Raw genomic sequence first — 100,345 nt, forward strand, 5'->3', positions numbered from 1 at the left:
GGGTGTTGTGGATCGACGGTGCCCGCACCGCCTGCTCCACGACCTGGGTCCACTGCGCCTGGTCCGGCATGTCGGTCTCCTGTCGCTTCGGGTACATCTCCCCCAGCCTCCCCGGGAACGGGGCGCAGGGCAGGTGCCGAAGGTCCTCGGGTCAGGCGTCCCGGGTGAGCGCCAGCAGGGCGATGTCGTCGGCGCGGTGCGGACCGGCCAGTTCCGCCAGCAGCCGGTCGCAGAGCTCGTCGGCGCCCGCCGCCGCCCAGCGTTCGGCCGCCGCCCGCAGCCGGGCCAGGCCGGCGTCCAGGTCACTGGTGCGGCTCTCCACCAGCCCGTCGGTGAACAGCAGCAGCGTCGCGCCCGCCGGCACCACCCCGCTCCACTCGACGGCCGGCGCCGGGGGCGCCCCGAGCATCCGGCTGGGCGTCACCGGCAGGTACTCCGCGCGACCGTCGACGATGAGCAGCGGCGGCGGGTGGCCGGCCGAGGCGACGTGCAGCAGCCCGGTGGGCAGGTCGAGGGTGGCGAAGAGTGCGGTGGCCATCCGCTGCAGCCCGAGCAGCGGCCAGCTGGCCTGCAGCCGCTCGATGACGGCGGACGGCGCCGGCGCCTCGACCAGCAGTGCCCGGTACACGCTGCGCAGCTGGCCCATCGTCGCCGCCGCGGTGATGTCGTGGCCGACCACGTCGCCGACGGCGATCGCCACGTGCTCGCCGGGCAGCGTCGCGACGTCGTAGAAGTCGCCGCCGATCTCCACGCCGGAGGTCGCGGCCAGGTAGCGCACGGCGACCGTCATCCCCGGCACCGCGGGCGGGTGCGGAGGCAGCAGGGTCGCCTGCAGCGTGTGCGAGGTCCGCGACTCCAGCTCGTACCGCTGCGCCTTGCTGAGCACCAGCGACACCTGGTGCGCCAGCTGCTCGACCACCTCGACGTCGGCGGCGGTGAAGGAGCCGCGGTGCCGGTCAGTGCTCAGGGTCAGCGCCCCCAGTGAACGCCCGTCCGCGATCAGCGGGACGCTGACGATGCTGGCCAGCTCCAACGCACGCACCGCCGCCAGTTCCCGGGGGTCGCGGACCACCGAGGCCAGCCAGGCGTCGTCGGGTGCGCTGAACCACTGGGTGCGGCCCTCGGCCAGCGCCCGGCGGGCGGGATGGGGCAGCTCCCGCGCTGGCGGCGCCCACTCGAGCAGGGTGTCGACCAGGTGCTGGCGGGCCGGGTCGCCGTGCCGGGCGACCACCCGGCGGGCCCCGTGTTCGGTGACCAGGTCCAGCATGCACACGTCGGCCAGCCGCGGGACGGCCAGCTCGGCCAGCCGGTCCACCGTCTCGCCGACCCCGGCCGCGCCCGCCATCAGCCGGGCGGCGTCGAGGAGGAAGGCGGAGCGAGCTGCCTGCCGAGTGGTCTCCTCGTGCAGCCGAGCCCGTTCCAGCGCCTGCCCGGCCTGCCGGCCCAGCGTCCAGAGCAGGTCGACATCGCCGTCGGACAGTGCGCCGGACCGGGGCTCGTCCAGGTCGATCAGGTCGTCGTCCGAGCTGCCCAGGCCGAGCAGCAGCACGCCCAGGCGCCGGACGTCGGCGGACACCGGGACGACGGCGAGCGCGTGGAGGCCGGCCTCCTCCAGCGCGGTGGCCAGCTCCGGCCGCCGGCCGTGCAGCCGCTCGTCGGGGACGACGACCCGCAGCCCCTCGGCCAGCTCCAGGGCGATCCGCCCGTCGGCCGCCGTGGCCAACTGGTCCAGCAACGCGGCCGGCAGCCCGTCGCACCGGGCCACGACGAGCTCCGACCGGCTCATCGCACCGACGGCACTGCCCTCCGGGACGACGGGGGCGCCGGTGACCAGCAGCAACGCGGCCCCGCGGCTGCGCAGCGCCGTCCGCGCCTGCTGGACGACGACCGAGGCCACGTCGGCGACCGACGTCGCGCCGGCCAGCTCGACGACGACCTGCTGCAGCGTCCGGGACCGGGTCTCGGAGAGCTCCGCAGCCCGGTGTGCGGCCAGGATCTCCCGCTCGTAGCGTCGCCGGGCGGTGGCCTCGAACAGCGTCGCGCGGACCATCAACGGCCGGCCCTCGGGGTCGCGCAGCTCCACGGCGTTCACCAGGCACGGCAGCACCGAGCCGTCCTCCCGGACGACGTCCAGCGCGACCTCACGGACGGCACCCTGCATCCGCAGCAGCGGCGCCAGGTGGGTGTCGTGGAACACCTGGCCGCCGACGCTGAGCAGGTCGCGCAGCCGGGTGCGCAGCACCCCGTCGGCGGGCCGGCCGAGCCAGGTGCAGAGGGTGCGGTTGACCTTGACGATCGTGCCGTCCGGGAGCGTGGAGAGGTAGCCGCAGGGCGCGTTCTCGTACAGGTCGGCCGGGTCGTCCTCGAGCAGCTGGTCCAGCCGGGCCCGGTCGCCGTCCCCACGGCGCCGCTCGGAGTCGGCCGTGCGGGAGGCCCTCACGACCACGCCCGGATGGCGGCCGTGGTCTCCTCGGGTTCGCTCAGGTGCGGGCAGTGCCCGGTGGCGGTCAGCTGGGTGAAGGTCGAGCCGGTGATGTGCTCGTGCACGTACCGACCGGCCGTCTCCGGCGCGATCACGTCCTCCGAGCACTGCAGCACCAGGGTGGGCACGTCGACGCCGGGCAGGTCGGCCCGGTTGTCGGAGAGGAAGGACACCCGGGCGAACTGCCGCGCCACGTCGGGGTCGGTGCGGCAGAAGCTGTTGGTCAGCTCGGCAGCCAGCTCGGGCCGCTCGGGGTTGCCCATGATCACCGGCGCGATCGCGGTCGACCAGCCCAGGTGGTTGGCGTCCAGGTTGTCCAGCAGGTCCTTGATCTGGGCGCGGGAGAAGCCCCCGACGTAGTCCCCGTCGTCGACGTACCGGGCACTGGGGCCGACCATGACCATCGCCCCGAACAGCTCGGGTGCCCGGGCGTGGGCCAGCACCCCGATCATGGCGCTCACCGAGTGCCCCACGAACACCGCATCGGTCAGCTCCAGGTCGCGCATGACGTCGACGACGTCCGCGGCGTAGCCACGCAGGGAGTTGTACTTCACCTGGTCGTACGCCGAGAGGTCGGAGCGGCCGAAGCCCACGTGGTCGAAGGTGACCACCTGGTGGTCCACCTCGAAGTCGGGGGTGATGAACCGCCACATGTTCTGGTCGCAGCCGTAGCCGTGCGCGAACACCATCGGCCGCCCACCGGGTCGGCCACTCACACGGACGTCGTGCCGCGTGCGGACGCTCATGCCCGCGAACCTACGCGACCGGGGCGTTCCGATACCAGCGTGCACACCCCTGTCAGCCGGGCCGGACGGCGGTGAGCACCACCCCGCTGGCCGGTCGCGCCGGGATGCGGCGCAACGAGATCTCCAGGTCCTGCGGCGGCAGGGTGTACTCCAGCCGGGCCAGCCGGACGGCGAGCGCCGACAGCAGCGCGACGGTGATGTCCTCCCCCGGGCAGCGGTGCCCGGTGCGCGGGTCACCCGCCCCCTGCGGGACCAGCTCCCACGGGCCGATCCGACGGACGGCGGCTCCGGCGCCGTCCAGGAACCGCTCGGGCCGGAAGGCGTAGGGCTCCGGGAAGACCTCGGGATCGTGGTTCTGCCCGAACAGGTCCAGCAGCACCATCGCCCCGGCGGGCACCGTCTCCCCCTCCCACTCGACCTCGCGCGGCGACCGGCCGCCGATGAACGGGGCGAACGGGTAGTACCGCCGGACCTCGTGGGCCACCGCGGTGGCGAACGCCGGCTCTCCCGTGCGCAGCCGCTCCCGCATGCCCGGCCAGTGGTGCAGCGCGTGCGCCGTGAAGCCGACGAACCAGCAGACCGCGACGGTCGGGCGGATGACGTTGAGCACCTCCACCGCGGCCACCCGCGGCTCCAGCAGCTCCCCGTCGGAGTCGCGGTGGCCGGCGACGACGTCGACCACCGAGCCCGCGGGCACGCTCCGCCGACCGCCGCGCACCTCCTCGACGATGCCGGCCAGCCAGGCCTCGCGCCGCTGCCGCACCCGGCGGGCCCGCCAGTGCCGAGGAGCTCCGGTGGCGAAGCTGTCGACCATGGTGGTGAGGTCCCGGGCCAGGGCCGGCAGCTCCTCGTCGGTCACCGGCACCGCCGCCCAGTCGCAGACGCCGCGGGTGAGCACCTCGGCGGCGGCGTCCATCAGCACGACCTGCGGCTGCTCCGCCCAGCGCGGCACGGCCTCGTCCCACGCCGAGGTGACCCGGTCGACGAGGTCGCCGATCCCCTCGCCCATGAGCAGGTGCACGAACATCGCCTTGCGCACCCGGTGCGCCTGGCCGTCGAGGGTGTGCACGGCCCCGTGGCCGAACAGGGTGCTGACGACCGGTTCCGGCAGCGCGCCGCTGCGGCGCACGTTGCGCTCGTCGTAGACGAACTGGGCGCCACCGGCCCCCTCGACACCGAGGGTCGGGCGCATCATCAACCGGGTGCGCACGCTGTCCCGGCCGACGGCGCGGCGCAGATCGGGCAGCCAGGCGTAGCCCCTGGCCAACATCGGGATCGACTGGTCCCACCGGGGCATGCGCATCACGGCGTCTGCGATGCCCATCCGGTGGACGGGGAAACCGACGGCCGGGTCACGCCCGGGTTCGCGGACCCTCCGGGCCGGCGCCCCGTTGCGCGCGGCCGCGGGTGGTGCTGATCAGTGCCGGGTCGTGCCGCAGTCCGTGCAGCGCTTGCGGGCGCTGGCGTTCTTGCACCGGCAGTTCTCGCACGTCCAGACCGTGCGTTCGATCGTGCGCATGTCCCGTTCCTCTCGACCGGCCGGTGTCCCCGGCCTCCCCCTGTGGTGGATCAGGGGTCTCCCGCCACCACAGATTCGACGCTAGGTCGCCCTGGTGACGGGCAGATGTCCGGCGCGAGACGACTGGACGGCGCGCGACCGTGCCCCGGGACGGAGGTGCTCAGCCCCCGGAACCGCAGCCGCCGGCACCGCACGCGCAGCCACCGCAGCCGGCTGCCGGAGCCGGCGCGGGCCGGCGGGCGATCCGGGCCATGCCGACCGCGCCGGCGAGGTTGGCCAGGCCCAGGACCACGGCCGCGGCCGCGGCGACGACGCGCGCCGTGCCCAGCAGGGTGTCGACGCCGCCGAGCACGGCGACCGCCACCGCGGCGGCTGCGACCAGCCCCGCACCAGCCACGGCCAGCGGACGGCGGTCGGTGGCGGCCACGGCCAGGGCCGGCAGCGCGACGACCCCGGCGGCGACGAACAGCCAGCCGGTCGCCGTCGCCGACAGCAGGGCGAGGCCGATGGCCAGGGCCCCGAACCAGACGCCTCCCGCGCCGACCAGGGCAGCCGTGCGCTGGACGGTGCCGGTGCGGGCCCCGCGCAGCAGCGCCACCCCCCGGACGACGCCGAACAGGCCGATCGCGCCGAGCAGCACCCGCGGACCGGTCCCCGGCCAGGTCAGCGCCAGGACCCCGAGGGCGAGCAGGGCGACACCCAGCACCGCCATCCGCGGCCAGGTGGACCGGGCCTGCTCCGGGGTGGGCGGGGTGATCGGGGAGCTCCCGGCCTGCCGGCCGGCGGTCACGGCGTTCGTCACCCCGCCAGTCTCCCTCACCGACCGGGATCCGTCCCGCACGGACCGGCACCGGCACCTGGCCCGCGCGCGCTCCCCCGGCGGTGGACCTCCTGCTGTGCCACGCTGGTCGCCGCTTGCGACAGGCGTTCGCCGAGCACACGGCGACACAGGAGGAACGGTCATGGGCACCTCGGGAACCGCGGCGAGAGCCGACCAGGCAGGCAACAGCGACGCCCTGGAGCACCTGGCGCGGGTCGGGCTGATCGCCTACGGCGTCGTCCACCTGCTGCTGGCCTGGCTGTCGCTGCAGCTGGCCTGGGGTGGCGGCGGCGGCTCGGCCGACCAGTCGGGCGCGATGGCCACCCTGGCCGCGCAGCCGTTCGGGAAGCCCCTGCTGTGGGTGCTGGCGCTGGGCCTGCTCGCGCTGGCCGTCTGGCAGTTGGCCGAGGTGCTGCGCCACCGGGGCGGCCTGCAGGCCTCGGGCGATGCGCGGAAGGACGCGCTCGCCACCATCGCCAAGGCGATCGCCAAGACCGTCATCTACCTCGTCCTGGCCTACACCGCGATCCGGTTCGCCACCGGGGGTGGGCAGTCCAGCTCGGGGCAGGAGGAGCAGACGGTCGCCGGCGTCCTCGGCTGGCCCGGTGGCCGCTACCTGGTCGGGGCCGCGGCGCTCGCGCTGCTCGGGGTGGGCGCCTACCTGGTGCACAAGGGCGTCACCAAGAAGTTCCTCAAGGAGATCGACACCGCGGACGCCTCGGCGACCCAGCGCCGGCTGATCCAGCGGCTGGGCCAGGTGGGCTACCCGGCGAAGGGGGTCGCCCTGGCGGTCGTCGGTGGCCTCCTGGGCTGGGCGGCGATCACCTTCGACTCCGACAAGGCCGGCGGCCTCGACGATGCGATGCAGACCATCCTGTCGGCGCCGTTCGGTCAGGCCCTGCTGACCCTGGTCGCCCTCGGCATCGCCGCGTTCGGCGTCTTCTGCCTCTTCCGCGCCCGGTTCCCCGAGCGCACCTGACCGGTCGGGCCCGGACCCTGACCGGCGGGGCCCCGGCCGGTCGGGCACCATCCCCGAGGTGAACGCCGTTCCGCAGCGGGTGCACGACGCCGTCGCCCGCGCCCGGGAGGTCACCGACCACCCCGTCCTCGAGCACCTGGCGCGGGTCGGGCTGGTCGCCTACGGCGTGCTGCACCTGCTCATCGGCTGGCTGGCCTTCCGGATCGCCTGGTTCGTGGAGCCCGGCACCGAGGACGCCGACCAGACCGGGGCGCTGCAGGCGGTCTCCGAGTCCCCCGGCGGCCGGGTGCTGCTGTGGGGCATCGGGTTGGGCCTGTTCGCCCTGGCGCTCTGGCAGGCCGGCGAGGTGCTGCGGTGGTGGTCCGGGCTGCTTCGTCCGGACCACCGGTTGCGCACCGGCATCGTCTGCACCAAGTGCGCGGCGAAGACCGTCGTCTACGCGGCGCTCGGGGTCACGGCCCTCTTCTTCGCCGTCGGCGCCGGCTACCAGGCCGACGAGCGGTTCCAGGAGATGACCGACGGCGCGATGGAGATCCCCGGCGGGTCGGCCCTGGTGGTGGCCGTGGGGCTCGGCGTGGCCGCCGTGGGGCTCTACCAACTGGTGCGCGGGGTGACCGGGAAGTTCATGCGGGACATCGACGGCGACGACATCCCGGCGCACTGGGAGCGCCGGCTCGAGCGGCTCGGCTCGGTCGGTTACGTGGCCAAGGGGATCGCCTTCACCGTCTCCGGTGGCCTGCTGGTGTACGCGGCAGTGACCCGGGACGTGTCGACGGCGACCGGTCTGGACGGCGCGATGAACGCGATCGGCGGCGTCCCGACCGGGCGGTGGCTGCTCACCGCGGTCGCCGTCGGCTTCATGGCGTTCGGGGTGTACGCGCTCGTCCGGGCCCGCTACCCCGACCGCGACCCGGCCACCTGACCACCTGACCACCTGACCACCTGACCACCACAATGGCCATTCTGGTGGTCAGCGGAGCTGGACCAGGCCGGCGCCGGTCGGGGTGAAGCCGCACTCGTCCAGGTAGAAGCCGCGCAGGTCATCGTCGAAGTCGACGTGCAGCCACTCGCAGCCCGCCGCCTGCGCCCCGGCCACCGCCGTCTCGACCAGCGCCCGGCCGATCCCGGTCCGGCGCCGGTCGGCCCGCACCAACGTGTCGAGCAGGAAGGCGTGCACCCCGCCGTCCCAGGCGACGTTGACGAAGCCGACCAGCGCACCGTCCTGCACGGCGGTGACCCAGCCGAGGCTGTGCCGCTCCAGCTGGGCGCCCCAGGCGTCGGCGAGCACCGGGTGCCCGAAGCCCTCGGCGTGCAGCGCGTTGACGTCGGCGTCGGCGAACGGACCGCGCCACGTGTACTCGGTCATCGGCGCGGTGTCCGGCGTCGGTCAGTCGACGACGGTGAAGACGTCCCACAGGCCGGTGATCTGCAACGGCCGGACGACGGCGCGCGTCGTGCCGCACCGCACCCGCAGCTCGCGGCCGGCGGCCACTGCTGCCCGGTGGGCGGTCGCCAGGGCGGAGAGCCCGGCGGAGTCGAGGAAGGTGACCCCGCGCAGGTCGACCTCCACGGTCGTGGTGTCCGGGCGCTGGACGACCTCGAGCAGGCAACCGCGCAGCCCCGGGGCGGTGGCGGAGTCGACCTCGCCGCTCACGGAGACGGTGCAACCGGCCGACGAGGTGGCGGCGTGCACGTCGATGCGGGTGGGGTCGATGTCGACGTTGAGTGCGGTCATGCGGACCTCCGGCGTAGCTCGCGTGACCGGTGGCGTCGCCGACCGGCCTCGTGCGCCGAGCAGCGTGCACTCGGTCGCGGCTGGTGGTTGAACCGCAACGCTGACGCTAGGGAAGAGGTCGGTTGGGCACAAGGGGCCCTCGGCGTGGCGGCGCCCGCCACGCCGAGGGAGCGATCCCACGGGGTCGGCGTGTCAGCCCCAGACCTCCTGCGCGGTCTCCACCACCAGGGCCAGTTTGGCGATCTGCTCGTCGCGGGTCAGGGCGTTGCCCTCCACGGTCGAGGAGAAGCCGCACTGCGGCGAGAGCGCCAGCTGCTCCAGCGGCACGTGCTGGGCAGCCTCCTCGATCCGGCGCTTGAGGTGGTCCTTCTCCTCCAGTTCCGGCCGCTTGCTGGTGACCAGCCCGAGGACGACGCGCTTGCCCGGCGGCACGAATCGCAGCGGCTCGAAGCCACCGGAGCGTGCGTCGTCGTACTCCAGGAAGAAGCCGTCGACCTCCAGCCCCCCGAACAGCGCCTCGGCGACGAAGTCGTACCCGCCCTCGGCGACCCAGGAGGACCGGAAGTTGCCCCGGCACATGTGCGTGGTGACCGTGAGCCCCTCGGGCCGGCCGGCGAGGGCGGCGTTGATCTGCCGGATGTACCGCTCGTGCTGGTGCTCGGCGTCGCGCCCCTGCCCGGCGAGCTCCGCGCGCTGCGCCGGGTCGTTGAGGTAGGCGAGGCTGGTGTCGTCGAGCTGGAGGTAGGTGCACCCCTGGGCGGCGACCGCCTGCACCTGCTGGCGATACGCGGCCGACAGGGCGTCCCAGAAGGTGTCCTCGTCCGGGTAGACGGCCGGGTCGATCGCCGCGGCACCGCCCCGGTAGTGGACCATCGAGGGCGAGGGGATGGTCAGCTTCGCCGTCTGCCCGGGCTGCACCTGTGACTGCAGGAAGGCCAGGTCGGGGCCGAAGACCGGTTCGTCGATGGACAGTGGCCCCTCGACCCGCAGGCCCGCCGGGGTGAAGTCGATCGTCCCGTCGGCGTTCTTGAAGTGGACCTCGATGTTCTCGGCCACCTTGGTGATGCCGTTGATCGCGTAGATGAAGTCCATGTGCCAGGACGCGCGCCGGAACTCCCCGTCCGTGGCCGTCGACAGGCCCACGTCGGCCTGCATCCGGACGACGTCGGCGATCGCCTCGTCCTCGACCCCGCGCAGCTCGGCGGCGTCGATGTCCCCGGCGGCGAACCGCGCCCGGGCGTCGAGCAGCGCCGGGGGGCGCAGCAGGCTGCCGACGTGGTCGGCGCGGAACGGTGGACCGGAACGGTCGGACATCTGCCCAGCATGCTCGACCGGCCGCGGGTCGGCCTGTCCGGACGGCGCGGATCCGCACGGGGTGGCCGAGGCCACGCCGGTGCGCAGCCGGGTGCCCAGCCGGCAGGCGGATACTGGACGGCATGTCGAAGCGGACCGTCGTCGCCGGGGTCGCCTGGGTCGTCCTCACCGTGCTGGCCTTCGGCACGGACGTGATCCTGGGCTCGGTCGTGCTGATCTTCGGCGCTGCCGCGGTCGTGGTCGTCCAGCTGTCCAGCACCTGGTCCGAGCACCCGGACTTCGAGGCCCGCGAGGTGGTCCGCGCCCGGCGGCGCAAGGCCAAGTGGGAGAAGAACGCCCCCCGCCGGGAGAAGGACGCCGCCCGTTACGCCGCCCACCAGGCGCGGCAGGCCGCCAAGGCGCGCGCCGCCCAGGACCGGGCGACCGGGGCCTCGACGGCGGACGACCGCGGGACGTCCTGAGCCGAAAAGGGGTGGACGGCCCCGGACGCCGTCCCTACCGTCCTCGTCATGGGCGACACCTTCGTGCGGCTGCGGCTGCACACCTCCTGAGCTGATCCGCGGGCGCTGCTGCGCAGCCCCGCCGTCCGCCGGTCCGACGACCGGCCGAGACCGCTCCTCCCTCGTTCCCGGCGTGCCCGCGCCGATGTCGCGGGCTGCCCGCTGCCCCTCCTGGAGGCCCCCATGTCACGACCCACCCCTGCCCTCGACGGCCCGGCCGGCACGGCCCGCGGCCGGCTCCCCGACGACGCCCACGACGGCTTCGACCGGCTGACGCACGCGGTCCTCACCGGCCCCGGCAGCGGCCGACAGGCCGCGCTCGGCGCGGTGCTGCGCGGGCTGCTGCCCGGCACCGCCGGGGTGCGCTGGTTGCACGCCGAGGGCCTGTCCCCGACCTCGCGTGCCGCGGACCTCACGGCTGCGCACTGGCTCTCCCTGCACGCGGCGTGGCTGGCCCACGATCGGGCGCCGCGCACCGGGAGCCGGGCGACCGGGCACGGCCCGCGCCCGGACAGTCGGCACGGGCACGCACCCGGCGCGCAGGCCATCCCGCGCTACTACTGAGGAAGGGCCCTCCTGCCCGCTCCGCTCGCACGCTCGCGACGGGGCCGGCAGGGAGGGCCGCTCACGGGGCGGGTGGGGGTCCGACGGCGTCCTCGGCGGCGAACTCGGCCGAGCGGTGCGGGTGGGCGAACGCCTCGGCCAGCGCCTGTCGCAACTCCCAGGCGCCGGACCGCCAGGCCAGCGCCCGGCCGAAGGCGGCCGGCGTCCCGTCCACGGCGTCGACGTCGCCACCGGGCCACCAGGCGACCTCGACCCCGCCGGTCACGGTCAGCGTCGGGTGGACGGCGACCGACCCGGCGAGCTCGGCCAGCCCCAGCCGGGCGGCGGCCAGCCCGGCACCGGGCACCTCGGCCCAGCCCACGTTCCGGGCCGGGCGACTGGTGACCCGGGCGCCGACCTGCTCGCTGGCCAGCGGCACGTCCAGCAGGTCGGCGACCGCGACCGGCCGGCCGCCGGCGGGGACCACCGCCGATGACACCAGTGGCTGTAACCACGGCGCGTCCAGCACGACCGCCTCCGCGCTGACCTGGTCTGGAGCCGTCCGGACCCGCCGCGGCGGCTCGACGTCGACGCCGTCCAGCGCCCCGGCGAGCCGGGCGTACACCGTGCGGAGGACAGCTGGGGAGACCGTGCGGGTCGGGTCCCCGAGCCGGTGCAGCAGGTCGATCGCGTCGTCGACGTCGGCCAGCACGTCGGCCACGGTCGCCGGGACGGCCAGCAGGTCGAGCACCGCGGCGGGGAGGTCGTCGACCGGTTCGTACAGTCCCTGTAACTCGACGGCGCCGGGTGCCCGCAGCCGGGCCGGCAGCGCCCCGCTCAGGACCGGCGAGGTCCGCAGCCACCAGCGCAGGTACCCCGGGACGACGGTGCCGCCGCCGAGGTCGACGTCGGCCCGGGCAGCCGGGGGCAGGGCCGCCAGGAGCGGCAGCGCCCGGTCCCAGTCCCGCACCAGCTCGAGGTCACGTACGCCGGTCAGCAGCGGCCACTCCGGTGGCGGTGCGTCGGCCGGCAGCCGGTCCAGGACGGCGTCCACCCACTCCTCCACCCGGTCCACGTCCAGCTCGTCGGGGTCCTCGGCGGTCACCAGCGAGAAGGTGTCCAGCACGCCCACCGCGCGCAGCGCGTCGACGTCCTGACCCCGGGCGAACTCCGGGTCGAGCGCACCGAGCGCCCCCGGTGCGAGCACGTCCGCCAGCGGTGACCCGGGGCGCACCAGCTCACCGGCGGGCACCCAACCGCCGTCGTCGTCGGGCAGGGCCAGCTCCGCCAGCCACGGGAGCTCACCGGGGGCGGGTGCGGCCGCGGCGACGAGCGCGAGGACGGCGGCGGCCAGCGGTTCGACGTCCTCGCCGTCGTCGGCCCGGTCCAGCGAGCTCGCCACCGCCGCGCGGACGTCCTGGTCGGCGAGCACCGCCGCCGCGGTCGCCGGACGCGCACCCAGCCGCTCCAGCACCCGCCGGGCCGGACCGGCCACCGCGGCCGGATCGGCGATCCGCAGCCCCAGCGGGGCCAGCCGCCCGGCAGGCAGCGACTCGTCGGCGAGCAGCACGCCGGCCGGGGTCTGCGCCGTCCGGCCGTCGGCCAGCGGCACCGGCAGGGCGGCGAGCTCGTCCCGGTCGGCGCCGTCCAGCGCGCCGTAGAGCCGGGCCCACCACTCCCCCGGCCGCCGCACCCCGCGCACGGCCTCGACCACGTCGGCCCACCCGGCGCTGCGCACACCCAGGGCGGCCAGCGCCCGGGCATCCGTGCGTCGGGACCAGCCCGCCGGCAGCAGACCGGGGAGCACACCGACCAGGGCGGCGACGCGCTCGTCGGTCGGGTCGTCCAGGACCACGGCGCGGTCCGGGCGCAGCGGCGGCTCCTCCGGGTCGGCGGCCGGCAGCCAGGCGGCCGAGGTGAGCCGGCCGAGCACCGCCCGGCACAGCGCGGCGTCCAGTTCGGCGGCCGCCAGCCCGACGGCCGGCACCAGCTGCAGCAGCACCGGGTCGGCGGGCAGCCCGGCGAGCAGGTCGGCGTAGCCCGCGGCGGCCACCTCGACCAGCGCGTCGGCGACCGGGCCGGGGGCGACGTGCCGGCGGTCGGGACCCAGCGGGAAGGGGGCGATGAGCCGGGCGGGCAGCGACAGCGGCTCGTCGCTGGGGGTCGGTGCGTGCAGCACCTGACGGCCGGCCAACGGGGCCGGGACCCCGTCGTCGTCGACCGGCACGGCCCAGGTGACGACGTACCCGCGGCGTTCGCGTTCCTCGACCGGGCGGTCGGTGAAGAGCGCCGACGGGAGTTCACCGGTGCACTGCAGCAGCTGCCAGGTCGTCGTCCTGTCGTCGTCGCCCAGCCGGACCTGCGGACCGCGAGCGGAGCGGGTGAGGCTGCGCACCCGGCCGTCGAGCACCACGTCTATCCGGCTCAGCGCCGGCAGCGCCAGCAGCAGCTCTGCCTCCAGTGACTGCACCGACACCCGCACCGCCTCGGCGGCGTCCGGCCGCAGGGGCAGCACGACCTCGGTGGCGAACCCGGCCGCGGGCCGGCCGTCGACCTCGAACGGAAGCCGCAGCACCGGGACTGCGCCGTCCCGACGGGCCAGCTCGGCCCCGAGTGCGGGCACGGCGGCCACCGCGGCCCGGGTGTCGGCGGCGCTGAACCGCACGGAGCGGCCGGCGGAGAGGACGGCCGGCTCGTCGGTCACCGCGAGCACGGCCGCGAAGCCGACCCCGAAGCGGCCGACGCTGTCGCCGGTGTCCCGCTTGGCCGACGCGCGCAGGGTCGCCAGCCCCTGGACGCCGTCGTCGTCCAGGGGCGCCCCGGTGTTGGCGGCCCGCAGGACGCCGTCGGTCAGGTCGAGCCGGAGGTGCCCCGGCACCCCGGCCCGGCTCGCCGCGTCGGCGGCGTTCTGGGCGAGCTCGACGAGGAGGCGGTCGCGGTACCCGCCCCGGACCAGGTCCTCCTCGGCGTTGGCGTCCTCCCGGAACCGGGCCGGGGAGTCGGTCCAGGCGGCCAGCACCCGGCGGCGGAGTTCGGCGGCGGTGGACACCGGGGCAGCATGCCGGAGGGTGCCCGCGGGAGGCGCCCGGACAGACGCCGAGGGCCCGGCCTGTGCAGGCCGGGCCCTCGACGTGTCAGGGAGTACTGCTCCCGTCAGCGGGAGATGTGCTTGCGCCCCGTGACCGCGACGTAGATCCCGAGCACGACGATCGCGCCGATGATCGAGCCGATGATGCCGGCGGTGCCGAGCTCGAAGCCGTTGCCGGTGAACAGGCTGCCGAGCAGGTTGCCGACCAGCGAGCCGACGATGCCGAGCACGATCGTCAGGCCGATGCCGAGGTCCTGCTTGCCGGGGACGACGGCGCGGGCGATGAACCCGGCGATCAGACCGACCACGATGAGCACGATGATGTTCCAGAGCACGAGTGCCTCCTTCTTCCGACGGCGGGCCGTCATGCGTCCTGGCGTCTCCAGAAGCAGATGATCATGTCCCCAGCTGGGATCGTCCCCAAACGCAGAGATGATCAACGTTCATCACATTGAGTGACGATGAGGCCCATGGTGGACCACTCGTTGGCACACGATCATGGCTTGACCAGCGGTTTTCTTGCACCGCCGGCGACCCACCTCACGCATCGTGACGTGCCCCACCACGCTTGACCCGCTGCCGCACATCGGCCCGCCGACTCAGTAACCTGCGTCACATGTCGCTCAGCGAGCAGGTCCCCGAGGTGTCGGACGCGTCCGCCGGCGACCTGGACACGTTCGAGTCGACGGACCCGGCCACCGGCACCGTCGTCGCGGTGTTCCCGGTCCACGACGCTGACGCCGTCCGGGAGACCGTGGCCCGGGCGCACGCCGCCGCGGTGTCCTGGGCCGCCCTCGGCTTCGCCGAACGCCGGCTCCGGCTGGCGGCCTACCGCGGCCACCTCGCCCGGCGGGTGCACGAGCTCGCCGACCTCGTGCACCGGGAGAACGGCAAGCCGCACGCCGACGCGGTCCTGGAGATCAGCCTCGCCGTCGACCACCTGGCCTGGGCCGCCGGCCACGCGGAGAAGACCCTCGGCTCCCGCCGGGTCAGGGTCGGGGCGCTGGCGGCCAACCACGCGGCGTACCTGGAGTACCAGCCGCTGGGCGTCGTCGGCGTGATCGGGCCGTGGAACTACCCGGTCTTCACCCCGATGGGCTCGATCGCCTACGCGCTGGCCGCCGGCAACGCCGTCGTCTTCAAGCCCAGCGAGTTCACCCCAGCGATCGGCGCCTGGCTGGTCGCGGCCTGGCGGGCGGCGGTCCCCGACGTCGCCGACGTCCTGCAGCTGGTGACCGGCTCCGGCGAGACCGGTGCCGCGCTCTGCCGGGCCGGGGTCGGCAAGCTGGCCTTCACCGGCTCGGCCGGCACCGGCCGGAAGGTGATGGCGGCCTGCGCCGAGACCCTCACGCCCGTGCTCATGGAGTGCGGCGGCAAGGACGCGATGATCGTCGACGACGACGCCGACGTGGGCGCCGCCGCCGACGCCGCGGTGTGGGGCGCGATGAGCAACGCCGGGCAGACCTGCATCGGCATCGAGCGGGTGTACGCCACCAGCGCCGTCCACGACCGGTTCGTCGCCGAGGTCACCCGGCGGACGGCCACGCTGCGCCCCGGCTCGGACGACGGCGCCAGCTACGGCCCGATGACCATGGCGAGTCAGACGGACGTCGTCCGCCGGCACCTGGACGACGCGACGGCCGCCGGTGGGCGCGCGATCACCGGGGGCACCGTCGAGGGCGGGTTCATCGCCCCCACCGTGCTGCTCGACGTGCCGGAGAGCTCCGCCGCCGTCCGCGAGGAGACGTTCGGCCCCACCCTGACCATCACCGAGGTGCCCGACGCCGAGGAGGGCCTGCGGCGGGCCAACGACTCCACGATGGGGCTCGGCGGTTCGGTGTTCAGCGGGTCGGCGGACACGGCGATGAGCCTGGCCCGCCGCATGCGCAGCGGGATGACGTCGATCAACTCGGTCCTCACCTTCGCCGCGGTGCCGGCGCTGCCCTTCGGCGGGGTGGGCGAGAGCGGCTTCGGCCGGATCCACGGCGAGGACGGGCTGCGCGAGTTCACCCGGGCCAAGGCGATCACCCGGCAACGGGTCGGCCTGCCGGTGGAGATGATGAGCTTCGGCCGTCCGGCCGGCGCGGCCGGCGCGCTCGCCCGGGTGATGCGGCTGGTGCACGGCCGCCACCGCTGAGCAGCGGGCAGCGGCCACCCCGATGTGACCAGTCCCTCCCCCGGCTGCGCCCGGTGACCGGCCACGTCTGGCAGAGTGAGCGGCACCGGCGCCGCCCCCCGCTCATCCGAGAGCAGGTGGACTCGACGTCGGCGCGAGGCTGCGCCACCGAGGCGCGCCGGCGACCCGACGTCCGCCCCGGATGACGTTCAGCGGCCCAGCGATGGTGCCCTGCGCCCGGTGGACGAACGGTGGCCACCGGACTCTTGAGGACCCACCGATGACCAACGCCTTCCCCCCTGCCCAGAACGACAGCGCTGACCGCCCGCGCCGTCGCGCCACCCGCCCGTCCGCGACCCCCTCGGCGCCCGGCGGCCACACCCCCGCCGGCCACACCTCCGCCGGTCACGCCCCCGCCGCACCGTCGGCCGAGGGCACCTCGGAGGGCAACCGCCGCCGTCGTGGTGGCCGCGGCCGCGGCGCCGGCCCCCGCCCGGAGGGCCAGCCGGCCGACACCCGCACCTCGCAGGACCGGGAGACCCGGGCAGCCGAGGCCGTGCCCGTCGCCCCGGTCGTGCCCGCCGGCGACGTCGCCACCGTGCTGCCCACCGACACCACCTTCGCCGAGCTGGGCGTGCCCGCGCCCCTGGTCGAGGTGCTCACCGCCAGCGGCATCACCGCGCCGTTCCCGATCCAGGTCGCCACGCTGCCGGACACCCTCGCCGGCCGGGACGTGCTCGGCCGCGGGCGCACCGGCTCGGGCAAGACGCTGGCCTTCAGCATCCCGTTGGTCGCCCGGCTGGCCGGCTCCACCACCAAGCGCCAGCCCAAGCGCCCGCGCTCGCTGATCCTGGTGCCGACCCGCGAGCTGGCCAACCAGGTCGCCGCCGTCGTCGACCCGCTGGCCCGCGCGCTGGGCATGAAGACCACCGTCGTCTTCGGTGGTGTCGGGCAGAACCCGCAGGTGCAGGCGCTCGCCGCCGGCGTCGACGTGCTGATCGCCTGCCCGGGTCGGCTGGAGGACCTGATCAACCAGCGCCACGCCGACCTCGGCGCGGTGGAGATCACCATCCTGGACGAGGCCGACCACATGGCCGACCTGGGCTTCCTGCCCGGCGTCAAGCGCCTGCTGGACCGCACCCCCAAGGTCGGTCAGCGGCTGCTCTTCTCCGCCACCCTGGACAACGGCGTCGACGTGCTGATCAAGCGCTACCTGTCCAGCCCCACCACGCACTCGGTCGACCCGGCCGTGGCGCCGGTCTCGACGATGACCCACCACGTGTTCCGGGTCGACGCCGCCGACAAGGGCCAGATCGTCCAGGAGCTCGCCTCCGGGCTCGGCCGGACGGTGATGTTCACCCGCACCAAGCACCAGGCCAAGAAGCTCGCCAAGCAGCTGACCGCCGCCGGCGTCCCCGCCGTGGACCTGCACGGCAACCTCAGCCAGAACGCCCGCGAGCGCAACCTCGAGGCCTTCAGCAACGGTGAGACCCGGGTGCTGTGCGCGACCGACATCGCCGCCCGCGGCATCCACGTCGACGACGTGGCGATCGTCGTGCACGTCGACCCGCCGGCCGAGCACAAGGCCTACCTGCACCGCTCGGGCCGGACCGCCCGGGCCGGTGCCGGCGGCATCGTGGTCACCATCGCCACGCCCGACCAGGCCGGCGAGGTCCGCACCCTGGCCCGGCAGGCCGGGATCACCCCCGACGTGTCCGCGATCAAGCCCGGCGCCCGGGAGATCACCGCGCTGACCGGCCCGGCCGCGCCGTACGTCGAGCCGGCCCCGGTGGCGGCTCCGCAGCCGCAGGGCACCGGCGGGGGCGGCAACGGCGGTCGCCGTCGTCGCTCCGGTGGCGGTGGCGGTGGCGGCGCGGCCCCTGCGTCGTCCTCCGGCGGTGGCCGCGGCGGGCAGACCCGCTCGGCCGGCCCGGCGCGCACCCGCGCCGAGCTCGCCGCCCGGGCCGGTCAGGCCCCCACCGGTGCCGGCCGCGGCCGCGGACGCACCGGGCGCTGACCTCCAGCTGATCACCCCGGGCTGGGGGCGGTCTCAGCACCGCTGAGGCCGCCCCCAGCCCGTTCTCGTGCCCGGCCCCGGTCGCGGGCGCGGCTCACGACCCGGATCATGATGTTGAGCACTGCAGCATCCCGGAACGAGCAGAGAACGAGTAGAGGTCGCCATGCGCCTGCCCATCACCCCCAGCGAGATCGCCCCGCGCATCGTCACCGGTGCGTTCATCCTGAACTCCGGCCTCGGCAAGCGCGGCGCCGACGAGGGCACCGCGGCCGGCCTGCACGGCTTCGCCTCCGGCGCCTACCCCGTGCTGAAGAAGGTCCCGGCGACCACCTTCGCGCGGGGGCTGTCCACGGCCGAGATCACCATCGGCACCCTGCTGCTGACCCCGTTCGTGCCCGCCGCGGTCGCCGGCGCCGCGCTCACCGGCTTCTCCGGCGGGCTGCTGGGGCTCTACCTGCGCACCCCGGGGATGACCAAGCCGGGCCGCAGCGTGGCCCCCACCCAGGACGGGCTGGCGATCGCCAAGGACGTCTGGATGTTCGGCATCGGGCTCGGCCTGCTCACCGAGGCCCTCACCGGCCGTCGCACCACCCGCTCCCGCCGCCGCAGGTAGGCGCGGGGGTCGCTGCGGGCGATCAGCCGGCCTGCTCTTCGGTCACCTCGGCGATCAGGCCGGTGAGCAGGCCGGCGACGTCGTCCGGGCGGGTCTGCGGGGTCATGTGGGCAGCCCCGGGCAGCTCGACCAGCCGACCACGGGGGGCCGCGGCAGCCAGGTGCGCCGCCCAGTCCGTCGGACACAGGGCGTCGTGCTGACCGCGGACGACGAGCACCGGCACCACCACCCGGCGCAACCGCTCGTCGATGCGGTCGTGCACGGTCCGCCGCCAGAGGGCGACCATGTCCCGGGGCCCGGTCCGCAGCCACTGGGCGACGACCACCGGCACCTGCCACCACTGCTCGCGGATCGCGGTGCGCACCCACCGGCCGGCCAGCACCCGCATCCGCCGGGTCGCCGGGTCCGTGGCCGGGCCGAGCAGCACCACACCGACCACCCGGGCGTCCCGCTCCGCGGCTGCGACCGCCACCTGGCAGCTCTGCGAGTGCGCCACGAGCACGCACCGGCCCGGTCCGAGCGCCGCCAGCAGCTGGTCGGTCAGGTCCTCCAGGGGGCCGACGGGGCCCTGGGTGCCCATGCCCGGGAGCCGCACCACGACGACCCGGGCCCGCCGCCGGACCCGCGCCCAGGACCGTTCGTCGAGACCGAGACCGGGAACGCACACCGCGACGGGAACACCGTTCGCCTCCAGGCTGCTCACCTGGATGCCGACTGTGTCCGGGACGACGGTGCCCCGCGGCGGAGGGCGCCCGAACGTTCCAGAGCAGTAGTGGGAGGATGAGTCATCATGACGACATCAGGAGCCAGTGTGACCACCGCGACCGAGTCCACCGGACGGCGCCCCCGGGTCGTCATCGTCGGGTCCGGGTTCGGCGGTCTCTTCGCCGCCCAGGGCCTGAAGAAGGCCCCGGTCGACATCACGCTCGTGGCGAAGACGAGCCATCACCTCTTCCAGCCGCTGCTCTACCAGGTGGCGACCGGCATCCTCTCCGAGGGCGAGATCGCCCCGGCCACCCGGGAGATCCTGCGCGACCAGGACAACGCCCGGGTGGTGCTCGGTGAGGTCACCCACATCGACCTGACCGCCCGCACCGTCACCTCCACCGTCCTCGGCCGCACCACGGTGCACTCCTACGACGAGCTGATCGTGGCCGCCGGCGCCGGGCAGTCCTACTTCGGCAACGACCAGTTCGCCGAGTTCGCCCCGGGCATGAAGAGCATCGACGACGCCCTGGAGCTGCGTGGCCGCATCTTCGGCGCCTTCGAGCTCGCCGAGCTGGCCACCGACCCGGGCGAGATCGACCGGCTGCTGACCTTCGTCGTCGTCGGCGCCGGCCCGACCGGGGTGGAGATGGCCGGGCAGATCGCCGAGCTGGCCCGCCGCACGCTGCGCAAGGACTTCCGGCGGATCGACCCGACCAGCGCCCGGGTGATCCTGCTCGACGCCGCGCCGAAGGTGCTGCCGCCGTTCGTCGACAAGCTCGGCCAGAAGGCGCACCGGCAGCTCAACGAGATCGGCGTCGAGGTCCAGCTGGGCGCGATGGTCACCGACGTCGACGCCGACGGCATCGTGGTCAAGGACGGCGACGGGCACGAGCGCCGCATCCACGCCGCCACCAAGATCTGGGCGGCGGGCGTGCAGGCCAGCCCGCTGGGCAAGATGCTGGGCGAGCAGTCCGGTGCCGCGGTCGACCGCGCCGGCCGGATCTCGGTGCAGGACGACCTGACGCTGCCGGGTCACCCCGAGGTGCACGTGGTCGGCGACATGATCTCGCTGAAGCGGCTCCCCGGCGTCGCCCAGGTCGCGATCCAGGGCGGCAAGTTCGCCGCCGACGCCGTCAAGGCCCGGGTCGCGGGCCGGCCCACCGCCCCGGAGTTCACGTACTTCGACAAGGGCAGCATGGCCACCATCTCGCGGTTCCACGCGGTCGCCGACACCTGGAAGTTCCAGTTCGGCGGGTTCTTCGCGTGGGTGCTGTGGCTGGGCGTGCACATCATGTACCAGGTGGGCTTCAAGAACCGCTTCACCACGGCGATCCACTGGGCGGTCAGCTTCCTCGGCCGCGGCCGCTCGCAGCGCACGGCCACCCAGCAGCAGGTGTACGGCCGGCTGGCCCTGGAGGAGCTCGGTGCCGACTTCGAGGTCTCGAAGACCGGTGGCCAGCGGCACCTCGGGGAGCCGGTCGACGTGACCGGGCGCGACTCCGCCTGATCCGCTCCGGCACCACGAGGAAGGCCCCGGCCCCGCTGTAGCGGGACCGGGGCCTTCCTCGTGCGGAGCGGGTCAGAACGGGTAGGCCGGCAGGTCGCCGCGCACGGTGACCCACTGGGTCTCGGTGAACGCCTCGATGTTGGCCTGCGGGCCACCGTGCCGGGAGCCGGTGCCCGAGGCGCCCACCCCGCCGAACGGTGCGACCGCCTCGTCGTTCACCGTCTGGTCGTTGATGTGCACCAGCCCGGACGGGATCCGCTCGGCCAGCTGCAGGCCGGCGTAGACGTCGCGGGTCAGGATGCCCAGGCTCAGTCCGTACTCGGTGCCGGCCGCCATCGCCGCCACCTCGTCCAGCGAGGAGAACGGCGTCACCGGTGCGACCGGGCCGAAGATCTCCTCCTGGTAGGCCGGGGAGTCGACCGGCACGTCGCCGAGCACGGTCGGCCGGTAGAACAGGCCCTCGTAGGTGCCGCCGGTGCGGACCGTTGCCCCGCTGTCGATGCTGGCGGTGACCAGGCCGTGCACCCGGTCGCGCTGACCCGCGTCGATGATCGGGCCGAGCGCCACCTGGTCGCGCCAGGTGTCCCCGACCGGCAGGTTCTCGACCTTGCTGGTCAGGATGGCGGTGTACTCCTCGGCGATCGACTCGTGCACGAGGTGCCGGCTGGTCGCCATGCAGATCTGCCCCTGGTGGGCGAAGGTGCCCCACGCGCCGACCGAGGCGGCGGCGGTCACGTCGACGTCGCCCATCACGATGAGCGCGGAGTTGCCGCCCAGCTCCAGGTGCGCCCGCTTGAGGTGCTGACCGGCGAGCGCGCCGACCGAGCGGCCGGCCTTGGTGGAGCCGGTGAAGGCGATGACCCGGACGGCGGGGTCGGTGACCAGCGCCTGCCCGACGTCGGCGCCGCCCGGCAGCACCTGGAACACCCCGGCCGGCACGCCGGCCTCCTCGAACACCCGGGCGAACACCGCGCCACCGCAGACGGCGGTGCGCGGGTCGGGCTTGAGGACGACCGCGTTGCCCAGCGCCAGCGCCGGGGCGATCGCCCGGATCGCCAGGATGGTCGGCACGTTGAACGGCGCGATCACCCCCACCACGCCGGCCGGCACCCGCCGGGCGAAGGACAGCCGGGGCGAGCCGCTGCGCAACAGCTCACCGTAGGGGTGGCTGGGCAGCGCGGAGGCCTCGTAGCACTCCTGGGCGCTGATGTGCACCTGGAAGTCGCCGAAGGGCTGGATGGCGCCGGACTCCCGGGCCAGCCACTCCTTGATCTCCGCGGCGTGCTCGGTCAGCAGGTCCCCCGCCCGGCGGAGCACCGCGGCGCGCTGCTCGAACGGCAGCGCCGCCCACTCCCGCTGGGCTTGGGCGGCGCGGGCACCGGCCTTCTCCACGTCGGCGGGGGTGGCCTTGCCGACCTCACCGAGCTCGGCACCGGTGGCCGGCTCGACCGCGGTGTACGTGCCCCCGCTGCCGTCGGTCCAGGAACCGGTCCAGATCTTGCCGCGCCACGCGCCGTCCTCGAGCAGTGCCATGTGGTCCTCGTCTCGTCGATGAGTCGTCATGCCGGTTGTGCCATCTGCACGCTCCGGCGTCACCCCTGCTTCCGTCCGGCGGAAGTCAGGAGCTGGGGAGCATCCCGGTCAGCGTCGCACGCCCCGGCGGTCGTTCCCCCGCCTCGGCTCAGCGGTGCTGCCGGCGACTGCCCCCGTGCCAGTCCTCCTGCTGGCCGGCGGCGTCGGCGGGCACACCGAAGGAGGGCAGCTGGGGCCGCTCCCGCAGGCTCCGCTTGAGCTCGGCGAAGCCGGGGAAGCTCGCCAGGCCGACCACGTGGTCCCACAGCGCGACGGCCTCCTCCTCCGAGGGCAGCCGGCTGATCACCGGGCCGAAGAAGGCCACCCCCTCCGGCGGCTGGAAGTGCAGGATCGGGGTGCCGACGTCCTTGCCGGTCAGCGCGAGCGCCTCGTCGGTCTCGGCGCGCAGCTCCACGTCCCAGGACTCGTCGTCCAGTGCGGTGGCCAGCTCGGCCGGCAGGCCGAGCTCGGCGAGCACCGGGGCGAGGAACTCCCGGGTGCCCCGCCGCCCCGGGTCCTCGCCCTCGGCGGGAGCGGTCTCGAAGACCTGCCGGCCCAGGACCTCGTACAGGTCGCCCACCACGTCCGGGCCGTGCTCGGCCCGGACCCTGGCCGCCACGCGCAGCAGCCGCAGCCCGGCCGTGTGCCCGGCCTCGTACTCCGGCGGGAACTGGGCTGCGTAGTCGACGTGGGCGTTGAGCAACCGCAGCGAGATGAACCGCCACTCGACCCGGTGGTCGCGCTGGGCGCTGACCATCCGGACCCACTTGCTGGTCATCCAGGCGAAGGGACACACCGGGTCGAAGTAGAAGCGCAGATCGGCCATCACCCGACCGTAGCCCCGGTGCTGCGCCGCCACCCGGGGACGGCGCCCGGCCCCGGGTCACCCGGACGGGTCGGCCCCGCTGCCCGGTGGTGCAGGCTGCGCCGCGAGCCGCCGATGCACGCGGTGACATGGAGAACGGCAGGTGGACGAGGTGAGGGCGGACCGAGCGGTCCCGGCCCGGGTGGGCCTGCTGGCGCTGCTGTACGGCGCGGGCGGGCTGTTCTGCCTGGCCGGCGCGCTGTGGCCGATGCACGCCGAGACCCCGGTGGCCCTCAACGGGGTGCTGGCCGCGGTCGGGATCGGTGGTGCCGTCGCCGTCCTCGTGCGCGGCAACCGGCTGTCGGTGACCGGTGGGCACGCTGCCCTGGTCGTCGTGTCCCTGCTGGTCGCCGTCCTCGCGGCCCGGTCGGTCACCGCGGTCGGCGTCATCGGGCTGGGCCCGGTCCTGATCGCCATCGGGCTCTACGCGGCGCACTTCTGCTCCCTGCGCACGGCCCGGGCCCACGCCGCGCTGGCGGTCGGGACGGCGAGCGTCGGCGCTGCCCTCAGCCTGCCGCCGGCCGCGGCGCTCCCGTGGGTGATCACCGCGGTCAGCGCCCTGCTCCTCACCGAGGCCCACGCGCGGCTCAACAGCGCCCTGCGCACCGATGCGGCCACCGATCCGCTCACCGGCCTGGCCAACCGCCGGTCCTGGGAGGCCGAGGCCGGCCGGAGCCTGGCGCGGGCGCTCCGCAGCGACGAACCGCTGACCGTCGCCGTCCTGGACCTCGACGACTTCAAGGCGGTCAACGACCGAGACGGGCACGGCGCCGGCGACCGGTTGCTGCAGCAGGTGGCCGACCACTGGCAGGCGCGGCTGCGCACCGCGGACCTGCTCGGCCGGTACGGCGGCGACGAGTTCGTGCTGTGCCTGCCCGCCACCGACGCCGCCGGCGCCCAGGAGCTCCTCCAGCGCCTGGACGGCGGCCCGATCGGCTGGTCGGTGGGGACGGCGACCGCCCGCGCCGGCGACTCCCTGGCCACCCTGCTGCACCGGGCCGACGCCGAGCTGTACGCCGGCAAACGGCTCCGCCGGACGACGGCCCGCCCCGACGGCGGCGGCTGACCCCGAGCCGACCAACGCCGAGGGGTGCCGCCCCAGCGGCCGGACCGTCGCGGCGAAGGACCGTCGACAGGTGCTCCTCAGCGATCGGCGAGTGCCACGCGCACGCCGAGTGCCACCAGGACCGTGCCGGTGACCCGCTCGAACGCGATGCGCACCCGGCCCCGGGACAGCACGCGGCCGAGCGGCGCGACGGCCAGGGAGAACAGTCGCCACCAGAGCACGGCCAGGCCCAGGACCACGGCCGCCAGCACGGCGGTGGTGGCCGGCACCGGCTCCCCGGGAGAGACGAACTGCGGGATCAGGGTGAGGAAGAGCAGGGCGACCTTCGGGTTGAGCAGGTTGGTCACCAGGCCCTGCCGGAAGGCCGTGCCCCGCGTTGCCGCCGCCGTCGCCGGCGTCGGCTGCGGCGTGCCGGGCTCCCTCCGCCGGGTGTGCCACAGCGCGGCCAGGCCCAGGTAGACCAGGTAGACCGCCCCGGCCAGCTTGACCACGGTGAATGCGGTGGCCGACGCGGCGAGGACCGCCGACAGGCCGATCACCGCGGCGGTGGCGTGTACCGCGATCCCCGTGCAGCACCCGAGGCCGGTCCACCAGGCCGCCGGGACGCCGCCGCGCACGCCATTGCGCAGGACGAGGGCCATGTCCGGACCTGGCGTGAGGGTCAGCAGCGTGACCACGAGCAGGAAGGGCACGAGCTGGACCGGCACCCGGCCACCCTAGGCAGCGACCGCCCCCCGCGCTCAGGGTCTCCCGTCCGCCAGCCCCCGGGCCCGCTCGGCAGCACGGTCGCTGATCGCGGCAGCGGTGCGCGACCGGCGGACGGCGGCATCCCGCCGCCGTTCGGCCTGCTGGACCGCACCGGCGGCATCCGCCGCCTTCCGCTCGACCCGGCGGAGCTCCTCGGCCAGCCGGGCGGCCTGCACCTGCAGGTCGTCACACCGGCTGACCGCCCCGGACAGCTGCTGTTCGGCCGAGTCGGCTGTCGCAGCGGCGTCCCGAGCCACCTGGGCGGCGTCCTCGGCGTCCTGCCGGGCCTGGGCCAGCTCCCGGCGGCGTTGCTCCTCTGCCTCCCGGCGTTCCTCGGCCTCCCGGCGTTCCTCGGCCTCCCGGCGGCGCTGCTCCTCCCGGCGCTGATCCGCCGCGTCGGCGCCCGCATCCGCCTCGGCTCCCGCTGGGTCCCTCTCGGCCGCGGCCGGACCGGAGGTGAGCGGGAGCACCACCGCGCCGCTCAGGTCGACCGGCCCGAGGCCGCTGTAGGACAGCGCCGTGGTCAGCCGGCCGGCCTGCAGCGCCGCCCCGGCCTCGCGGTCGGCGATCGCGGCCCGCAGCGTGCTCTCCACCTGCTCGGCGACGGCGCTGCTGACGTCGCGCCCCTCCCGGTGCGCCACCCCGCGCGCCTCGCGGGCCAGCGCGGCGACCACCTGGTTGCGCTGCCGGCCCAGCGCGCGCAGCTGGTCGGCGGAGAGGTCGGCCTGCGCCTGCCGGAGCAGGTCGCCGAGCTCGAGCAGCTGGTCGACCTCCCCGGGCCGGCGGCGGGCCAGCAGGTTGCACACCCAGGCCGCCGTCGTCGGCTTGGGCAGCGCGGCGACCGCCTTCGCCAGCGCCTTGTCCCCGGCGGCCCGAGCCCGGTCCCGGGCCGCGGTGCGGGCGACGACGAACTCCTCGGGCGCGACGGCGTAGAGCTCCTCGGCGATGGGGTGCAGGCCGTCGACGTCCAGCTCGGCACCTCCCTCGTGCGGTCAGGGGCGGCGCCAGTCGTCCGACGTCAGGTCGGAGCCGGCCTGCGGGCCCATCTGCATCATGCCGCCGTCCACGGCCCAGGAGGCGCCGGTGACGTAGCCGGCGGCGTCGGAGGCGAGGAACGCCACCACGGCGGCGACCTCGCGGGCATCGCCGGGGCGGGGCACCGGGATGCCCGGCCGGCGCTTGCCCGGCGCGGTCGGGTCCTCGTCCTCCTGCCCGGTCATCGCCGTGGCGATCTCCCCGGGGGCGACCGCGTTGACGGTGATGCCGTGCTCGCCCAGCTCGAGCGCGGCGACCTTGGTCAGCAGTCCGAGCCCGCCCTTGGCCGCGCTGTAGGCGGCGTTGCCCACCCGGGGCAGGTGCTCGTGCACGCTGATGATGCTGATGATCCGGCCGCCCCTGCCGGCGTCGACCATCCGGCGGGCGGCGCGCTGCAGGCAGAGGAAGGCGCCGTCGAGGTCGGTGGCGAGCACGGTGCGCCAGGTCTCCCAGTCGGTGTCCAGGACGGTCGACATGTGCCCGGTGCCGGCGTCGTTGACCAGCACGTCGAGGCCGCCGAGCGCGTCCGCCAGGTCGTCGATGACGGCGGCGGCACCGGGCAGCCGGGTGAGGTCCAGGTGCCGCAGCTCGGCACGCCGGCCAACCCCGCGGACCAGCTCGACGGTCTCCTCCCCCATGGCGCGGTCGCGGTACCAGGTGACGCCGACGTCGCAGCCGGACTCGGCCAGGGCCACGGCGATCGCCCGGCCCATGCCCGACTCCGACCCGGTGACGACGGCGACGCGCGACTGCTGGCCCATGGGCGGGCGCTACCCGCTCCCGGCGCTCCGGACGCACCGGACGCACCGGAAACTTGTTCTAGTCCGCATAGAACAGTTAGATTGCTGTCGTGCTCGTGCGCATCGACCCCGACTCCCCTGCACCGCTGCACGCGCAGATCTCCGCGGCCGTGCGGCGGGGCATCGCCGTGGGCGAGATCGCCCCGGGTGAGCGCCTCCCCGGCGCCCGTGACCTGGCGGCCGCGCTCGGGGTCAACCTGCACACCGTGCTGCGGGGCTACCAGGAGCTGCGGGCCGAGGGCCTGGTCGAGCTGCGCCGCGGCCGCGGGGCCCAGGTGCGCCCGGACGCCGCGCCGGCGGTCGCCGCGCTGCGCCAGGCGGTGCACGCCCTGGTCGACGAGGCGCGGCGCCTCGGGCTCAGCGCCACCGAGGTCACCGAGATGGTCAGAGAGGCAATGACATGAGCGACGACGTGAACGAGGACAGGAACACCCCCACGGGACGGAGCCCGTTCCGCCGAGCCCGTGAGGTCGCGGCCGTGGCGCTGCCGCTGGCCGTCTGGGCCGCCGGGGCGGCCCTGGTGGCCGCCTGGCGGCCGGAGCTCCCCACGCCGGTCGCCGTCCACTGGGGCCCCGGTGGCGACGCCGACGGCTTCGCCGACCCGCTGCGCACGGTGCTCCTCACCGGCGTGGTCCCCGTGCTCGGCTCGCTGGTCACCGGCCTGGTGCTGCGCGCCCGGCGCTTCGCCGCCCAGGAGCGCCGGCTGGTCGCCGGCTCGGCGACCGGGATCTCCGTCTTCTGCGTCGGGCTCGCCGTGGGCAGCATCGCCGGGCAGCGCGGCCTGGCCGACCCCGCGGCGGCCCCCTCCCCCACGCTGGCCGCGCTCGTCGCCGGCCTGCTCGCCGTCCTCGGCGGGGTGGCCGCCGCCCGGCTGCTGCCCGCCCCGCCGCGCGGCGCCGCCCGCGCGTCCAGCGCCCCGCCGGAGACCGCGCCCCGGCTGCCCGTCGCCGAGGGTGAGCGGGCCGTCTGGTCCCGCCGGGCGACCATGGGATCGCCCGCCCTCGCCGCGCTCGGCGTCGGCGGGCTGGTGCTCGGCGGGCTGGTGCTCGTCGGCACCGCCCCCGCCCCGCTGCTGCTGGCCCCGGCGGTGATGCTCGGCGTCGGCCTGCTGTTCGGTTCCGTCCGGGTGTGGGTGGACGAACGGGGGCTGACGGTCCGCTCCCCGCTGGGGCGGCCCTCCTGGCAGGTGCCGCTCACCGACGTCGCCGAGGCCACCGTCGTCGACGTCCGGCCGATGCGGGAGTTCGGCGGCTGGGGCTACCGGGTGGGCCGGGACGGGCGCCGTGGCGTGGTGCTGCGCGGGGGTCCGGCGCTCGAGGTGGTCCAGGGCGACGGGCGGCGCTTCGTCGTCACCGTGCCCGGCGCCGGTCAGGGCGCAGCGCTGCTCAACACGCTCGCCACCCGGCAACACAGCTGACCCGACCGGCCGGGCACCGTGCCCAGCTGGTGGGAGCTGCTGCGGACCCGGCTGGCGCCGTCCGGTGACCCGGGTCAGCCGGCGACGGCGCGGGCGAAGCGCTGCGACCACTCCGCGAGCCGCACCCGCAGCTCGTCCGGTGCGACCACGGTGAACTCCGCACGGACGGCCCCCAGCACCAGGGCCGGCCAGTCCAGGTCGTCGGTCTCCAGGTGCAGCCGGCAGCGGTCCGGACCCTCGTCGGTGACCCGCACCCACCGGCCGACCCGGTCGCGGACCACCGCCGCCGGGGCCTCGACCACCGCCTCCACGAGGGTCGGCGTACGGAACCGGTCCATGCCGGCGCGGACGAACGTGGCGGCGTCCTCGGCCGGCAGCGGCCGCGCGGCGAACCGGGCCCCGGTGCCCCGCAGCCCGGCCATCCGGTCCAGCCGGAAGGTGCGCCAGTCACCCCGGGACGGGTCGTAGGCGACGAGGTACCAGCGGCGGCCCAGAGGCACGAGCCGGTGCGGCTCCACCAGCCGCTCCGCCGGTCGCCCCCCAGCGGCCGTGTAGGTGAACTCCAGCCGCTCGGTGTCCCGGCAGGCCTGCGCGGCCGCCACCAGCAGGCTCGGGTCGACCGCTGGGCCGCCGTCGGACCAGGGCGGGGCGGGCACGGTCATCGCCTGCAGCGCCTCCACCCGGCGGCGCAGCCGGGCGGGCAGCACCGGTACGACCTTGGTCAGCGCCCGCACCGAGGGCTCGGCCATCCCGGCGTCCGCCCCGGCCGCCGCGGCCTGCAGCCCCACGGTGAGCGCCACCGCCTCGTCGTCGTCGAGCACCAGCGGCGGCAGAGCCGCACCAGCCGCCAGCCGGTAGCCGCCGTCGACCCCGGGACGGGCCTGCACCGGGTAGCCGAGCTCGCGCAGCCGGTCCACGTCCCGGCGCAGCGTGCGCAGCGAGACGCCCAACCGGCCGGCCAGGTCGGCGCCGGCCCAGTCGCGGCGGCCCTGCATGAGCGAGAGCAGGCGCAGTGCTCGGGAGGTGGGGTCGACCATGCGCTGAGACTGCCATCCATCGCGGACAGGATCTGTCGCCGATTGCCGACAGCATCGTCGGTGAGAGATCCCGTCGACGAAGGGCACACCCCATGACCACCAGCCAGACCACCGACCCGACCACCCACGCCGTCACCGGCGAGCGGGCCGACCTCCTCGAGTCGCTCGCCAAGCACCGCTGGTTCCTGGCCCACACGGTGCGCGGCCTGACCGACGAGCAGGCCCGGCTGAGGCCCACCGCCAGCGAGCTCACCCTGGGCGGCCTGCTCAAGCACGTCACCGCCACCGAGCGGACTTGGGCGGACTTCATCGTGACCGGCCCGACCGCCTTCCCGGCGTTCGACGAGTCGTCGGCGGAGGAGTGGGCCGAGGAGTTCGTGATGCGCCCGGACGAGACGCTGGCCGGCCTGCTCGCCGACCAGACCACGGTGGCGCAGCGCACCGACGAGCTCGTCCGGACCCTGCCGAGCCTGGACGTCGCGCACGACCTGCCGCCGGCGCCGTGGTTCACCCCGGGCGCCCGGTGGTCCGCCCGCCGGGTGGTGCTGCACGTGATCGCCGAGACCGCGCAGCACGCCGGCCACGCCGACGTCCTGCGCGAGACCATCGACGGCCAGAGGTCGATGGGCTGACACCGGGCCGGCCCAGCCGGTCGATCCGCGGGGCGGGCCGGCGGACGGGGAGCTGCACACCGACGTGCCGAACGGCCGCGCGGTGCGTTCGGGCCCGGTCCAGCCGGTCACGGAACGGCGCCGATGGAGGCCCGCGGCGGCTGACCGGGCTCGCGGACGGGTAGAGCTGCCCGGTGACCCGCATCCGCGGCGCGCTCGTCGCCGTCGTCCTGACCGTGCTGCCCGGCACCACCGGCTGCACCGTCGCCTCCTCCTCGTCCGCGTCCGGCCCCCTGGTCGCCTCCGCCCCGGCACCGCAGTCGGCGCCGGCCGGGGGCCCGGAGGCGTCGGCCGAGGAGCAGATCGCCCGGGCGGTGTTCGACCGGGTGAACGCCGAGCGGGAGGCCCGCGGGCTGGAACCGGTGGCCTGGAACGACGCACTGGCCGCGGTCGGCCGCGACTGGAGCGCGGAGATGGCCGACACCGGCGAGTTCCAGCACCAGGACATCCAGGCGGTGTTGCAGGGCGACGAGCTCTCCGGGTTCCGCGCGGTCGGCGAGAACATCTTCACCGCTACGGGCCCGGTGCCGGCCGGGACGATCCACGCCGGCTGGATGCGGTCGGCCGGCCACCGGGCCAACATCCTCAACCCCGGCTGGGACCGGCTCGGGGTGGGCGTCTTCTGCGCCCCCGACGGCTCGGTGTGGGCGACCCAGGAGTTCGGCCGGACGGCGGGTTCGGAGCGGCCGGCGGTCGCCACCACCACCCCTCCGGCCGAGCCGATCACCCGCCCGGACGACGACGGCCCGACCTGCTGAGACCGCCGCTGCCCGCGCCGGGATTGACCAGGCTCCCGGTTCGGGTACCGCACCGTCGATGACCCGACCCCCCGCCGCCGCCCGCCCAGGGCCGTCCGCTCGACGCCCGCGCCCGGCGACGGTGGGCCGGTCACCGGCCCGGTGCCGTGCACAGCCGAGCCCCCGGGCAGGCCGGACCCGCGTCGCTGCTGGGATCGTGTCCCCTGTCGGGCCCGCCGTGCTGCCGGTCGGGTACCGGTCGGCGCCGCGCCGGGCACCGCACCGGCCGCGAACGGAAGGGACGTGATCGTGCCGAGCACGAGACGCAGGAGCGCACGATGACCCGCCGGACCAGGACCGTCACCGGTCGGACCCCGGCGCCGGCTGCTGGCCGAGCAGGCGGCGCCTCAGCCGCCGGCGGCTCGACCGACAGCCGGCCGGCTCCCGCGCCGCCGGCACGACCCTCCCCCGAGCCCGACCCCCGTCCCGGCGGGCCGGTCGAGCCGGCTCCGGTCTCCTCTCCCGTCTCCACTCCCGTCGCCGCTCCCGTCTCCCCGCCGGTCTCCGCGTCCGAGCCGGCGTGGGCGGACGCCGTCCCCGGCTGGGCATTGCGGGTGATGGCCGTGAGCGGGGCCACGCTGGCGGCCGCGGCTGTCGTCTGGCTCGGGTTCTGGCTGCTCTTCCGGCTGCCGATGCTCACCTTCGCCGTGGCCGTCGCGGTGCTGCTGACCGCACTGAGCGCGCCGGTCGCCGGACGGCTGCGCCGGGCCGGTGCCCCGCCTGCGCTGGCGGCGCTGGCCGCCGTGCTGCTGCTGCTCGGTGTCCTGGCCGGCATCGGCTTCCTGATCGGCTTCCGTGCGGCCGCCACGCTGCAGGACCTGACCCGGCCGCTCGCCGCGGGCATCGACCGGATCCGGGTCTGGTTGATCGAAGGGCCTCTGCAGCTGGACGCACAGCAGGTCGCCGAGGTCCGCAACGACATCGTCACCCGGCTCTACGAGGCCACCCCCAGCCCCGGCGCCGGCGCCCAGCTCGGCCTGGTCGCGCTGGGCGGGGTGGTGCTGATCGTCTTCCTGGTGTTCTTCCTGCTCAAGGACGGCGCCCGGATGTGGGCCTGGTTGCTGGCCCGGGTGCCCGACCGGATGCGGGCTCGGATCGACGGTGCCGGGCTCGCGGCGTGGGACACGCTGGCCAACTACGTCCACGGCGTGATCATCGTGGCGCTGATCGACGCCGTCGGCATCGGACTGGCCCTGCTCCTGCTGGGTGTGCCGCTGTGGCTGTCGCTGACGCTGCTCACCTTCATCGGCGCCTTCGTCCCGATCGTCGGCGCGACCGTCAGCGGTGCGGTGGCCGTGCTGGTCACGCTCGTCACCAACGGGGTGACCGACGCGGTCATCGTGCTGGTCGTCGTGCTGGTGGTCCAGCAGGTCGAGGGCAACGTCCTGCAGCCGCTGATCATGGGCCGGGCGGTCCGGCTGCACCCGATCGTCATCCTGCTGGGGGTCACCGCCGGCGGCCTGATCGCCGGCATCCCCGGCGCCCTGCTGGCGGTCCCGATGCTGGCGGTGGCCTACCGCGTGGTGGAGCACCTGCGGACCCACCCGGCGCCCGCCGCGCACCCTGAGGGCGCCGCCCCCCACCCACTGCCGGCCGGCACGCCCCCGAACTGACCTCGCCGTGCGGCGGTGCTCAGTCGACGACCGCCTCCTCGAGCAGCTCGACCTGGTCGGCGGCGATGGCGATCTGCCCCGCCTCCCCGGCGAAGAAGGCCTCCGGGTCGTCGAAGATCACCGTCGGGGCGATCCCGAAGTCGCGCTCGAAGGTCTCGCGGTCCACCGATGTCGCCGTCCCGGAGACCCGGACGACGTCCTGCACGCCCAGCGGCTGGACCGGGGTCGCCGACACGACCGCGACGGCCCGCCCCGAGCCGGTGGAGACCCGGAACGCCGTCCCGATGTCCGTGGTGGCGATCAGTCCGACGACCTCGGCCCGGACGGACACGTCCTCACCCTCGGTGAACTGCGGAGTCGCCTCAGCGGGAGGTGAGGTCTGCGGGGCCTCGGTGGCCGGCGCACCGGGATCGGTCGTCGGTGCGGCGGCGCCGTCGGCCTCCAGCACCTCGACCCGCCGCTCCAGAGCGCTGATCTCGTCCCGCACGTCCTCGAGGTCCTCCGCGGTGACCTCTGGCTGCAGCGGATCGGGGTCCTGCCCGCAGCCGACGAGCCCTGCCGACGCGAGCAGCACCACGCCGAGTGGGAGCGCTCGACGCCGCCAACCGGGAACCGGCCCACTCGGTACGCGGCGGTGGTCTCTGGTCATCTCACTCCTCTGCTCGCCGGCGGCCGCCGGGCCCGGGGGCCGACGGGCTGGTCGCCGTCGCCGTCGCACTACCCGGTCAGGCCAACGTGTAGGCCGCCGGACGGATCTCCAGCCTGCCGTCCGTGGGATCCGCGGAGAACAGCAGGGCCCCCGACTGCCGGCTGCCGGGGGCGAGGTAGGGAAACGTAGCGGTCGCCTGCTGGACCTCGCTGTGCTCGTTCTCGGTCTTCGGTGGCGCCTGCTGGTCACCCCGATCCGCCAGCCGGCCAACGTGGTCAGGCACCCCGGGACTCGGCGTGGGGAACGACGGGCTGGGTCCGGCAGACGGGCAGGACGGCTCGCCCGTTCGATCGCCGGACACCGCCTGGCGTTCGTCACCGGGGCGGTGCCCGGCGATCGGTGGGCCCCCGAGAGGTGCGGCCCATCGCCGGAGGTCGCCGCGCGGTCACCCCACGGCGTCGGCGCTCTCGGTCAGCGGACCGTGGACGGCCCCGGCCGGAACGGCGCGCCGTGTGCGCAGACCACGAGCGTGGCCAGGTCCAGCACTCGCTCGCGCTGCCGGCGCAACTCGTCCCGGTCGTGGCTGAAGGGGTCGTCGGCCGGCCCCTCCTCGGTCCACCACAGGTGCGTGAGGGCGACGACGTCGTCGGGCGTGCCGACGAGCGTGGTGATGTCCTGCGGGGTGTGCCCGGGCGTGGCGAGCAGCCGGATGCCGGGGCTGAGCTGGGCGCCCTCGGCAGGTCGGCGGGTGAAGACGTCCCCCTCGATGACGGACTGGAAGTCGTGCACCGGCACCACCGGGAAGAGGGCGACGTTGACCGTGTGGTCCAGGTGGTGGTGGCTGACCACGATGTCCGTGACGTCCTCGAGGCGGACGCCCAGCTCGCGCAGTGGAGCGAGGATGAGATCCCGGTCGGCCACCATGCCCGGATCGACGATCACGACCCGGTCCGCGTCCCGGACGAGGCTGACCGTGCCGGCCACGTGCGGCATCCGCGCGTATCCCTCGACGAGCACGTCCAGGCGTGCGGTGCGCGACAGCTCAGCCATGCGGCGGACGGTAGCCGGTGCAGCGGCACTGCGGCTGGCCGATGGTCACCAGGGCGCCGGGGGCCCGAGCAGCCGGCCAGGACGCCCCTGCCGCTGATCACCTGAGTGGGATGCGCAGCCGCCCCGGCCCTCCGAAGAGGACCGGGGCGGCTCATCGCATGTACAGCGCGGTCAGGTGCGCACCGCGCTGGCAGCCGTCACCGGCTGACATCCCGGCGGACCGGCCGGGACATCCGCGAGGGTCCGCAGGACGTCCCGGCGAGCCTCTGCGTCAGCTGCAGCCGCTGGTGGAGCCGCAGCCCTCGCAGACGTAGCAGCTGCCGGCGGGGCGCATCTTCGTACCGCAGGTCATGCACAGCGGTGCGTCGGTGGCGGTGCCGGTGACCAGCTCGAGCAGCTCGGCCGAGGAGTGGGCCTCCTTGATCGACGTCGGGCCGGCCGGGGTGACCTTCTCCTCCACCTTGGCGGTCTCGATCGGCGCGGAGCCACGCAGCTGCTCCAGGTCGACGTCGTCCTCCTCGACCGCCGGGGTCGAGGCCGAGGTGCCGTAGGAGCCGGCGACCTGGGCCGAACGCTCCTCGGCGGTGAAGATGCCCAGGTTGGCCCGCTTCTCCACCGGCAGGTGGTCCAGCGCCAGCCGACGGAAGATGTAGTCCATCACCGACTGGGCGATCCGGATGTCCGGGTCGTCGGTCATGCCGGCCGGCTCGAACCGCATGTTGGTGAACTTCTGGATGTAGGTCTCCAGCGGCACCCCGTGCTGCAGGGCCAGGGAGATCCCGATCGAGAAGGCGTCCATGACACCGGCCAGGGTCGAGCCCTGCTTGCCGAGCTTGAGGAAGACCTCGCCCAGGCTGCCGTCCTCGTACATCCCGGCCGTCATGTAGCCCTCGGCGCCGGCGACGCTGAACGACGTGGTGACGCTGGTCCGCTTCTTCGGCAGCCGCTTGCGCACCGGGTGCGACAGCGCGGTGGCCGGGGCGGCCTCGGCGACGGGCGCCTCGTCCTTGGTGCCGTCGTTCTTGCCCTTGCCACCGGACAGCGGCTGGCCGACCTTGCAGTTGTCGCGGTAGATGGCCAGCGCCTTGATGCCCATCTTCCAACCCTGGAAGTAGATGTCCGCGACCTCCTCCACGGTCGCCGACTCGGGCATGTTCACCGTCTTGCTGATCGCGCCGGAGATGAACGGCTGCACCGCGGCCATCATGCGCACGTGGCCCATCGGGGAGATGGACCGCTCGCCCATCGCGCAGTCGAACACCTCGTAGTGCTCCGGGCGCAGGCTCGGGGCGTCGACGACGTGGCCGTGCTCGGCGATGTACTCGACGATCGCCTCGACCTGCTCCTCCTGGTAGCCCAGGCTCTTCAGCGCTCGCGGGACCGTCTGGTTGACGATCTGCATCGAGCCGCCGCCGACCAGCTTCTTGAACTTGACCAGCGAGAAGTCCGGCTCGATGCCGGTCGTGTCGCAGTCCATCATGAAGCCGATCGTGCCGGTGGGGGCCAGCACCGAGGCCTGCGCGTTGCGCCAGCCGTTCTCGGTGCCGATGGCCAGGCACTCCTGCCACTCGGCGGTCGCGGCCTTGAGCACGTCGGCGTCGTCGGCCCCGACCGGGCGGATCCCGTCGTTGGCGGCAGCGTGCTTGCGCATGACCCGGGCGTGGGCGTCGGCGTTGCGGGCGTAGCCGTCGTAGGCCCCGACGACCCCGGCCAACTCGGCCGAGCGACGGTAGGCGGTGCCGGTCATCAGCGAGGTGATGGCGGCGGCCAGCGACTGCCCGCCCCGGGAGTCGTAGGCGTGGCCGGTGGCCATGAGCATCGCGCCGAGGTTGGCGTAGCCGATGCCCAGCTGCCGGTAGGCGCGGGTGGTCTCACCGATCGGGGCGGTCGGGAAGTCGGCGAAGCAGATCGAGATGTCCATCGCGGTGATGATCAGCTCGACGGACTTCACGAAGTTCTTGGAGTCGAACGTGCCGTCGTCCTTGAGGAACTTCATGAGGTTCAGCGACGCCAGGTTGCACGAGCTGTTGTCCAGGCTCATGTACTCCGAGCACGGGTTCGAGGCGTTGATCCGCCCCGTCTCGGGGTTGGTGTGCCAGTCGTTGATGGTGTCGTCGTACTGGATGCCCGGGTCGGCGCACTCCCAGGCCGCCTTGGTGACCTTGCCGAACAGCTCACGGGCGTCGACGGTCTCGATGACCCGGTTGTCCTCACGGGCCCGCAGCCCGAACTCGGCGCCTTCCTCGACCGCGCGCATGAACTCGTCGTTGACCCGGACGGAGTTGTTGGCGTTCTGGTACTGGACGCTGGTGATGTCCCGACCGCCGAGGTCCATGTCGTACCCGGCGTCCCGCAGCGCGCGGATCTTGTCCTCCTCGCGCGCCTTGGTGTCGATGAACTCCTCGATGTCGGGGTGGTCGATGTCGAGGACGACCATCTTCGCCGCGCGGCGGGTGGCGCCACCGGACTTGATGGTGCCCGCCGAGGCGTCGGCCCCGCGCATGAAGGAGACCGGCCCGGACGCGGTGCCCCCGGAGGAGAGCAGCTCCTTGGAGGAGCGGATGCGGGAGAGGTTCAGGCCGGCACCGGAGCCGCCCTTGAAGATCAGGCCCTCTTCCCGGTACCAGTTCAGGATCGAGTCCATCGTGTCGTCGACGGCGAGGATGAAGCAGGCGCTGACCTGCTGCGGGGAGGCGGTGCCCACGTTGAACCAGACCGGCGAGTTGAAGCTGAACACCTGGTGCAGCAGCATCCAGGTCAGCTCGTGCTCGAAGACCTCGGCGTCGCCCTCGCTGGCGAAGTAGTCGTGCTCGCGGCCGGCCGCACCGTAGGTCAGGACGACCCGGTCGATGAGCTGGCGCAGGCTCGTCTCGCGCTGGGGGCTGCCGACCGCGCCACGGAAGTACTTGGTGGTGACGATGTTGGTGGCGTTGATGCTCCACTCGGCCGGGAACTCGACCCCGCGCTGCTCGAAGTTGATCGAGCCGTCCCGCCAGTTGGTCATGACGACGTCGCGGCGCTCCCACACGACCTCGTCGTAGGGGTGCACACCCGCAGTGGTGAAGACGCGCTTGACCTTCAGGCCCTTCCCCCGGCTGGGGGCCTTGGGAGTGCGGCGGTTCCGGCTGGTGGTGAGGCGGTCGGCTGTCTCGGTCATCGTGCGAGGGCTCCCTGGGTCGGACTGGTGCGGTGGTGCGGGCGGAGCGGCTGGGGAAGCCGGCGGGTGCCGGAGCCGGGTGGTGCGGTCTCCTCGTCGAGACCTGTGTAGCGGAGAGGTCGGACAGTTCTCACGGACCGGCGGCGCTGCCGGTGTCGGCCGGCCGCGGACGCTCGGCGGCCCGCCGGCGGGGGGTCCCACCCGCGGGGACCTCCTGGTCATCGGCGAGTGCATGCTGCTCGGCGGGTGACCCGTCGCCGGTGCCGGCGGCGCCCCGGGCCGGTGCGGCGCGGAGCTCGGCGATCTCCTTCTCGAAGTCGGCGACCGAGGAGAAGCTGCGGTAGACGCTGGCGAAGCGCAGGTAGGCGACCTCGTCGAGGTCGCGCAGCGGACCGAGGATGGCCAGGCCGACCTCGTTGCTGGGGATCTCGGCGCAGCCGGTGGCCCGCACCGCGTCCTCGACCTGCTGGGCCAGCAGCGCCAGCTGGTCCTCGTCCACGGGACGCCCCTGGCAGGCCCGCCGCACACCGGCGACGACCTTGCCCCGGGCGAAGGGCTCGCTGACGCCGCTGCGCTTGACGACGGCGAGGACCGCCTCCTCCACGGTGGTGAACCGGCGGCCACATCCGGGGCAGGAGCGTCGACGGCGGGTGGTCGCCCCCTCGTCGGTCTCCCGGGAGTCGATCACCCGGCTGTCGGGGTTGTGGCAGAAGGGGCAGCGCATGCCGATCTCCTCCTTCCCGAGGTGTCGCGGGGGCTCTCGCCGCGGCGTCGTGACACCGTGGCCGGGCCCCGACCCGATGGCCGTGCTGTGGACTGCGCCGGGGACATCCGGTGGATGCGCCGGGGAGAACGTGTGGAACGGCTGTGGATGGGGCTTACAGCTCTGTAACTACTAGATGTTGTGGTGGAACCGTACGACCACCCCCACAGGTGTGCAAGCCCCGGGGTGCGTGTCGTCTTCCGCAACCGTCCCGGACACCCCTCCGGACCCCTCCCGCCCCAACGACCACCGCCTGAGCAGCAGTGCCACCCCCCGCACCGAGGCGGACCCCGAGGACGGCCGAGGTGGAGCCGCCGTTCCGGAGGACGACCAGTGGCCGTCATCGCGACCACCCGCCGCGGTGGGCGACCACACGGCCAGCCGTCGATCAGGGGAGTGCGAGCACCTGACCGGGGACGAGGTCGACGCCGGAGAGACCGTTCACGTCGAGGAGCGCGTCGACGACGGCGCGCCGGTCCTCCTCCGGGGCGACCTCGCCCGCGATCGACCACAGGGTGTCCCCGGGCTGGACGACGATCGTCGCCGAGCCGGCCAGCTCCAGGCCTGTCGTGGCACCGCCGGACTCGGTCGCGACGATCGCCGCGGCGACGGACACCCCGAAGGCGATGGACAGCCCGGCGACCACCCGCCGACCGCGCCGGGTCAGGCGCAGCGGCGCCTGCACCTGGGGCCGGGGCGAGGGCGCCACCCGACCCGCTCCCGGGAACGGGAGCACGACCGCCATCGAGGCCGGGGCGGCGACGGGGCGCTCGAGCTGCGGAATGGCCATCGGGGTGCTCCAGGGGTCTCGGTGCCGGGCTCTGTCGAAGGCGAGGCTCTGTCGAAGCAGGCACTCTGTCGAACGCACGTTCGATTCGAACGTGTGTGCGATGTCTACCGCACACCTCCGACAGGAACACGCCGACACGACGACTTCTTCGAACACGTGTTTGAACGCGGGCGTCCGAGGCGATACGGTTCCGGGGCGATCGAGGACGGCGTCCGCGGTCCCGGCTCGCCGTGGCGACACGGCTGTCGGCACAGCGGGGCGCCACCGGGAACTGCTGCCGAGGCAGCCGGACGAGGAGGACACATGGCGGTCGACGGCCCGAAGGCGCGCGGCGGCAAGAGCCCTTCGCGGCGAGGAGCACCCAGTCCGGCACCCGCCGACGGCGCAGCACCGACGGCCACGACGGGGGCGGGTGCCGCGGTGCGGGAGTTCCCCGACCGGGCCGCGGACGGCGACGGTCTGACCCAGCGGCAGCGCCGGGTGCTGGAGGTCATCCGCGACTCCATCGAGCGCCGCGGTTACCCGCCCTCGGTGCGCGAGATCGGCGAGGCGGTCGGCCTCTCCTCCGCCTCGTCCGTGGCCCACCAGCTGTCCGTGCTGCAGCGCAAGGGATGGCTGCGCCGTGACCCGAACCGCCCTCGCGCCCTCGACGTCCGCCTGCCCGGGGACAGCACCGCCACGGCGACGAACGAGACCGCCACCGAGGCGCTGGCCGGATCCGGTGCGGGCAGTGGTGTCGACGACGCCTCGGCTCCTCGCCCCACCTACGTGCCCCTCGTCGGCCGGATCGCCGCCGGTGGTCCGGTGCTGGCCGAGCAGGCCGTCGAGGACGTGTTCCCCCTCCCCCGTGAACTGGTCGGTGACGGCACCCTCTTCATGCTGAAGGTGGCAGGCGACTCGATGGTCGAGGCGGCGATCTGCGACGGCGACTGGGTCGTCGTCCGGCAGCAGCCGACCGCGGAGAACGGCGAGATCGTCGCCGCGATGATCGACGGCGAGGCGACGGTGAAGACCTACAAGCGGCGCGACGGGCACGTGTGGCTGCTGCCGCACAACGCCGCGTACGAGCCGATCCCCGGCGACGACGCCACGGTCCTCGGCCGGGTCGTCACCGTGCTCCGCCGGGTCTGACCTCCGCCGGTGCGCGCCGGGCCGCGCTGAGGCCCGGCGCGCACCGGGCCCGGCCCCTCAGCAGGGCCCGACGTGCCGGCAGGTCCGGCGCCTCATCGACCCAGGCGTTGATCAGGCCGGGCGCCGCCGGATCTTGCCGCCGATCCACACGAGCACGGTGGCCACGACTGCGGCGACGATCCCGGCCGTGAGCGGTGCGACCCCACCGGCGGTCGCCAGCGACCCGGCCGCGGCCTCGGTGGCCGTCGCCGGTGGCGGCGCCGCCAGGTCACCGGCGGCCGGTACCAGGGTCACCGCCCCGGGCAGCCCCTCCCCGGCCACGAGCAGGTCCCGGTCGTTGGCCGCGAAGGCGATGGCCTCGCCCTGGGGGGCCTCCGGGAGCGGCACGCGCACCGGGGGGCCGGCCAACGCCCCGACGACGTCGGAACCGCTCAGCGGCCAGACGTAGGCATCGGTGTAGGTGCGCAGGGCGATCCGTGAGCCGTCGGCGGACACCGCTCCACCGGTGACCAGCAACTGGCCGGCCCGGCCCACGGGACCACCCGGCGTGCCGGTCAACGTCAACCCGAGCCCCGCCACCTTGCTCATCGGCACGGTGGCTCCGTCGGCGAGGGGCGCATCGGGGCGGTACACGGAACTGGCGCCGAGCACCTCCTTGGTCACCAGGTACGGGGTGCCGTCGGGGGCGAGCAGCAGCGCCTCCGCGTCGTGCGGGCCGTCGGGGTACGTCAACCTGCTGAGCAGGGTGGTCCCGTCGGGGCGGAGGCCGATCAGCGCGACCGTCTCGCGGCTCTGCGCGTTGTCCCCGATGTCGGCCAGCCAGATGGTGCCGTCCGCGGCGAGGGCGAGGTCCTCGGGGTCGTAGGGGTCGACCTCCGCCGTCCGCACCTCGCCCACCGCGCAGGCCCCGTCGAGGACGAAGACCTCGGCACGGTCGCCGCCGTCGTTCATCGCGAGCATCGCCTCGCCGGCGCTCGCCAGGCCGGAGAGCTCCGGGAGCCGCGGATCGGTGATCTCGCACCGGGTGACCGGCTCGCCGAAAGGAGCGACGGCGTCGTCGGCGGCCACCGACCCGGTGGGCAGGAACGCGACCAGCAGACCGACGGGCGCGCAGAGGACGGCGCCGGCCGCCCTGCGGCGGGTGGCGCGGCTACGCCTGGGTTCGGCCGGCTCTGGCACGAACCCAGCGTGACAGTCCGGCAGCGTCGAGTGCGTGAACCACGCCCAACAGCAGCAGCCCGACCGACAGCCCGACCACGGCATCGGTGACCCAGTGGAAGTCCAGCGCCACCATGGCCACACCCGTCGCCACCGGCCCCAGCGCGCTGAGCACCCAGGTGGCCCGCTGCACGGCTGGTGGCAAGCCGAACTCCACGGCCTGCCAGCGGGCCACCCCCCACATCAGGACGGCGTTCGCCACGTGTCCCGAGGGGTAACTGGCACCGTCCAGGTAGAAGAACGACCCGGGGAAGGCCGGGGCCGTGCGGCCGGTGCCCCACTTGAACGCGTAGACCACGGTGGTGAGCAGGACGAGCGCGACGACCACCCGGACCAGTGGCACCAGCGTCCGCTGCCGCACGGCCAGCCAGCCGACCAGGCCGGCGAGCACGACGAGGATCGTCACCCGCCCGCCGATCTGGGTGACGACCCAGATCGGCCAGTAGGCCCACGAGTCGCGGAGCGCCCACACGCTGGTCACCTCGGAGACCCGGAGGTCCATCCGCTCCAGCCACCCGCGACTGAGCAGGTTGACCGTCACCCCGACCGTGACGAGGGCGGCGAGGACGAGCAGCCACCACGGCGGCCGGCCCACCCCGATGACCGGTGCAGACGGGCGGCCACCCGTGGCCGCCGGCCGGTCCACTGCTCCCCTGGTCACCGCTTCACGGTACCGGGGCGCCGTGACCTGCTCGTGATCCGACGGGCCCCGCTGCACGGGCCCGACGGCCACGTGCACGCAGCGGGGAGCACCGGCTCCTCGGTCAGACCTCGGCGGGAGGCGCGGCGAAGCCGTCGAGCTGGGCGGCCAGACCGGCGTCCACACGCGCGGTCAACCGGGTCCCGGTGGCCTCGTGGGCCTCCTCGACGACCTCGCCGTCCCGGTGCACCCGGGCGACCAGGTCACCCCGGTCGTAGGGCACGAGCACCTCGACGTCGATGTGCGGGTGCGGGAGCCGTTGGGCGATGACGTCGCGGAGCGCCTCGATGCCCTCACCGGTCCGGGCCGACACCCACATCGCCCCGGGGAGCGCCTGGCGCAGCGCCAGCATGTCCTCTTCGGTCATGGCGTCGACCTTGTTCACGACGATCAGCTCCGGGACGGCGGACGCATCGATCTCGTTGAGCACCGTGTGCACGGCGTCGATCTGGCCCAGCGGGTCGGAGTCGGAACCGTCGACGACGTGCACGAGCAGGTCGGCGTCGGCCACCTCCTCCAGCGTCGACCGGAACGCGTCGACCAGCTGGTGCGGCAGGTGGCGCACGAAGCCGACGGTGTCGGTCATCGTGTACTCACGCCCCTCGGGCGTCTGCGCGCGGCGGACCGTCGGGTCCAGGGTGGCGAACAGCGAGTCCTGGACCAGCACGCCGGCCCCGGTGAGCTGGTTGAGCAGGCTGGACTTGCCGGCGTTGGTGTACCCGGCGATCGCCACGCTCGGCGTCGCGTTGCGGTCGCGTGAGTTGCGCTGCGTCGTCCGGGCGGTCGCCATGCCGGCGATCTCCTTGCGCAGCTTGCTCACCCGGGAACGGATCCGGCGCCGGTCGGTCTCGATCTTGGTCTCACCCGGACCGCGGGTGCCGATGCCGCCACCACCGGCGACCCGGCCACCGGCCTGCCGGCTCAGCGACTCCCCCCAGCCGCGCAGCCGGGGCAGCATGTACTGCATCTGGGCCAGCTCGACCTGGGCCTTGCCCTCCCGGCTGGTCGCGTGCTGGGCGAAGATGTCCAGGATCAGGGCGGTCCGGTCGACCACCTTGACCTTGAGCACCTTCTCCAACTGGTTGAGCTGGCCAGGGGCCAGCTCCCCGTCGCAGATCACCGTGTCCGCGCCGGTCGCGGCGACCACCTCACGCAGCTCGGCGGCCTTGCCCGAGCCGACGTAGGTGGCCGGGTCCGGCTTGTCGCGGCGCTGCATCAGTGCATCGAGCACCTGCGAACCGGCGGTCTCGGCCAGCGCGGCGAGCTCGGTCAGCGAACGCTGCGCGTCGGCCGCCGTCCCCTCGGTCCAGACGCCGACGAGCACGACCCGCTCCAGGCGCAGCTGTCGGTACTCGACCTCGGTGACGTCGGTGAGCTCGGTGCCGAGCCCGGCGACCCGGCGGAGGGCACCGCGCTCCTCCTTGACGTAGGAGCCGGTGGTGTCGTCGGGGGCGTCCCACTGACCCGCCGGCGCCGGCCGGGTGTCGGGCAGGCTCGCCTGTGCCTTGTCGACCCGGGCTTCGGCCCCGTCGAGGATCGCGCGGTTCTGGGCTGTCGTCATCGTCTCCAGCGTGGCATGCCCCTGAGCGTGGGGCGAGCGACTTGTCACATCACCTGTTGTCATCGCCGGGTACAACGCCGTGGACCTCCGGATGCATCCCCAGGTAGAGCGACCAGCGCTCGGCGCCCGGGTCCGCCGGCCGGGTGGCGTACTCGTCCAGCAACCGGTGCAACCGCTCCCGGAACTCGGCCAGGTCCGCCACGCCCAGTCGAAGGCCCAGCCGGGTGCTCTCCAGCCGGCTCTCCCCCACGGCGGCGACCTCCTCGAGGAAGGCACCGAGCGCGGCGTCCCGGGCGGTCCCCGAGGCGCCGGCGCCGTCCATCAGCCAGCTCTTCCCGGTCGCCCGGTAGGGCACCTCCCGAGCGCCGCGGGCGCCACGCCGCGCCTCCCCGGCGGCGAGGAAGCCGGTGTCGACCAGGGTCCGGACGTGGTGGAGCACGGTGGCCGGGTTGCGGCCCAACCGGACGGCGATCTCCTTGTTGGTCAGCGCCTCGTCCAGGCACAGCCGCAGGATCCGCAGCCGGACGGCGGAGGCCAGGGCACGCGCCTCGGCGTCGGTGGCCGGACGGCGCTCCCCGGCGATCCGTCGTGCTCCCGCGCCGGCCTCCGCCTCACCCATCCCGGCAGCGTAGGCCGTCGGCCCGGGACAGTGATTGACATACCCCAATCGGTACGTGAGGCTGCGCCGGTGACCCGCGACCGGAGCCTGCTGCGGCACCGCGACTTCCGTCAGCTGTGGGCCGCCGAGACGGTCAGCCAGGTCGGCACCCAGGTCACCCTGCTGGCCCTGCCCGTGCTGGCGGTCTCGCTGCTGGACGCGACGCCGCTGGAGATGGGCGTGCTCACCGCGCTGGAGACCGCCGCCTTCCTGCTCATCGGCCTCCCGGCCGGTGCGTGGGTCGACCGCTGGCGACGGCGCCGGGTGCTGGTCACCGCCGACCTGGCGCGGGCCGCCGTGCTGGCGACCCTGCCGATCGCCTACGTCCTCGACGCCCTCACCCTGGGACAGCTGTTCGTCGTCGCGGCGGCCACCGGCACGGCCACGGTCTTCTTCGACGTCGCCTACCAGAGCTACCTGCCCGAGCTGGTCGACCGCGACCAGCTCGTCGACGGCAACGGCAAGCTGGAGGCGAGCCGGGCCGTCGCCCAGGTGGCCGGTCCGGGCATCACCGGCGTGCTGCTGCGGGTGCTGGGCGCTCCGCTGCTGATCGCCGTCGACGCGGCGTCCTTCCTGCTCTCGGCCTTCTTCATCGGCCGGATCCAACGCCCGGACCCCGTCCCCGACCGGGCCGGCCGGCGGTCGCTGCGCGCCGAGATCGCCGAGGGGCTGTCCTTCGTCGTCCGCCAGCCGCTGCTCCGCCGGATCGTGGCCTGCACCGGCACGTCGAACCTCTTCTCCACGATCACCACGACCCTGCTGGTGCTCTACGCGCTGCGCCGGCTGGAGCTGTCCGAGAGCGTGCTGGGGCTGGTCTTCTCCGCCGGCGCCGTGGGTGGCCTGGTCGGCGCGGCGACGGCGGCGCGGTTCGCCCGCCGCGTCGGGGAGGGCAGGGCCATCCCGCTGGCGATCATGGTGATGGTGCCGTTCACCGCGCTCACGCCGCTGGCCGCCGTCGGCGCTCCACTGGTGCTCCTGACGCTCGGCCAGTTCGGCTTCAGCTGGGCGGTGGTGGTCTACAACATCACCCAGGTCAGCTTCCGGCAGCGGCTGTGCCCGCCGGCGCTGCTGGGCCGGATGAACGCCTCGGTGCGTTTCATCGTGTTCGGCACCATGCCGCTCGGCGGGCTGCTCGGCGGCGTCCTGGGCACCTGGCTCGGGGTGTTGCCCGCGCTGTGGATCGCCGTGGGCGGTCAGCTGCTGGCGGCCGGCTGGGTGGTGCTGAGCCCGCTGATGCGGATGCGGGACCTGCCCGACGGGTCGGACCTCCTGGCGTCCGCCGTGACGACCGTGCCCGAGGCCCGGGCGCCCACTGCCGGCAGCGACCCCGAGCGCTCCGGCTGAGCAACCGGCCGGTTGGCCGGCCGGGTGCCGGGTAGGGCGGCGGGGCACGGTCCACCGCTCGAGAGGACGACGATGACCAGCCCTGACGAGGAGCTCGACGACCCCGGCCGCGACCCCGCCGGCCTCGACCCGCCGCGCAACCCCTTGGGCGGCGCCGACCAGGACACCGGCCGCGGCGCTCCCCGCGGCACCGGGAACGTCGGGCCCGCCGACAAGCCCGAGGCGCCCACCGACGACCCCGAGACGCGGGCCGACGAGCCCGACCGCCCCTGACCTGCGTCCGGCGCAGCCGGGACCCTCAGCCGGCGAGCCACTCCCGGGTGAGGGTGCCGGCGGCGACGACGACGGCTGGGCCGGAGAGCACCGTCGTCACCCCGTCGAACTGCACCGACAGCCGGCCACCCGGCACGTCGACGGCGACCGTCCCGGTGCTGCGCCCCCCGGCCTCCAGCGCCGCGTAGGCCGCGGCGCAGGCGCCGGTGCCGCACGAGCGGGTCTCCCCCACGCCGCGTTCGTAGACCCGCAGCCGGACGTGGGCGCAGGCGCCCGCCGGGGCGTCCTGCGCAGTCAGCACGTTCACCAGCTCGACGTTGACCCCCTCGGGGAACATCGCGGCATCGACCCCGGGCAGCGCCGAGAGGTCCAGCGTGTCGATCTCCACGTCGGTCAGGCACACCAGGTGCGGGTTGCCCATCGACACCCCGAGCCCCGGGTGCGCCACCCCGGCGACCCGCGCCTCGCTGCGGCCCAGCTCCACCGCCGGGCCCATGTCGACCCAGTAGCCGCCGTCGGGCCGGGCACCCACCCGGCGAGGACCGCCCCGGGTGCCGACCAGGACGCCGGCGTCCGCCGCGGCCCGCTCCAGCAGCCCCTCGGCCAGCAGCACGTGCAGGAAGAGCCGGATGCCGTTGCCGCACATCTCTGCGTAGGAGCCGTCGGCGTTGCGGTGGTCCATGAACCACTCGCACTCGGCCAGCGCGGCGCCGAGGACACCGGGGGCATCCGGCACGTGCCGGCTGCGGACCACCCGCAGCACGCCGTCCCCGCCCAGGCCCGCCCGGCGGTCGCAGAGCCGGCGCACCAGCTCGGGGTCCAGCCGCGCCTCCGGCCACCCGTCCCCGTCGGGGTCGGGCAGGACGACGAAGTCGTTCTCGGTGCCGTGGCCGAGGAGGACCCGTGGGCCGGAGCTGTCGATCACCGGTCGATCGTACGGTCGGCGACCAGGGCGAGGACGGCGTCGAGAAGGTCCGGCCGAGCGGCGTCGAACCACACCGTGCCGGCGTCGCGGCGGAACCAGGACCGCTGCCGGCGGACGAACCGGCGGGTGGTGGTCACCGTCCGCTCCCGGGCCTCGGACGCGGTCAGCACCCCGTCGAACTGCTGGAGCACCTGCGCGTACCCCAGGGCGCGGGAGGCCGTCGGCCCCTCGCGCAGCCCGTCGCCGGCGAGCGCGGCGACCTCGTCGACGAAGCCGGCGGCCCACATCGCGTCGACCCGGCGGGCCACCCGGTCGTCCAGCTCCTCGGGCGCCCGGTCCAGCCCGACCGTGACCGCCGGGTAGTGCGGGCGCGGGGCGGGCAGCGTGGCGGTGAACGGCTGACCGGTCACCTCGATCACCTCCAGCGCCCGCACCACCCGCCGGCTGTTGGTCGGTGCGATCGCCGTCGCGGCGGCCGGGTCGAGCGCCGCCAGCCGGTCGTGCATCGCCGTGGCGCCCTCGTCCGCCAGCTCGTCGGTCAGCCGGGCCCGCACCACCGGGTCGGTGCCCGGGAAGTCCAGCTCGTCCAGCACCGCACGCACGTACAGCCCGGAACCGCCGACCAGCAGGGGGACGACGCCCGCGGCGCGGAGCCGGTCGACCTCGGCCCGGGCGCGCTGGCGGTACTCGGCCACCGAGGCCGGCTCCCGCACGTGCCACAGGTCCAGCAGGTGGTGCGGCACGCCGTCGCGTTCGGCCTCGGTCGGCTTGGCCGTGCCGATGTCCATCCCGCGGTAGAGCTGCATGGAGTCGGCGTTGACCACCTCTCCCCCCGAACCGGAGCGGGCCAGCCGGTGCGCCAGCGCGACCGCCAGCGCCGTCTTCCCGGTGGCGGTCGGCCCGACGACGGCGATCACCGGTGGCAGACGGTCCTCCGCGGCAGCGGTCACCGGGCGCGCCAGGTGGCGACGAGGTAACCGACGCCGAACGGGGCGTCGTCGTGGTGCAGCTCGGCGGTGACGGCACGCCCGTCCAGCGCGGCACCGACCGCGCGCCACACCGGGACACCTGCGGCGAGCAGTCGCCGGCCCGCGACGGGGTCGAGGGCGGCCAGCGCCGTGCTGTCCCCGGCACCGAGGGCAGCGGCGACCGCGTCGTCGAAGGGGCCGGCCGCGGGGTCGAGCGCACCGGGCGCCTTCTCGGTGCGCCGGGCCGACCCGTCCCCCATCGCGAGCACCCCCACCGGTCCGGGGAGCTCCGCCAGCGCCGCCGCGAGGTCGGCCGGCCCCACCCCGAGCCGGTTCCCGGTGTGCCCGGCGTCGTCCAGCAGCCAGGCGGCCAGCAGGTGCGGCAGCGGCACCCGGTGGCCGCCGGGACGGACCCGGCCGGCGAACGGGACCTCCAGGTCGATGCCGAAGCCGCGCAGGTCACCGGCGTCCCCGGGGCCGAACCGGAGCCCGTCGGCGCCCTCGCCCACGACCACCACCACCTCCGGCCGGTCCGCCAGCACGGTCTGCACGGCGGCGGAGACGGCGGCGCGCAGCGCGGACAGGGCAGGGCTCGGCGCACCGGCGACCGCGGGCAGCACGAGGGGTGACTGCGGGCAGAACGCCACCGTCACCGGAGGAGGAGGTCTCACGCCAGGGAGTGTCGCGGATGCATCGTGGGAGACTGCTCACGTGTCGAGCACGGAGAACACCGGAGACCGGACCCAGCAGGCCACCGCGACCCCCGAGGAGCGCCCTGAGGGAGCGGTCGTCGAGGCGACGCCGGTCGACGAGGGGGCACTGACCGCGACCCCGGACGGCGCCGTCCCGGAGGTCGCCCAGCCCGCCGAGAGCAGCCCCGTCGTCGACGGCCCGGGGCCTGCTGTGCCCCCGCCCGCCGAGCCCCCGGCCCCCGAACCCCCGACCGCAGAGCCCCCGGCCGTCGAGCCCGCAGCTGCCGAGTCCCCCGCTGTCACGCCGCCGGCTGCCGAGTCCCCGGCCCCGGCGGCCGGTGACACGGCCTCCGCGGCCGTGACCCCCGAGGCAGGCACCCCCGCCGCCGCCGACCCGGCCGACGCCGCGGTCGCCGACCCCACCAGTGACAGCAGCACTGCCGCCACCGCACCCCGGCCGGCCCCCGCCGGCCCGCCCAGCGGGCACGCGCCCGCCGACGTGCCCAGCGTCGTCCCGGCGATGCCCGTCTCCGACCCGTCCGCCTGGGGCCGGGTCGACGAGGAGGGCACGGTCTACGTGCGCACCGCCACCGGGGAGCGCTCGGTCGGCTCCTGGCAGGCCGGCGCCCCGGCGGAGGGGCTGGCCCACTACGGCCGCCGCTTCGACGACCTCGCCACCGAGGTCACCCTGCTCGAGGCGCGGCTGGCTGCCCACACCGGCAACCCGGGCGAGATCCGCACCAAGGCCCAGGAGCTCGCCGACTCGATCCCGCTGGCCCAGGCGGTCGGCGACCTGGACAGCCTGTCCGCCCGCGCCCGGGCGATGGTCAGCATGGCCGACACCGCCGTCGCGGCGAACCGGGCCGAGAAGGCGGCGCAGCGCGCCGTGCAGGTGCAGCGCAAGGAGGCGCTCGCCGCCGAGGCCGAGCAGATCGCCGCGGACTCCACGCAGTGGAAGGCCGCCGGTGACCGGCTGAAGGCGATCGTCGAGGAGTGGAAGACGATCAAGGGCATCGACCGCAAGACCGACGAGGCGCTGTGGCAGCGCTTCGCCGCCGCGCGGGACGCCTTCGGCCGCCGCCGCGGCGCGCACTTCGCCGAGCTGGACAAGCAGCGGGGCGAGTCGCGGGCGGCCAAGAGCGAGCTGATCGCCGAGGCCGAGCGGTTGTCCACCTCCACCGAGTGGGGCCCCACCAGCGCGGCGATGCGCGGGCTGATGGACCGCTGGAAGGCCGTGCCGCGGGTCGGCCGGGACACCGACGACGACCTGTGGAAGAAGTTCCGCGCCGCCCAGGACGTGTTCTTCGCCGCCCGGACCGCCAACGACCAGGCGCGCAGCAGCGACGAGCTGGCCAACCAGAAGGCCAAGGAGGAGCTGCTCGCCGAGGCGGAGAAGCTCGACCCGGCCAACAAGGGCAACCAGAACGCGCTGCGCAAGATCCAGGAGCGCTACGACGCCATCGGGCACGTGCCGCGCGGCGCCATGCGCGAGCTGGAAGACCGGATGCGCACCGTCGAGGAGAAGTTCCGCGGCGCGAGCGAGTCCGCCCGTCCCCGGGTCCAGCCGGAGAACCCGCTGCTGACCTCGATGCGGGCCGCGGTGACCAAGGCCGAGGACCAGCTGGCCAAGGCGCAGGCTGCCGGCAACGCGAAGCGGATCAGCGAGGCCGAGGCCGCCCTGGCCACCCGCCGGGAGTGGCTGGCCGAAGCGGAGAAGGCCTCCTCCCGCCGCTGACGCACCACCGTCGGGTCCACCCCGGCGCGCACACCGAGGGCCCGTCCGTTCACCGGACGGGCCCTCGGCGTTCTCCGGAACTGTCGTGTAGCCCCGGGGACGACGGGTAGGTCGTGGACAACGTGATGCGTCACGGCGCATGCGTGACATCTGCCGAACAGGCTCAGCCCCAGACCTCACCCGGGCGTCCAGCAGCTGCTGGACGCCGTCCTCAGGGAAGGAGCACCACCATGAAGGCCATCGTCTACCGAGGCCCCAAGAACGTCGCCGTCGAGGAGGTGCCGGACGCCACGATCCAGGCGCCCACCGACGCGGTCATCCGGATCACCACCACCAACATCTGCGGGTCGGACCTGCACATGTACGAGGGCCGGACCCCCGTCGAGGAGGGCAAGGTCCTCGGCCACGAGAACATGGGCGTGGTCCAGGAGGTCGGCCCCGGCGTCGACCGGATCAAGGTCGGGGACCGCGTCTCGGTCCCGTTCAACATCGCCTGCGGCACCTGCCGCAACTGCACCGAGGGCTGGACGTCGTTCTGCCTGCGCGCCAACCCCACCGAGGGCATGGACGGCGCGGCCTACGGCTACGCCAACATGGGCCCCTACGACGGCGGGCAGGCGGAGTTCCTGCGCGTGCCGTGGGCGGACTTCAACCTGCTGCACCTGCCCGAGGGCACCGAGCACGAGAACGACTTCACCATGCTGTCGGACATCTTCCCCACCGGCTGGCACGGCGTGGAGCTGTCCGGCTTCCAGGTCGGCGACCGGGTGGCGGTGTTCGGCGGTGGTCCGGTCGGGCTGATGGCCGCGCACAGCGCCATGATCCGCGGCGCCTCGGAGGTCTTCCTGGTCGACAAGGAGACCGACCGGCTGGCGCTGGCGGAGAAGTACGGAGCCACCCCGATCGACTTCAGCGCCGGTGATCCGGTGGCACAGATCCTGGACGCCACCGGCGGGCGCGGTGTCGACCGTGGCGTCGAGGCGGTCGGCTACCAGGCACACGACTCCAGCGGCGAGGAGCACCCCGAGCTGGTGCTGGACAACCTGACCCAGGTCGTCCGCTCCACCGGCGGGATCGGCGTCGTCGGCGTCTACATGCCGGCCGACCCGGGCGCGAGCAGCGAGCTGAGCCAGGAGGGGCGCATCCCCTGGCAGTTCGGCACCTTCTTCACCAAGGGCCAGTCGATGGGCACCGGGCAGGCGCCGGTGAAGCGGTACAACCGGCAGCTGCGGGACCTGATCATCGACGGCAAGGCCAACCCGGGGTTGATCACCAGCCACGAGCTCGGCCTGGACCAGGCCGTCGAGGGCTACCAGCGGTTCGACGACCGCGACGAGGGCTGGACCAAGGTGCTGCTGCACCCGGGCAGCTGACGCTCACCCCACCGGGACGCCCCACCCGGTGAGCTGATCGATGACCGTCCCCCTGCACCGATGCCGGTGCGGGGGGACGGTCTTCGTCCGGCGCCTCCCGGCCCGGTGGGGTCAGCTGCAGACGGCGACCGCGGCCGGCAGCGGCGGCGGGACGCCGATCCCGGGCATGCCGAGCGTGACGCCGGGCGTGGTCGGGCGGGTGCCGGCCTCGCTGGCGTCGCCGGCCCGGGTGCGCCGGTGGGAGACCAGCTCACCGTCGGCGACCAGGAAGTGCGGCTTCGCGGCGGTCACGACGGTCTCCACGACGTCCCCGGCCCGGACGCCGTCGGCAGCGGTGAAGTGCACCAGCCGGCCGTCCCGGGCCCGGCCGGAGAGCCGGCCGCGGGCGGCGTCCTTGCTGCCCTCCCCCGCGGCCACCAGCAGCTCCACCGGCCGGCCGACGAGCGCCCGGTTCTCGGCCCAGCTGATCTCCTCCTGCAGCGCGGTCAGCCGCAGGTAGCGCTCCTGGACGACCTCCTTGGGCAGCTGGTCGTCCATCTCCGCGGCCGGCGTGCCCGGGCGCTTGGAGTACTGGAAGGTGAAGGCGCTGGAGAAGCGGGCCTGCCGGACGACGTCGAGGGTCTGGGAGAAGTCCGCCTCGGTCTCGCCCGGGAACCCGACGATGATGTCGGTGGTGATCGCGGCGTCGGGCATCGCGGCCCGCACCCGGTCGATGATCCCGAGGTAGCGGTCCTGCCGGTAGCCGCGGCGCATCCGGCGCAGCACGTCGTCCGACCCGCTCTGCAGCGGCATGTGCAGCTGGTGGCAGACCGCCGGCGTCTCGGCCATCGCGGCGATGACGTCGTCGGTGAACTCCCGCGGGTGCGGGCTGGTGAAGCGGATCCGCTCCAGGCCCTCGATCCGCCCCGCCGCACGCAGCAGGTCGGCGAAGGCGCCGCGTTCGCGGAACTCGACGCCGTAGGCGTTCACGTTCTGGCCGAGCAGGGTCACCTCGAGCACGCCCTGGTCGACCAGCGCCTGCACCTCGGCCAGGATCTCGCCGGGACGTCGGTCCTTCTCCTTGCCGCGCAGCGCCGGGACGATGCAGAACGTGCAGGTGTTGTTGCACCCGACGCTGATCGACACCCAGCCGGAGTACGCGGAGTCCCGCTTGGCCGGCAGCGTGGAGGGGAAGACCTCCAGCGACTCGACGATCTCCACCTGGGCCTCGGCGTTGTGCCGGGCGCGCTCCAGCAGCACCGGCAGCGACCCGACGTTGTGGGTGCCGAAGACGACGTCGACCCAGGGCGCACGCCGGACGATCTCGCCGCGGTCCTTCTGCGCCAGGCAGCCGCCGACGGCGATCTGCATGCCGGGGTGGGCGTCCTTGACCGGGCGCAGGTGCCCGAGGTTGCCGTAGAGCCGGTTGTCGGCGTTCTCCCGGACGGCGCAGGTGTTGAGCACGACGACGTCGGCGTCGGTGCCCTCGGGAGCTGCCGAGTACCCGGCCGACTCGAGCAGGCCGGAGAGCCGCTCGGAGTCGTGCACGTTCATCTGACAGCCGTAGGTGCGCACGAGGTAGGTCTTGCCGGTCACCACCCGCATCGTACGGACGTGCACCCAACACCCGGCGCCTGCAGCCAGGTCCGCGCTCATCCGACTCCGGGAGGTGACCGGGACGACCCCCACCGGGTGAACTCCGGTCCCATTCGCAGCTTCGTTACAGCTTCGTGATGGCTTCGCGACGTCACTGGGGCGCGAGCCACCTAGGGTCACCCGCTGTGACAGACCGTCCGACCGGAGACCCTCTCGTCCGCATGTCCGGCGTCAACAAGTGGTTCGGCGAACTGCACGTCCTGCAGGACATCGACCTCTCGATCGACCGCGGCGAGGTGGTCGTCGTGATCGGGCCGTCGGGCTCGGGCAAGTCGACGCTGTGCCGGACGATCAACCGCCTGGAGTCGATCGAGAACGGCGAGATCACCATCGACGGCCAGCGGCTGCCGGAGGAGGGGAAGGAGCTGGCCCGGCTGCGCGCCGACGTCGGCATGGTGTTCCAGAGCTTCAACCTCTTCGCGCACAAGACCGTGCTGGAGAACGTCACCCTCGGCCCGATCAAGGTGCGCAAGCAGTCCAAGGCGGACGCCGAGAAGCGGGCCCGCGAGCTCCTGGACAGGGTCGGCGTCGGCCCCCAGGCCGACAAGGTGCCCGCCCAGCTCTCCGGTGGTCAGCAGCAGCGCGTGGCGATCGCCCGCGCGTTGGCCATGGACCCGAAGGTGATGCTCTTCGACGAGCCCACCTCGGCACTCGACCCGGAGATGATCAACGAGGTCCTCGAGGTGATGATCGGCCTCGCCCGGGACGGCATGACGATGGTCGTGGTCACCCACGAGATGGGCTTCGCCCGCAAGGCAGCCAACCGCGTCGTGTTCATGGACGGCGGCCGCATCGTCGAGTCCTCCACCCCGGAGGAGTTCTTCACCAACCCGAGCTCCGACCGGGCCAAGGACTTCCTCTCCAAGATCCTGAACCACTGACCACCCGCACATCCACGAGAGGACCCTCCATGCGCATCACCCGCTACGCCGCCGCCCTCGCGGCCACCGGTGTCGTCCTGGCCGGCTGTTCCAGCGACGCCGGCGAGACCACCGAGGACGCCGCCGACAACGCCCCTGAGGTCGCGACCGAGGTCGAGTTCGAGCCCGGCAGCACCATGGCCGAGATCGTCGAGGCCGGTGAGCTCCGGGTCGGTACGAAGATCGACCAGCCCGGCTTCGGCCTGGCCAACACCGCCGGTGAGCCCGAGGGCTTCGACGTGGAGATGGCCAAGCTCGTCGCTGCGGAGATGGGCCTGTCCGAGGACCAGATCACCTTCACCGAGACGGTCTCCGCGAACCGCGAGCCCTTCCTCCAGGAGGACCGCGTCGACATGGTCGCGGCGACGTACACGATCAACGACGCCCGCAAGGAGGTCATCGACTTCGCCGGGCCGTACTACGTGGCCGGGCAGGACATCATGGTGGCGGCGGGCAACCCCGAGGGCATCGAGGGCCCGGAGGACCTGGCCGGCACGACGGTCTGCTCGGTCGAGGGCTCGACCCCGGCGGAGACGATCCGGACGGAGTACCCCGAGGCCGAGCTGGTCCTCTACGACGTGTACTCCAAGTGCGCCGACGACCTGCGCAACGGCAACGTGCAGGCGGTGACCACCGACAACGTCATCCTCACCAGCTTCGTCGCCGGAGACCCGGAGAGCTTCGAGCTGGTCGGCAACCCCTTCACCGAGGAGCCCTATGGCATCGGTGTGCAGAAGGGCGCCGACGACTTCCGCGAGTTCATCAACGACGTGCTCACCGAGTCGTTCGAGGACGGCACCTGGGCCGACGCCTGGGACCAGACCGCCGGCGCGATCACCGACACCGAGGCGCCCGAGCCGCCCACCGTCGACCGCTACTGACCGACCGCCCGACACCGCTGGCGCCCCGCTCGACCGGGGCGCCAGCGGTGCGCTCGGACACCACCTGAACGAGAGGAGGCTCGATGTCCTTCCTGGCCGACAACTTCCCGCTGCTCCGGGACGCCTTCCTGACCACGCTCAGCCTCGCCGTCCTCAGCGGCCTGGTCGCGCTGGTGCTGGGGACCGTCCTCGCGGCCATGCGGGTCAGCCCGATCGCCGCGCTGCGCGGACTGGCGACCTTCTACGTCGAGACCTTCCGCAACACGCCGCTCACGGTGGTCTTCTTCTTCCTCGCCTTCGGCATCGTCTACATCGACCTGCAGTTCCCGAGCCGGTTCATCACCGCGGTCGCCGCGCTGTCGCTGTACACGGCCGCGTTCGTCTCCGAGGCCGTCCGCTCCGGCATCAACGCGGTGCCACCGGGTCAGGCCGAGGCCGCCCGGGCCATCGGGCTGGACTTCCGGCAGAGCCTGTCCACGATCGTGCTCCCCCAGGCCTTCCGCACCGTCGTCCCGCCGCTGGGCAGCGTGTGGATCGCCCTGGCCAAGAACACCTCGATCGCCGCAGGGTTCGCCGTCACGGACCTGACCGCCGTTCTCCAGCGCCTGGCCAACGCCAACGCCGACGAGCTCGCACTGGTCTTCCTCGCCGTCGTGGCGGCCTACCTGCTGATCACCCTGCCGTCGGCCTGGGTCATCGGGGTCCTCGAGCGCCGGCTGGCGATCGTCCGATGAGCGACTCCCGGGTCCTCTTCGACCTGCCCGGCCCCCGAGCCCGCCGCCGGCAGCGGCTGGGCAGCCTGCTGGGCGCCCTCCTGGTGCTGGTGCTCATCGGCCTCGCCCTGTGGCGGCTCGGCAGCAACGGCCAGCTGGAGCCCGAACGGTGGGCGATCCTGTTCGACCCCTCGACCAACGTCCCGCAGCGACTGCTGGAGGCGCTCGGCAACACGCTGGAGGTGGCAGCCGTCGGCATGGTGGCGGCGACCGCCCTGGGGGCGTTGCTGGCCGTCGGCCGACTCTCCGACCACGCCTGGGTCCGGGTCCCGGTGGTCACGGTGATCGAGTTCTTCCGCGCCGTGCCCCTGCTGGTGCTGATCCTGTTCTGCTTCCTCTTCCTGCCACAGGTCGGGGTGACGCTCAGCGCCTTCGGCGCCCTCGCGCTCGGGTTGACGCTCTACAACATGGCCGTGCTCGCCGAGATCTTCCGGGCGGGCATCCAGTCGATCGACCGCGGGCAGAGCGAGGCGGCGTACGGCCTGGGGCTGCGCAAGTGGCAGGTGATGACGTTCATCCTGGTTCCACAGGCGGTCCGCCGGATGCTCCCGGTGCTGATCGCCCAGCTCGTCGTCCTGCTGAAGGACAGTTCCCTGGGCTTCATCGTGGGGTACATGGAGCTGCTCCGGACCTCGCGGAGCCTGGTGGAGACGCTCAACTTCAGCTTCGGGCCGCGTTACACCTTCCAGCTGTACGTGGCGGCCGGGCTGATCTACATCATCGTCAACGTGCTGCTGTCCCAGCTGGCCAAGTTCGTCGAGTCCCGTTCCCGCCGCAGCCCCAAGACGACGGCCGCGCCCACGGACCTGGCCACGGGCGCGGCCCCAGGCACGGCCACGGGTCCGGGACCGGCCGGTGCGGCGCTCCTCGGCCCGGGACGACCCGGCGAGGAGAGCTGAGCGGCACCTCCACCGGAGGAGATGGCAGGGCAGTCACCAGCAGGGTGGCTGCCCTGCCGCATTCCCGGGACGCTGCCCGCCGGACACCGGATGCGGGGCCCGGACATCTGGCCGGTGGACGGCGCTGAGCCCGCTGGCGTCCACCGCTGCAGTCGTCCACCGAGCGCGCGCCGTCCGGCAGGACGGCCCGGTCCCAACGCCCTCCGCTGCCCCACCCGGCGCACCGCTCCCGGTCGGTCGGTCGACTGACCGAGTCCGCCGTCCGAGTTGGCACTTTCAGCCGGTGACGGTGCCGTCGCTCACTGCCGAGAGTAGAAGGGTGACCTCGACTGCCGCCGCTCCGCGCCACATGCACCTGGATCTCGACGAGGACGACGACCTGGCCACGACCACGCAGATCTTCGTGAGCAAGCTGCGTGCCAGCGCACGCCGGTTCGCCGCCGCCGCCGGAGCGGACTCGGCGATCGTCCGAGAGGCCGTGCCACCGGCCCGGCACCGTCGCTCTCGCTGCCGCGTGGTGCTGCTGTACGTCGGTGGACAGGAGACCGACGTGACCTTCCTGGGCCCCTCCAGCTCGCTCGCGGGCAAGGAGGTCACCATGTCGCAGTTCGACACCGCGATCGAGCTGTGGCTGCGGGCCGGGCAGGAGCGCAGCCGGCGTTGGCTGATGCCGGACGAGGAGGCCGCCGACGGCGTGGCCATCGACATCTCCGCCTGGTTGAACCGCTGACCTCCTGGTCCCGCTCGCCACTCGGCCGGGGCCGGCCCACCGGTGCCGGGCCGGCCTCACCCGCGGCACGGTCAGGACCTGGGCGCCCCAGGTGCACGTCGCGTGTTCCATCGGCCCGTGAGCACACCGGATGACCTGCTGGCGGTACCGGGCGGGGTGATCGTCCTGCGGGACGAGGGCACGAAGGTGACCTGGCCGGTCGAGGTCGCCGACTTCCTGCTGGCCCCCGAGCCGGTCACCCGGGAGCTGTACCGGGCGATCACCGATGGCGTGCCGCTGAGCTCAGCGGCACCTCGGACGCCGGTCACGGAGGTCTCCTGGCTGCAGGCCGTCCGGTTCTGCAACGCCCTCTCGAAGCGGAACGGCCTGGAGCCCTGCTACGTCCTCGGCACCGACCCCGACGGGCTCGACGTCGACTGGGACGCCACGGCGTCGGGCTACCGACTGCCGACCGAAGCGGAGTGGGAGCACGCCTGCCGCGCGGGGAGCTCCGACGTGCGCCCCGGCGAGCTCGACGAGATCGCCTGGTACCGCGGGAACTCCGGTGGCCGGGTGCACGACGTCGCCACCAGGGCGCCGAACGCGTGGGGCTTCCATGACATGATCGGCAATGTCTGGGAGTGGTGCTGGGACCTGTTCGACCCGCGCGTCTACGGCCCGTACCGGGTTCTCCGCGGGGGCGGGTGGCTGGACCACCCCCGCGGCTGCCGGGCGTCCTGCCGTCGCAAGAGCCACCCGAGCCTGCGGATCGACGACCTCGGCTTCCGGGTCGCCCGTCGACGGTGAACCGCCGGCACCGAGCCCGGCAGAGCCGGGCGGGCGGCGATCCGCCGGCGGTGCCACCCCGTGGGCCGACTAGGGCAGGTCGTCGACCGGGACGGCACCGGGCGGCGGCTGCCGACGCCCGATCGGGCGGGCACGCCCCTCCCCCACCTCGGCACTGCCCTCGATGCCCGAGAGGTCGAGGCCGGGTGTCTCCGCTGCAGCTGCCGCACGCCCGGCGCGTGCTGCGGCTCGCGCCGCGGACCGTTCGCGTGACCATGCCACCGGCGCAGCACCGGGTGGGTCCAGCTCGATGAGCTCCTCGCCGCTGCCGGGCCCGTCGGGGAAGCCGTCCTCCGCGTCCGAGCCCGCTGTGCCGACCGCGGAGTCGCCGTCGGGCTCGTCCCGACCGTCGAGGGCCTCGCGGACCACGTAGCCGGCCAGCCCACCGCCGTAGCCCTTGCGGGCGAGCATGCCGACCAGACGCCGCTCGGCCGTCACCCGGTCGAGCCGGCGCATCGAGGGCAGCTTGCGCTCGACCAGCCGCCGGGCGGAGTCCCACTCGTCCTGCGGGTCGACCTCGGCCACAGCGGCCGCGGCGACCTCGCCGTCGACGCCCTTGGCCCGCAGCTCCGACGCCAGCGCCCGGCGGGCCAGGCCGCGACCGGACTGCCGGGTGGAGACCCAGGCCGCCGCGAACGCCGCGTCGTCGATGAGCCCGACCTCGGCGAAGCGGTCGAGCACCGCCGCCGCAGCCTCGTCGGGCACGTCCTTCTTGGCCAGCAGGTCGGCCAGCTGCTTGCGGGTCTTGGCGGTGCCGGTCAGCGCCCGCAGACAGATGCCCCGGGCGACCGCCTCGGGGTCTTCCATCTCGGCCGGCTCATCGGACGCGTCGGCGTCCGCGGACGGGCGGCTCCACTGGGGACCGGAGCTGCGGCCGCCACGCTTGCGGCGACCACCCGGCTCGGACCGGTCGGATGGATCGCCACCGGTCCGGGCACTGCCGATGCCGGCACTGCCCGGACCAGGACGACCCCGACCGGACCGGCGACCTCCGCCACCGGCCGGTCCGGCGTCGTCCCCGAAGCCGTCGCTGCCCGGCCCGCCGTCGGCCAGCGCATCGGACACCGGCGGGATCAGAAGTCAGCCGGTGCGGCCGCCGGGGCCGCAGCGGCCACGACCCCGATGCCGAGCTTCTCCTTGATCTTCTTCTCGATCTCGTCGGCGAGGTCGGGGTTGTCGCGCAGGAAGGTGCGGGCGTTCTCCTTGCCCTGGCCGAGCTGGTCGCCCTCGTAGGTGTACCAAGCGCCCGACTTGCGGACGAAGCCCTGCTCGACGCCCATGTCGATGAGCCCACCCTCGCGGCTGAAGCCATGGCCCCAGATGAGGTCGAGCTCGGCCTGCTTGAACGGGGCGGCCACCTTGTTCTTGACGACCTTCACCCGCACCCGGCTGCCGACCGCGTCGGTGCCCTGCTTGAGGGTCTCGATCCGGCGGATGTCCAGCCGCACCGAGGCGTAGAACTTCAGCGCCCGGCCACCGGTGGTGACCTCCGGCGAGCCGTAGACCACGCCGACCTTCTCGCGCAGCTGGTTGATGAAGATGCAGGTGGTGCCGGAGTTGCTGAGCGCACCGGTGATCTTGCGCAGCGCCTGGCTCATCAGCCGGGCCTGCAGACCGACGTGGCTGTCGCCCATCTCGCCCTCGATCTCGGCGCGGGGCACCAGGGCCGCCACCGAGTCGACGACGATGAGGTCGAGCGCCCCGGAGCGGATCAGCATGTCGGCGATCTCCAGCGCCTGCTCACCGGTGTCGGGCTGGCTGATCAGCAGGGCGTCGGTGTCGACGCCGATCGCCCGGGCGTAGTCGGGGTCGAGGGCGTGCTCGGCGTCGATGAAGGCGACGATGCCGCCGGCCGCCTGGGCGTTGGCCACCGCGTGCAGGGCGACCGTCGTCTTGCCGGAGGCCTCGGGGCCGTACACCTCGACGACGCGGCCGCGGGGCAGGCCGCCGACACCGAGGGCGATGTCGAGGGCGACGGAGCCGGTGGGGATGACCTTCATGGCGACCTCGGGCGAGTCGCCCAGGCGCATGACGGAGCCCTTGCCGAACTGCTTGTCGATCTGGGCGAGGGCCATGTCGAGGGCCTTGTCGCGGTCGAGCGTTGCCATGGTGGCCACCTTCGGATGTCGCTGTAGCGGGTCGTTGCCGACGCTAGGGCCGGGGTCTGACACTTTCCGCGGACCGGGCGCATCTGTGGAGAGACACCGGACCTGTGGACGCCACGGTATGCCGAACACCTGTTCGATTCCAGTGACACGCCGGGTCGGCGCGTCGCGTCGACCCGGCACCCTCGAACAGCACCGGGAGCCGGCCGGACGACCTGCTCAGCGTGGCGGTCGGACCTCGTCGGCCGCGGCCCGGGCGGCGTGGACGGCCGGCATCCGACCCTCGACGAAGGAGATGAGCGCCAGCAGGTGGGGCACGAGGGCGGCGCCGTCCTCGGTCAGCCGGTACTCCACGTGCGGGGGGATCGCCGACCGCACCTCACGGTGCACCCAGCCGTCCCGCTCCAGCGTCTGCAGGCTCTGCGCCAGCATCCGCTCGCTCACGCCCTCGACCCGGCGACGCAGCTCCCCGAACCGGTGCGGGGACTCGGCCAGGGCGGACAGCGCCAGCAGGGACCACTTGCCGGTCACGTGCTCCAGCGCCTCACGGGAGGTGCAGGCGCGCCGGAAGACGTCGGCCACCAGCACCTCGACCGTCTGCTCCACCTCACCCTCCCCCGCGTCACGCATGCCGCCAGAGTACCGTCCGGAAGACCTGCACTCACTTTTCGTAAGTGCCCATTGCCCAGGAAGCACTCGAAGGAGTCCCCTTGATCACCGTCACCGGAGCCACCGGCCAGCTCGGCCGCCTCGTCGTCACCGGACTGCTCGACGCCGGGGTGCCCGCCGGCGAGGTCGTCGCCGTCGTCCGCAGCCCGGAGAAGGCCGGTGACCTCTCCGCGCGCGGGGTGCAGGTCCGCCAGGCGGAGTACGGCGACGCGGCGAGCCTCCGGACCGCCCTGCAGGGCACCGACCGCCTGCTGCTCGTCTCCGGCAGCGAGGTCGGCCAGCGGGTCACCCAGCACGGCAACGTGCTGCAGGCCGCGAAGGCCGCCGGCGTCGGGCTGGTCGTCTACACCAGCGCGCCGAAGGCCGCCGACACCTCGCTGCCGCTGGCCCCGGAGCACGCCGCCACCGAGCGGCTGATCGCCGACGTCGGCCTCCCGGCGGTGGTGCTGCGGAACAACTGGTACCTGGAGAACCACGACCAGCCGATCCGCACGGCCGCCGAGACCGGCGAGGTCGTCGGCAGCTCGGGCGCAGGGACGATCGCGGCGGCGACGCGGGCCGACTTCGCGGCGGGTGCGGTCGCCGTCCTGACCGCCGCGGAGCCCGAGCCGGGCGTCGTGGAGCTGGGTGGCGACCAGCCGTTCACGCTCGCCGACCTGGCGGCCGCCGTCGCCGCCGAGACCGGCCGGGAGGTCACCTACCGCGACCTCTCCGCCCCGGAGCACCAGCAGTTCCTGCTCGGGCAGGGCCTGCCGCAGGAGACCGCCGAGTTCGTCGTCGCCCTCGACCAGTCGATCGCCCAGGGCGCCCTGGAGACCGGGAGCACCGCGCTGTCCGGGCTCATCGGCCGGCCGACCACGCCGCTCGCCGTGCACGTCCGCTCGGTCCTGAGGGGCTGAGCCCGCGTCCCGCCGGAGGAGGGCCGGGAGGAGTGCTCAGCGCTCCTTCGGCGGGATGTCGTACTCCTTGCAGATCTCCAGCCAGACCGTGCGCACCGGCACGCCGGCCTCGATCGCCTGGGCGGGCGTGCGCCCACCCAGCGGGCCGAAGACGTGGTCGCTGGCCACGCTCTGCGCGCGGATCGCACCGAACTGGCGCTCCATCCGGGACCGGAACTCCTGCAACCGCACGCCACGACGGTACCCACCGGCCGGTGGCCCGTGCGCCGGGCACCACCGGCGTCCTACCCTCGGCGCATGTTCCCCAGCACCGGTTCGCCCACCTGGGACCTCATCCTGCAGATCGGGCTCGTCGGCGCCCTGGTCGCGCTGCTGGTCCTGCTCGGGCGCGACTACCTCAACCGGCGCTGAGGGACCTCCGGGTCACTGCCCAGACCACCGCGAGCGGGCCGATGAGCACCGCGGAGACCACGGCCACCAGCCCGAAGCCGCCCAGCGCGAGCAGCGGTCCACCCACCGCGCCGGCAACGGCCGCCCCCAGCCCCATGAGCAGGTCGGTGGCGCCCTGGGCGGCCGGGCGGACCTCGGTGGAGACGGACTCGGTGACCAGGGTCGACCCGGCCACCAGGCCGCACGACCAGCCCAGCCCGAGCAGGAACAGCCCGGTGCCGAGCTGGAGGGCGGCCCCCGGCGGCGCGGTGCCGGCGACCACGGCGGCGAGCAGGAGCAGCACCCCGCCCAGGGCGACCGTCGCGGTGCGGCCGGCCCGGTCGGCGAGCCAGCCGACGACCGGGGAGAACAGGTACATCCCGGCCACGTGCACGCTGATGACCAGGCCGATCACCCGCAACGTCGTCCCGTCGGCGTCGGAGTGGCCGGCCCCCATGTGCACCGGGGTCATCACCATCAGCCCGACCATGACCGCGTGCGAGACGACGACGGCGGTCAGCCCCAGCCGCCCACCGGGGGTCGCCCACACCGCGCGCAGCGCCGCCGCCGAGCCCGACCGCAGCGGCGCCGGCCCGGCGGGGCGGTCGGCCGCGGTGAGCTGCCGGGCCAGCAGCAACGGGTCGGGGCGGAGCAGCACCAGCACCCCGAGGACGACCACCCCGAACACCGCGATCGACAGCACGAACGCCCCGCCGAGCGCCGGCAGCCCGAGGGCGCGCCCCAGGTCGTCGGCCGGGCCCGCCAGGTTGGGCCCGAGGACCGAGCCGATCGTGGTCGCCCAGACCACCAGGGACAGCGAGCGGCCACGGTGCTCGGGCTGGGCCAGGTCAGCGGCGGCGTAGCGGGCCTGCAGGCCGCTGGTGGTGGCCGCCCCGAACAGGAAGAGGCCGACGAGCAGGAGCAGCAGCGAGGACACCGCCGCGGCCCCGACGACGACCAGGGAGCCGAGGACCGCGATCCCGTAGCCCAGGGACAGGCCGGCGCGCCGGCCGTACCGGTCACTGACCTGCGCCAGCGGGACGGCGATCAGCGCGGCGCCCAGCACGCTCGCCGTCTGCCCCAGCCCGGCGGCGGCGTCACTCCCGGCGACGTCCCGGGCGAGCAAGCCGCCGACGGTGATGCCGATCGTCACCCCCAGCCCACCGAGGGCCACCCCTGCCGAGAGCACCGACAGCGTGCGGCGCTGGACGACGGCCTGGTCGGGCGGGGCGAGCGACGGTCGGGTCACCGGGCGAGTGTGCCCGACGGACGGGCCCCGCGGAGCACGCAGCGAGCCGGACAGGCGCTGGTCACAGGCCCATCGAGCGACCCACGATCTCCTTCATGATCTCGTTGGTGCCGCCGTAGATCGACTGCACCCGGGCGTCCCGCCACGCCTTGGAGACCCGGTACTCGCTCATGTAGCCGTAGCCGCCGTGCAGCTGCAGGCACCGGTCGGCGACCTTGTTCTGCAGCTCCGTCGTCCACCACTTGGCCATCGCGGCGTCGGTGGCGGTGAGGTCGCCGCTGTCGAGCTGGCGCACGCACTCGTCGACGAAGGTCCGGGCGATCGTGACCTCGGTCTGCAGCTCGGCCAGGACGAAACGGGAGTTCTGGAACGAGCCGATCGGGCGGCCGAACGCCGTCCGGGTGGTCACGTACTCGACGGTCAGCGCGAGCACGGTCTCGGCGGCGGCGACCGCAGAGACGGCGATGTGCAGCCGCTCCTGCGGCAGGTTCTGCATCAGGTGCGCGAAGCCGTGCCCCTCGGTGCCGAGCAGGTTGGCGGCGGGCACCCGGACGTCGTCGAAGAACAGCTCGGCGGTGTCCTGCGCCTTGAGCCCGACCTTGTCCAGGTTGCGGCCGCGGGAGAAGCCGGCCATGTCCCGCTCGACCATGAGCAGGCTCAGGCCCCGGGAGCCGGGCGCCTCGGGATCGGTACGGGCGACGACGACGACCAGGTCGGCGTTGATGCCGTTGGTGATGAAGGTCTTCGAGCCGTTGAGCACCCAGTCCGCGCCGTCCCGGCGCGCGGTGGTCCGGACGCCCTGCAGGTCGCTGCCGGCGGCCGGCTCGGTCATCGCGATCGCGGTGATCAGCTCCCCGGTGCAGAACCGGGGCAGCCAGCGCTCCTTCTGCTCCTCGGTCGCGAGGTCCTGCAGGTAGGGGCCGACGACGTCGTTGTGCAGCCCGAAGCCCACGCCGCTGGCGCCGATCCGGACCAGCTCCTCGCTCAGCACGCAGGACCAGCGGAAGTCGCGCACCCCGCCGCCGCCGTACCGCTCCTCCACGCCCATGCCCAGCAGCCCCTGGGCGCCGGCCGCCGTCCACAGCTCCCGCGGCACGATGCCGGCCCGCTCCCACTCGTCGTGGAAGGGTGCGACCTCCTTCTCCAGCCAGCCCCGCACGCTCTGCCGGAAGTCCTCGTGGTCGGCCTCGTACAGGCTGTGACGCATGCCACGCAGTGTGGCTCAGTCCCAGCGCCGACCGACAGCCCGGTGGCCGAAGTTCGGCTTGATCTCAGCGTTGAAGAAGCGGCCCTTGCTCTCCGCCCGGAGCAGCGACAGCACGCGCTCCGGCGGCACCTCGAGGAAGTGGTAGACGCGTCCGTCGCGGAAGACGAGCTCCAGCAGCTGCTGCTCCTCGTCGTACCCGACGGTCGCGATGTTGGACGACTGCACCGCTGTGCGCAGCATGGCTGCCCCCTGCCGAGCCGGATCACATCAGTGTGATCCGCGGGCGCCACGACGTCGACAGGTCGACAGGTCGACTCGTCGCCACCTCGACGACGGCGAACTGTCGTACTCGCGTGGACACTGGTCGCGTGTCCGCTCTCGACCGGTTCTCCGCGCCCACCCAGGCGTGGTTCACCGGTGCGTTCGAGCAGCCGACCCCGGCCCAGGAGGGCGCCTGGACGGCGATCAGCAGCGGCCAGCACGCCCTGGTCGTCGCCCCCACCGGGTCGGGCAAGACGCTGGCGGCCTTCCTCTGGTCGCTCGACCGGCTGGCGGCCACGCCCCCGCGGGAGGACCCGCTGGCCCGCTGCCGGGTGCTGTACGTCTCGCCGCTCAAGGCGCTGGCCGTCGACGTCGAGCGCAACCTCCGCGCACCGCTGACCGGGATCGGCCAGGCCGCCGCCCGGCTGGGTCAGCAACGACCGGAGATCAGCGTCGGCATCCGCTCCGGTGACACCCCGGCCGACGAGCGGCGGCTGTTCGCCAGGCGCCCGCCGGACATCCTGATCACCACCCCCGAGTCGCTGTTCCTGCTGCTCACCAGCCAGGCCCGGGAGTCGCTGCGCGGGGTGGAGACGGTGATCCTCGACGAGGTGCACGCCGTCTGCGGCAGCAAGCGCGGCGCGCACCTGGCCGTCTCCCTCGACCGGCTGGACGAGCTGCTGGAGCGGCCGGCCCAGCGGATCGGGCTGTCGGCGACGGTGCGGCCGATCGAGGAGGTGTCGACCTTCCTCGCCGGTGGCCGGCCGGTGCAGGTGGTCGCACCGCCGTCGCAGAAGCAGTGGGACCTCTCCGTCGTCGTCCCGGTCGAGGACATGAGCCAGCTGGGTCAGCCCACCGGGGAGCTGGAGGGGTCGGCGGCGGGGAACCAGCCGCGGACGTCGATCTGGCCGGCGGTCGAGGAGCGGGTGCTCGACCTGATCGAGACGCACCGCAGCACCATCGTGTTCGCCAACTCCCGCCGGCTGGCCGAGCGACTGACCAGCCGGCTCAACGAGCTGGCCTACGAACGGGCGACCGGGGAACCGCTGCCGCACGGCGCGAACCCGGCCGAGCTGATGGCCCAGGCCGGCTCCGGGGGCGGGCTGCCACCGGAGGTGAAGCCGGTCGCCTCGGCGCACCACGGGTCTGTCTCCCGCGAGCAGCGGGCCGTCGTGGAGGAGGCGCTGAAGTCCGGGCAGCTGCCGGCCGTGGTCGCCACCTCCTCACTCGAGCTGGGCATCGACATGGGCGCGGTCGACCTGGTCATCCAGGTCGAGTCGCCGCCGAACGTCGCCGCCGGGCTCCAGCGGGTGGGACGGGCCGGCCACCAGGTCGGTGCGGTCAGCGAGGGCGTCATCTTCCCGAAGTTCCGCGGTGACCTGGTGCAGAGCGCCGTCGTCGCCGAGCGGATGCGGGCCGGCGCCATCGAGTCGACCCGCTACCTGCGCAACCCCCTCGACGTGCTGGCCCAGCAGATCGTGGCGATGGTCTCCGAGCGGCCGCGCACCGTCGACGACGTCGCCGCCGTGCTGCGTCGCTCGGCCGCCTTCGCCTCGCTGCCGGACTCCGCGCTGCACGCGGTGCTGGACATGCTGGCCGGCCGCTACCCCTCCGACGCCTTCGCCGAGCTGCGCCCGCGGCTGACCTGGGACCGGGTGACCGACACCCTCACCGCCCGCGCCGGCGCCCAGCGGCTGGCGGTCACCAGCGGCGGCACCATCCCCGACCGCGGGCTGTTCGGCGTCTTCCTCGTCTCCGGGGCCGGCGAGAACGGTGGGCGCAGGGTCGGCGAGCTGGACGAGGAGATGGTCTACGAGTCGCGGGTGGGCGACGTCTTCCTGCTCGGGTCCTCGTCCTGGCGGATCGAGGAGATCACCCACGACCGGGTGCTGGTCAGCCCCGCCCCCGGCCAGCCCGGCAAGATGCCGTTCTGGCACGGCGACACCCTGGGCCGCCCCCTGGAGCTGGGCCGGGCGCTGGGTGCCTTCCTGCGGGAGGTCGGCTCGGCCACGCCGGAGGCGGGCACGGACCGGGCCCGCGCCGCCGGCCTGGACGCCTGGGGTGCGAGCAACCTGTTCGCCTACCTCGCCGAGCAGAAGGCGGCCACCGGCCACCTCCCCGACGACCGCACGCTGCTGGTCGAGCGGTTCCGCGACGAGCTCGGCGACTGGCGGCTGGTCGTGCACTCCCCCTTCGGCGCCCAGGTCAACGCGCCCTGGGCGCTGGTCCTGGCCGCGCGGCTGCGCGAGCGGTACGGCGTGGACGTCGCGTCCATGCACTCCGACGACGGCATCGTGCTCCGGCTGCCCGACACCACCGGCGAGGCGCCGGAGGCCGACCTCGCACTCCTGGACCCGGACGACGTCGAGCGCGAGGTGACCGCCGAGGTCGGCAACTCCGCGCTGTTCGCCAGCCGGTTCCGCGAGTGCGCCGCCCGGGCGCTGCTGCTCCCCCGCCGCGACCCGCGCCGGCGTACCCCCCTGTGGCAGCAGCGGCAGCGGGCCGCCCAGCTGCTCTCGGTGGCCAGCGAGTTCTCCTCCTTCCCGATCACCCTCGAGGCGGTCCGGGAGGTGCTGCAGGACGTCTACGACGTGCCGGGGCTGGTCGAGCTCATGCGCGACATCCGCGCCCGCCGGGTGCGGCTCGTCGACGTGCAGACCCAGACCGCCTCACCGTTCGCGCAGTCCCTGCTGTTCGGCTACGTCGGGCAGTTCATCTACGAGGGCGACGCACCGCTGGCCGAGCGCCGTGCCCAGGCGCTCGCCCTGGACACCGGGCTGCTGGCCGAGCTGCTGGGCCGCTCCGAGCTGCGCGAACTGCTCGACGGTGACGCGATGGCCGAGGTCGAGGCGGAGCTGCAGCGGCTCCCCGAGCAGCGGCACCCGCGCGACGTCGACGGCGCCAGCGACCTCCTCCGCGGCGTCGGCGACCTGACCGTCGCCGAGGCCGCAGCCCGCGGCGTCCCGGCGGACTGGCTGCAGGAGCTCGTCGTCGCCCGGCGTGCGCTGGTGGTGCGGATCGCCGGTGAGGAGCGGTACGTCGCCATCGAGGACGCCGGCCGGCTCCGCGATGCCCTGGGCACCGCGCTGCCGGTCGGGGTGCCCGAGGTGTTCACCGAGCCGGTGGCCGACCCGCTCGGGGACCTGATCGGCCGCTACGCCCGCACCCACGGCCCGTTCGCGCCGCCGGAGGTCGCTGCCCGGCTCGGCCTCGGGGTCGCCGTCGTCACCGCCACGGTCCAGCGGCTGGTGGGCACCGGCCGGCTGGTCACCGGGGAGTTCCGGCCGGGCGGCATCGGCCAGGAGTGGTGCGACGCGGAGGTGCTGCGCTCGATCCGGCGGCGGTCCCTGGCCAAGCTGCGCCAGGAGGTCGAGCCGGTCCCGATCGACACGCTGGCCCGGTTCACGCCCTCCTGGCAGTCGGTGGGTGGTCGGATGCGCGGGGTCGACGGCGTCCTCGCGGTGGTCGAGCAACTGGCCGGTGCCCTGGTCCCGGCCTCGGCGCTGGAGTCGCTGGTGCTGCCGTCCCGGGTGCAGGGGTACTCCCCGGCGATGCTCGACGAGCTGACCAGCGCCGGGGAGGTGCTGTGGGCCGGGGCGGGCGGGCTCTCCGGTGGTGATGGCTGGGTGACCCTCGTGCCGGCCGACCTGGCCCCGCTGCTGCTGCCCGAGCCGCCGGCCGGTGCCGTGCTGGAGGGCGGGGTCGGTCAGCAGCTGCTCGATGAGCTCGCCGGCGGGCAGGCGATGTTCTTCCGGTCGCTGTCCGACCGGGTCGGCGCCACCGACGACCCGGCGCTGGCCGAGGAGATCTGGGACCTGGTGTGGGCCGGGGCGCTGACCAACGACACCCTGGCCCCGCTGCGAACCCGGCTCTCCGGGGGCGGCACACACAAGAAGGCACCGGCCGCGCCCCGCGCGAGGCTCGACCGCAGCCGCTACGGCCGGACCCGGCTCGGTCGCCCGGCGATGCCCAGCCGCACCGGCCCGCCCTCGATGGCCGGGCGCTGGTCACGGCTGCCTGACCTGGAGGCAAACGGAACCAAGCGCACCACCGCCCGCGCCGAGGCGCTGCTGGAGCGGCACGGGGTGCTGACCCGGGGCGCGGTGCAGGCCGAGCAGGTCACCGGCGGCTTCTCCGCGGTCTACCCGGTGCTGCGGGCGTTCGAGGAGAACGGCCGGGCTCGTCGCGGCTACTTCGTCGAGACCCTCGGTGCGGCCCAGTTCGGCACCCCGGGGTCGGTCGACCGGCTGCGCAGCTTCGCCAGCCCGGACCGGGTGCCCGCCGGGCCCGTCGTCCTCGCCGCCACCGACCCGGCCAACGTCTACGGCGCGGCGCTGCCCTGGCCGGAGCGGCCGGTGGCCACCGCCGAGGGGGACGCCGTCGACCTCGGTGAGGGCACCGGCAGCCGGAAGACCGGGCACCGGGCCGGGCGCAAGGCCGGCGCGCTGGTGGTGCTGGTCGACGGCGACCTGGTGCTCTACGTCGAGCGCGGCGGGAAGACGCTGCTGTCCTGGACCGAGGACGAGACCGTGCTCAAGGAGGCGGCCACCGCACTGTCCGGCGCGGTCGCCTCGGGGGCACTGGGCCGGATGATCGTGCAGAAGGCCGACGGGGCGTCGGTGCACGAGTCCGGCCCGCTCACCGCGGCGCTGCAGGCAGCCGGGTTCGCCGCCACCCCGCGCGGCCTGCGGCTGCGCAACTGAGGCCAGGCCGACGGCGTCGACGTGCGCTCACCTGCGTTTCTCACCGCGCTGAGCGCCACTGCGCGCACAACGGGTGAGCCCCAGGGGGAGTCAGCGGCTGCGGGAGCCCTGCAGCCAGGGAGCGAGCCAGCGGCTGAGCCGGGGCATGGACACCCGCAGCGCCGTCACCACGTAGGCCGCCGACAGCAGCAGCCGCAGCAGCCAGGGCCAGTCGCCGACGAACGGGACGGCCAGGAGCTGGAAGGTCGTGGTGAAGAACAGGACCACCGCGACGGTGAGCAGCCAGCTTCGCCAGGCCGGCCCCGGGCGAGGCGGCACCGCGAAGAAGGTCTGCAGACCCACGGCCCGGGCGATCCGCTCGTCCTCGGTCAGCCGGTGCACCCGATCCAGCGCCTCACGCCGTTCCGGGGAGCGCTCCCAGGTGCCCAGCGACTCCTCGTCCCGGAAGCGGTAGACCAGGTGGAACTCGTCGCTACCTGGGCCAGGGCGCAGCAGCGACGAGCCGAGGTGCCCGGGGAACGTCGCGACCAACTGCTGCACGTCGGCGGCCCAGCGCTCGAAGGCGTTCTGCTGCTCCGGGCGCACCACCCGGGCGACGGTGACGGTGACCGGCTCCGGCGCCGGTGCGGGCTGCCGGGCCACGATGTTCCCGGCCAGACGTTCCGGGAGGCTGCGCAGGCGGGTCGTCACGGTCACAGGATCCCTCAGCGCTGAAGGAACGCAGGCTGTTCCCGGCTGTCGCCCCACTCACACGAGGCCACCCGCCCGAGGGACGCCCCGACCGTCGGTACGCGAGGGCGGCGGTCACCGGCCCGCGCGGGGATCATGGGCGGCGTGCCCGAGGGAGACACCGTGTGGCTGGCCGCGCAGCGGATGCACACCGCGCTGGCCGGCGCCACGCTCCGCCGCGGTGAGCTCCGGGTGCCGCAGCTCGCCGCCGTCGACCTCACCGGCGCCACCGTCACCGAGGTCGTCCCCCGGGGCAAGCACATGCTCACCCGGCTGGCCGACGGCCGGACGCTGCGCACCCACTACCGGATGGACGGCAGCTGGCACATCTACCGACGAGGCACCCGGTGGCGGGGCGGCCCCGGCCACAGCATCCGCGCGGTGCTCGCCACCGACGAGTGGGAGTGCATCGGCTACCGGCTGCACGACATGCGGATCGTCCCCACCAGCCAGGAGGCCGAGCTGGTCGGGCACCTCGGACCCGACGTGCTGGGCCCGGACTGGGACGTCGAGGAGGCCCTGCACCGGCTCCGCTCGCAGCCGGACGAGCAGATCGGCGTCGCGATCCTGGACCAGCGCAACCTGGCCGGCATCGGCAACCTCTACAAGGTCGAGTCGCTGTTCCTGGCCGGCGTGCACCCGTGGGCCAGGGTCGCCGACGTCCCAGACCTGCGGAACCTGGTCGAGCGGGCCCGCACGCTGATGCTGGCCAACCGCGGTCGCCCCGAGCAGAGCACCACCGGGGAGACCCGCCGCGGCCAGGACCACTGGGTCGCCGGCCGGAAGGGCCGGCCGTGCCGCCGCTGCCGGACGCCGATCCTGCTGGGCGACCAGGGCCCGGACCTGCAGGAACGGGTCACCTGGTGGTGCCCGCGCTGCCAGGCCACGCCGGTGCCGGTCGACCCGCGGGCCCGCACCGGTGAGCCCGACACCGAGGCGCGTCGCGCCCGGTACTGACCACGCGAGCACCCGACGGCCGCCAGCTCAGCGGGAGCCCACGCGGACGGGGATCATGGCGGGATGCCCGAGGGAGACACGGTCTGGCTGGCCGCGCAGCGGATGAACACCGCGCTGGCCGGGGCGACGCTCACCACCGGCGAGCTCCGGGTGCCGCAACTGGCCACCACCGACCTGGGCGGTGCCACCGTCACCGAGGTCGTCCCGCGCGGGAAGCACATGCTGATCCGGCTGGCCGACGGCCGGACGCTGCGCACCCACTACCGGATGGACGGCAGCTGGCACATCTACCGCACGGGCACCCCGTGGAAGGGTGGCCCGGCACACAGCATCCGGGCCCTGCTGTCGACCGGCGAGTGGGACTGCGTCGGCTACCGGCTGCACGACATGACGATCGTGCCGACCAGCGCCGAGGGCGAGCTGGTGGGCCACCTCGGCCCCGACGTGCTCGGGCCGGACTGGGACCTGGACGAGGCGCTCCGCCGGCTGCGGTCGCACCCCGGCGAGCAGATCGGCGTCGCGATCCTGGACCAGCGCAACCTGGCCGGCATCGGCAACCTCTACAAGGTCGAGACGCTGTTCATGACCCGCACCCACCCGTGGACCCGCGTTGCCGACGTCCCGGACCTCCCGGGCCTGGTCACCCGCGCCCGCACCTTGATGCAGGCCAACCGCGACCGACCCGAGCAGAGCACCACCGGCTCCACCCGGCGCGGGGAGGACCACTGGGTGTTCGGCCGCCGCGGCCGGCCGTGCCGCCGCTGCCGCACCCCGATCCTGCTCGGCGACCAGGGGCCGGACACGCAGGAACGGGTGACGTACTGGTGCCCGTCGTGCCAGGCCGCCCGCAGCCCGATCGACCCGCTGGCCCGCACCGGGGAGCCTGGCCACCCGGCGTCCATCGCCGCCAGCTGACGGCCGGAGCCCCGCCGTCCACCAGGACGACGGGGCTCCGGGTCAGGGCCGCTGCTGGTCGGGCTACTGCTCCGGGCGCTCGGCCGACTGCGCCGCGCGCTGCTCGGTGTTCAGCCCGAGGTCGTCGGTGGCGCCCTGCCCGGCCTCGATCGCGCCGGCGGCCTTGGTGCCCTCGACCGCCTGGGGACCGGTGGCACCGCCCATCCCGGCCCGGATCTCGGCGAGACGGGAGGCGCCGGCGACGTCGATCGTCGCCTTCTCGACCTCGAGCATCCGGCCCTCGACCGAGTCCTGCGCGAGCTCCGCCTGACCCAGTGCGGTGGCGTAGCGCGCCTCGATCTTGTCCCGGACCTCCCCGAGGTTGGGGGTGTTGCCCGGCGCGGAGAGCTCGTTGACCGACCGCAGCGAGGCGGAGACCTGCTCCTGCATCTTGGCCTGCTCCAGCTGGGACATCAGCTTGGTGCGCTCGGCCAGCGTCGACTGCAGCCGCATCCGGCTGGTCTCGACCGCGCCCTTGGCCTGCTCAGCGGCCTGCAGCGCCTCGTCGTGGCTGCGCTTGAGGTCCTCGACCGACTGCTCGGCGCCGACCAGCTGGGTGGCGAAGGCCTGTGCCGCCTGCTCGTAGTCGGCGGCCTTGGCGGCATCCCCAGCGGCGCGGGTCTGGTCGGCGAGGGTCAGTGCCTGCCGCGCCGACGCCTGCAGCTTCTCGATCTCACCCAGCTGCCGGCTGAGCCGCATCTCCAGCTGCCGCTGGTTGCCCAGCACCGCAGCGGCCTGGTTGGCGAGAGCCTGGTGCCGCTGCTGCTCCGCCTCGATCGCCTGCTGGATCTGGATCTTCGGGTCAGCCCGCTGGTCGATCTGGTTGTTGGCCGAGGCCGTCAGGTACTTCCACAGCTTCACGAACGGGTTCGGCATGGCTCCTCCTGGTCCGGTGCTCCAGCCCCGCCGGGCGGCGGGCGGTGCGACACGGATGACGCTGTCCCGATCATCGTCCCAGGCCGCGTCCCCGGCCAGCCACCGCACGCCGCACACCGCCCCCCGAGCTCGCGGCGGCCCCCCTGCAGGGGCCCGCCGCGAGCTCGCGAGTGGTGGGGGGCAGGGGGTCCTTCGTCAGACGGCGCGGCCGCGCAGTTGCCGGTAGTGGGTGACCAGGGCGGCGGTGGAGGCGTCGGCGTCGAACTCCGGGCCGTCCAGCTGCGGTGCCGCCTCGCTGGTCAGCGCCGGTGCCAGCTGCCGGGCCATCACCTTGCCCAGCTCCACGCCCCACTGGTCGAAGGAGTCGATCTGCCAGAGCGCGCCCTGGGTGAAGACGGTCTGCTCGTAGAAGGCGATCAGCTGCCCCAGCGTCGACGGGGTCAGCTTCGGCGCCAGGATCGTCGTCGAGGGCCGGTTGCCCGGCATCACCTTGTGCGGGACGACGTCGGCCGGCGTCCCGTCGGCGGCGACCTCCTCCGCCGTCTTGCCGAACGCGAGCGCGGCGCTCTGCGCGAACATGTTGGCCATCAGCAGGTCGTGCATCTCGCCGATGTCGTGGTTCGGCTCGCCGAACCCGATGAAGTCGGCCGGGACGAGCGACGTGCCCTGGTGCAGCAGCTGGTGGAAGGCGTGCTGACCGTTGGTACCGGGCTCGCCCCAGTACACCTCGCCGGTCGCCGTCGTCACCGGCTGCCCGTCGGCCCGCACGGACTTGCCGTTGCTCTCCATCGTCAGCTGCTGCAGGTAGGCCGGCAGCCGGGACAGGTACTGGCTGTAGGGCAGGACGGCGTGGCTCTGGGCGCCGAAGAAGTCGGTGTACCAGACGTTGAGCAGCCCCTGGACCAGCGGCATGTTCTCCGCCAGGGGCGCGGTGCGGAAGTGCTCGTCGACGGCGTGGAAGCCGGCGAGCATCTCGGCGTAGGCGTCCGGACCGATCGCGACCATGAGCGAGAGCCCGATCGCCGAGGTGAAGGAGTACCGGCCGCCCACCCAGTCCCAGAACTCGAACATGTTCGCGGTGTCGATGCCGAACTCGGCCACGGCGTCGGTGTTGGTCGACACCGCGACGAAGTGCTTCGCCACCGCCGACCCGTCGGCGCCGGAGGCCAGCAGCCAGTCGCGGGCGACGGTGGCGTTGGTGAGCGTCTCCAGGGTGGTGAACGTCTTGGAGCAGACCACGAACAGCGTCGTCGCCGGGTCCAGGTCGCGGGTCTTCTCGGCGAAGTCGGTGGGGTCGATGTTGGAGACGAAGCGGGCGGTGATCCCGCGGTCGCTGTAGTCGGCGAGGGCGGTGTAGGCCATCGCCGGGCCGAGGTCGGAGCCACCGATGCCGATGTTCACCACGGCCCGGATCCGCTCGCCGGTGTGCCCCGTCCACTCCCCCGACCGCACCCGGTCGGCGAAGGTGCGCATCTTCGCCAGCACCGCGTGGACGTCGGCGCTGACGTCCTGGCCGTCGACGGTGAGCGGCACCGACTCCGGTGCCCGCAGCGCCACGTGCAGGACGGCACGGTCCTCGGTGGTGTTGATGTGCTCACCCCGGAACATCGCCGCGATCCGGTCCGGCACGCCCGCACGCTCCGCCAGCGCGACCAGCAGCCGCAGCGTCTCGTCGGTGACCCGGTGCTTGGAGAGGTCGACGTGCAGGTCGCCGGCGGTGCCGGTCAACCGGGCAGCGCGCTCGGGGTCCTCGGCGAACAGCTCGCGCAGCGTCCGGGCGCCGACCGTGCGGTGGTGTTCGGCAAGGGCTGCCCACTCGTCGGTCGCGGTGATGTCCATGCTGCTGCCTCCAGTGTCCGACCAGGGTGTCTCCGGGACAGGTGCGCAGCGCTGCTGCCGCACAAACCCCGGCATGATCATGCCCTCGTCGAACCGCTGCCCGGCACGGCCCCTCCCGGGCCGGGCAGCGCGGCCACAACCGCCCCCGACCGTCCTCAGGCGGCGCTGATCCCCTCGCCCTCGGCTGACTGGACCTGCTCGACCCGGTCCTCGGTCGCCAGCCTGGTGAGCTCGGCACCCGCCTCGGCGTCGCGGGTCAGGTTCTCCCCCGTCGTCGGGTCGAAGACGTGCACCTTGCGGCTGTCCAGCCAGAACTCCGCGTCCCGGCCCTCCCGGATCCGGCTGGTCGCGTCGATCGACACGATCGCCTGGGTGCGCAGCTCCTCGGAGTCCAGCTCCCTGGACAGCTCCCGCAGCTGGGTGCGGATCTCGTCCGGCGCCTCGTACGGGATGTAGGCGAACTGGGAGTCGCCCAGCCACTCGGTGACGTCCACCCGGGCGGTGAACACCGAGCCGACCGGCCGCTTCGCCTCGTCGACCAGGGACGCGTCCTCGAAGTACTCCGGCCGGATGCCGACCAGCAGCAGGTCGCGCCCGGCGACCGCCGCCGCCCGGCGCTCGTCCAGCTCGATGTCCCCGAACGGCGTGGCCAGTCGGGAGCCGTCGAGCTGCCCCGGCAGGAAGTTCATCGGCGGCGAGCCGATGAAGCCCGCGACGAAGAGGTTCACCGGCTGCTCGTACAGCTCCCGCGGGGAGGCGACCTGCTGGATCTCGCCCTTGCGCAGCACGCAGACCCGGTCGCCCAGCGTCATCGCCTCCGTCTGGTCGTGGGTGACGTAGACGGTGGTGATGCCCAGCCGGCGCTGCAGCCGGGAGATCTCGGTGCGCATCTGGCCGCGGAGCTTGGCGTCGAGGTTCGACAGCGGCTCGTCGAAGAGGAACGCCTCGGCCTGGCGCACGATCGCCCGGCCCATCGCCACCCGCTGGCGCTGACCGCCGGAGAGGTTGGCCGGCTTGCGCTCCAGGTGCTCGTGCAGCTCGAGGACGTCGGCCGCCTCGTTCACCCGACGGGTCACCTCCCCGTCGTCCACCTTGGCCAGCCGCAGCGGGAAGGCGATGTTCTCGAACACGGTCAGGTGCGGGTAGAGCGCGTAGTTCTGGAAGACCATCGACAGGTTGCGCTCCCGCGGTGCCTTGTCGTTGACCCGGGTGCCGCCGATCACCATGTCGCCGCTGGTGATGTCCTCCAGCCCGACGATCATCCGCAGCAGCGTCGACTTCCCGCAGCCGGACGGGCCGACGAGGATCATGAACTCCCCCTCGTCGATGTCCAGGCTGACGTCGTTCACCGCCGGGAAGCCGTCGTCGTACTTCTTGACGATGTTCTTCATCTCGATCGAGGCCATCAGTTCGTCCCTCTCGTGATCAGCATGGGCGGGCGTCAGCCCTTGACGGCGCCGTTGGTGAGGCCGGCGACGATGCGCCGCTGGAAGAGCAGCACCAGGACGACGACCGGGATGGTCACGATCACCGCGGCTGCGGCGATCGCACCGGTCGGGTCCTCGAACTGGGAGGCGCCGGAGAACAGGCCCAGCGCCGCGGGCACGGGTCGCGCCGCCTCCGTGGAGGTCAGCGAGATGCCGTAGACGAAGTCGTTCCAGGCGATGAAGAAGGCGATGATCGCCGTGGTGAAGACACCCGGCGCGGCCAGCGGGACGATCACCTTGCGGAACGCCTGCCAGGTGGTGGCGCCGTCGACCTGCGCGGCCTGCTCCATCTCCCAGGGGATCTCCCGGAAGAACGCCGACATCGTCCAGATGGAGATCGGCAGCGTCAGCGAGAGGTAGGGGATGATCAGCCCGGGCCAGGTGTCGTAGAGCCCGACGTTGCGCCACAGGTTGAACAGCGGCGTGACGATCGAGATCACCGGGAAGATCGCCACCGCGAGCGCCGTCCCGAGGATGAACTTCTTCCCCGGGAAGTCGAGCCGGGCGATCGCGTACGCCGCGAACATGGCCAGCAGGCACGAGATCGCCGTGGCGATCAGGCAGATGCCGAACGAGTTGCGCAGCGCCGGCAGGAACAGGTCACTCGCCCCACCGGTGATGATCAGGGAGTAGTTCTCCCACGTCGGCGCCCCGGGGAGGAAGTTGCCGTTGTTCAGGGCGCTGGGCGCCTTGAACGACAACGACACGATCCAGGCGATCGGGAACAGCGCGTAGATGACGATCGCCACCCCGGCGACGCCCCACCAGGCCTTCTCCTTGCCCGACATCAGTTGTCACCCCTCGTCTGGGACAGGTCGACCTTGAAGCCCTTGATGAAGCTCATCGCGATGATCACGACCGCCAGGAACAGCAGCACCGAGACCGCCGACCCCAACCCGATCTCCAGCCGCGAGATGGTCTGCCGGTAGGCCAGGAAGGAGACCGACTCGGTCGCGTTCGCCCCGCCGGTCATGATGAAGATGCTGTCGAAGACCCGGAACGCGTCCAGGGTGCGGAACAGCAGGGCCACCATGATCGCGGCCTTCATGTTGGGCAGGGTGACCTTGCGCATCCGCTGCCACCAGCTCGCCCCGTCGACCTTCGCCGCCTCCTGCAGCACCTCCGGCACCTGGGCGAGCCCGGCCAGCAGGAGCAGCGAGATGAAGGGCGTGGTCTTCCAGATCTCGGCCAGGCAGATCACCAGCAGCGAGGTCCAGGTGTCGCCGAACCAGTCGGTGTCCGCGCCGATGCCCGGCACCCAGCCGAACCAGCTGTTCACGAACCCGGTCTGGATGTCGAAGGCGAACTGCCAGGCGAAGGCCGACACCACGGTGATGACCGCGTAGGGGATGAGGATCGCGGCCCGCAGCACCGGCCGGATCGTGCTGAGCGCCTTGGCCATCACCATGGCCAGGGCGAAGCCGAGCACCAGCTCCACGGCCACGGTGACCAGGGTGATGAACCCGGTGACCAGCAACGACCGCCACCACAGCCAGTCGGAGAGGATCACCCCGTAGTTCGACAGCCCGGTGAACGACCGGTTGTCCGGGTCGGTCAACCGGAAGTCGAACAGCGAGTCGTAGAACGCCTGGGCGATCGGGTAGGCGGTCACCAGCAGCATGACCAGCAGGGCGGGCCCGGCCAGCAGCCAGCCGAGCTTCCGCTCGCTCTTGGCCCGGTCGCTGGTCTTGGGGTCGGGGGCGGAGACCGGTTGCGTCTTCTCCGACGGGGGGAGCGTCGTGGTGCTCACCGGATCAACCCTCCGTCGGTCGAGGACGACGCGGGCGCCCGCATCACGTGCTCGGTCACAGCAACTGCTCCTTCCGCAGCACAGCGTTGATCAGCTCGGTGGCCTGCTCCGGGGTCTGCTCGGGGTCGACCGACGACGGCGGGTGGTAGACGCGCTGGATCCCACCGGAGACCTCGCTGTAGTACGGCGTCTGCGGCCGGGGCGCCGCCAGCTCGAGGGACTCCCGGATGGTCGGGGCCATCGGGAACTGCTCGAGCACCTCCGGGTCGTCGTAGACCGCGGTGTCGGAGGCCGGGTTGCCGTTGGAGACGAAGTAGTAGGCCTGGTTCTCCGTGGAGGTGATGCACTCGGTCGCAGCGAAGGCGAGGTCGGGGTGCTCGCTGAACGCACCGACGCCGAGGTTGATCCCGCCGTAGGGCGGCGCTGCGGGGGTGTCGGCGTCCACCCGCGGGTAGATCGTCCAGCCGTAGTCCTCAGGGACCGAGGGGTCCATCGTCCCTTCCTCCACGGCAGCCAGGGCGCGGGGGTAGATGAACGGGTAGTTGACGTTGAACCCACCCTCGGGGCTCTCGAACGCCGTCGCGGTGGAGTCCTCGTTCGCCGTCGACAAGGCCGGCCCGGCCGTGCCACTGGTCGCGATCATGCGCATCACCTCGGCGGCGCGGATCCCGGCCTCGGACGTCAGCCCCAACTCGATCTCCGAGGGGTCGGTCGAGTTGTCCTCGATGATCGCCCCACCGGCTGACTCGATGAGGGCGTTGAACCAGACGGTGAGCGCCTCGGCGCGGATCCCCTGCACCCCGACCTGCACGTCCTGCTCCTGGGCGGCCTGCACGATCTCGTCCCAGGTGACCGGCTGGCTCATGTCCAGCCCGGCGGCCTCCGCGACCGACTCGCGGTACCAGAGCAGCTGGGTGTTGGCCCAGAACGGGACGGCGACCAGCTCGTCGTTCCAGGTGGAGCCCTGGATCGCGCTCTCCACCACGTCCTCGGTGACCCGGTCGGCGACGTCCTCGGGCACCGGGGCGAGGAAACCGGCCTCGGCGAACTCCGGGATGAACGGTGGGTCCAGGCTCAGCAGATCGATCGAGGAGTCGTTGGCCGCGAGCCGCCGGATCAGCTGCTCCCGCTGCTGCGACGCCTCGCGCGGCAGCACCGCCGTCTCGATCACGTACTGGCCGTCGGCGTCCTCGGTGCACCGGGCGGCGATCTCGGCCTGACCGCCGGAGTCGGGGTTGGTGTACCAGGTGAGCGTCGGCACGCCCCCCTCGTCGCTGCCGCAGGCCGCGAGCACGGAGCTCAGCAGGCCGGCCGCGGCGGCACCGGCGACCGCCCGCCGCCGCCTGCGGGAGTGGGACGGACCGGCTCGACCGGTCCGCATGCTGTCGTCTCCGACCCTGCTGACGTCCGGCACCGAGCCACCACCTCCATCGCCTCCAGCGACGTGTGTGGTCGCTGTGGACTTCGGAGAGTGGCCTTGGTCACATCGACTGTCAACTGCAACGAGATCTTGCCGCGACCTCCCGCCGGACTTCCCGACGGGAGGACCTCAGCGGGGGTCGGACCGGTGCGCCATCACCGACGGTGTGGTCAGCTGGACCGGCATGCGCGGCAGGACGTTCTGGACGTAGGACCGCACCGCAGCCCAGGTCCCGACGTCGAACCCGGCTCCCTCGGACAGGAACCAGCGGTGCTCCAGCACCTCGTGGAACACCTCGGCCGGCTCCAGCCGACCGGCCAGCTCGTCGGGGACCGCGCCCACCACCGGCAGGTAGACCTCGGTCAGCCAGCGGTGACCGGCGACGGTCTCCGGCACCGGGCGGCCACTCCGCTGCTCCAGGTAGGCGCGATAGGACCACAGGTCGTTCAGCAACCGCTGCGCCTGGTTCTCCTGCACCTCCAGGCCGGTCAACCGGACGAGCTCGCGCCGGTGCTGGCCTGGCTCGGCCACCCGCGTCTCGACCCGCAACCGGGCACCGTCCCCGGAGGTGACCAGCTCGATCTCACCGACGTCGAACCCGAGGTCGGTGATCCGCTGCAGCCGCTCGGCGACCCGGATCGCCTGCTCGTCGGTGCGGAAGACCTCCTCCCGGGTCACCTCCTCCCACAGCGCCTCGTACCGGACCGGCAGGCTGTCGGCGATCTCGATCGGGTCGATCTCCGGCGGGAGCAGCTCGCCGGACTGCAGGTCCATCAGCTCGGCACCGACCCGCTCCCGGGCCAGGTCGACGTCGTAGGCCCGCTTGCGCGCCGACAGCGTGGGGTGGCGCTCGGCGGTCTCCGCGTCGACCAGGTACGCGGTGAAGGTCCCCGCGTCCAGCCGGAAGAGCGTGTTGGACAGCGAGCAGTCGCCCCAGTAGACGCCGGCCAGGTGCAGCCGGACCAGCAGCTCCACCAGGGTGTCCAGCAGCTTCATCGGGTCGTCGGCGGCGCGCGGGCCGGAGAACAGGTACCGGTAGGACATCGAGTACTCGAGGTAGCGGGTGACCAGGACGGCCTGCTGGTCGTCGGGCCGGTCGACGCAGATGCCCAGCACCGACACCGACGGCAGCCCCTCCCCCTCGAACTCGGCGAGCAGCGCGTACTCGTGCCGGGCCAGCGGCTCGGCGATCTCCTTCAGTGCGTAGACCCGGCCCTCCGAGACGGTGAACCGGACGACGTGCCGGGAGATGCCCCGCTGCGGCACCTCGAGCAGCAGGGACTCGTCCCACTCCTCCAGCGGCTGGTGCCACGGCAGGGACAGCAGGCCGGCGGCCTCGGTGGCCGGGGGCCGGAACAGGTACCGCATCACGCGCTCCGCTGGTGGTCTGGCACGGGTCCGACTCTGGCTGGCCGGCCGCCACGATGTCACGTGACCGGGTCGACGGCCCCCTGTGGCGGCTGGACGGCACACGGCCGTCCCGGTCCGCGGGGACCGGGACGGCCGTGGTCGAGGCGCGGGGGTCAGCCGACGAGCTGACCGGTGACGACGGCGGCCTGCGCGGCCCGCTCCTGCACCGTGCCCGGCTGCAGCACCAGGCCCAGCAGCCAGCGACACACCAGCTCGGCCTCCGGGCGGGAGATGCGCAGCGCCGAGCCGAGGGTGACGACGACGTCGCCCCAGCGGTCGGCGTCCAGCGCCATCATCTGCACCAGGGTCTCCGGCTCGGTCTCGGCCAGCCGGCGCAGCACGGGGTGCCCGCCGACCTCCTCGGCCAGCGCGGGGACGGCGACGGTCAACGGGAGCTCGGCGGCGAGCGCGGCCAGCCGGTCCAGCTCGAAGGCGATCAGTGCGTGCGCCACGTCGTCCTTGGTGCGGAAGTGGTTGTACAGCGTGGCCTTGGCGACCCCGGCGGCGGCGGCGACGTGCTGCATCGTGGTCTTCCGGACCCCGCGCTCGGCGAAGGCCGCGCGCGCCCCGGTGAGCAGTCCGCGCCGGGTGCGGCTCATCGGCACCCCGGCGCGCGCGGGACGACGGGAGTCCTGACGCGGGGTCGTGGGGCGCGGGGCCGGGACGGCGACGGCCAGCGACGGCACCGGCGCGGTCAGGTGGTGGCCGGGGGCGGGCGGCTGCAGCAGCGCAGCCCCCATCGGCACGGGCGTCGTCAGGTGCTGCCCGCCCGCGGCGGCGGCCTCGGCGGCCGCGGACTCGGCGGCGTCGGCCTCCAGCACGGTGACCCCGCCCCGGCCGGTGACGGTGGGCACCGGGAGCGAGGGGTGCTGCGGCAGCGGGGGTCGGGATCCTGGGGAAGACATGGACACTTTGTGCCCGTTCCGTCGCACTGGGTCAAGGAGGTGGACCCTGAGCGCCGTTCGTGTCGCGCTCACCGGTCCGTCTGGACGGATCCAGGCCCCGGTGGACGCCGGGGTGGTCCTCGCCTACGCGGCGAGCGAGACAGCCCTGCGCGCGCGGGCGGCCGCGCGGGCCGCCTGGCCACTGCCCACGAGGGCCAGGGCCGGCTCGGCGACCGGCGTCTCGGCAGCGGCCTGCTCGGCGGGCGCATCGGCAGCCGCCGCGGACGCGGCCTCGTCGTCGCCCGGACGGGCGACCGCGACCGGACGGACCGGGCGACCGGCCGGCTCGGTGAGCCGCATCTCCAGGCTCACCTCGGCCAGCAGGTCGGCCAGTTCCACGTCCAGGGCGTCGCAGATGGAGGCCAGCAGCTCCGAGGACGCCTCCTTCTGGCCGCGCTCGACCTCCGAGAGGTAGCCCAGGCTCACGCGGGCTGCGCCGGAGACGTCACGCAGCGTCCGCCGCTGGCGCAGCCGGTGGCCCCGCAGGGTGTTCCCCAGCTGGGTGCGCAGCAGCGTCATGGCCGTCTCCTGTCCACTCTGACGAGCAGGTCGAACGAGCAGCGCCGCTGGCCCGGTCGGCCGGGAGACGCCGTGTGCTCACCGTACGCGGCGATGACCCGGGTCACCGTGCCGGTGGAGGTCCGTCCGCTCATGGCGTAACGCTCCCGCCGTCCCCCGGCTTCCCGGGGACCGCGTGCTCGGCCAGCCGGCCCAGCAGCCGCACCATCGCCTCCTGTACCGCCCCGGCGCGGACCGCGCCGCGGTCGCCGGGGAGGTCGAGCTCGTGGACGACGGTGACCAGCCCGTCGCTGAGGCCGAGGTACACCCGGCCCGGGGCGTGCCCGTCGACCGGGTCGGGGCCGGCCACCCCGGTGAGGCCGACGCCCCAGGTGGCGGCGCAGCGGCTGCGGATCCCCTCGGCCAGCGCCGCCGCGGACGGCTCGCTCACCGGCCCCGAGGCGGCCAGCAGCGCCGGGGCGACCCCGGCCAGCGTCGTCTTCAGGTCGGTGGCGTACACGACGACCCCACCGCGCAGGGTGGCGCTGGCGCCGGGCACCGCGGCGAGGGTGGCGCAGAACAGGCCGGCGGTGAGCGACTCGGCGGCCGCGACCGTCTCACCGCGGGCCAGCAGCGCCTCGTGCAGCTGCTGCGCGGCCTCGGGCAGGCCGGGTGTGCTCATGCCGCGGTGTCCCGGCGGCCCTCACCGGCGCCGGGCTCGCCGCCTGCCCCCGCCCGCCGGGTCGCCGCCGCCCGCATGGCGCGTGCACTGGTCCGCCGCAGCTTCACGGCCCGGTAGACGTAGTCGACGCCGGTGGCGACGGTCAGCACCAGAGCCGCGGCCATCACCCACCAGCGGGCCGTCCCGAACAGCCCGTCGATCGGCAGGATGTACATCCCGATGGCCAGCGACTGGAGCACGGTCTTGGCCTTGCCACCGCGGCTGGCGGCGATCACGCCGTGCCGGATGACCCAGAAGCGCAGCAGGGTGACCCCCACCTCGCGGACCACGATGGTCAGCGTCACCCACCACGGGAGCAGCGCCAGCACCGACAGGCCGATCAGTGCGGTGCCGGTGAGCGCCTTGTCGGCGATCGGGTCGGCGAGCTTGCCGAACTCGGTGACCTGGTTCGTGCGGCGGGCGATCATGCCGTCCAGCTGGTCGGTGACGATCGCCAGGACGAAGAAGAGGGTGGCCCAGCCGCGGCGCACGTCGTCCGCCCCGCCGTCGGACAGGAGCAGCAGCGCGAACAGCGGGACGACCGCCAGCCGCAGCATGGTCAGCGCGTTGGGCAGGTTGAGCAGCCGGGCGCTCTGCGGCGGCGTCGCCGCCGGGTCGACCGGCCCCCCTGGTACCACCGCGCCCATCGGGTCAGACCCCGGCTGGTTCGGCGAGCGTCGGCAACCCGTGCACGGGCAGCAGCGCCCGGGCGACCAGGTCGACGCCCTCGGTGTCGACCACCTCGGCCTGCACCAGCTGGCCGGCGACCGCGCCGGCGGGCACACCGGAGATGGTCGTCGTGCCGTCGGCGTCGGGGTCCTGGTGCGCGGCGTGACCGGCCCAGGTGCCGGGCTCCTCGTCGTCGGACAGGTCCTCGGTGAGCAGCACCTCCACGGTGCTGCCGATCCGCTCCTCGGCGCGCTGGGCGGTCAGCTCCTCGACCAGGTCGGTGATCCGTCGCACCCGGGCGTCGATCTCCACCTGGTCGAGCTTGCCGGGCAGTCCGAGCGCCTCGGTGCCGTCCTCGTCGGAGTAGCCGAACACACCGACGGCGTCCAGCCGCCCCTCGGTGAGGAAGCGCTCGAGCTCGGCGACGTCGTCCTCGGTCTCGCCGGGGAACCCGAGGATGACGTTGGTGCGGAAGCCCGCACCGGGCGCCAGGGCCCGGGCCCGCTCGATGATGCCGAGGAAGTCCTCGGTGCCGCCGAAGCGCCTCATGCGGCGCAGCAGGGTCGGCGAGGAGTGCTGGAACGACAGGTCGAAGTAGGGGGCGATCCCCGGGGTCGCGGCGATCACCTCGAGCAGTCCCGGCCGCAGCTCGGCCGGCTGCAGGTAGGCCACGCGCACCCGGTCGATCCCGTCGACGGCGGCCAGCTGGGGCAGCAGCTTCTCCAGCGAGCGGAGGTCGCCGACGTCCTTGCCGTAGGAGGTGGAGTTCTCGCTCACCAGGACGATCTCGGTCACCCCCTGGGAGGCCAGCCACTGCGCCTCGCCGAGCACCTCACCGGCCGGCCGGGAGACGAACGAGCCACGGAAGGTGGGGATGGCGCAGAAGGCGCAGCGCCGGTCGCAGCCGGAGGCGATCTTCAGCGCCGCGGACGGGCCGCTGGCCAGCCGCTTGCGACGCAGCCAGTCGTGGCCGGGGATGGCCGGGGCGTCGGGGGCCTGCGTCGCCGCGGTCCGCTGCACCGGGCTGATCGGCAGCAGCGTGCGCCGGTCCTTCGGGGTGTGCGGGACCAGCGGCCGGCCGGTGAGCACGTCGTCCAGCCGGTCGCCGATGGCGCCGTAGTCGTCGAAGCCCAGCACGGTGGCCTCGGGCAGCGCACCGGCCAGCTCGGCGCCGTACCGCTCGGCCATGCAGCCGACGGCGATCACCTCGGCACCGGAGTCGGTGGCGGCGAGGATCGCGTCGACCGAGTCCTTCTTCGCGCTCTCGATGAAGCCGCAGGTGTTCACCAGCACGGCATCGGCGGCCTCGCCGTCGGCGACCAGTTCGTAGCCGTCGCCGGCCAGGCGACCGGCGAGCTCCTCGGAGTCCACCTCGTTGCGGGCGCAGCCGAGGGTGACGACGGCAACGCGCCGCGGAGCGGGACCGGCGGGCTGCCCTTCGGGGGAGGTCATGGGTCTGGGCAGGGCTGGCACTGGTCCATCGTAGGCGACGGACGGGCTGCGCCCCGATCCTCGCGTGACCCTGCCGGAGGCCGGCAGGCCTCTCGTCAGCCCTCTCCGCCGCGCAGGGTGAACATGACCGACTCCAGCTCGTCCGGCTTGACCAGCACGTCCCGGGCCTTGGAGCCCTCCGAGGGCCCGACGATGCCGCGGCTCTCCATCAGGTCCATCAGCCGGCCCGCCTTGGCGAAGCCCACCCGCAGCTTGCGCTGCAGCATCGAGGTGGAGCCGAACTGGCTGGTGACGACGAGCTCGACGGCCTGGACCAGCAGTTCCAGGTCGTTGCCGATGTCCTCGTCGATCTCCTTCTTCTCCCCCGCCGCGGCGGTGAAGACCTCCTCGCGGTACTCCGGCTCGGCCTGCCGCTTGGTGAACTCGACGACCGCCTCGATCTCGGCATCGGAGACGTAGGCGCCCTGGACGCGGATCGGCTTGCCGGCGCCGATCGGCAGGAAGAGCGCGTCGCCCATGCCGATCAGCTTCTCCGCGCCGGGCTGGTCGAGGATGACCCGGCTGTCGGTGAGGCTGGAGGTGGAGAAGGCCAGCCGGGAGGGGACGTTGGCCTTGATCAGGCCGGTGACGACGTCGACCGAGGGGCGCTGGGTGGCCAGCACCAGGTGGATGCCGGCGGCGCGGGCCTTCTGGGTGATCCGGACGATCGACTCCTCGACGTCCCGCGGCGCGACCATCATCAGGTCGGCGAGCTCGTCGACGATGGTGAGGATGTAGGGGTAGGGCTGGTACACCCGCTCGCTGCCCGGCGGGGTGGTGATCTCCCCCCGCTCGACCTTCCGGTTGAAGTCGTCGATGTGCCGCACCCCGGTGGCGCGCATGTCCTGGTAGCGCTGCTCCATCTCCTCCACCAGCCAGGCCAGCGCGGTGGCGGCCTTCTTGGGGTCGGTGATGATCGGCGTGATCAGGTGCGGGATGCCGTCGTAGGGCGTCAGCTCGACCATCTTCGGGTCGACCAGGATCATCCGCAGCTGGTCGGGTGTCGCCCGCAGCAGCAACGAGGTCAGCAGCGAGTTGATGCAGCTGGACTTGCCGGCGCCGGTGGCACCGGCCACCAGCAGGTGCGGCATCTTCGCCAGGTTCGCGCAGACGAAGCCGCCCTCGATGTCCTTGCCCAGGCCCACCAGCATCGGGTGCGGGTCCTGCTTGGCCACCTGGGAGCGCATGACGTCGCCCAGGCTCACCGTCTCGCGGTCGGTGTTGGGCACCTCGACGCCCACCGCCGACTTGCCCGGGATGGGCGCGAGGATGCGGATGTTGTCGTTGGCGACGGCGTAGGCGAGGTTCTTGGTCAGCGCGGTGATCTTCTCGACCTTGACCGCGTTGCCCAGCTCGATCTCGTAGCGGGTCACCGTCGGGCCGCGGGTGTAGCTGGTGACCGCGGCGTCGATGTTGAACTGCTCGAGCACCCCGGTGATCGCCTCGATGGCGACGTCGTTGGCCTTGGACTTGGCCCGCGGCGGGGTGCCGGCGCGCAGCACGCTCACCGAGGGCAGCGTGTAGGCGCCCTCGACCGGCTGGATCCGGAGCTGCTCGGGCTCCTCGATCGGAGGCAGGTCCTCCGGCGGGGCCGTGCGGTCGATGATCGCCGGCCGGCGGACCGGCACGGGCTCGGGGGCCGGCTCGTGGACGACGGCATCCGGGGCGTCGTCCAGTGCGGCGGTGTCCACGACCCCGGTGTCCAGGGTGTCCTCGACCGCTGGGGCCTTGCGGCTCCTGCGCACCCGCGGGACCGGCTCGGTCGCCGGCTCCTCGTCCTGGTACTCGTCGTAGTCGTCGTACTCCTCGTCGCCGTCCCGGCCCAGCTGCCGGTCGGCCCACGCCCGCAGGCGTTCGGGCACCTGGTGCACCGGCGTGGCGGTGACCACGAGCACCCCGAAGAACGCGAGCAGGACCAGCAGCAGCACGGTGACGATCGGACCGACCCCGGCGGTCAACGGCATGCCGACCGCCCACCCGAGCAGGCCGCCGGCGCCGGTCCGCTCGTCCGGCTCGGCGTCCGGCCCGACGACGTGGGCCACGCCGACGACGGCGGCGATCACGCTCAGCCAGCCGATCATCAGCCGCCCGCGCGACTCCGGGTGCGGGGGGTGCCGCAGCAGCCGCAGCGCGACCAGGAACAGCACGACCGGCAGCCCGACGGTCAGGGCACCGATCGTCCACTCGACCCCGGTGGCCAGACCGGCGCCGACCGGACCGATGCCGTTGGTCCAGACGGCCGCTCCCAGCACGATCGCCAAGCCCAGGACGGCGAGCCCGACGCCGTCCCGGCGGTGCTCGGGACCCAGCGGCTCGGCCTCCGCCGGCCGCGCCACCGAGCGCGCCACGCCGCCGGCGCCGCGGGCCAGCAGGCCCCAGGCACCGGTCGCGCCGCGCCAGAGGCTCCCGGCGAGCGTGCCCTGCTTCTTCTTCGGCGCCGGCCGGCGGGCCGCGGTCGCCCCGCGCTTGGCCGGGGCACGCTTCTTGGCTGCGGTGCTGCCCGAGCGCGGGCGTGCGGAGGCGCTCCCGCGCGCGGGCGCCCGGTTCGACGTCGACGCGCGAGCAGGCATGCGTCAGACGGTAATCGCCGATGCCGGTACCGGGGCCCATCCAGCGCCGCGTGTCCGGCTCGGGCTCAGCCGACACCCAGCTCGTCGGCTGGCTAGCGTGACCGGGGTGACCGCTCCCGAGCAGACCCTCCCCCACGGCAGCTGGCCCACGCCGATCACCTCCGAGCTCGTCGTGCGCGCCGCCGCCCGGCTCGGCGAGGTCGTCGTGGACGGCTCCGGAGACGACGCTGACGTCTGGTGGGCCGAGGGCCGCCCCAGCGAGGGCGGCCGCACCGTGCTGGTCCGCCGCACGCCGGACGGGACGACGACCGACCTGCTCCCCTCCCCTTGGAACGCCCGCACCCGGGTGCACGAGTACGGCGGCGGCGCCTGGACCGTCGCCGCCGGCACCGTGTGGTTCACCGGCTTCGCCGACCAGCGGCTGTACCGGGTGGCGCCGGGCAGCAGCGAACCGGTCGCGGTGACCCCTGAGCCGGAGGTCCCCGCCGGCGTCCGGTTCGCCGACCTGCACGCCGACGGCGACGGCGTCCTGGCGGTGCGGGAGACCCACACGGCCTCCGGCCTGGCCGCCGAGGTCGTCAACGAGGTGGTCCGGGTCGACGCCGACGGGACCGTGGAGGTGCTGGTGAGCGGGCCGGACTTCGTCTCGGACCCGCGGCGGGCCCCCGACGGCGTCACGCTCGCCTGGCTGCAGTGGGACCACCCGGACATGCCCTGGGACGCCGCCCGGCTCGTGGTCCGGGCCACCGACGGCACCGAGCACGTGCTGGCCGGTGGTCCCGGCGAGTCCGTCGTCCAGCCGGTCTGGGGTGCGGACCTGTCCCTGTGGTGGCTCGGTGACCGCACCGACGTCTGGTCGCTGTACCGGCGCCGGCCGCACGGCGAGGTCGAGCTGGTGTTCGACGCCGGCAGCGACATCGCCGGGCCGCAGTGGGTCTTCGGGCAGAGCCGGTTCGACCTGCTGGACGACGGCCGGGTCGTGCTCGCCTACGGCCGGGACGGCGCCGACCGCCTCGCCGTGCTCGACCCCGACGGCACGGCGCGCGAGCTCGACCTGCCGTACTCGGCCTTCGGTCAGGTGCGCGGCGCCTCCGACAGCCTCGTCTGCGTGGCCGGCGGTCCGGCGTCCGAGACGGTCGTCCTGCGGGTCGGTCTCGACGGTGCCCCCGAGGTGCTCCGCCCGGCCCGCGACCTCGGCCTGGACCCAACCTGGTTCTCCCGCCCCCAGCACGTCACCTTCCCCACCGAGCCCGGGCCCAGCGGGGTCGCCGAGGCCCACGCGCTGGTCTACCCGCCGACCAACCCCCGGGTCACCGGCCCGGACGGCGAGCTGCCGCCGCTCCTGGTGCTGGTGCACGGCGGGCCCACCGCCGCCGCCCGGTCGGTGCTGGACCTCGGCGTCCAGTACTGGACCTCCCGCGGGTTCGCCGTCGCCGACGTCGACTACCGCGGCTCCACCGGCTACGGCCGGCGCTACCGGGAGGCGCTGAAGGGGCAGTGGGGGGTGGCCGACCTGGACGACGTCGTCGCCTGCGCCCGGTACCTCTCCTCCGGCGACGGCCCCGCCGGGCTGCAGGTCGACCCGGCGCGGCTGGCGATCCGCGGCGGCTCCGCCGGCGGGTACACCACGCTGGCTGCGCTGACCTTCCGCCCGGGCGTCTTCGCCGCCGGGGCCAGCCACTACGGCGTCGCCGACCTGGCCGCGCTGGCCGCCGACACGCACAAGTTCGAGTCCCGCTACCTCGACGGGCTGATCGCCCCCTGGCCCGCCGGCGCCGGGGTCTACGCCGAGCGCTCGCCCATCAACGCCACCGACGCGCTGGACACCCCGCTGGCGGTCTTCCAGGGCGACGAGGACCGGGTGGTCCCGCCGGAGCAGGCGGAGATGATGGTGTCGGCCCTGCGGGCGAAGGGCGTGCCGCACGCCTACGTGCTCTTCCCCGGTGAGCAGCACGGCTTCCGCAAGGCGGAGAACATCCGCACCGCGCTGGACGGTGAGCTGTCCTTCTACGCCCAGGTGCTGGGCTTCTCCCTCCCCGCCGAGGAGGGGATCACCCCGATCGAGGTCGTGCGCCCGTAGCCCGTCGACCGCGCCGGTGAACCGATCCGGCTCCGGCGCCGTACACACCCGGGAGGACGTCCGACGATCGGGAGGTACGGCATGGTGCGGCAGCTGCGAGCGGTCCAGACCTCCGCCCTGGACGTCCCGGCCGCCTACGCCGCGCACGGGCCGGAGCTCTACCGCTTCGCCCTGCGTCACCTCGGCGACCAGGGCGCCGCCCAGGACGTCGTGCAGGAGGTCTTCCTGCGGGCCTGGCGGGCAGGGGGTTCCTTCGACCCCGGGCTGGCCAGCCTGCGCACCTGGCTGTTCGCCATCGCGCGCAACCTGCTGGTCGACGAGGTGCGGCGGGGTGCGGCCCGGCCCTGGCAGCGCGAGCTCACCGACGGCACCCGGCACGACGGCCCCGGCCCACCCGGCCCGGCCCTGGACGAGCGCCTGGTCGACGCCTGGGTGGTCGAGGAGGCGTTGCGGCGGATCGGGGCCGAGCACCGGGCCGCGATCGTGGAGACCCACCTGCGCGGTCGACCGCACGCGGAGGTCGCCGCGGAGCTCGGCGTCCCGGTGGGCACACTGCGCAGCCGGGTGTTCTACGGCATGAAGGCACTGCGCCTGGCGATGGAGGAGATGGGGGTGCAACCGTGAGCGAGGAGCAGGCCCACCGGGCACTGCGCGAGGAGCTCGGCGTGTACGCCCTGGGCGCGGGCAGCCCGGACGAGCGGGCCGTGGTGCGGGCGCACCTGGAGGGGTGCGCCGCCTGCCGCGCCGAGCTGGCCGAGCTGGCCCCGATCGCCGCCCGGCTCGCCGACGTCGACCCCGACCGGCTGGCGGAGGACCCCGCTCCCCCGCCCGGGCTCGGCGACGCCGTCCTGGCCCGGATCGCGGCGGAGGGTGCGCGCCCCGAGCGCGACCGGGCGGCGCGGCGCCGGCGGACCCGGCTCGGCGCCGGTGCGGTGGTGCTGGCGACGGCCGCGGCGGCCTTCGTCGTCGGCTGGCTGGTCCGGCCGGTCCCGCCCCCACCGCCGCTGGAGCGCGTCGCCGTCCAGGTCGTCGCCCCGGACATCACCGCGACCGCGGACGTGGTGCCGCACACCTGGGGGGTGGAGGTGAAGCTCTCCGGCGCCGGCTTCACCGCCGGGGAGGTCTACCGGGTCAGCGTCCTCGAGGACGACGGGGACGAGGCACCGGCCGGCGCCTTCCTCGGCATCGGCCCGGCGGAGCTGGACTGCAACCTCAACTCCGCGGTGCTGCGGCCGGACGCCGAGGGCTTCGTGGTCGTCGACGCCCGGGGCGACGTCGTCCTCCGCTCGGTCTTCTGAGCCGCCGGTGAACGCGGCGGCACCGGGCTGCGTAGACCCGGTTGTCCGATCCCGAGACCGCAGGAGCCAGCCATGACCCGCACCCGCACAGCCCGCGCCGCCGTCGTCGCCGGGGCGATGGGCGTCGTCGCCCTCGCCGGAACCGGCACCGCCTCCGCCGAGACGGAGGTGGCCGAGCCGGCCACGTTCACCAGCGCGTTCACCGCGATGGCCACGCCGGACGGGGTGGTCAACACCGACGGGGTGCCCACCCCGGGCGAGCCCGGCGCCTCCGGCAGCTTCATGTACCGGATCAACTCCGACCTCGAGATCATCTGCTACGACATCACCCTCACCGGGGTGACCCCGCCGTACCAGAGCCCGGCGAAGACCTCGACGCACATCCACGAGGCTGCGGCCGGCGAGTCCGGTCCGCCGCGGATCGCGCTGCCCGACCCGGTCGAGGACGGCAGCGGGGACCTGGTGAGCAGCGGCTGCCTGCAGGGCCCGTTCACCACCGGCGTCGCCCCGGACGGCACCGACACCGGCAGCGGGTTCTCCCTCGCCGAGATCGAGGCCGACCCGTCGGCGTTCGCCACCGACAACCACACGGCGGCGTTCGTCGCGGGCGCGGTGCGCGGGCAGCTGACCCAGGTGCCGATCGGCGGCATCGAGACCGGCGCCGGCGGGACGGCGGAGGACGGGACGTCCGGCGCACCGCTGGCCGCGCTCGGCGGCTCCCTCGCCCTGGCCGGGGCAGCCGCGTTCGGGCTGCACCGCCGCGCGGTCCGGGGCTGAGTCGTGCGCCTCGGACGCGGGACCCTGCTGGCCGGTTGCACGGCGCTCGCCCTCAGCGGGTGCGGCGGCCCGGCGAGCGGTCCCGTGGCCGGGGCGCCCTCCGGTTCCGTCGCACCGGCGACGAGCTCGCCGCCGGCGGTACCCGCGCCGGCGGCGGTCGGCGCCGCAGTGCTCGATCCGGCCGCGGTGCCGGAGCCGGCGTCGCTCTCGATCCCGGCCATCGGGGTCCGGCGCGACCTGATCGACCTGGGCCTGGCCGGTGACGGCACGGCCGAGGTGCCGACGGAGTTCGACGACGTGGGGTGGTTCACCGGCGGAGGCCGGCCGGGGTCACGGGGCCCGACCGTCCTCCTCGGTCACGTCGACTCCACGGCCGGGCCGGCGGTCTTCGCCGACCTGCGGAGCCTCGTACCGGGCGACGTCGTCGAGGTGACCGTCGCCGGCGGCGCCGTCGCCCGGTACGCGGTGACCGGCAGCGAGCAGGTGCCCAAGGACGAGTTCCCGACGGCGGCGGTGTTCGGCGCGACGACCGAGGACGTCCTGCGGCTGGTCACCTGCACCGGCGACTTCGACCGCGGCGCCCGCAGCTACGTCGACAACCTGGTCGTCACCGCCGAGCGCGTCGGCTGACGCGGCGACGTCGTCGTCCTCCGGTCGACTAGACCTCGAGGACGGTCGGGATGATCATCGGCCGGCGGCGGTAGGTGTCCGACACCCACTTGCCGACCGTCCGGCGGATCACCTGGGACAGCCGGTGCGCGTCGACCTGCTCGTCGGCGGCCAGGGCCCGCTTCAACTCCTCCTCGACCAGGGCGAGCGCCTCGGTGAAGGCGGCCGGATCGTCGGAGAAGCCCCGGGTCGACAGGTGCACCGGCCGGACGATGGTGCGGGTCGAGGGCTCGATGACCACGGTCAGCGCCACGAAGCCCTCGTCGCCGAGGATCCGCCGGGCCTGCAGCGACTCCTCGCCGACGTCGCCGACGTTGAGCCCGTCGACGTAGACGTTGCCGATCGGCACGCTGCCCACGATCGACGCCTTGCCGTCGACCAGGTCGACGACGACGCCGTCCTCGGCCAGCAGGATGCGGTCGCGGCTCATCCCGGTCTCCTGGGCCAGCGCGGCGTGCGCCCGCAGGTGCCGCCACTCCCCGTGCACCGGCATCAGGTACCGCGGCTTGGCCACGTTGAGCAGCGTGCGCAGCTCACCCGCCGGGGCGTGCCCGGAGACGTGCACCCGGGCGGTCTCCTTGTGCACCACGGTGGCGCCGAGCCGGGCCAGCCCGTTGATCACCTTGTACACGGCGGTCTCGTTCCCGGGCACCAGCGAGGACGCCAGGATGATCGTGTCACCGGCCTCGATGGTGACCTGGTGGTGGTCGCCGCGGGCCATCCGGCCCAGCGCCGACAGCGGCTCCCCCTGCGAGCCGGTGCTGACCAGCACCACCTGCTCCGGGGGCATCGCGGTCGCCTCGTCGAGCTTGACCATCAGCCCGGGGGCGACCCGGAGGAGGCCGAGGTCCTGGGCGACCCCCATGTTCCGGACCATCGAGCGGCCCACGAGCGCGACCTTGCGGCCGTGCTTCACCGCGCAGTCGAGCACCTGCTGGATGCGGTGCACGTGGCTGGCGAAGCTGGAGACGATCAGCCGCTGGGAGGCCCGCTCGAACACCGAGTCCAGCACCGGCCCGATGCTGCGCTCGGAGGTGACGAACCCGGGCACCTCGGCGTTGGTGGAGTCGCTGAGCAGCAGGTCGATGCCGGCGACCCCGAGCCGGGCGAAGGCCCCGAGGTCGGTCAGCACACCGTCGAGCGGCAGCTGGTCCATCTTGAAGTCGCCGGTGTGCACGAGCGTGCCCGCCGGGGTGTGCACCGCGACGGCGAGCGCGTCGGGGATGGAGTGGTTGACGCTGACGAACTCGCAGTGGAACTCACCCGCCAGGTGGTCCTCACCGGCGGCCACCTCGACGACGACCGGGTCGATCCGGTGCTCGCGCAGCTTCGCCTTGACCAGCGCGAGGGTGAACCGGGAGCCGACCAGCGGGATGTCGGCGCGCAGCCGGAGCAGGTAGGGGATCGCGCCGATGTGGTCCTCGTGCCCGTGGGTGAGGACGACGGCGGCGACATCGTCCATCCGGTGCTCGATGACCCCGAAGTCGGGCAGGATCAGGTCGACGCCGGGCTGCTCCGCCTCGGGGAACAGCACCCCGCAGTCGATGATCAGCAGCTGGCCGTCGAACTCCAGCACGGCCATGTTCCGGCCGATCTCGCCGAGACCGCCCAGCGCCATCACCCGGAGGCCACCGGCCGGCAGCGGCGGGGGCGCCTTCAGGTCCAGGTGCGGCTGCGGGGAGTTCGACGTCGTCACAGCTGGACCCCTCCGGCCGCGAGGTCCACGCGCAGCTGCGCCACCTGTTCGTCGGTGGCGTCCACGAGCGGCGGGCGCACCGGGCCGGCCGGGAGGCCCAGCTCCCGCAGCGCCGCCTTGACCATGATCGTGCCCTGGGTGCGGAAGATCCCGGTGTAGACCGGCAGCAGGCTCTCGTTGACCTCCCGCGCCCGGGCGAGGTCACCGGCCTCGACGGCGGCGATCAGCTCGGCCAGCCGGGAGCCGACCAGGTGGCCGACGACGCTCACCACGCCGACGGCGCCGACCGAGAGCAGCGGCAGGTTCAGCATGTCCTCGCCGGAGTAGTAGGCGAGGTCGGTGCGGGCGAGGGTCTGCATGAGTGCACCGAAGTCGCCCTTGGCGTCCTTCACCGCGACGATGTTCGGGTGCTCGGCGGCGCGGACCAGGGTGTCGACCTCGATCGGGACCACCGAGCGCGGCGGGATGTCGTAGAGCATCACCGGCAGGTCGGTGGAGTCGGCGACCGCGGTGAAGTGCCGGAGCAGGCCCGCCTGCGGGGGCTTGTTGTAGTACGGGGTGACGACGAGGAGGCCGTGGACGCCGAGCCGGGCCGCCGACTGGGCCTTCTCGATCGAGTGCGCGGTGTCGTTCGTGCCCACCCCGGCGACCACCATCGCCCGGTCGCCGACGGCGTCCAGCACCGCCTCGAGCACGGCGTGCTGCTCGCCGTCGCTGATGGTCGGCGACTCTCCCGTCGTCCCGAAGACGACCAGGCCGTCGTGGGACTGCCGGTCGACGAGGTGCGCAGCGAGCTCCTGGGCGCCGGCGAGGTCGATCGTGCCGTCCTCGGCGAGCGGGGTGACCATCGCCGTGAGCACACGCCCGAACGGTCGGGCGGGGTCCGTGGTCCTGGCCGGGGTCATGGCCTAGAATCTACCGGCCCGCCCCGACAGCACCGGACCGCCCTGGGGCGGTCCAGGTCTCCTGGTGCTCGGCGAGGACGCGGGCCACGGGGTCCGGGTCGCCCGCTCCCCGGACCCACTGGGTGACCCGGAAACGGAGCCCGGTCGTCGACGCGGACCAGCCCGATGCCGGCACCCGGGCACCGGGCACCCAGTCCGGGCCCGGCCGGGGCGCCCAGGTGTCACCCGGCACCTGCGCGTCGACCTCGGTGACCACCAGTTCGTCGGCATGCGGGAGGAACGCCGCGTAGACCGCCCCGCCGCCGATCACCCACAGGTCGCCGTCCAGCGCGAGCGCGTCGGGCACCGACCGGACCACCTGCATGCCCTCGGACGCCTGCACCGTCGAGCTGAGCACCACGTTGCGGCGGCCGGGCAGTGGCCGGAACCGGGGCGGCAGCGACTCCCAGGTGCGCCGGCCCATGACCACGGTCCCGCCCACGGTCAGGGCCTTGAACAGCCGCAGGTCCTCGGGCAGGTGCCAGGGCAGTGCGCCGTCGGCCCCGATGACACCGTCGGTGGCCTGGGCCCAGACCATCCGCACCGCGCGCCGCGTGGGGTCCGCTGCCGTCACACCGCCACCGCACCCCGGATCGCCGGGTGGTGCTGGTAGTCGAGGACGTGGAAGTCCTCGTAGGCGTGGTCGAACAGCGAGGGCGCCGGGTCGATCTGCAGCTGCGGGAAGGGCAGCACCTCCCGGGAGAGCTGCTCGCGCACCTGGGGCAGGTGGTTGCGGTAGATGTGGCAGTCACCGCCCACCCAGATGAAGTCCCCCGGCTCGAGCCCGACCTGCTGGGCGACCATCCGGGTCAGCAGCGCGTAGCTGGCGATGTTGAACGGCACGCCGAGGAACAGGTCGGCGCTGCGCTGGTAGAGCTGGCACGACAGCTTCCCGTCGGCGACGTGGAACTGGAACAGCGCGTGGCAGGGCGCCAGCGCCATCTCCGGCAGCGCGGCGACGTTCCAGGCCGAGACCACCATCCGCCGGGAGTCCGGGTCGGTGCGCAGCGTCTCCAGCACGGCGGAGAGCTGGTCGATCGACCCGCCGTCCGGCGTGGGCCAGGAGCGCCACTGGACGCCGTAGACCGGTCCCAGGCTGCCGTCCTCGGCCGCCCACTCGTCCCAGATCGAGACGCCGTGCTCCTTCAGCCAGCCGACGTTGCCCTCTCCGCGCAGGAACCACAGCAGTTCGTAGGCGATCGACTTGAAGTGCACCGACTTCGTCGTCACCAGCGGGAAGGAGCGGGACAGGTCGTAGCGCAGCCGCTCCCCGAACAGGCTCAAGGTCCCGGTGCCGGTGCGGTCGTCCTTCGGCGTCCCGGTCTCCAGGACTCGGCGGAGCAGGTCCTCGTACTGCGTGTCGACCTGCTGATGGACGGCCACCTCGGCCATGTCGACTCCTCGTCGCGATCGTGGGTGGGGATGGGACGGTGGCGGTCAGCCTTCGGCGACCAGCGGGCTCGCGGCGACCGCGGTGCCGTCGGAGAGCTCGCTGATCCGGAAGTCACCGAAGACGTGCGGGGCGGCGTCCTGCAGCTCGCGCAGGCAGGCGATGGCCAGCTCGCGGATCTCGACGTCGGCGTGCTCGCTGGCCCGCATGGCCACGAAGTGCCGCCAGGCCCGGTAGTTGCCGGTGACGACGATGCGCGTCTCGGTGGCGTTCGGCAGCACTGAGCGGGCCGCCTGCCGGGCCTGCTTGCGGCGCAGCGTCGCGTTGGGGACGTCGGCGAACCGCTCCTCCAGCCCCTCGAGCAGCTCGGCGTAGGCGGCCAGGGCGGCATCGGTCGCGGCGAGGAACTTCTCGTGCAGCTCCGGGTCCTCGGCGATGACCGCGGGCTCGACCACGGCGGCGTCCCGCTCGGGCACGTAGCGCTGGGACAGCTGGCTGTAGGAGAAGTGCCGGTGCCGGATGAGCTCATGGGTCAGCGACCGCGAGACGCCGGAGAGGTACATGGACACCGTGCCGTGCTCGAGCACGGACAGGTGACCGACCTCCAGGATGTGCCGGAGATATGCCTCGTTGGTCGCCGTGCTCGGGTTCGGCTTGGTCCAGGACTGGTAGCAGGCCCGTCCGGCGAACTCCGCGAGCGCCTGTCCGCCCTCGGCGTCGGTCTCCCAGGGCACGTCCGCCGGCGGCGTGAACTGCGTCTGCGCGACGACCTGCACCTTCAAGGGGGCGATGGCGGGCACCCGTCGAGGGTACGGCCCGGGCCGTTCCCACCCTGGCCACGGCACCCGACCGGTCCGCGAGATGGCCGGGACGCAGCGGCCGTGCGCACCTCATCCTGCGGTGGCGACGGCCGCGGCCGCCAGGTCGGGGGCCAGGTCACCCCGGTCGGCCACCACCACCTCGTCCAGGGCCATCCAGTCGGCCATCAGCCGGAGCTCGGCCGCCAGCGCCGCGGCGACCTCAGAGGCGTCGACCCCCGGCTCGGCGAAGGTGCCCTGCACCCGGAGCACGCCGGCCTGCCGGTCGGCCTTCAGGTCGACGCGGGCGACGAGCCGGTCGCCGAGCAGGAACGGCAGCACGTAGTAGCCGTGCACCCGCTTGGCCGCCGGCGTGTAGATCTCCAACCGGTAGCGGAAGCCGAAGATGCGCTCGACCCGGGGCCGTTCCCACACCAGTGAGTCGAACGGCGACAGCAGCGCGCGGGCGCGGATCCACCGTGGCCTCCGCGCCCGCGGATCCAGCCAGGCCGGCCGGTTCCAGCCCACCACCTCGACCGGCTGCAGCTCGCCGGCGTCGGTGAGCTCGGCGATCGCCGCCCGGGCGTCGATGGGGGCGAGCCGGAAGTAGTCCCGCAGATCTGTCTCGGTGGCCACGCCCAGCGCCCGGGCCGCGGTGCGGACCAGCTCCCGGACGGCCTCCGGCCGCTCCGGGGTCGGCGCCTGGACGACGGCGGGCGGCAGCACCCGTTCCGGGAGGTCGTAGACCCGCTCGAACCCGGCCGTGCGGCCGCGGGCGGTCAGCGCACCGGTGAAGAACAGGTACTCCAGCGCGGCCTTCCCGGCGTGCCAGTTCCACATGCTGCCCGGCCGGTTGGGTCGCTCCTCCTGCAGCTGGCTGGCCCGGATCGGCCCCTCGGCGCGCACCCGCGCCAGCAGCGCCGCCACGTACTCCGGGCGCTCCTGCTGCACCCGGGTCATCGAGCCCCATGCCTCCTGGTCGGCGGCGGCCATCCGCCAGCGCAGGTACGGGTGCAGGTGCGCCGGCAGGAACGAGGCCTCGTGCGCCCAGTACTCGACGACGTCGTGCCGCCGGTTCGACAGGGCGTCGAGGTCGCTGCGCGGGTAGGGCCCCAGGCGGCTGAAGAAGGGGAGGTAGTGCGACCGGGAGAGCACGTTCACCGAGTCGATCTGCACGACGGCCAGCCGCTCGGCGGTCCGGCGCAGCTGCCGGGTCCCGGCGATGCCGGCGGGCCGCGGCTCGGCGAACCCCTGCGCGGCCAGGGCGATCCGGCGGGCCAGCCCGGTGGGCAGCCGCTCGACGGAGGTCGTCACCCGGTCGATCCTGCCCTGCCGGTCCGACAGTCACGCCCGCACCGGTCGCCGCGCCCACCGCCTACGCTGCCCCGATGGAGCTGCCGAGGGGACGCGGCCTGTCCGGCCGCGCCGACGTGTCCGTGCGCCCGGCGACGACCGGCGACGCGGAGGCGATCGCGCGCGTCCAGGTCGTCACCTGGCGGACCGCCTACCGCGCACTCCTCCCCGAGGCGGTGCTCGACGACTGGGACGACGACGCCGCCACGACCAGTTGGCGGGCGGCGGTGACCGAGCCCCCCACGTCCGCGCACGGCGTGCTGGTCGCCGTGGACGCGGGGACCGTGGTCGGGTTCGCCGCCCACGGGCCCGCCGACGACGATGGGGTCGCCGAGATCGCCGCCCTGTTCGTCGAGCCCCGCTGGGGCCGGCGTGGCCACGGCAGTCGACTCCTCGCCGCCGTCGCGGACCTGTCCACCGAGCGCGGGGTCAGCACCCTGCACACGTGGGTCCCCGAGGCCGACGACGTGACCGCCCGGTTCCTGGAGTCGGCGGGCTGGGCACCCGACGGGTGGACCCGGACGCTGGACACCGGCGCTGCCCCGCTGACGCAGCTCCGCTGGACGACCCTGTTGGACGACGAGGAGGGAGCAGCACCGTGACGTTCTCCGGCTTCCCCGACGAGGCCCTGGTCTTCTACGAGGGTCTGGAGGCCGACAACAGCAAGACCTACTGGACTCAGCACCGGAACAGCTACGACGAGCACGTCCGGGCACCACTCCAGGCGCTGGCCGACGAGCTGGCGCCGGAGTTCGGCACGCCCAAGCTCTTCCGGCCGTACCGGGACGTGCGCTTCAGCCACGACAAGACGCCGCACAAGACACACCAGGGGGCGGTGCTCCAGCCAGACGGCGCCGGATGTGGCTCGGTGTACGTGCAGGTCTCCGCCGACGGCCTGCGGGTCGCCGGTGGGTGTTGGCGCCTGCAACCGGACCAGGTGGAACGGTACCGCCGAGCCGTTGGCGACGACCTGCAGGGCATCCGGCTCCAAGCCCTGGTGCAGGACCTGCGGGCTGCGGGCTACGAGGTGGGCGGCGATCAGCTGGTCCGGTCGCCGCGTGGTTGGCCGGCGGACCACCCGCGGATCGAGCTGCTCCGGCACAGGTCCCTGCACGGGTCCCGGCAGTGGACGCCGGCGGACTGGCTGCACACGCCCGCGGCCCGCGAGCGGGTCTGCGACGCCTGGCGGGCCTTCGCGCCGCTGAACCGGTGGCTGGACGAGAACGTCGGGGCCACCACCGCCCCACCGGACCGCCGCCGGTGACCCTTGCGTCACGTGACGCACACTGTCGAGGCGTCTCGTTCTGCAGGGAGGTCGTCGACCAGAGAACCCGGCCCAGCTGGCGACGAGCTTCCGCACCCGGTGACACGGGATCCAGTCCTGCGGCGAGTGCACTCCTGTGCAGGCCGGCGAATTGGTCCGGAAATGCAGGAACGGGGCCACAGCCGTAGCTGTGACCCCGTCCTGGGAGTTATGTCCGGCGGCGTCCTACTCTCCCACCCGGTCCCCCGGGCAGTACCATCGGCGCTGAAAGGCTTAGCTTCCG

At 73.9% G+C, this 100,345-nt stretch carries 93 protein-coding genes and 1 rRNA gene (1 of these 94 running past the window's edge); 36 read left to right on the forward strand and 58 right to left on the reverse strand.

What is annotated here, in order from left to right; all coding sequences use genetic code 11:
- From O2V61_RS21395 to O2V61_RS21415, 5 genes are all read right to left on the reverse strand, one after another.
- Positions 1–97, reverse strand: partial view of an Acg family FMN-binding oxidoreductase gene (locus O2V61_RS21395; protein WP_269185287.1) — the beginning only. It extends 917 nt beyond the left edge of the window; the window shows 97 of its 1,014 coding nt (coding positions 1–97); its start codon is at positions 95–97; its stop codon lies off the left edge, out of view.
- Positions 98–151: 54 nt separating this feature from the next.
- The gene (locus tag O2V61_RS21400; protein ID WP_269185288.1) at positions 152–2,440 is read right to left on the reverse strand and encodes a SpoIIE family protein phosphatase; all 2,289 of its coding nucleotides are present in this window, start codon (positions 2,438–2,440) and stop codon (positions 152–154) included.
- Complete coding sequence (locus tag O2V61_RS21405) at positions 2,437–3,228, reverse strand: alpha/beta fold hydrolase (protein ID WP_269185289.1); 792 nt, start codon at positions 3,226–3,228, stop codon at positions 2,437–2,439. Before O2V61_RS21405 ends, O2V61_RS21400 begins: the two co-directional genes overlap by 4 nt.
- Before the next feature lie 52 nt (positions 3,229–3,280).
- Positions 3,281–4,552 (reverse strand): cytochrome P450, encoded by a 1,272-nt coding sequence (locus O2V61_RS21410; RefSeq protein WP_269185290.1) that lies wholly within the window; start codon positions 4,550–4,552, stop codon positions 3,281–3,283.
- A gap of 355 nt (positions 4,553–4,907) precedes the next feature.
- Complete coding sequence (locus O2V61_RS21415; RefSeq protein WP_269185291.1) at positions 4,908–5,549, reverse strand: hypothetical protein; 642 nt, start codon at positions 5,547–5,549, stop codon at positions 4,908–4,910.
- 160 nt (positions 5,550–5,709) lie between these two features.
- Between O2V61_RS21415 and O2V61_RS21420 the strand changes: the two genes are divergently transcribed.
- Both O2V61_RS21420 and O2V61_RS21425 read left to right on the forward strand, forming a co-directional pair.
- Entirely contained in the window at positions 5,710–6,546 is an 837-nt protein-coding gene (locus tag O2V61_RS21420) for a DUF1206 domain-containing protein (RefSeq protein WP_269185292.1), read from the forward strand.
- A 58-nt stretch (positions 6,547–6,604) separates the two neighbouring features.
- On the forward strand, positions 6,605–7,468 hold the full coding sequence (locus O2V61_RS21425) for a DUF1206 domain-containing protein (RefSeq protein WP_269185293.1): 864 nt from the start codon (positions 6,605–6,607) through the stop codon (positions 7,466–7,468).
- A 48-nt stretch (positions 7,469–7,516) separates the two neighbouring features.
- On the opposite strand, the gene O2V61_RS21430 is transcribed toward O2V61_RS21425, so the two are convergent.
- The 3 genes from O2V61_RS21430 to O2V61_RS21440 all read right to left on the reverse strand — a co-directional run bounded on the left by O2V61_RS21430 (position 7,517) and on the right by O2V61_RS21440 (position 9,595).
- Positions 7,517–7,912, reverse strand: a complete 396-nt coding sequence (locus O2V61_RS21430; protein WP_269185294.1) for a GNAT family N-acetyltransferase — start codon at positions 7,910–7,912, stop codon at positions 7,517–7,519.
- A gap of 21 nt (positions 7,913–7,933) precedes the next feature.
- Positions 7,934–8,281 (reverse strand): STAS domain-containing protein, encoded by a 348-nt coding sequence (locus O2V61_RS21435; protein WP_269160157.1) that lies wholly within the window; start codon positions 8,279–8,281, stop codon positions 7,934–7,936.
- Between the two features lie 192 nt (positions 8,282–8,473).
- The gene (locus O2V61_RS21440; protein ID WP_269185295.1) at positions 8,474–9,595 is read right to left on the reverse strand and encodes a 5-methyltetrahydropteroyltriglutamate--homocysteine S-methyltransferase; all 1,122 of its coding nucleotides are present in this window, start codon (positions 9,593–9,595) and stop codon (positions 8,474–8,476) included.
- 122 nt (positions 9,596–9,717) lie between these two features.
- Here O2V61_RS21440 and O2V61_RS21445 point away from each other — a divergent pair, with 122 nt between their 5' ends.
- On the forward strand, positions 9,718–10,056 hold the full coding sequence (locus O2V61_RS21445) for a hypothetical protein (protein ID WP_269185296.1): 339 nt from the start codon (positions 9,718–9,720) through the stop codon (positions 10,054–10,056).
- A gap of 222 nt (positions 10,057–10,278) precedes the next feature.
- Positions 10,279–10,659: a hypothetical protein gene (locus tag O2V61_RS21450; protein ID WP_269185297.1), complete on the forward strand. Its 381-nt coding sequence runs from the start codon at positions 10,279–10,281 to the stop codon at positions 10,657–10,659.
- A 61-nt stretch (positions 10,660–10,720) separates the two neighbouring features.
- Here O2V61_RS21450 and O2V61_RS21455 read toward each other — a convergent pair whose 3' ends face one another.
- Together O2V61_RS21455 and O2V61_RS21460 are read right to left on the reverse strand one after the other, a co-directional pair.
- The gene (locus tag O2V61_RS21455; protein WP_269185298.1) at positions 10,721–13,687 is read right to left on the reverse strand and encodes a sacsin N-terminal ATP-binding-like domain-containing protein; all 2,967 of its coding nucleotides are present in this window, start codon (positions 13,685–13,687) and stop codon (positions 10,721–10,723) included.
- Positions 13,688–13,791: 104 nt separating this feature from the next.
- The gene (locus O2V61_RS21460) at positions 13,792–14,094 is read right to left on the reverse strand and encodes a GlsB/YeaQ/YmgE family stress response membrane protein (RefSeq protein ID WP_269185299.1); all 303 of its coding nucleotides are present in this window, start codon (positions 14,092–14,094) and stop codon (positions 13,792–13,794) included.
- 248 nt (positions 14,095–14,342) lie between these two features.
- Between O2V61_RS21460 and O2V61_RS21465 the strand changes: the two genes are divergently transcribed.
- The 3 genes from O2V61_RS21465 to O2V61_RS21475 all read left to right on the forward strand — a co-directional run bounded on the left by O2V61_RS21465 (position 14,343) and on the right by O2V61_RS21475 (position 18,472).
- Positions 14,343–15,863 carry an aldehyde dehydrogenase family protein gene (locus O2V61_RS21465; protein ID WP_269185300.1) on the forward strand — a complete coding sequence of 507 codons (1,521 nt, stop codon included), beginning with the start codon at positions 14,343–14,345 and terminating at the stop codon, positions 15,861–15,863.
- A gap of 259 nt (positions 15,864–16,122) precedes the next feature.
- On the forward strand, positions 16,123–17,859 hold the full coding sequence (locus O2V61_RS21470) for a DEAD/DEAH box helicase (RefSeq protein ID WP_269185301.1): 1,737 nt from the start codon (positions 16,123–16,125) through the stop codon (positions 17,857–17,859).
- A gap of 163 nt (positions 17,860–18,022) precedes the next feature.
- Positions 18,023–18,472 carry a hypothetical protein gene (locus O2V61_RS21475; RefSeq protein WP_269185302.1) on the forward strand — a complete coding sequence of 150 codons (450 nt, stop codon included), beginning with the start codon at positions 18,023–18,025 and terminating at the stop codon, positions 18,470–18,472.
- A 22-nt stretch (positions 18,473–18,494) separates the two neighbouring features.
- On the opposite strand, the gene O2V61_RS21480 is transcribed toward O2V61_RS21475, so the two are convergent.
- A complete protein-coding gene (locus tag O2V61_RS21480) occupies positions 18,495–19,175 on the reverse strand; it encodes an alpha/beta fold hydrolase (protein ID WP_269185303.1) in 681 nt (226 codons plus the stop codon).
- A gap of 108 nt (positions 19,176–19,283) precedes the next feature.
- Between O2V61_RS21480 and O2V61_RS21485 the strand changes: the two genes are divergently transcribed.
- Positions 19,284–20,687 carry an NAD(P)/FAD-dependent oxidoreductase gene (locus O2V61_RS21485; RefSeq protein ID WP_269185304.1) on the forward strand — a complete coding sequence of 468 codons (1,404 nt, stop codon included), beginning with the start codon at positions 19,284–19,286 and terminating at the stop codon, positions 20,685–20,687.
- A 72-nt stretch (positions 20,688–20,759) separates the two neighbouring features.
- On the opposite strand, the gene O2V61_RS21490 is transcribed toward O2V61_RS21485, so the two are convergent.
- Together O2V61_RS21490 and O2V61_RS21495 are read right to left on the reverse strand one after the other, a co-directional pair.
- A complete protein-coding gene (locus tag O2V61_RS21490) occupies positions 20,760–22,220 on the reverse strand; it encodes a benzaldehyde dehydrogenase (RefSeq protein WP_269185305.1) in 1,461 nt (486 codons plus the stop codon).
- A gap of 148 nt (positions 22,221–22,368) precedes the next feature.
- Positions 22,369–23,085 (reverse strand): mycothiol-dependent nitroreductase Rv2466c family protein, encoded by a 717-nt coding sequence (locus tag O2V61_RS21495; RefSeq protein ID WP_269185306.1) that lies wholly within the window; start codon positions 23,083–23,085, stop codon positions 22,369–22,371.
- A gap of 151 nt (positions 23,086–23,236) precedes the next feature.
- Here O2V61_RS21495 and O2V61_RS21500 point away from each other — a divergent pair, with 151 nt between their 5' ends.
- Positions 23,237–24,190 (forward strand): GGDEF domain-containing protein, encoded by a 954-nt coding sequence (locus O2V61_RS21500; RefSeq protein ID WP_269185307.1) that lies wholly within the window; start codon positions 23,237–23,239, stop codon positions 24,188–24,190.
- Between the two features lie 77 nt (positions 24,191–24,267).
- On the opposite strand, the gene O2V61_RS21505 is transcribed toward O2V61_RS21500, so the two are convergent.
- The 3 genes from O2V61_RS21505 to O2V61_RS21515 form a co-directional block, all read right to left on the reverse strand.
- Positions 24,268–24,897, reverse strand: a complete 630-nt coding sequence (locus O2V61_RS21505; RefSeq protein WP_269185308.1) for a LysE family translocator — start codon at positions 24,895–24,897, stop codon at positions 24,268–24,270.
- A gap of 33 nt (positions 24,898–24,930) precedes the next feature.
- A complete protein-coding gene (locus O2V61_RS21510; protein ID WP_269185309.1) occupies positions 24,931–25,743 on the reverse strand; it encodes a hypothetical protein in 813 nt (270 codons plus the stop codon).
- A gap of 186 nt (positions 25,744–25,929) precedes the next feature.
- Entirely contained in the window at positions 25,930–26,733 is an 804-nt protein-coding gene (locus O2V61_RS21515) for an SDR family oxidoreductase (RefSeq protein ID WP_269185310.1), read from the reverse strand.
- A gap of 89 nt (positions 26,734–26,822) precedes the next feature.
- On the opposite strand from O2V61_RS21515, the gene O2V61_RS21520 reads away from it, so the two are divergent.
- Both O2V61_RS21520 and O2V61_RS21525 read left to right on the forward strand, forming a co-directional pair.
- Complete coding sequence (locus O2V61_RS21520) at positions 26,823–27,176, forward strand: GntR family transcriptional regulator (protein WP_269185311.1); 354 nt, start codon at positions 26,823–26,825, stop codon at positions 27,174–27,176.
- A complete protein-coding gene (locus O2V61_RS21525) occupies positions 27,173–28,189 on the forward strand; it encodes a DUF1648 domain-containing protein (protein WP_269185312.1) in 1,017 nt (338 codons plus the stop codon). Before O2V61_RS21520 ends, O2V61_RS21525 begins: the two co-directional genes overlap by 4 nt.
- Before the next feature lie 74 nt (positions 28,190–28,263).
- On the opposite strand, the gene O2V61_RS21530 is transcribed toward O2V61_RS21525, so the two are convergent.
- Entirely contained in the window at positions 28,264–29,226 is a 963-nt protein-coding gene (locus tag O2V61_RS21530) for a helix-turn-helix transcriptional regulator (protein ID WP_269185313.1), read from the reverse strand.
- A gap of 92 nt (positions 29,227–29,318) precedes the next feature.
- Here O2V61_RS21530 and O2V61_RS21535 point away from each other — a divergent pair, with 92 nt between their 5' ends.
- The 3 genes from O2V61_RS21535 to O2V61_RS21545 all read left to right on the forward strand — a co-directional run bounded on the left by O2V61_RS21535 (position 29,319) and on the right by O2V61_RS21545 (position 32,307).
- Complete coding sequence (locus tag O2V61_RS21535; RefSeq protein WP_269185314.1) at positions 29,319–29,858, forward strand: DinB family protein; 540 nt, start codon at positions 29,319–29,321, stop codon at positions 29,856–29,858.
- Between the two features lie 173 nt (positions 29,859–30,031).
- Positions 30,032–30,655 carry a CAP domain-containing protein gene (locus tag O2V61_RS21540; RefSeq protein WP_269185315.1) on the forward strand — a complete coding sequence of 208 codons (624 nt, stop codon included), beginning with the start codon at positions 30,032–30,034 and terminating at the stop codon, positions 30,653–30,655.
- Between the two features lie 602 nt (positions 30,656–31,257).
- Positions 31,258–32,307, forward strand: a complete 1,050-nt coding sequence (locus O2V61_RS21545) for an AI-2E family transporter (protein WP_269185316.1) — start codon at positions 31,258–31,260, stop codon at positions 32,305–32,307.
- A 19-nt stretch (positions 32,308–32,326) separates the two neighbouring features.
- On the opposite strand, the gene O2V61_RS21550 is transcribed toward O2V61_RS21545, so the two are convergent.
- The 5 genes from O2V61_RS21550 to O2V61_RS21570 all read right to left on the reverse strand — a co-directional run bounded on the left by O2V61_RS21550 (position 32,327) and on the right by O2V61_RS21570 (position 38,716).
- Entirely contained in the window at positions 32,327–32,881 is a 555-nt protein-coding gene (locus O2V61_RS21550; protein ID WP_269185317.1) for a hypothetical protein, read from the reverse strand.
- Positions 32,882–33,427: 546 nt separating this feature from the next.
- Entirely contained in the window at positions 33,428–34,006 is a 579-nt protein-coding gene (locus tag O2V61_RS21555) for an MBL fold metallo-hydrolase (protein ID WP_269185318.1), read from the reverse strand.
- A gap of 271 nt (positions 34,007–34,277) precedes the next feature.
- On the reverse strand, positions 34,278–37,163 hold the full coding sequence (locus O2V61_RS21560; RefSeq protein ID WP_269185319.1) for a vitamin B12-dependent ribonucleotide reductase: 2,886 nt from the start codon (positions 37,161–37,163) through the stop codon (positions 34,278–34,280).
- 130 nt (positions 37,164–37,293) lie between these two features.
- On the reverse strand, positions 37,294–37,887 hold the full coding sequence (gene nrdR / locus O2V61_RS21565) for a transcriptional regulator NrdR (protein WP_269185320.1): 594 nt from the start codon (positions 37,885–37,887) through the stop codon (positions 37,294–37,296).
- Between the two features lie 427 nt (positions 37,888–38,314).
- The gene (locus O2V61_RS21570; protein WP_269185321.1) at positions 38,315–38,716 is read right to left on the reverse strand and encodes a LysM peptidoglycan-binding domain-containing protein; all 402 of its coding nucleotides are present in this window, start codon (positions 38,714–38,716) and stop codon (positions 38,315–38,317) included.
- A 303-nt stretch (positions 38,717–39,019) separates the two neighbouring features.
- Here O2V61_RS21570 and lexA point away from each other — a divergent pair, with 303 nt between their 5' ends.
- Entirely contained in the window at positions 39,020–39,847 is an 828-nt protein-coding gene (gene lexA, locus O2V61_RS21575) for a transcriptional repressor LexA (protein WP_269185322.1), read from the forward strand.
- Positions 39,848–39,958: 111 nt separating this feature from the next.
- Here lexA and O2V61_RS21580 read toward each other — a convergent pair whose 3' ends face one another.
- From O2V61_RS21580 to O2V61_RS21595, 4 genes are all read right to left on the reverse strand, one after another.
- Positions 39,959–41,026 carry a hypothetical protein gene (locus O2V61_RS21580; protein WP_269185323.1) on the reverse strand — a complete coding sequence of 356 codons (1,068 nt, stop codon included), beginning with the start codon at positions 41,024–41,026 and terminating at the stop codon, positions 39,959–39,961.
- Positions 40,998–41,726 (reverse strand): phosphatase PAP2 family protein, encoded by a 729-nt coding sequence (locus O2V61_RS21585; RefSeq protein WP_269185324.1) that lies wholly within the window; start codon positions 41,724–41,726, stop codon positions 40,998–41,000. Before O2V61_RS21585 ends, O2V61_RS21580 begins: the two co-directional genes overlap by 29 nt.
- Positions 41,727–41,829: 103 nt before the next feature.
- Entirely contained in the window at positions 41,830–43,326 is a 1,497-nt protein-coding gene (gene hflX / locus O2V61_RS21590; RefSeq protein ID WP_269185325.1) for a GTPase HflX, read from the reverse strand.
- Positions 43,327–43,375: 49 nt separating this feature from the next.
- Entirely contained in the window at positions 43,376–43,945 is a 570-nt protein-coding gene (locus O2V61_RS21595; protein WP_269185326.1) for an ArsR/SmtB family transcription factor, read from the reverse strand.
- Between the two features lie 69 nt (positions 43,946–44,014).
- Between O2V61_RS21595 and O2V61_RS21600 the strand changes: the two genes are divergently transcribed.
- Both O2V61_RS21600 and O2V61_RS21605 read left to right on the forward strand, forming a co-directional pair.
- The gene (locus O2V61_RS21600; RefSeq protein ID WP_269185327.1) at positions 44,015–45,328 is read left to right on the forward strand and encodes an MFS transporter; all 1,314 of its coding nucleotides are present in this window, start codon (positions 44,015–44,017) and stop codon (positions 45,326–45,328) included.
- A 72-nt stretch (positions 45,329–45,400) separates the two neighbouring features.
- Positions 45,401–45,601: a hypothetical protein gene (locus O2V61_RS21605; RefSeq protein ID WP_269185328.1), complete on the forward strand. Its 201-nt coding sequence runs from the start codon at positions 45,401–45,403 to the stop codon at positions 45,599–45,601.
- Positions 45,602–45,626: 25 nt separating this feature from the next.
- Here the strand turns inward: O2V61_RS21605 and dapF are convergent, their stop codons facing one another.
- From dapF to O2V61_RS21620, 3 genes are read right to left on the reverse strand one after another with little or no spacing between them, the layout of a single operon-like run.
- The gene (dapF, locus tag O2V61_RS21610; protein ID WP_269185329.1) at positions 45,627–46,526 is read right to left on the reverse strand and encodes a diaminopimelate epimerase; all 900 of its coding nucleotides are present in this window, start codon (positions 46,524–46,526) and stop codon (positions 45,627–45,629) included.
- Complete coding sequence (gene miaA / locus O2V61_RS21615; protein WP_269185330.1) at positions 46,523–47,476, reverse strand: tRNA (adenosine(37)-N6)-dimethylallyltransferase MiaA; 954 nt, start codon at positions 47,474–47,476, stop codon at positions 46,523–46,525. The genes dapF and miaA overlap by 4 nt, the downstream gene beginning before the upstream one ends.
- Complete coding sequence (locus O2V61_RS21620) at positions 47,473–48,165, reverse strand: hypothetical protein (protein WP_269185331.1); 693 nt, start codon at positions 48,163–48,165, stop codon at positions 47,473–47,475. The genes miaA and O2V61_RS21620 overlap by 4 nt, the downstream gene beginning before the upstream one ends.
- A gap of 40 nt (positions 48,166–48,205) precedes the next feature.
- Here O2V61_RS21620 and O2V61_RS21625 point away from each other — a divergent pair, with 40 nt between their 5' ends.
- Together O2V61_RS21625 and O2V61_RS21630 are read left to right on the forward strand one after the other, a co-directional pair.
- Positions 48,206–49,921 (forward strand): DUF349 domain-containing protein, encoded by a 1,716-nt coding sequence (locus O2V61_RS21625; protein WP_269185332.1) that lies wholly within the window; start codon positions 48,206–48,208, stop codon positions 49,919–49,921.
- Positions 49,922–50,151: 230 nt separating this feature from the next.
- Entirely contained in the window at positions 50,152–51,294 is a 1,143-nt protein-coding gene (locus O2V61_RS21630; protein ID WP_269185333.1) for a glutathione-independent formaldehyde dehydrogenase, read from the forward strand.
- A 111-nt stretch (positions 51,295–51,405) separates the two neighbouring features.
- On the opposite strand, the gene miaB is transcribed toward O2V61_RS21630, so the two are convergent.
- Positions 51,406–52,869 carry a tRNA (N6-isopentenyl adenosine(37)-C2)-methylthiotransferase MiaB gene (miaB, locus tag O2V61_RS21635; RefSeq protein ID WP_442929187.1) on the reverse strand — a complete coding sequence of 488 codons (1,464 nt, stop codon included), beginning with the start codon at positions 52,867–52,869 and terminating at the stop codon, positions 51,406–51,408.
- Positions 52,870–53,090: 221 nt separating this feature from the next.
- Between miaB and O2V61_RS21640 the strand changes: the two genes are divergently transcribed.
- From O2V61_RS21640 to O2V61_RS21665, 6 genes are all read left to right on the forward strand, one after another.
- Positions 53,091–53,810 (forward strand): amino acid ABC transporter ATP-binding protein, encoded by a 720-nt coding sequence (locus tag O2V61_RS21640; protein WP_269185334.1) that lies wholly within the window; start codon positions 53,091–53,093, stop codon positions 53,808–53,810.
- A 29-nt stretch (positions 53,811–53,839) separates the two neighbouring features.
- Complete coding sequence (locus tag O2V61_RS21645) at positions 53,840–54,730, forward strand: glutamate ABC transporter substrate-binding protein (protein WP_269185335.1); 891 nt, start codon at positions 53,840–53,842, stop codon at positions 54,728–54,730.
- 83 nt (positions 54,731–54,813) lie between these two features.
- Complete coding sequence (locus O2V61_RS21650; protein WP_269185336.1) at positions 54,814–55,464, forward strand: amino acid ABC transporter permease; 651 nt, start codon at positions 54,814–54,816, stop codon at positions 55,462–55,464.
- Positions 55,461–56,402 carry an amino acid ABC transporter permease gene (locus O2V61_RS21655; protein WP_269185337.1) on the forward strand — a complete coding sequence of 314 codons (942 nt, stop codon included), beginning with the start codon at positions 55,461–55,463 and terminating at the stop codon, positions 56,400–56,402. Before O2V61_RS21650 ends, O2V61_RS21655 begins: the two co-directional genes overlap by 4 nt.
- Before the next feature lie 319 nt (positions 56,403–56,721).
- Positions 56,722–57,132, forward strand: a complete 411-nt coding sequence (locus tag O2V61_RS21660) for a hypothetical protein (RefSeq protein ID WP_269160243.1) — start codon at positions 56,722–56,724, stop codon at positions 57,130–57,132.
- 117 nt (positions 57,133–57,249) lie between these two features.
- Entirely contained in the window at positions 57,250–57,918 is a 669-nt protein-coding gene (locus O2V61_RS21665; protein ID WP_269185338.1) for a formylglycine-generating enzyme family protein, read from the forward strand.
- A 69-nt stretch (positions 57,919–57,987) separates the two neighbouring features.
- Here the strand turns inward: O2V61_RS21665 and O2V61_RS21670 are convergent, their stop codons facing one another.
- From O2V61_RS21670 to O2V61_RS21680, 3 genes are all read right to left on the reverse strand, one after another.
- A complete protein-coding gene (locus O2V61_RS21670) occupies positions 57,988–58,764 on the reverse strand; it encodes a regulatory protein RecX (RefSeq protein WP_269185339.1) in 777 nt (258 codons plus the stop codon).
- Positions 58,765–59,030: 266 nt separating this feature from the next.
- On the reverse strand, positions 59,031–60,065 hold the full coding sequence (gene recA, locus O2V61_RS21675) for a recombinase RecA (protein WP_269173631.1): 1,035 nt from the start codon (positions 60,063–60,065) through the stop codon (positions 59,031–59,033).
- A gap of 216 nt (positions 60,066–60,281) precedes the next feature.
- Positions 60,282–60,692, reverse strand: a complete 411-nt coding sequence (locus O2V61_RS21680) for a winged helix-turn-helix transcriptional regulator (RefSeq protein WP_269185340.1) — start codon at positions 60,690–60,692, stop codon at positions 60,282–60,284.
- 80 nt (positions 60,693–60,772) lie between these two features.
- Here O2V61_RS21680 and O2V61_RS21685 point away from each other — a divergent pair, with 80 nt between their 5' ends.
- Positions 60,773–61,630 carry an NAD(P)H-binding protein gene (locus O2V61_RS21685; protein ID WP_269185341.1) on the forward strand — a complete coding sequence of 286 codons (858 nt, stop codon included), beginning with the start codon at positions 60,773–60,775 and terminating at the stop codon, positions 61,628–61,630.
- Between the two features lie 36 nt (positions 61,631–61,666).
- Here O2V61_RS21685 and O2V61_RS21690 read toward each other — a convergent pair whose 3' ends face one another.
- The 4 genes from O2V61_RS21690 to O2V61_RS21705 form a co-directional block, all read right to left on the reverse strand.
- A complete protein-coding gene (locus tag O2V61_RS21690) occupies positions 61,667–61,861 on the reverse strand; it encodes a DUF3046 domain-containing protein (protein WP_269185342.1) in 195 nt (64 codons plus the stop codon).
- Positions 61,862–62,027: 166 nt separating this feature from the next.
- Complete coding sequence (locus O2V61_RS21695) at positions 62,028–63,308, reverse strand: MFS transporter (RefSeq protein ID WP_269185343.1); 1,281 nt, start codon at positions 63,306–63,308, stop codon at positions 62,028–62,030.
- Between the two features lie 61 nt (positions 63,309–63,369).
- Entirely contained in the window at positions 63,370–64,515 is a 1,146-nt protein-coding gene (locus O2V61_RS21700; RefSeq protein WP_269185344.1) for an acyl-CoA dehydrogenase family protein, read from the reverse strand.
- Positions 64,516–64,530: 15 nt separating this feature from the next.
- Entirely contained in the window at positions 64,531–64,755 is a 225-nt protein-coding gene (locus O2V61_RS21705) for a KTSC domain-containing protein (RefSeq protein WP_269185345.1), read from the reverse strand.
- 128 nt (positions 64,756–64,883) lie between these two features.
- Here O2V61_RS21705 and O2V61_RS21710 point away from each other — a divergent pair, with 128 nt between their 5' ends.
- Positions 64,884–69,479, forward strand: a complete 4,596-nt coding sequence (locus O2V61_RS21710; RefSeq protein ID WP_269185346.1) for an ATP-dependent helicase — start codon at positions 64,884–64,886, stop codon at positions 69,477–69,479.
- Positions 69,480–69,569: 90 nt separating this feature from the next.
- Here the strand turns inward: O2V61_RS21710 and O2V61_RS21715 are convergent, their stop codons facing one another.
- Positions 69,570–70,169 carry an antibiotic biosynthesis monooxygenase gene (locus O2V61_RS21715; protein WP_269185347.1) on the reverse strand — a complete coding sequence of 200 codons (600 nt, stop codon included), beginning with the start codon at positions 70,167–70,169 and terminating at the stop codon, positions 69,570–69,572.
- A gap of 144 nt (positions 70,170–70,313) precedes the next feature.
- Between O2V61_RS21715 and O2V61_RS21720 the strand changes: the two genes are divergently transcribed.
- Together O2V61_RS21720 and O2V61_RS21725 are read left to right on the forward strand one after the other, a co-directional pair.
- On the forward strand, positions 70,314–71,165 hold the full coding sequence (locus O2V61_RS21720) for a DNA-formamidopyrimidine glycosylase family protein (protein WP_269185348.1): 852 nt from the start codon (positions 70,314–70,316) through the stop codon (positions 71,163–71,165).
- Positions 71,166–71,228: 63 nt separating this feature from the next.
- Complete coding sequence (locus O2V61_RS21725; RefSeq protein ID WP_269185349.1) at positions 71,229–72,080, forward strand: DNA-formamidopyrimidine glycosylase family protein; 852 nt, start codon at positions 71,229–71,231, stop codon at positions 72,078–72,080.
- Between the two features lie 63 nt (positions 72,081–72,143).
- Here the strand turns inward: O2V61_RS21725 and O2V61_RS21730 are convergent, their stop codons facing one another.
- The 13 genes from O2V61_RS21730 to O2V61_RS21790 form a co-directional block, all read right to left on the reverse strand.
- Entirely contained in the window at positions 72,144–72,995 is an 852-nt protein-coding gene (locus O2V61_RS21730) for a PspA/IM30 family protein (RefSeq protein WP_269185350.1), read from the reverse strand.
- Positions 72,996–73,190: 195 nt separating this feature from the next.
- Positions 73,191–74,834: a glucose-6-phosphate isomerase gene (pgi, locus tag O2V61_RS21735; protein ID WP_269185351.1), complete on the reverse strand. Its 1,644-nt coding sequence runs from the start codon at positions 74,832–74,834 to the stop codon at positions 73,191–73,193.
- 155 nt (positions 74,835–74,989) lie between these two features.
- Positions 74,990–76,240 carry an ABC transporter ATP-binding protein gene (locus tag O2V61_RS21740; RefSeq protein ID WP_269185352.1) on the reverse strand — a complete coding sequence of 417 codons (1,251 nt, stop codon included), beginning with the start codon at positions 76,238–76,240 and terminating at the stop codon, positions 74,990–74,992.
- 35 nt (positions 76,241–76,275) lie between these two features.
- Positions 76,276–77,109, reverse strand: coding sequence for a carbohydrate ABC transporter permease (locus O2V61_RS21745; RefSeq protein WP_269185353.1), 834 nt, complete (start codon positions 77,107–77,109; stop codon positions 76,276–76,278).
- Positions 77,109–78,071: a carbohydrate ABC transporter permease gene (locus O2V61_RS21750; RefSeq protein WP_269185354.1), complete on the reverse strand. Its 963-nt coding sequence runs from the start codon at positions 78,069–78,071 to the stop codon at positions 77,109–77,111. Before O2V61_RS21750 ends, O2V61_RS21745 begins: the two co-directional genes overlap by 1 nt.
- Positions 78,072–78,126: 55 nt before the next feature.
- The gene (locus O2V61_RS21755; protein ID WP_269185355.1) at positions 78,127–79,452 is read right to left on the reverse strand and encodes an extracellular solute-binding protein; all 1,326 of its coding nucleotides are present in this window, start codon (positions 79,450–79,452) and stop codon (positions 78,127–78,129) included.
- 168 nt (positions 79,453–79,620) lie between these two features.
- Positions 79,621–80,859: a DUF4032 domain-containing protein gene (locus tag O2V61_RS21760; protein ID WP_269185356.1), complete on the reverse strand. Its 1,239-nt coding sequence runs from the start codon at positions 80,857–80,859 to the stop codon at positions 79,621–79,623.
- Positions 80,860–81,014: 155 nt separating this feature from the next.
- Complete coding sequence (locus tag O2V61_RS21765; protein ID WP_269185357.1) at positions 81,015–81,806, reverse strand: TetR/AcrR family transcriptional regulator; 792 nt, start codon at positions 81,804–81,806, stop codon at positions 81,015–81,017.
- Positions 81,807–81,929: 123 nt separating this feature from the next.
- On the reverse strand, positions 81,930–82,364 hold the full coding sequence (locus tag O2V61_RS21770; RefSeq protein ID WP_269185358.1) for a helix-turn-helix domain-containing protein: 435 nt from the start codon (positions 82,362–82,364) through the stop codon (positions 81,930–81,932).
- A 130-nt stretch (positions 82,365–82,494) separates the two neighbouring features.
- Positions 82,495–83,025, reverse strand: coding sequence for a CinA family protein (locus O2V61_RS21775; protein ID WP_269185359.1), 531 nt, complete (start codon positions 83,023–83,025; stop codon positions 82,495–82,497).
- Complete coding sequence (pgsA, locus tag O2V61_RS21780; protein WP_269185360.1) at positions 83,022–83,711, reverse strand: CDP-diacylglycerol--glycerol-3-phosphate 3-phosphatidyltransferase; 690 nt, start codon at positions 83,709–83,711, stop codon at positions 83,022–83,024. The genes O2V61_RS21775 and pgsA overlap by 4 nt, the downstream gene beginning before the upstream one ends.
- Positions 83,712–83,715: 4 nt before the next feature.
- On the reverse strand, positions 83,716–85,185 hold the full coding sequence (rimO, locus tag O2V61_RS21785) for a 30S ribosomal protein S12 methylthiotransferase RimO (RefSeq protein ID WP_269185361.1): 1,470 nt from the start codon (positions 85,183–85,185) through the stop codon (positions 83,716–83,718).
- Positions 85,186–85,280: 95 nt separating this feature from the next.
- The gene (locus O2V61_RS21790) at positions 85,281–87,794 is read right to left on the reverse strand and encodes an FtsK/SpoIIIE family DNA translocase (RefSeq protein WP_269185362.1); all 2,514 of its coding nucleotides are present in this window, start codon (positions 87,792–87,794) and stop codon (positions 85,281–85,283) included.
- A 106-nt stretch (positions 87,795–87,900) separates the two neighbouring features.
- On the opposite strand from O2V61_RS21790, the gene O2V61_RS21795 reads away from it, so the two are divergent.
- From O2V61_RS21795 to O2V61_RS21815, 5 genes are all read left to right on the forward strand, one after another.
- The gene (locus O2V61_RS21795) at positions 87,901–89,874 is read left to right on the forward strand and encodes a S9 family peptidase (RefSeq protein WP_269185363.1); all 1,974 of its coding nucleotides are present in this window, start codon (positions 87,901–87,903) and stop codon (positions 89,872–89,874) included.
- A gap of 81 nt (positions 89,875–89,955) precedes the next feature.
- Positions 89,956–90,498: a sigma-70 family RNA polymerase sigma factor gene (locus O2V61_RS21800; RefSeq protein WP_269185364.1), complete on the forward strand. Its 543-nt coding sequence runs from the start codon at positions 89,956–89,958 to the stop codon at positions 90,496–90,498.
- Entirely contained in the window at positions 90,495–91,172 is a 678-nt protein-coding gene (locus O2V61_RS21805) for an anti-sigma factor family protein (protein WP_269185365.1), read from the forward strand. The genes O2V61_RS21800 and O2V61_RS21805 overlap by 4 nt, the downstream gene beginning before the upstream one ends.
- 72 nt (positions 91,173–91,244) lie before the next feature.
- Positions 91,245–91,949, forward strand: coding sequence for a CHRD domain-containing protein (locus O2V61_RS21810; protein WP_269185366.1), 705 nt, complete (start codon positions 91,245–91,247; stop codon positions 91,947–91,949).
- A gap of 84 nt (positions 91,950–92,033) precedes the next feature.
- Entirely contained in the window at positions 92,034–92,579 is a 546-nt protein-coding gene (locus tag O2V61_RS21815; RefSeq protein ID WP_269185367.1) for a class F sortase, read from the forward strand.
- 28 nt (positions 92,580–92,607) lie between these two features.
- Here O2V61_RS21815 and O2V61_RS21820 read toward each other — a convergent pair whose 3' ends face one another.
- From O2V61_RS21820 to O2V61_RS21845, 6 genes are all read right to left on the reverse strand, one after another.
- Positions 92,608–94,314: a ribonuclease J gene (locus O2V61_RS21820; RefSeq protein WP_269185368.1), complete on the reverse strand. Its 1,707-nt coding sequence runs from the start codon at positions 94,312–94,314 to the stop codon at positions 92,608–92,610.
- The gene (dapA, locus tag O2V61_RS21825; RefSeq protein WP_269185369.1) at positions 94,311–95,219 is read right to left on the reverse strand and encodes a 4-hydroxy-tetrahydrodipicolinate synthase; all 909 of its coding nucleotides are present in this window, start codon (positions 95,217–95,219) and stop codon (positions 94,311–94,313) included. The genes O2V61_RS21820 and dapA overlap by 4 nt, the downstream gene beginning before the upstream one ends.
- 10 nt (positions 95,220–95,229) lie before the next feature.
- On the reverse strand, positions 95,230–95,832 hold the full coding sequence (locus tag O2V61_RS21830; RefSeq protein WP_269185370.1) for a dihydrofolate reductase: 603 nt from the start codon (positions 95,830–95,832) through the stop codon (positions 95,230–95,232).
- The gene (locus tag O2V61_RS21835; protein ID WP_269185371.1) at positions 95,829–96,650 is read right to left on the reverse strand and encodes a thymidylate synthase; all 822 of its coding nucleotides are present in this window, start codon (positions 96,648–96,650) and stop codon (positions 95,829–95,831) included. Before O2V61_RS21835 ends, O2V61_RS21830 begins: the two co-directional genes overlap by 4 nt.
- Positions 96,651–96,695: 45 nt before the next feature.
- Positions 96,696–97,448: an FAD-dependent thymidylate synthase gene (thyX, locus tag O2V61_RS21840; protein ID WP_269185372.1), complete on the reverse strand. Its 753-nt coding sequence runs from the start codon at positions 97,446–97,448 to the stop codon at positions 96,696–96,698.
- 90 nt (positions 97,449–97,538) lie between these two features.
- A complete protein-coding gene (locus tag O2V61_RS21845) occupies positions 97,539–98,759 on the reverse strand; it encodes a winged helix-turn-helix domain-containing protein (RefSeq protein ID WP_269185373.1) in 1,221 nt (406 codons plus the stop codon).
- Between the two features lie 74 nt (positions 98,760–98,833).
- Between O2V61_RS21845 and O2V61_RS21850 the strand changes: the two genes are divergently transcribed.
- Together O2V61_RS21850 and O2V61_RS21855 are read left to right on the forward strand one after the other, a co-directional pair.
- Positions 98,834–99,400: a GNAT family N-acetyltransferase gene (locus tag O2V61_RS21850; protein ID WP_269185374.1), complete on the forward strand. Its 567-nt coding sequence runs from the start codon at positions 98,834–98,836 to the stop codon at positions 99,398–99,400.
- Positions 99,397–100,062 (forward strand): DUF2461 domain-containing protein, encoded by a 666-nt coding sequence (locus tag O2V61_RS21855; protein WP_269185375.1) that lies wholly within the window; start codon positions 99,397–99,399, stop codon positions 100,060–100,062. The genes O2V61_RS21850 and O2V61_RS21855 overlap by 4 nt, the downstream gene beginning before the upstream one ends.
- Positions 100,063–100,274: 212 nt before the next feature.
- Here O2V61_RS21855 and rrf read toward each other — a convergent pair.
- A 5S ribosomal RNA gene (gene rrf / locus O2V61_RS22455) occupies positions 100,275–100,345 on the reverse strand; the annotation flags it as partial.

It is taken from the genome of Modestobacter sp. VKM Ac-2985 (assembly GCF_026967925.1).
GTDB lineage: Bacteria > Actinomycetota > Actinomycetes > Mycobacteriales > Geodermatophilaceae > Modestobacter.

Bases quoted from the DNA above. Each gene is read 5' to 3' on its own strand.
- O2V61_RS21405 (WP_269185289.1), bottom strand. From the start codon at position 3,228: ATGAGCGTCCGCACGCGGCACGACGTCCGTGTGAGTGGCCGACCCGGT.
- O2V61_RS21410 (WP_269185290.1), bottom strand. From the start codon at position 4,552: ATGGGCATCGCAGACGCCGTGATGCGCATGCCCCGGTGGGACCAGTCG.
- O2V61_RS21420 (WP_269185292.1), top strand. From the start codon at position 5,710: ATGGGCACCTCGGGAACCGCGGCGAGAGCCGACCAGGCAGGCAACAGC.
- O2V61_RS21430 (WP_269185294.1), bottom strand. From the start codon at position 7,912: ATGACCGAGTACACGTGGCGCGGTCCGTTCGCCGACGCCGACGTCAAC.
- O2V61_RS21435 (WP_269160157.1), bottom strand. From the start codon at position 8,281: ATGACCGCACTCAACGTCGACATCGACCCCACCCGCATCGACGTGCAC.
- O2V61_RS21440 (WP_269185295.1), bottom strand. From the start codon at position 9,595: ATGTCCGACCGTTCCGGTCCACCGTTCCGCGCCGACCACGTCGGCAGC.
- O2V61_RS21445 (WP_269185296.1), top strand. From the start codon at position 9,718: ATGTCGAAGCGGACCGTCGTCGCCGGGGTCGCCTGGGTCGTCCTCACC.
- O2V61_RS21450 (WP_269185297.1), top strand. From the start codon at position 10,279: ATGTCACGACCCACCCCTGCCCTCGACGGCCCGGCCGGCACGGCCCGC.
- O2V61_RS21460 (WP_269185299.1), bottom strand. From the start codon at position 14,094: ATGACGGCCCGCCGTCGGAAGAAGGAGGCACTCGTGCTCTGGAACATC.
- O2V61_RS21465 (WP_269185300.1), top strand. From the start codon at position 14,343: ATGTCGCTCAGCGAGCAGGTCCCCGAGGTGTCGGACGCGTCCGCCGGC.
- O2V61_RS21470 (WP_269185301.1), top strand. From the start codon at position 16,123: ATGACCAACGCCTTCCCCCCTGCCCAGAACGACAGCGCTGACCGCCCG.
- O2V61_RS21475 (WP_269185302.1), top strand. From the start codon at position 18,023: ATGCGCCTGCCCATCACCCCCAGCGAGATCGCCCCGCGCATCGTCACC.
- O2V61_RS21490 (WP_269185305.1), bottom strand. From the start codon at position 22,220: ATGGCACTGCTCGAGGACGGCGCGTGGCGCGGCAAGATCTGGACCGGT.
- O2V61_RS21495 (WP_269185306.1), bottom strand. From the start codon at position 23,085: ATGGCCGATCTGCGCTTCTACTTCGACCCGGTGTGTCCCTTCGCCTGG.
- O2V61_RS21515 (WP_269185310.1), bottom strand. From the start codon at position 26,733: ATGGGCCAGCAGTCGCGCGTCGCCGTCGTCACCGGGTCGGAGTCGGGC.
- O2V61_RS21525 (WP_269185312.1), top strand. From the start codon at position 27,173: ATGAGCGACGACGTGAACGAGGACAGGAACACCCCCACGGGACGGAGC.
- O2V61_RS21530 (WP_269185313.1), bottom strand. From the start codon at position 29,226: ATGGTCGACCCCACCTCCCGAGCACTGCGCCTGCTCTCGCTCATGCAG.
- O2V61_RS21535 (WP_269185314.1), top strand. From the start codon at position 29,319: ATGACCACCAGCCAGACCACCGACCCGACCACCCACGCCGTCACCGGC.
- O2V61_RS21555 (WP_269185318.1), bottom strand. From the start codon at position 34,006: ATGGCTGAGCTGTCGCGCACCGCACGCCTGGACGTGCTCGTCGAGGGA.
- O2V61_RS21560 (WP_269185319.1), bottom strand. From the start codon at position 37,163: ATGACCGAGACAGCCGACCGCCTCACCACCAGCCGGAACCGCCGCACT.
- nrdR (WP_269185320.1), bottom strand. From the start codon at position 37,887: ATGCGCTGCCCCTTCTGCCACAACCCCGACAGCCGGGTGATCGACTCC.
- O2V61_RS21570 (WP_269185321.1), bottom strand. From the start codon at position 38,716: ATGGCCATTCCGCAGCTCGAGCGCCCCGTCGCCGCCCCGGCCTCGATG.
- lexA (WP_269185322.1), top strand. From the start codon at position 39,020: ATGGCGGTCGACGGCCCGAAGGCGCGCGGCGGCAAGAGCCCTTCGCGG.
- hflX (WP_269185325.1), bottom strand. From the start codon at position 43,326: ATGACGACAGCCCAGAACCGCGCGATCCTCGACGGGGCCGAAGCCCGG.
- O2V61_RS21595 (WP_269185326.1), bottom strand. From the start codon at position 43,945: ATGGGTGAGGCGGAGGCCGGCGCGGGAGCACGACGGATCGCCGGGGAG.
- O2V61_RS21605 (WP_269185328.1), top strand. From the start codon at position 45,401: ATGACCAGCCCTGACGAGGAGCTCGACGACCCCGGCCGCGACCCCGCC.
- O2V61_RS21630 (WP_269185333.1), top strand. From the start codon at position 50,152: ATGAAGGCCATCGTCTACCGAGGCCCCAAGAACGTCGCCGTCGAGGAG.
- O2V61_RS21640 (WP_269185334.1), top strand. From the start codon at position 53,091: ATGTCCGGCGTCAACAAGTGGTTCGGCGAACTGCACGTCCTGCAGGAC.
- O2V61_RS21645 (WP_269185335.1), top strand. From the start codon at position 53,840: ATGCGCATCACCCGCTACGCCGCCGCCCTCGCGGCCACCGGTGTCGTC.
- O2V61_RS21650 (WP_269185336.1), top strand. From the start codon at position 54,814: ATGTCCTTCCTGGCCGACAACTTCCCGCTGCTCCGGGACGCCTTCCTG.
- O2V61_RS21655 (WP_269185337.1), top strand. From the start codon at position 55,461: ATGAGCGACTCCCGGGTCCTCTTCGACCTGCCCGGCCCCCGAGCCCGC.
- O2V61_RS21670 (WP_269185339.1), bottom strand. From the start codon at position 58,764: ATGGAAGACCCCGAGGCGGTCGCCCGGGGCATCTGTCTGCGGGCGCTG.
- recA (WP_269173631.1), bottom strand. From the start codon at position 60,065: ATGGCAACGCTCGACCGCGACAAGGCCCTCGACATGGCCCTCGCCCAG.
- O2V61_RS21680 (WP_269185340.1), bottom strand. From the start codon at position 60,692: ATGCGTGACGCGGGGGAGGGTGAGGTGGAGCAGACGGTCGAGGTGCTG.
- O2V61_RS21700 (WP_269185344.1), bottom strand. From the start codon at position 64,515: ATGCGTCACAGCCTGTACGAGGCCGACCACGAGGACTTCCGGCAGAGC.
- O2V61_RS21705 (WP_269185345.1), bottom strand. From the start codon at position 64,755: ATGCTGCGCACAGCGGTGCAGTCGTCCAACATCGCGACCGTCGGGTAC.
- O2V61_RS21725 (WP_269185349.1), top strand. From the start codon at position 71,229: ATGCCCGAGGGAGACACGGTCTGGCTGGCCGCGCAGCGGATGAACACC.
- O2V61_RS21730 (WP_269185350.1), bottom strand. From the start codon at position 72,995: ATGCCGAACCCGTTCGTGAAGCTGTGGAAGTACCTGACGGCCTCGGCC.
- pgi (WP_269185351.1), bottom strand. From the start codon at position 74,834: ATGGACATCACCGCGACCGACGAGTGGGCAGCCCTTGCCGAACACCAC.
- O2V61_RS21740 (WP_269185352.1), bottom strand. From the start codon at position 76,240: ATGGCCTCGATCGAGATGAAGAACATCGTCAAGAAGTACGACGACGGC.
- O2V61_RS21745 (WP_269185353.1), bottom strand. From the start codon at position 77,109: ATGTCGGGCAAGGAGAAGGCCTGGTGGGGCGTCGCCGGGGTGGCGATC.
- O2V61_RS21755 (WP_269185355.1), bottom strand. From the start codon at position 79,452: ATGCGGACCGGTCGAGCCGGTCCGTCCCACTCCCGCAGGCGGCGGCGG.
- O2V61_RS21760 (WP_269185356.1), bottom strand. From the start codon at position 80,859: ATGCGGTACCTGTTCCGGCCCCCGGCCACCGAGGCCGCCGGCCTGCTG.
- O2V61_RS21765 (WP_269185357.1), bottom strand. From the start codon at position 81,806: ATGTCTTCCCCAGGATCCCGACCCCCGCTGCCGCAGCACCCCTCGCTC.
- O2V61_RS21770 (WP_269185358.1), bottom strand. From the start codon at position 82,364: ATGACGCTGCTGCGCACCCAGCTGGGGAACACCCTGCGGGGCCACCGG.
- O2V61_RS21775 (WP_269185359.1), bottom strand. From the start codon at position 83,025: ATGAGCACACCCGGCCTGCCCGAGGCCGCGCAGCAGCTGCACGAGGCG.
- pgsA (WP_269185360.1), bottom strand. From the start codon at position 83,711: ATGGGCGCGGTGGTACCAGGGGGGCCGGTCGACCCGGCGGCGACGCCG.
- rimO (WP_269185361.1), bottom strand. From the start codon at position 85,185: ATGACCTCCCCCGAAGGGCAGCCCGCCGGTCCCGCTCCGCGGCGCGTT.
- O2V61_RS21790 (WP_269185362.1), bottom strand. From the start codon at position 87,794: ATGCCTGCTCGCGCGTCGACGTCGAACCGGGCGCCCGCGCGCGGGAGC.
- O2V61_RS21800 (WP_269185364.1), top strand. From the start codon at position 89,956: ATGGTGCGGCAGCTGCGAGCGGTCCAGACCTCCGCCCTGGACGTCCCG.
- O2V61_RS21810 (WP_269185366.1), top strand. From the start codon at position 91,245: ATGACCCGCACCCGCACAGCCCGCGCCGCCGTCGTCGCCGGGGCGATG.
- dapA (WP_269185369.1), bottom strand. From the start codon at position 95,219: ATGACCCCGGCCAGGACCACGGACCCCGCCCGACCGTTCGGGCGTGTG.
- O2V61_RS21835 (WP_269185371.1), bottom strand. From the start codon at position 96,650: ATGGCCGAGGTGGCCGTCCATCAGCAGGTCGACACGCAGTACGAGGAC.
- O2V61_RS21850 (WP_269185374.1), top strand. From the start codon at position 98,834: ATGGAGCTGCCGAGGGGACGCGGCCTGTCCGGCCGCGCCGACGTGTCC.